Below are 115,343 nucleotides of genomic sequence, written 5' to 3'. Positions count from 1 at the left end.
GCGGAACACCAGACGGTTCGGAGTCCCTCCGAGTACCTTTCCGGCGAGGTCAAGAGAGGAAGATGCCGTGCCGTCCTCGATCTCGGGTCGGACTCTGTGAAGAACCTGCTCGCCGTCCGCGCGACGGACGGTCAGGGAGATGTCCTCGTCGACCACGAGGCGCACCCGGCTTCCCACCGACCGGAGCGCGGCCCGGGAAGCGTCGATGACCGCCTTGGTCGCGAAGGCGACCTCGGCATCGCCGACCCGGCTGACGGCCAGGGTCCCGTCGGCGGCGAAGTCCAGCTCCGGTTCTCTGCCGTCGGTCACCGCCTCCAGGTGCATACCGAGACGAGGCGCTTGACCCGGTCCGGCCAGTCCCGCGGCGGACAGCCGGAGGACGGGCTCGAAGCGGAAGACTCCTCGTGCGTCCAGGCCGACCCCGTTGACGGTGTAGTCATACGTGGGCCGGTCCCCTCGCCGGCCGGCCGGCCCGTCGCCGTTCAGCACGGGGGTCTGTCCCTTGCCGGGTCCCGCGCCGGGTCCGGTTTCGGCACTGTCGGTGTCTTCGCGACGGGGATCCACGTCGACGGCCATGTCCGAGAGGTCGTCGCTCTCGGTGTCGTATCCATCGGAACTCCCCATCTCGACCTCGTCCAGGTACGGGACGTCCCGATCGAACTCAGGAGCGCTCGACAGGAAACCGGAGGGAGAGGAGCTGTGGAGCGGTTGCGGGCGCCGTGTAGCGCCGGCCTCATGAGCGGAACCACTCATCCGCGACGCGTCGAGCGCCTTGAGCAGCCTGGCCGTGTGCGGTGTGCCGGCCTTGCCGTCGATCACCGCGTTCAGCAGAGCGTCTTGCAGGACGTTCCGGAGCTTGTCCTGCGTCCCCTTGTCCACGAAGGCCGTGAACACGAAGGGCCCGCCGGGGTCCGACGACCGGGAGTAGCCGGGACAGCGAACTCCCAGGACCCAGTCGGCCACGGCCCGCGTGTCATAGGTGATCTCTCCCCGGAGGACCAGGGCGCTGATCATCTCCCCTTCCCACGCGGCCAGATCGCTGTGCCCGCGGCCCCGCAGCTCCAGGTTCACCAACAGGAGCATCGACGATGCGACCATCGACCGGCCGTCGTCGGACGGGGACTGGCCCCGCAGGGACTCCGGCGGACCGAAGCGCCGGTGTACGTCAAGGATCCTCTCGGCCGACGCCTCGTTCACGGCGCGCCATATCGCCCTGCCGTTCAGGCGGTAGACCCGGTTCCCGCCCTGGCCGCCGTCGGCCCGCAGTGTGATGCCGCCCGCTCGCAAGGCGTCGACCACGGAGAAGGTCGAATCGGCGGGATAGCCGTTGACACGGAGATCCCTCCACCAGTCGACGAATTCCGCTATTTCAGGGCGTCCCTCACCGTCCCACCTCGGAGAGAATCCATAGTTCTGCTCGTCGGCGAACCAGGCCTTGATGTTCTCCACCCAGAACTGGTCACTGCGAGGCTGCGGCCGGTACTGCGGCTCCGGCTGCTCCGGGTGCGGCTGCTCCGGGTGCGGCTGCTGCGGGTGCGGCTGTGGCTGTTCGGCATCGGGCAGTACCGGGTCACGCCGGTCTTCCGGCTCCTCCCCAGCATCCGGGTTCTCCCCGCCACTCCAGTCGATCCCCCGGAGGAGCAGGATTCGCCGGGCCAGATCCGCGTCGAAGGGGGCGACAGGATGATCCGCGTCGTCCATGAAGAGCCGCTCGACCGGGTCACCGGCGTTCCCGTCGGCCGCCCTGGGCTCATTCACCTGGCGCCTTACAAGGCTGATCCCGCCTTCTGCCAGCGCATCGATGACACTCTGCGAAGCATCGAGGGGGAGCCCCGTGTACCTGAGGTACTTCCACCAACCAAGGAACTTGTCCAACTCGTGCGGGAACGCACCCTTCTTCCCGCGGATACGCTTGGACGGGATCTTTCCTTTGTTGCCTTGGCCGGAGAACCAGGCCCTGATCTCCTCCGCCCGAAGGTCGGCGTGGATCTTCCTACGGCCCCGCTCCTGCGGCCTCCGTGCGCTCTGGTCGGATCGGTCGGCGCGCTTCCGCTTCCTCGTCGAGGCGTCGGCCGGGGCGTCGCCGGCCGGAGCGTCGCCGTCGGCGACCGGACGAGGGCGCGACGCGAGGTATTCACGCTGGAGGGTGTGCAGGTCCGCCGGTGTCAGTTTCACCTTCGTGGCCGTCGTCGCTCTGACGCGGTCCCATACCTGCCCGAAGGTCAGCGGGCTCGAGCTGTGCGACGTGTGAGCGTCGACGAAGGCGAAGAGCTGTTGCCTGCGCGCGGCGGTGAGGCGTGGACGCGCCCATGAACTGGCGTTCTGCACAGGAGTGCCGTGCCATGACTGAAGTGCGAACACCCCGCCGAGTTCGCTGATGGCGGCTTCACTGATCGGGTCGGCGATGGCGTCGACGTCGATCGCGGGGGCCTCCGCGAACGCCGCGGCCAGGAAGTCCTCCTCCTGGGCACCGGAGGGCCCGGCCTCCGGGGCGTCGGTGCCCGTGTCGGACTCGTCGTCGCTGCCGAACAGCGACGCCATGTCGCTCGCGCCGCCGTCCAGACCCGTGAAGTCCTGCCCCCGCGCTGCCAGACCGATACGGAACGCCTGGTCACGGGTGTTCATACGCGACCAGGACACGGGTCCGACAGCTGCTCGTGCCCGGGTGGCCGCTTCCCGGTAGGCGTCGTCGTCCAGCGGGCCACCGTGGGCGAGGTGGGTCTGCAGACGCAGGTCCTCCTCGCGGCTGAGCCGGCGGCTTCCACCGGCGTCGGACACCGGCGCGGACTCCGCGTCGGCACCCGGACGGAAAGCGACCGTCCCCTCGGAGGCGGCCGCATCCGGGGAGGCAGCCGTCTCGGACGGCGGCGGAGCGGCTTCGTCGGTCTGCGGTCGCGGAGTGAAGCGAAGCCACTGCGCCGGCCGGCCGTCCGCCCTCCGGCCGACGCTCAGTCGGCTGTAGACGAGGGAATTGCCGGCGAACACCTCACGACCGATGGTGTCCGCAACGGTCTGGGCGAAAGCCGGGGCGTCGGCGTTCTCCGTACCGGCGTTGCAGGCGACCAGCACCACGCTCGCGGCATCCATGCTGGGCCTTCGACGAAGGTACCGGCCCAGCTCCGACGGGGAGAGATCCGCCGGTGCTCCGTCGTGCACCGGAACGACGACCTTCTTCGACGACCCGTGGCTGTCCCAGAAGTAGAGCGCGTTTCCGCCGGCGGGAGGCCTCCAGGGCAGCTCCCGGTCCTCCTCCGTACGCCGCGTCTTTCCGGACTCGTCCTTCGACAGTTCGGAGTAGTGCGTGCGGGTGGCGAACTCCGACTGGAGGACTTCCTGTTCGTGCTGGAATTCCGGCACATGTGCCGCTCGTCCCATCGGCCGGGACGTCCGCGGGTGCGGAACGGGTGTGGTTCTGAGGAGGTTGTCGGGGATGACCTGCCCGCTGACCGTCACGACCACGTCGGGGGCCGAGTGCCGCGTCACCGCTCGCCGGAGGTCGTCCGGGTCGCTGACGACCCACATGCCCTCCCGCCTGCCATAGGGGCCCATGAGAGCCGTCACCAGCTTGGCCTGCCCGCCGGGATCCGGCATCACGTCGAGGTCACCGGTGAACGCCCAGACCTGGCGTCCGGTGCGGGCCGCGAGCTGTCGCGGCAGCCCCAGGTGGCCCGCGCCGCCATAGGGCACGAGCAGCACGACCGGGCCGTCCCCGGAGGCGGGAGGGAGGTCGGCGGCGATCCGGTCGACGAACTCCCACGCGGCCAGGTCGCGGGTGACGCCGCTCCCGAACTGGACGAGGACGTGCTCCGGAGCCTGCCCCTGTGCGGCCCGCACGAAGAAGGGCCACTGACCGGGCCGCGGGGACTTCGCCCACGGTGCCCGCCGGTCGCCGTCCCGGAAGATGCCGTTGTGTCCGTTCACGTCGGCGACGAAGACCTCGTCGGTCACCATCTGCCACAACGCGGTCTCCGAACGCCGCGTGAGCGGGAAGTAGTCGAGCCCGATGGTGTGGTTCCCCGCCTCGACGGGCGTCCAGACCGCCTCGTCGGGGTTCGACGAGGCGAGCGGGGGCGCGGTCTCGACGGGCACGACGGAGAAACCGAGGGCTGTCGCCGCGGAGAAGTTCTCCAGCCGCGGTACCAGGGCGCGGGCCTCGTGCCGTGTCGGGCGGTCCCAGTGTGGGACGACCACCTTGTCGACGTCCCCCCAGCTGAGCCGCCCCGCGATGATCGCCCCGAAGTGGGCGGGAGTGGCGAACCGGCCGCTGTCGAGTTCGCGCCGCAGCGCCGGGTCGTGGGCGTAGCCCGTCGCCTCGGCCAGCGCGAGCCGTACGGCGTCCTGGTCGCCCCTGACGACGAGCGCGTGCAGGGACGAGAGGGTGAAGCCGGTCCGGAAGTCCGCCGGCGCGGCGGCAGCGCTGTCCGAAGGCACCGTGTGCGTCGGCACCGGGGTGAGCAGAGCGAGCCCGCGTGTCTGGTGCTTCCAGTGGATCGCGACGCCGGTGTGCGGCGTCGCTCCCGCACTCTGCCTGTGTGCCGACAGGAGCGCGGCGGGTACCGCTCTGATCGGTGCCGCGCCCGGCGTGCCCGGGTCCGCCGTCACGCCGAGTAGGTCGTCCAGCGGCGCGTCCGGATCCTCCATGAGTTCTTCGAGAAGGCCACTGTCGACGTTCGTCACCGTCGCCATGAACGACGAGGTGAGGTGTCCGTGCAGCTCGCGCAGCCGTGCGGACGCCTTCTCCGGGTCGCCGAAGCCGTAGGCGGTCCCCCACTCCCGGTCGAGATGCCGCAGCCGGTGCAGCGCGGCTTGCGTCAGGTACGGCCGGAGTTCCTGCGTCGACAGTTCGGCCGTGATCAGCTCCAGCCGTGTGTGCGGGTCGGTCCCGCTCCACGGGACGTCCCGGTCGGCCAGTTCCGAAAGGACGTGCAGCGCTGTCAGCACTTCGTTCCGGCGCCGCTCCAGCTCCTCCGCGTCCGTGAGAAGGCCGTCCACGTCCTCGCCGTGCCGCAGCCGGCGGACCCCGTCGCCCAGCACCTTGGCGGCGACCCACATCCGGTTCACGGAGTCGTGCAGGTCGTCGTCCGTGGCCTGGTCCAGGATCCATTGCGCGCGCGAGTCCCGCTGGTCCGTTCTGGCCGCGTCGCGTGCCGTCAGCTCGGCACGGATCCGGCCCACCTGCTCACCGAGCACGTCGATGCGGTGCCGGAAGACGGCTCGGTCGTAGCGGAGGTCGTCGTCGGTGAGCTGCGCAACGGCGAGGCGCAGTTCCGCGATCCAGTCCTGCCGTGACCGCACGGCGTGGAGCAGGTGCGCGGAAGGACTGTTGAGGAAGGCGTCCGGGATGGGCCGGTTGGAGCGGCTCTTGGCCTGCTTCTTGGCCTCCTCGATCCGCTTCGTCCGGGCGCGGAACTCCTTGGCGGCGTCGTCGTCTCCCGTACGGGCCTGATCGTGGCCCCGGACGCCCGCTATCGTGCCCAGTCTGCGCCACAGATAGACGTCCCTCTTGACGTCCCGGAGCGAGTCGGTGGCGAACTCCGCCTGCTCGTGGTGGTGCTGGTCGGCGACGATGTTCCGGGCCTGCGGGGTCAGCCGGGTGGTGTGCTCTGCCCATGCGGCGAGTTCCGCCGGGGTGATGTCGCCGGCGGAGTAGGGGAACGAGGTGTCGATGGTCTGGTCGGCAGCCCCGGCCACCACCGCGGTGAACGCGTTGGCGATCCCCGTTTCCCTCAGCATGAGGTCGTGGAACGTCTCGCCGTGCGCCGGACGGAGGAGACGCAGCCGCCACTGCCGGCCCGCGTCCGGGAGTCCCAGGCGGCCGAGGAGGGCATCGACGGCGGCGATCGCCTTCGCTTCCTGCGCCTGCACAGCGCTCGGCAGGCTCGGGCCGGCCGGGTCGTGGCCGGCGTCCTCGGACGCTCGCTGCGCTCCGTCGAGCGCCGATCGCAGGACGAGCAGCTGGGTGACGGTGTCCAGCGTGGCCTCGGCGATCGCCCTCTCGCCCGGGGACTCCGCCGTGCCCACCTGCGCCCGCAGAGAGGTCTGCAGCCCGGCCAGGTGGTCTGCCGGGAACCGTTCCAGGTTGCGGCGGACCACCTCGGCGAGAAGGTGTCTGCGCTCGCCGGAGTCGGCGGCGTTCTCCAACGTGACCTGGGAGCCCCCGTCCTCGCTGGCCAGGACGACGGTGGCGTAGTGGTATCCGTACGGGTTGTCCGCCGCGTCGAAGTCCCGGCCGTGGCGGGCGATGCTTCCGTCCGTCTCGTCGGGCGCGGCGATGGTCTGGGTCACATAGGTCTCGCCCACCCCGGCGACGGCCCCGCTGTTCGCGCCGATGCCCTCGACGAGGGTGCGCACGGCCTGGTGGTTGCCGCTCAGCTGGGTGGCGTAGCGGTGTCCGGGCAGCGCGGCGTCCGCCGGGTCCGCGTCCGCCTGTCCGGCCGGCGCACCCGCGGCCTCGGCGGCCCAGTCCGCGTCCGGGAAGGCCCGCGAGTACTTCCCGTGTTCGATGGTGTCGACCAGCGCTGTCACGAGTCGGTGCAGCTCGTCCAGCCGACCGGTGGAACCGATGCCGGCGGTCGCGGTGCCGCCGTGGAGGTCACGGAAGACGAGGCGGTCGGGCGGGCCACCGAGTGCGAGGGTGGCCAGCTTCCGCGAGTCGGCGTCGGGCCTGCCGGGCAGCTCGGGTGTGACGCGGTGGAGCCGTATCCAGTCGTCCGCCTCGGGTGACGGGACGTCGATGTGGTCCTCGTCCGCGCGGAGGCGGACGCGGCTGCCCCTCTCCGTCAGCGCGGCGTTGGCACGGTCGATCGCCTCGGCGGTCGCGAAGGCGGACTGGAAGGCGCCGTCGGAACTGACGGCGAGGGTGCGGTCCTGCGAGAACGTCACCGCGGTGTGCCGGTCCGGCCGGCGACGCAGCAGGACGAGGCCGTCGTCGTCGCCGTGCGGTTCGGCGATCTCCAGGTGGGCCGAGCCGGTGAAGAGAGCTTCGGCCCCCTCGTTCTCGTACTCCGGGCTCGGGGAGGGAGTCCGGCTTCCGGCCGTCCAGGAACTCGGGGAGAGCGTGCCCGGCGACTGGTCCGAGGCGGTGTCCGACCAGGTCGGTTCGACGGCCTGGGCGGGGTCCGCCGAGCGCGCTGCCGGCGCGGCGGGCGGCACGGACGGAGCGGCTACGTCGGGCCGGCCGTTGTCGCGGCCGATGGTCGCCGGGGCGCCCTGTTGTGCGCGGCGCAGGACGGCCAGGTGCTCGGGGGAGAGCCGGGAGGTGGTCTCCGGGTCGGCGAGGATCCGGTCGACCCCGGCGGCCAGGGCGTGATCCGTACGGGCCGTGTAGACCGGGACGTGCGGGAAGGCCGCGGGTGGCGCACCGTGCCGCCGAGTGCGAACGGCTTCCACGGCCTCGGTCAGGATCCGCTCGACGTCCAGGTGAGTGCTGGTGACGGCGGTCTGCCACAACAGCCTGACCTCTGCCGCGTCTCGCACCGGGTCCACACGAGGCCGCTCGGTCACGCCGCGGCGAAGCTCCGCCGCGCCGTCCTCCCGCGCCGTCCTGCCCTGCTCGTGGGCCAGCAGACGGTCTGCCCCGACCCACACGTCCACCAGAGCGTCAGCGGTCCAGCGGGCCGCCGCCACGTCCGGCCGCTCCCCCAGGAACGCTTCGGCGAGCACCCTCACCTGACCGCGCGTCAGAGCGGTCGGTCCCGCCACCGGTGCCGCCGCCGGCGCCGGTCCCGCGCCCTGTCCCTGCCCCTGACCCGGCGCCGGATGCGGCCCCGCGCCGTCGGGCCAGCCGTCCGCAGGCGGAAGGAACTGGTCGGCGAGCGTCTGGGCCCGGACGGAGTCACGATCGGGCAGAGCGGCCTCGGCCTGGTCCACCATCTCCTCGTTGGCCGCCCGCCGTGCCTCGGCACCCTCGTCTGCGCCGAACACGGGACTCAGGTCGGCTCCGGCGGCGTCCAGCAGTCCCACGGCAAGCTGCCGGCTCTCCGGAAGGGACTGCTCCGAGTCCTCAGAGTCCTCGGAAACCTCCGACCCGTCCGTTGCCCGCTCCTTGCCTTTGCCCTTGCCCGGGGGCGAGGGCGAGGTGTTCCCGGGCGTCCGTGTCGGACCGGATGACCGGGAAGGACCCGGCTCACCGGCCGGCGGCTCCGCGTCCTGCTCGCCGGTGGGGAGGGCCGCCATGCGTACCGGTTCCGACCGCTCGCCGAGCCACCAGCCGTCCCCGTTGCCGATCGGGGCCGGGGCGTGCGGGTCCTCCGGCGGGAGCAGCAGAGCTTCCGCGGCCGGCGGGAGCTGTACCCGCCGGGAGGTCGTCTCGTCGACGTACGTCGTCCGGGTCACGCCCCTGACGAGCGAGCGGAGATCCTCCCGGGACGCCAGGAAGCCCAGGGCGGATGCCCAGACGAGGTCGGGGTCGTCGTGGCGGCCGAGCGCGGACTCGATCTGGGTGAGGTGCAGGTCGCCGTTTCGGTTCAGCAGGCTGCGCACCATGGTCTGGACGACGGCGGCGGTGAAGTACGCCGTCTCCTCCGCCGTGTACGGGCGTACCGGGGCGGCGACTGCTGCCGGCGCCGAGTTCTCGGGTGCCCAGCTGTTGTCCGAACGGATCGACAGTCCCCCGAGCCGCGGCATCTCCTTCAAGTTGGTCAGCCCGAGGGCCGGCAAGAGCCGCCAGTAGCTGTCCGGCCCGGTACGGGACATCACCGAGTGACGTCGTGCCCGCCACGGCCACCGCGTGAACATGTCGTTGGACACCCCGGCGAGGGAGCTGAGCAGCTCGGGCTGTGTCCTTGTGTAGTTCGCCTTGAGAAGTGCCTTGGCCATGCCGGGGAAGGGATGGTGCATCTGCACGGCCAGAGCGGAGTTGGAGAACAGCCTGCTGTTCGCGCCGACGGCATAGCCCTCGTGGCTGTTGGTCACCTGTGCGAAGGCGCGGAGGTCGTCGATGTCGTTGTCGCCGTCGGTGTAGAACCCGCCGAGCCGGTCCAGGATCTCCAGCCGGGCGATGTCACTGCCCGCCGCCCACCCGGGACCGGTGCCCTTGAGCATCTCGGCCATGAACTCGTCGTGCAGGTCCATGGGCGCCGACTCGTTGAAGACCTCGAAGATGCTGACGAGCCTGACCCCGTTGTCGGTGGCCCACTTGTACAGGGCCCACACCCGCGCTTCCTCGGGATCGGTCGGGGCCTCCTCGTACCTGCTGACCCACTCGATGTCCGCCCGGGAGACGTCCGTCCACAGGACGAACACGGCCGACGTGCGGAACTTGTGCGCCGCGGCGCCGAACCGTGTCCAGAAACCCGCGCTCGGCCCGTCCGGACGCGGTGGCCCGCCGAACCAGATGGCGTGCACCACAGCGGTGGTACGGGCATCGAGCGAGGGAAGCCGAGGAGCTTGCTGATGGGGGGTCCACGTGTGGGTGGTGCGGCGATGGGAGTAGCTGAACGTTCCGGTGTCCTGCCAGCGCTCCGGGTCGAACTCCGTGGCATCCCACCGGTACTTCATGTCCATGGCGTTCAGGAAGTACGCTGCCTGGTCGGCGTCGATGGCGCTGTAGTCGTACGGCTCGTGGGTCTCCGGGTTCACCAGGAAGTCAGGAGTGGGCGCGGGCCGGCGCAGGCCGAACAGGTCCGGCCCCAGCTGGTTCGTGCCCTGCCAGGAGGCGTCGGTGCCCGACGCCATGTCCCGCAGAATGCGGATCACCTCGTCCGCGGTCACCGGCCCGGTCACCCCGGCGTCGGCTGGACCGGGAGACTCCGGCGGCAAGACATGGGCCGTCGCGTCGGTGGGCGTACGCGCCGCATCCGGCCCCGCGGTCACCGGGGTCACCGGACTCCACCGCAGGCCGACGGGCGTCCGCGAACCGACCGGCGAGATCATCACCTGGAGCGGTGAGGCAGGCGACAAGGGCGACTGGCCGGCCCTCTGCGCGGTCACGCCGGCGTCGATACTCAGCTTCGGCCGCAGCCTCCGCACGCTCGTCGGCCCCGGACCGGCGTCCTCCTGCTCGGGACTGGCCGCCCGCGGCAGCGGCTCCTCGTCGACCGAGCCGATCCACGTCGTACGACCCGGCTCGGGGCCGGGGTCCGGCTCCTGGCTCCCGTGCTCCGTGCCGGACGGCCCCGCCGGCGGCTGAACCCGTACGCCGTCACCGGGTGTCGAGGAGGAGCCGCCGGTGCCCGGGAAGAACGTGCCGGTGGCGATCTTGTTGCCGATCAGTTCCGCGCGGCGGGTGAGGGGCTGGGAGTACCAGGAGTCGGGCAGCTCGCGGTAGGCGTCCTCCACCCGCTGGGCGAGGTCCGCGTCGGCCTCGCGGCCGGTCCCGCGGGCCACGAGACGGTTGAGTTCCAGGCGATCGGCCGAGGAGAGCAGGTCCCACGCGGGACGGGCGTACTCCCCCGCCTCGCTCTCCATACGGTCGATCCAGCTGCGATACCTGTTGTCCATGAACGACTGGACAAGTTCCTTGGTGTTCTTGACGCGCAGCTCGATCCGATCCCGTTCACGCTTGTTGAAAAGCGGGAGAGAGAAGTTTCCCCGTAGCTCCGGAAGAGCATTCTCGAAGCTGGGGAGATACGCGGCACGGTCGCGGCGGAAATCCGCTGCCAGACGCTGGAGCGACGGGAAGTCCGGCGCCTCGCCTATCTGCCTGATCTCGCCTTCGACATGCGACTTTATGAGCTTGTAGACGGTTTCGATTCTCTTGTACGTCTCCTCCTCTCCTCTGGCCGGCCTGGTCGCCAGGATATTGCGATAGCGCTGCTCGATGATGTTGTCTTCGAAGGCTTCGGCTCGGGCCAGCCCCTGGTAGACACTGGCGATCTGGCGGAGTTCTCCGCCCTCGGTGAGCCGGATGGGCCGGTGCTGGAAACGGCGGAGGGTGACCGACTTGCTCATATGGCCGGTGCGGCTCTCCTGGCTGAGCACCTCCCAGCCGTCCGGCCCCCGCCACAGCATGTTGGTGGTCTCGAACATGGGACCACTGGTCCCGGTGGGGCTGGGCGGAGCGACGTCGTAGTACTCCCCGTCGCCGTACCAGTCGGTGGGCCGCTTGATCCTGCGGAACCTCTCGGCGTTCGTCACGTTCGAAAAGGCCGACGGCGACTGGAAATGCCAGGCGGTGAAACGACCGGGAACCGATCCGGCGGTGACGGCGAGAGCACACCCGTTCATCGTGGGGGTGACCACGAAGTCGGGGCTGAACTCGGCATCGCTCGGGTCTCTGACCACCTCCGTGTGACCGATCGCCGTGTCCAGGTTGCTGGTGGCGCCCGTGAGGTAGGGGAGGAAGCCGGCCTGCAGATAGGAAGGATCCTTCCGCATGACCGGAAGCCTGCTCTGCGGTATCTCACTGAACGCCGCTACGTGCGGATAGTGCTGCGCGTACTTCTCGACCGCCGGGGCGAGCATGTACTGCGGCTTGCCGCTGGTGTCCCGGCCGGCCTCCACGAGGACGAACCAGTGGCGCTGCAGAGAGGTGTCGTCCAGTGCCGCGACGACCTTCGTGGCCTGCTGCGACGACAGGCGGGGCGCGTAGGACTGCAGGCCGACCGCCATGTTCAGGGAGATGACGTTCTCGCTCAGGAACCGGTGAGGATCGGTACGCATCGCCTGGACAGCGGAGGTCCGCACATGACCAGGGCTGACGGGCGTGCGGGGATGGCTCGCCCGCCCGCCGGCCAGAGGTGTTCTCGGGGTGCGCAGAGGCCCCGGGGTCCTGGGCGCCTTCGCGGTCCTGGGCGTCCTCGCGGTGCCGGGAGTTCTCGCGCTGCCGGGAGTTCTCGCGGTCCCGGAAGTTCTCGTGCTCTGGGGCGCGCCGGCGGTCGGCGGCGTCCGAGTCGTCCGCGCGGCGCCCCCGTCCCCGGGCGCGCTGGTGCGTGTCGGCTCGCGGCCGGTGTCCGGCGTCCTGCCCGCCGAGCCCGGCGCCCTCGGCGTACGCAGCGTGGCTGACGTCCGGGCACCGATCGGCGGACGGGAAGTGCGTCGGCCGGGCGCCGAGAGGTCCAGCGCGGGCGGCACCACTTTCACCCGGCGCCGCGTACTCCGGGGCAGCGGGGATGCGGCGTCCGCATCGTCGGCGGACGGGTGCGGGGCGCGGGAGGGACCCGCCTGAGACGCCTGCGCTCCGTCATCGGATCGCGAGGGGCCGGCGGTGGTGTCGTCGTTCTGCGCGGTCGGCGCCCCGCCCACCATCACCGGACGAGGAGCGTGCAGGTCGAAGGTGTCCCGGCCCGCCATGGTCAGCGCCTGTGCCTCGTTGCGCGGCCCCTCGTGCAGGGCCATGGCGATCGCGTCCCGCAGGACCGTCAGCCGCTCCTGGGCCCGGGAACCGTCGCCAGGCAGGATCGACGGCAGTGCGACGTTGTTCTGCACCAAGAGGAGGTGCGCCTCGACAGCGGGCTTGAGCGCGGTCTCCTCGCGGAGCTTGCCGAACCTCTTGGCCTTCTTGTCGATGTCCTGGAGCAGCGCGGTCCTGTCGGCGGGCACGACGCCGACGAGGGCGTCAGCGTCCGTCGTCTCCGCCCGCGCGGTCGCCGTCTCGGACACCACCGGGACGGACACGGTTTCCGCCGGGGAGGCCGCGGGCGGAGCGGTGGTGGTGACGTCGCCCGAGGCCGCCGTCGGAGTGGGGTCCTCGGCGACGACGCGATCCGGGTCCGCGGTGTCGGTCTGCGACACGGTGGCCACCGGGACCGGGGCGGCGGAATCCTCGTCCTGCGTCTCGGTCTCGTTCGAGACCGTGCTCACGGGCTCGGCGGTCTGCGGATCCGGCCCGGCGGTCTGCGGATCCCGCCCGGCGGCCGAGTCGGTCTTCTTCCCGCCGTCGTTCCGTCCCGCCGAGACGGTCACGATCGGCGTGACGCCCGGCTGGGCGTCGCTGGCCCGCGCGTCGACGAGGACCTCGGTCCGGGAGTCCCCTGACACGTCGACGGGGCCGGCCGTGGTGTCCCGACCGTGCGTGGTGGTCGTGTCCGCCGTCGTGGCCGGGTGGGGCGTGCCGGAGACGGTCGGGACGGCGTCGGTGCCGTCCCGCTCGCCGCTCCGGTCGGCTTCCGCCTTCGGGCGGTTCTGTCCGGTCGGTCCGCTCGTACCGTGCGCCGGACCGGTGCCGTCGGCCTTCGCCGTGGCCGGGGCGTTCGTAGCCGGGGCGTTCTTGGCCGCCGCCGGTCCCTGAGCCGTACTCCCCGCCGGTCCGGTGGCCGGTCCAGTGGCCGGTCCGGTGGCCGTACCAGTGGCCGTACCAGTGGCCGCAGACGCAGACGTGGGCGGAGTCTGGCTGGTCCCGGCGACCACGGCCGGTCCCGCGGCGCTCGTCGTCACCGGGCCGGTCACGGACTGCGAGTCCGGCCGCGCCGCGGACCCGTGCTCGGCGTCCGGAGAGTCCTGTGTCGCCGAGTCGTCGATGACGGCGGAGGGGCCGGACGGCGCGTGTGCCGTCTTTCCGGGGGCGGCGACCGGGCCCGGCCGAGAAGCGTCCGAGAGGTCGGTGGCGTCGTGGCCCGGCGCCACCTGCGTACCGGGGTTCGCCTCGGCCGGAGGCTGTGCGTGCGCCCCGTCGCCGGCGGGGGTCTCGGGCGCGGCCTGATCGTGTGTCACGCCCGCGCCGGTGTTCCGCGCCGGTATGTGTCCGCCGCCGTTCGCGGTCGCCGAGCCCGCACCCTGGACGGCGCCCGTGGTGGCGGGGGAGACGGACACGTGCGGCCCGTCCGGGGTGCCGGTCTGCGAGGTGGTGGTGACCGGGGACGGGCCGGCCTCGGTGAGGTCGTCGGGGGTGTACGACACCGGGCCGGGGACGCCCGTGCCCAGGGTGGGGACCTGCGTGTCCCGGCCCGGTCCGGGGACCGCGCCGATCCCGCCGGCGGCCTTGGCGGGGTCGGTGTTCAGTACGGCCGAGACGCTGTTGCGAGTGACATCCAGGTTCTTGGGAAAGACGAAATCGCGGAAGCCCAGGCTGAGTTTCTGCACTCCCGTGAATATCAGCGCGGTGTTCAGGCTGCTGACGACCGCACCGTGGAAGGTCGACCAACTGAGCGGCTGCTGGTAGACGAGTGACTCGGCGAACGTCTCGGCCGCGCCTTCGCCGATCGCGTCGAACCCGTGGTCGGCGGTATTGGCAGCGAATTTCCCGCCGCCGGAAACCGGCCCGTCGGACGCGAGGTTCTTCCCTCCGTGCGTGACGGTGTCGCTGCCGGGACCGCTGTTCAGGCCGGGCATCTTGTTCTTGTCGGCGAACTTCTTGTCGAAGCCGGCGTCGATGTCGAACTTGCTCTTGAAGAGCCCCTTGAAGAGGTTCTTTCCGCCGTGGAAGAGGTGATCGAAGATCGAGGTGAGGCCGCCGGTGACTCCGCTCAGTATGACGTCCTTCATGTCGATACCGTGCGGCTTGCGGCCGGGCGCCGCCGTCAGGATCAGAGCCAGCCGGGCGGCGAGCGTCGTGAACGCCTCTTCCAGTGCCTCGCTCAGGGTCGGCAGGAGATGGGTGCGCTTGGCCAGCATCTCCAGGATCACCAGGATCCGGGCACGCGTGCGCAGCTTGGCTTCCACTGCCTCGCCCGAGGTGGCCCCGCCGGTGAAGAACGACATCACGGCCAGGAACAGCAGTTCCGCCGCCAGGATCGCCAGTTCGATCAGAATACTGATCTTGGACTCGGCGATGCTGATGGAGGTCTTCACCCGCCCGTCGGAGATGTCGTCCAACTGCTTGGCGAACTCGGTGATGTGGTTCGTGCCGCCGTCGTCGGTCAGCACCTGCACGGCGCGGACGTAGCTGTCGGCCACCTGGGGCGGCAGCACCTTGCCGGCGGAGCCGACCGATTCGGTGATCAGCTCGCCCAGCTTGCGGAGTTTGTTCGCGAACGATGTGAAGGCCTCGTGGCTCAGATAGGCGAGATCCTCATTGGCCTGCGGCATGCGCTCGCCCATGAGGGCGTAGAACAGGTCGTTGAGCCATTTCGGAACCACGATGGCCATGACGGGTCAGTGCCTCCCGGTCCTGGAAGCCTGGTCGTCGATGGCCTCGTAGGCGTCGTTCTGGGCGCCCTGGATGATGTCGCCGTTCGCGTTCAGCACCCTGGCCATGCCGGAGATGGCGTCCAGCAGCGACGTGCCCGTCTCCTCGGTACCCTTGCGCTCCTTCTCGTCCCGCGGGCCGAGTTCCCTCGCCATGGAGTCGTCCTCGCCGACCCAGCCGGCGGCCCTGGCGGCATCTCGTCTGAATCCGTCCATGCAGTCGGCCACGAGTTCCGTGATCCTGTGCTGGACCTCCGCCACCGCATGGATGTCTCCTGGGCTCGCCGAAAACGCGTTTCCCACGGCTCCTACTCCTCCCCGTCCTCGTGAATCTCGTCCCGCAACGACGCACGCCCCTTCCGGAGGGACGACGTCTCCGGCTCTTCCAGGACGCCGGACCCGAAGATGTCGGCCCAGTCGATGTCGAAGCCCTCCATGGGCGGCAGGCCCGGCCGTGGCTCGGTGAACGGCGCCATCGTCCGCATGACGTGACGCGACATCGAGTCACGTGCCTGGCGAGCGGCCTCCAGCACGGACGCGGCAAGCTCGGTCGCGCTCATGGTGCGGTACCTGTTGTCGAGGAACCTCAGGCCGATCAGCTGCCCCTGGGAACCCACCGTGGCTTCCACCACGCGGTCACGGGACCGAACGACGTAGGTGGCTTCGCGCAGTTCCTCCTGCACCTTGGTCAGGCCGGTGGTCACGGCGTCCAGTTCGGCCAGGGTCTCGGCGAGGCGCTGACCGAGAGACTCGGTGAAGGGGTTCGCCGCGACGGCCGCGTCAGGCGCGTCGTCCGTGGCCCGTGCCATGCCGTTCTTCTCCGTCCCGCTCATCCGATCACCGCCGGCGCTCCGCCTTCCTCAGTGCCCCACACGTCCTCGTCCTCCTCCACCCAGTTGGTGCGCTGCCGCTCCGCGCTCTCCGTGGACTGGCCGCCCTGCATGCCGCCCATCGGGGCGCCGCCCATGGGAGAGCTGGTGGTCTGGGTCCCACCCCGCCTGAAGGGCGTGGCCTCGCCGTCGATGGCCGGCGCCACGGAACCGTTGCGGCGCAGTGCGGACAGGTTGCTCGTGTCGTTCAGTGACGTACGCACACGTTCCCCGTTCGCCCCGCCGGCTCCCGCGCCACCCGCTCCGGCTCCCGCACCACCGAAACCGGGGTTGAGAGGTGTGCCCCCTCCGGACGCCGCCGAGTTCTGGGTGTTGGCTGCGGCGACGTCGTGACCGCCCAGGGCCCCGCCCAGCGTACCTCCTGTGAAAGGTGTGCTGTCGTAGTCCAGGTAGTCGGCGTCCGTGTCGCCGTTGAGATGCCCGTTGCCGGAGCCGAGATGTGTGTCGTTCAGCGGGGAGGTTCCGCCGTGCGAGAGGTTGGTCCCACCGCCCGACAGATCGGGGATGTCGATCGGCTTGTTCAGGTGGGTCGTGGCGGTGTGACCGTCCGGGTTCGTGGTGTGCAGGGTGCCGTCGGACGGGTCGAACACCGTCTTGGTGCCGTCCTGGAACTTCGTGGTGAGCGTGCCGTCCGAGTTGAGCTGGGTGTGGCTCCCGTCGGGATTGGTGATGATGTCGCCGGGGTTCAGCCGGGTCGTGGTGCTGTGACCGTTCGGGGCGGTCGTCACGAGCTTCCCGGTGTCGGGGTTGAACACCGTCTTGGTGCCGTCCGGATACGTCTGCACCAGGTTTCCGTCGGCGTCGAGACGGGGGCCGCCGGTGGTGAGCGAGCCGGGGTTGAGGTCGACCGGGGAGGTGTGGCCGGTGGACGTGTCGCCGGTGGACGTGTTCGGGTTCAGGGAGGCGAAGTCGCCGAACGGAAGGGTGGTGCCGTTGTTCAGCGGGCTGTCGGCGCCGTCGGAATGGCCGGCCGGGATGTTCAGACCGCCGTTCAGCAGCGAGGCCTTGCCGTCGCCGCTGAGATTCAGCCCGTCGCCGAGGGCGTCCGGGTCGAGACTCCGGGAGAAGTTGCCGCCCAAGTTGCTGAGGCCGTGGTCGAGGCTGTCCCCGAGCCCGTTCAGGCCGCTGTTGAGCTGCTTCTGGTTGTTGTTGGAGTCAGCAAGGTTCTGGTTCAGGTTGTCGAACAGGCCCTTGTTGTTCTTGTTGGAATCAGAGAGATTCTTGTTGAGGTTGTTCCAGGCTTCGCCGTTCTTCTTGTTCGCGTCATCGAGAGCCTTCTGGGAAGCCTCCTTCTCGCTCTTCGTCTCCTCTTTCTCGTACGTATTGGAGAGGCTTGCGGGGTCCTTCACATGGACCTCTTGCCTCAAATCCTCGGAAGCATCACTCCAGCCTTTCCCGAGCCTGGAAAGAGACTGCTTGGCGGCCGCGATGAGATAGCCTTCCACGTTGCGATTCCAGCGGTCCACCGCCTGCTCGCCGATTTTCTTCCAGGTATTTATGTCGTCGAGGGCCCCTATTCCCGGATTGTCGGAGAATCCCGGCAAGGTGTCAAAGGCCTCCTGGCTCGTATACGTGAGGTCTTCGTCCCCGTCGTCATCCGATGACCAGTCGTATCGGGAACCGAGGCTATCGGGGTCGACCACGACGAGCGGAACATTGTTATGTATGATCCAGTCGCTCAGCGCGTCCAGCTCTTCGAGCAGGGACCGGTGCGGATCATGCTCCGCCGAGTCGGCCCAGTTCTGCCAGGCATCCTTCAGGACCTTCGCCTCGAAATGCAGATCCCACTGGGCCTGGAACAGCATCTCCGAATACGTCGACTGGGGGTTGGGATTGCCGTTGCCCAGCAACTGATGACTGGACTTGAAATCGCGCCCACCCATTTGGTCGACATAGCTCTCATAGTTCTTGTGCAGTGTCTGGAAGAGGGTCCGCACCACGTCGGCGGACTGCCCCTTCCACGCCGCGTCCTCACCACCCAGCTGCTTGTGCCATTTTTCGAGCGGCCCCAGCTGGCGTCTGAAGAACGCCGCTGCCCGGTCGAAAGCCTGAGCGGTCCGAGTGAACGAGACCAGGTCAACAGCATCGGAATCGTTCACCGTCTGGCCGTTGTAGGAGAAGCCCTTGGTGCTGTACTCATTGACCAGCTTCTCGAGAGCGAACTTCGGAGCGGATACGTAACGCCACAGCTCGGTGTCGTTCCATTCGTCCCCGTACTTGCCCTTGAGGGTTCCCCCTTCCCGGGTCGAGCCCGCATCCGACAGATGGCTCTTTCCTTCGGCGTCGGCCAGAGTCGCGATGAAGACGATGTCCGCTGTGTAGAGCTTGACCTGCTGATTACCGTGATGCGTGTAGAAAGCGAGTCGATAATCCTCGCCATGGGACGACTGCCATCCGGAAACGGCGGTGTAGTCTTCCGGTTTGACAGCGCGCATCGGATGCTCAACCACGTTCACCCGCATGAGCGGGATCCCCTCTTTGCTCTTCAGCTTCTCAAAGAGGGACTGCCGGCTCGGCATCGGGTAGCCGGTATAGTTGTTCACCGCCTGAGCCCAGTAGTCATCCGGATCGTTTGCCATGCGAGAACTCCGCTCCGTGTCCTCTAGCTCTGACTCTTGCTGTCCGACGGGGTCATGTCACTGTCGACGTCATCGAAGATGTCGAGGAGCTTCTCCCCACTGATCTCGGTGATGTTGTCGCTCTGTGTGGCCCCCATGATCTTCAGGGTCTCTCTGAAGTCCCTGTCGATGTCCCGGAACAGTCGCTGCTGGTTCTCCAGGATGTCGTCGACGGACTTGGCCGACCGGGTCAGCGCTTCTATGAGGGCCTTGCCGTGCGTGAGATTCCCGTCCCCGACCATCAGGCCGAGCGCGAGGTACTGGTTCTGGTTCAGTGTTTCGGGATCGGCTTCGCCGTTGATCAGGCTCTTGAGGGCTCGGCCCGGGTGATCGCTCCCCGGGGCCGCGTCCTCACGAATGTTGTCCGTCTGCGTCACGAAGTCCTTGAGTTCCGTGTCGATGAACGTCTGCAGCGACTTCCCGTCGAGCTGCGACAGATCACCCATGAGTCCTCCAAGCTGTAGGGCGGCGGACGGAACCGGCAGCCGGCGCGCGCACTTCGCACGCTTCGGCTGCCGGTTCCGGTGCATGTGGTGCGGGCTCGGCTCAACGGGCGATCAGTGCTGCCAGATGTTCACGAGCTTTCTCTCCGTGTCGCCGTAGTGGGCGCCCAGGCGGTTCAGGAGTGCCATGTTGTCGATCAGCAGTTGCTTCGCGTCGTCGATGGCCTGGTTCCACTGCTTCTGCTTCTCCTCGTAAGCGGCCGCATCGGAGCCGTACCAGGACTGCTTCAGAGGCTGAAGCTCCTTCTCCATGTTCTCGATGGTCGTCGCGATCGCCTTGGTCTGAGAGATCATGTCGGCGGCGGCGTTCTCCATGTGGTCGTAACTCACATAGATGAAACCGTCGCCCAGGATGTCATCCGGCATGGTTGGACTCGTCTTTCCCTGGAAGTGGCTGAGAGGTGCGCCCTCGGGCGGCGCGGCCGGGCTCAGGCGGCGCCGGTCAGCTGGTCGAAGACCGTGCTCGACTTCTGGTACGCCGCGTTGATCTCGTCGTTCGCGGAGCCCTGCGCCTTCTGGTGTTCGGTCAGGCTGGTGTTGAGCTTGTCGATCATGTCCTCGAGATTGCGGAGAACGGCGTCGACCTTCGCCTCCCAGTCCTGCAGCAGCTTGCCGAACAGCGCACCGTCGCTGCCCTTGTAGCCCGCGGCCAGGTTGTTCCGCGTGGCCTCCACGTCCTGACGGGCCCTGAAGACCCCGGAGAACGCCATTTCCAGGGCCTGGATGCCGTTGCGTGTCCCGTGCTCACTTGACTGCTGGCCGTTTCCTGCCATGCTCAGCCTCTCGATTGCTCCGCCGAGGAGTTCGCACCGCCCCGACGCTCGACATGTAGGTGGTGTCCGGGCGGTCGCGGCACATTCCTCGTCCGGCGGCTCGGCACGTGTGAACTGCCTGCCATGGTCCGCCGGATACCGTCAGCCGAAACCCTGCCCGGCCTCTACCGTACCTGTTCATGTGTGTCCACACATGCGGCTTCACGTGTGATGCAGGCAATGCCTCGGTCGGGGCCCGTCATCCGCGCGGCGCACACTGCGCCGGCGTCGTCGGCCGGACCGCCCCGGTCGCCGCGTCCGGGTCCAGGTCCGGCCCTGTCGGCACCATCGAGAGCAACGGGGAGGGCAGTGAGGTGACCTGGCCCTCGCTGTAGCCGAGCGCGCCGAGTGCCTTCGCCGTCGGGATGCGGTACTTGGTGCCGGTGTCGTCGACCAGGTACGTCGTGGTGCCCATGGTGGTGCCGCCCGCTCCCAGGGCCCGTACCAGTGCCGCGTGGCCGGGGCGCACCACGACGTCGTCCACCCGCAGGCAGGCCCGTGCGACGTCCGCCGACGGCTGGGCGACGGGGGTCAGGTCCTCCGTCGCCGCGAGCGACGTGGTGACCTTCGTGCCGTCCCCGGCCTGTTCCACACCGGCGCACGCGGACTTGTCCGCCGTGATGTCGACCGGCTTCGGCGGTGCGGTGGGCAGGTCCACGGAGGCCGGCGAGCGGCCCTCCGCGCCGGGCGCCAGGTGCTGCTTCAGCGCGTCGGCGCCCAGGGCCACCGCTCGCGGTGTCTGTCCCCCGTACGCCTTGTCACGCGTGTGCGGGTCGCCGAGGAGGAGGTCGGCCTGCGTGGTGGTCAGCGGCACCAAACCCTCCTTGCGCAGGAGGTAGTACGGGTGCTCGTCCGAGCCGGGCACCTGAGCCTGGAACACCTGGCCGATCGTGCTCGCCCTGCCGTCGAGCGACGGTCCGGCGACACCTCGGCCGGGTACGTCGGGCGTCACCAGGTCCGGGCCGGCCACCAGGGCGTCGAGGAAGGCCGCGGAGACCGGTCGCGGCGTCACGGAGCCGTAGCCGAGCGACACGGCGGCACCGGAGGCCTTGTCCAGGCGCAGACGGCTGCCCTGCCAGACCAGATAGGCCGTACGGTCGGGCCCCTTGACCACGAATCCCTCTCCCGAGCCCAGCCCCGTGCCGTCCACGGGGGCGCCGGCCACCAGCGTGGTGTGCGCGGCCGCGGCCCCGGCGCCGGTGGTGGAGCAGACCAGCCACGCGTCCCGGTCCAGGTTGCTCGCCGACGGCACCGACTCGGGGGCGCCGGGGATGCCGATGGGCAGGCCCACGGGGGTTCCCCGGAGGGAGGCGGTGGCCACGGTGGAGGTGGCGAGACCGCTGCCCGCGATCAGCCGGGCGGAGGCGTAGTTGCGGACCGGCCTGAGCCGGCCCCCGACATACATGTAGCGTGCGCCGGTCTCCTTGTTGATGACGAGTGTTCCGGTCGTCCTCCACGAGGTCTTGCCGCCGGGCGAGATCAGCCCGAACACCACGGCCCCGGCGGATATCAGCACCGCTATGAGCACACCTATGAACAGACCCCGGGTGGTCCGGCCCAGTGGTGTGTCCGGGGCGTCCGGCTCCGCGAGGAGCATGCCGGCGGTCAGCCGGGTCATGATGAAGCTGTGCGCCTGAACCTGGTCGCGCTTGGACTGCATGGTGGCCTACCTCGCGGCTTTCGTCGGAATCGGCATGGTCGCGGTCAGCCGGAGATGGCGCGCAGGTCGCCGAACACGCCGACGGCCCAGAGCATGAGCGGCAGCAGGCTGATGGCCAGCGCGGACTGCAGCAGCTCGGCGGCGCGGCCCCAGTAGGGCAGCATCCGGCGCCCGGGAACGGTCCAGGTGGCGACGGCGAGGACGGCGGCCAGGCCCAGCAGGCCGGCGACGAACACGGGCCGGTCAGCGGGGGCGAGATAGGCTCCGCAGCCCACGAGGATCAGCGCGCCGCCCAGACCGCCGGGGACGACCAGGACGAGCCGCTGCCACACGTTGACCATGCCCCGTCCGTGCAGCAGCAGGATCGCGGACAGGACGACGACGATCAGCGCCTCCGGGACGTTCGGGCGCCGCACCAGCGGAATCAGGCAGCCCGCGGAGACCACACCGATCGAGCCGTACAGCGCGATCATCCAGCCGCCGGCCAGCTCCGTCCGCGTGGCCACCTCCCGGCTGTCGTACGGGTCGATGCCTTCCTGGAGCTGCCCGGGGTTGCTCGGCAGAGGCGGCATCCGCATGCCGGCCAGCTTGAACGCGAGGGCGGGGACGAACCCCCCGAGGAGCACCAGGCATGCGGCGACCACGCAGGCGGCCTTGTCCACGGGCACGTCGAAGACGCTCATCAGCGCCCCGGAGACGGCCGCGGCGACGCAGACCACGGCCGCGGAGAGGAAGAGCGGGGCGTAGACGGCGACGGCGGCGAGCGCGAGAACCGCGCCGCCCGCTCCGGCCGCTCCGGCGGCCAACAGCCGTGCTCCGAGGACGTGGTAGGCGTGGGGGCCGGCGATGTCGCCATCGGGCAGCAGCCAGCCCGCGAGCGCGAACGCCGGGGTCGCCATGACACCGAGGGCGGCGCCGGTCGCCGCGTCACCGACCGCGCGTCCGGCGGTGGCGGCTCCGGCGAGCAGCAGCAGGCCTGCGACGCCCGCGGTGGCCGCGCGGGGGACGACCGGGCCGCCGGGCCAGGCGAGCACGCCCAGGCCGATGACGAGCACACAGACGAGGAAGCCGCGCAGCAGCTGCCTGCTCCGCTCCGGGGTCCAGGCGTGCAGCCGCTCCCGGGTGACGTCCGCGATGCCCTCGACCAGGTCGTCGAGGCGGACCTCGGGCATCGCCTCCGCTCTCGGACGCAGGTGGAGGACCTCGCCGTCGTGGAGGCCGAGTGCCTCCAAAGTGGCCTCGTCGTCGAGGGCGGGGCCGCCGAGGCGCTGGAGTACCCAGCCGCCGTGGTCGAGTCCCTCCTCCTCCATGCCGTCGACGCAGTACCGGAGCAACGTGGGGAGAAGGTCGGCCACCGGCACGTCTGCCGGAACGGCCAGGTCGATGGTCCTGGAGGGTGCCCGGACGGTGAGGCGGCACAGGCTGGCCACCGAGGTGTCGCTCATGGTCGGCACATTCGCTTTCGCGGAAGGTGATCAGGTCGTCCGGATGTGCGGTGAGAGCCCGGTCAACACATACGTGTCTGAGCGGGGCGGGACACATCCGTCTATCGTGTGCAGAGTACCCCCGCTGCCGGGCCGGCTTCACACCCCCGGCATTTCCGCCAACGGGCCCGGTGATACCTCACTGGCTGCTGCCCGAAGGAGCCGATGCGTTGAGTTCCGTGCTTTTTCGTCGTCCCGCGCGTCGGCGCGGTCCGGACATGCCTCAGGGAGAGTTGAGTCTCCAGGAGCCCCCGGTGCTCGCGGAGACGGTGCCCGACAACTCCGCGGTGTGGACATACATGCCCATGGCGATGATGTCCGTCTCGATGATGCTGATCTTCCTGCGCCCGGGTGGGTCCAACGGTGTCTTCGTCTACCTGTCGCTGGGCCTGATGGTGCTGGCCTCCGCCGCCATGATCATCGGACAGTTCATGCGTCGCACCAGTGAACGCAAGCAGCGGCTGCGGGGGGAACGGCGTGACTATCTGAGATATCTGGGGCAGATCCGCAAGCAGACCCGACGTGCTGTCATGGAGCAGCAGCTCGCGCTGGCCTGGCGGCACCCGGAGCCGGCCGCGCTGCGCTCCATGGTGCGCACGACCCGCCTGTGGGAACGGCGGGTGAAGGACGAGGACTTCGGCGAGATCCGGATAGCGGTCGGCGACCAGCAGCTGGCCGTGAAACTGACCCCGCTGTCCACCAAGCCGGTGGAGGACCTCGATCCGCTCTCCGCGCACGCGCTGCGTCGCTTCATACGTGCCTACAGCACGGTGCCCGACCAGCCGGTGGCCGTGTATCTGCGCTCCTGGGCGAGGGTGCTGATGCGGGGCGACGAGGCGGCCCGGCGGAGCCTGGTACGTGCGATGGTGGCGCAGCTCGCCGTCTTCCACGCCCCGGAGGAGCTGTGGATCGTCGTGTGCGCCGCGGACGAGCACCGGGCCGGCTGGGAGTGGGTGAAGTGGCTGCCGCACGGCCAGCATCCGCAGGAGGAGGACGGAGCGGGCCCGGCGCGGATGGTGACCTCCGCCTTCAGCGACCTGGAGGACCTGCTGGGGGCCGAGTTCGGCGAACGCCCCGCTTTCGACCCGGAGGTGCCTCCGGGGCGGGAGGAGCCGTACACGGTCGTCGTCCTGGACGGTGTGACTGTGCCCTCCGGACACCGCATGGACGCTCAGGGCTTCCGCAACGCGGTCGTCCTCGACCTGGCCGACGCCCTGCAGTGGCGGCCCGGGCGCACCACGCTCCGCCTCGACGTCCAGCCCGACCGGGTCGGCCTGGTACGCACCGACCGCACCCGCAAGGAACAGACGACGTTCCTCGGCCGGCCCGATGCCATGGGTCCCGCCGCAGCCGAGGCCCTGGCCCGCATGATCGCCCCGTACCGCATGCGACTGGCGGTCTCCGCCGCCGAACCGCTGGCCGCGGACGTCGAACTCACCTCGCTGCTCGGCATTCCCGACCTGTACCGGCACGATCCGGCGACCCTGTGGCAGCGTGCCGACGGCGCGTCCCGGCTGCGGGTGCCCATCGCGGTGGGCGGCGACGGCCTCCCGGTCGAGCTGGACATCAAGGAGTCCGCGCAGGGCGGCATGGGGCCGCACGGCATGCTCATCGGCGCCACCGGATCCGGCAAGAGCGAGCTGCTGCGCACCCTCGTGCTGGGTCTGGCCCTGGCGAACTCCTCCGAGACGCTCAACTTCGTCCTGGTCGACTTCAAGGGCGGCGCCACCTTCCTCGGCCTGGACGAACTGCCGCACACCTCGGCGGTGATCACCAACCTCTCGGACGAGGTCGCGCTCGTCGCGCGTATGCAGGACGCCCTGCACGGCGAGCTGATCCGCCGCCAGGAACTGCTCCGGGCGGCCGGGAACTACTCCTCGGCCCTGGAGTACGAGAAGGCACGTGCCTCGGGGGCCGCACTGGATCCCCTGCCGAGTCTCTTCGTCGTGGTCGACGAGTTCAGTGAACTGCTCTCGGCGCACCGGGAGTTCATGGAGCTGTTCGTGATGATCGGCCGTCTGGGCCGATCCCTGGGTGTCCATCTGCTGCTCGCTTCCCAGCGCCTGGACGAGGGGCGGATGCACCAGCTGGAGAGCCATCTGTCGTACCGGATCGGTCTGCGCACCTTCTCGGCCATGGAGAGCCGCGGTGTGCTGGGTGTGCCGGACGCCTACCAGCTGCCCTCGCAGCCGGGCAGCGGATATCTCAAGAGCGGTGTCGAGGCGCTGACCCGCTTCCGCGCGGCCTATGTGTCGGGCGAGTACCGCCGGCGGGGCGGAGCGGTCGCACAGGCCAGGGTGGCGAGCCAGGTGGTGCCGTGGACGTCGGGTTACGTGGTGCCGCGCGCGGCCGCCCAGCCGTCGGTGGCGGAACCGGCCGCCGAGGACGAGAAGGAGACGGGTGGCAGCCTGCTGTCGGTGGCACTCGGCCGACTGCGGGACGCGGGGCCGGGCGCGCACCAGGTGTGGCTGCCCCCGCTCGACCTGCCCTCGCCGCTCGACGAGCTGCTGCCGCCGCTCACGGTCGATGCGGAACGCGGGTTCACGGCGACGCGGTGGCCGGGCACGGGTCGTCTGCGGGTGCCGGTCGGCCTGGTCGACAAGCCCTTCGAACAGCGCCGGGACCCGCTCGTGGTGGATCTGTCCGGCGCGGAGGGCCATGTCGGTATCGCGGGTGGTTCGCAGAGCGGCAAGTCCACGCTGCTGCGCAGCCTCATCGCCGCGCTGGCGCTGACCCACACACCCCGCGAAGTGCAGTTCTACTGCCTGGACTTCGGTGGCGGCACGCTGTCCGGGCTGTCCGGGCTGCCGCACCTGGGCGGCGTCGCCTCCCGGCTGGACGCCGAGCGCATCAGCCGTACCGTGGCCGAGGTCACGGCGGTGCTCAACCACCGGGAGCAGTTCTTCCTGGACAACAACATCGACTCGATGGCGACCTACCGGCGCCGGCGTGCGGCCGGCGAGTTCGCCGACGAGTCGCACGGTGACGTGTTCCTCGTGGTGGACGGATGGGCGACGCTGCGCCAGGACTTCGACAGTCTGGTCGGGACGTTCAACCAGTTCGCCGCCCGCGGCCTCAACTACGGCATCCACCTGGTCGTCACCGCCTCCCGCTGGATGGAGATGACGACGCAGATCCGCGACCAGATCGCCACGCGTCTGGAGCTGAAGCTCGGCGACAACATGGACTCGGTGGTCGACGTGCGGCGGGCGGCGCTCGTGCCGCGCATCCCCGGACGGGGTCTCACGGTCGACGGGAAGCTGCACTTCCTGTCGGCGCTGCCCCGGGTCGACGGCAGCGGTTCCGCCGACGACCTCACCGACGGCGTCGCCGACCTGGTCGAGCGGATCGCGGGGGCGTGGACCGGGGCGCCCGCGCCCGCCGTCCGGATGCTGCCGCACCGGCTGCCCGCCGCCGAGTTGCCCGCCGCCGAGGGCACCGAGGGTCTGCGGATGGCGCTGGGCCTCGACGAGGAGACGCTCTCCCCGGTGTGGCACGACTTCAGCCGCACCCCGCACCTGATGGCCGTCGGCGACACCGAGAGCGGCAAGACCAACCTGCTGAGACTGGTGACCTCCGCGATCACCTCCCGGTACACCCACCAGGAAGCGCGCATCCTGGTGGTCGACTACCGGCGGGAGCTGGTGGAGGCCATTCCCGAGGAGTACCGCCTGGGCCACGCCGTGTCGCTCTCCGCGCTCCAGGAGCTGATGGGCGGTTCCCAGCGCGCGCTGGGAACGCGGCTGCCCGGACAGGACATCAGCCCGGCCCGTATGCGGAAGGCCGACTGGTGGGCCGGCCCGCGCCTGTTCGTCCTGGTCGACGACTACGACATGCTGGGCGGCAGCAACGCCTTCGATCATCCGTTCGCGCCGCTCTTCGAGTTCCTGGCGCTCGGGCACGAGGTCGGCCTGCACATCGTCGTGGCGCGGTCCGCCACCGGCGCCGGCCGTGGCCTCAACGACCAGCTGCTGCGGCGTCTGGGTGAGGTCAACACACCCGGTCTGCTGCTGTCCTGCCCGCCGACCGAGGGTTACGTCTTCGGCAACGTCAAGCCACGCGCCCTGCCGCCGGGCAGGGCCCGGTACATCGCCCGGAACAAGGCGACGCTGCTGCAGACGGCGATGGTGGAACAGGTCCCGGACGCGGCGGGGAACTGACCGCCGCGCACGTGGGGGCGGGCCGGGTGCGACATCCGGCCCGCCCCCACAGCCGTTCACGGCCGGTTCGGCGGACTCCCGCGCGTCAGCGCCGCGTCGGGCGCCACCCGCGGGCCCGGCCGCGCGGGACGACCGCGGCCGCCCATCCGACCAGGACGACGACTCCCGCTCCGCAGGCGGCGATCAGCAGGGCGGTCCGGGTGGCCCCCTCCCCCCGCGTCCGGTCCGGCAGCCGTACCGGACCGTCCTGCGCCGCGGTCGCGGTGCCGTCCGCCTTCGGGTCGTCCGCGACCGAGGCGACCGCCGCGTAGGCGTCCAGCCGCGGTACGGCGTCGGGGTAGGCGGTGGACGTCAGGCGCCGGGCCACCTCGCCCGCGGACAGGTCCGGGAAGGCCGACCGGACGAGGGCGGCGGCCCCCGCGGTGTACGCGGCGGCGAAGGAGGCGCCGGAGCCGACGAAGTGGCCTCGCCCGTGCGGCCCGATGCCGACGACGCCGTCACCGGGAGCCGCCAGGTCGGCGTGGACCGGGAGCGGCGCGGACTCCGGGCGGCTGCCCTGGACGTCCACGTCCAGCACGCTCAGCACACCGGGCGTCGCGGCGGGCCAGTAGTCCCGGGGCGCCGGTGTGGCCGACCCGGTGGTGCCGCGCGGCGGGTCCGGTACCGCGGCGGCCACCACGAGGGCGTCGTGCTTCGTGGCGTAGGACACCGCGGCGTCGAGCTGGGACGACCTGGTGTCGAACGCCGCGGACACCTCGACGACCCGGGCACCGGCGTTCACCGCGCCGCGGATGCCCGCCGCCACGCCGGCAGCCGACGGTACCCCGCGTTCGGTGGTGCCGCGGACCGCGACGATGCCGGCCCGCGGGGCGACGCCGTGGAAGGCGACGCCCTTCACCGGTGCGGCGGCGATCAGTCCGGCCACGAACGTTCCGTGCCCCACGCAGTCGCCTCCGGCGGGGCCGAGGGCCTCGACCCGCCCCGCCAGCGTGGGCGCGCCGGTGGCCACACCCGTGTCGACGACGCCGACCTTCACCCCCGCTCCCTGCGAGATCCGCGCGGCGCGGGGCAGTTCCAGGCTCTGGTGTTCCCACGGCATGGCCGTCGCCGTGGTCGTGGACCGCTTGGTGCAGACGGCGCCGTCGGCGAGCCGGGCCGGTATCACGGGCAGTTTGACGGTCGGCGTGCCCGCGGCGGCGGCCGCCGACGGTACGGCCAGCGCGGCCGTCGCCGTCAGCGCCGGCGGCAGCAGCACAGCGGCGAACGAGCGTACGAGCGACCGGCGCCGTGCGCGCGGGCTCCGGCGGGCGGGCCGCACTCCTGGCTCGCGGGTCATGCGGACAGCCCCTGGCGCTGTGGCGCGTCCTGCGGCAACAGGAGTCTGAGGTCCTCGAAACCGGGTGCCGACATCTGGCTGATCCGCCCGGCCTGGCGGGTCATCATGCCTTCGAGGACCTGGCGCGCCAGACGTGCGTTGCCGAAGGACCGGTCGCGCGGCAGCGAGTCGAAGTACTCCCGCAGCACCTGCCCGGTGCCGGTCCCGCACTCGTAGCCCGCCGTCGTCGCGTGGGCGCGTACGATCGTGACCAGTTCGTCGGACGAGTAGTCGGCGAACTCGACGCGGCGGGAGAACCGCGAGGACAGACCCGGGTTGGAGGCCAGGAAGCCCTCGATCTCGCGGGTGTATCCGGCGACGATCACGACGACCTCGTCGCGGTGGTCCTCCATCAGTTTCAGCAGGGTGTCCACCGCCTCACGGCCGAAGTCGGAGGCCGATGCCCCCTCCGGGGTGAGGGTGTACGCCTCGTCGACGAACAGCACACCGCCGATGGCCCGTTCGAACACCTCGCGGGTCAGCTGCGCGGTGTGGCCGATGTACCGGCCCACCAGATCGGCGCGGGAGACCTCGACGAGCTGGCCACGGGGCAGCACGCCGAGCGAGGCGAGCAGCTCGCCGTACAGGCGCGCCACCGTCGTCTTGCCGGTGCCGGGCGGGCCGGTGAAGACGAGGTGGTGGCTGATGCGCGGCACGGGCAGTCCCGCGGCCTCCCTCTGGCGTGCCGTGGACAGCAGGTTGACGAGGTCGGTGACGTCCCGTTTGACGGCCGCGAGACCCACCAGGTCGGCCAGCCGCTCGAGCGGGTCGGGCTCCTGCGCCGCGGCCTCGCCGGTGACCGCTGCCGCCGCGTCCGCCCCCACGTCCTCGGGCAGCAGCAGTTGCAGGTCGCTCTCGGAGATGTCGGCGAGGGCGGCGAGCCGGGTCGCCTGGCGGTCCACCATCTCCTCGAACACCCGGCGTGCCTCGCGGCCGTTGCCGAACGTGGCGTCCTTCGGCATCCGTTCGAACCGCACGGTCAGCGCCTGGTGCGTCGAGTCGTCCAGCCGGTACTGGTGGCCCAGGCACATCTTCTCGACGATGGCGACCAGTTCGGGCACGGTGTAGTTCTCGAACTCGATCGTCCGGGAGAAACGCGAGGCGAGGCCGGGGTTGGACGCAAGGAAGTCGTCCATCTGGGCGGAGTAGCCCGCCGCGACCACGACCACGTCGTCCCGGTGGTCCTCCATCAGCTTCAGCAGCGTGTCGACGGCCTCGCGGCCGAAGTTGGCGCCGGATCCCTGGCCGTCGGACAGCAGTGTGTACGCCTCGTCGATGAAGAGGACGCCGCCGAGCGCCCGGTTGAAGGCCTCGGTGGTCTTGATCGCGGTACCGCCGACGATCTGGGCGACCAGGTCCGCCCGGGAGACCTCGACCAGGTGTCCCGACCGCAGGGTGCCGAGCCCGGCGAGGATGTTGCCGTAGAGCCGGGCCACGGTGGTCTTGCCGGTGCCCGGGGGGCCCGCGAAGACGAGGTGCCGGCTCATCGGCGGCGCCGGCATGCCGAGCCTGGCCCGCCGCTGGGCGAGCTGGGTCAGGTTGACCAGCGTACGGACCTGCTGCTTGACGTTGTCGAGGCCGATCAGCGCGTCGAGCGCGGCCAGCGAGGCGTCGTCGCCCGGGCCGTCGCCGGGCTCCTGGGTCGCGGGGGACGCGGCCGGGTCGGTGCCCTCGGCGTCGCCGACGCCCCACGCGTCCCGCTTGCCGTTGCCGGTGCTGGTCAGGCCCTCCACGGCCACCCGGTCGCCCGCCTTGGCCTGGATCAGGCCGCCGCCCGCGTTGTCCCGCGCCGTGCAGTTCACCACGGAGACCGGGGAGTCGGACTCGATCCGTACGCCGTCCTTGCCGCTGCCGCTGATCTCGCAGGAGTTCAACGACGCCCGCCCGCCGTCGGCGATCAGCACTCCCTGCTCGGTGCTCTCGTGGGCCGTGACACGGGTCGCGGTCAGGTCACCGTCCTTCTCGACCAGGACACCGTGCTGCCCCGCCTTGCTGACGGCGCAGTCCCGTACGGTCATGACGCCGTCGCCGCCGATGAGGAGTCCGGCACCCTCCGCGGCCTCCACCGCTCCCCCGCCGACGTAGACGTTCCCGTCGTCCGCGACGCGCACGCCCGCGCCCGCTGGCCGCTGGATCAGGCAGTCCTCGAGCCGGCCCCTGCCGTCCTCGGCCACGTCGACGCCGTGCCCCGCCGCGGAGATGATCCGGGCCCGGCGGACCAGCGGATTGGCGCCGGTGCGGATGGAGATGCCGACGCCCTTGGCGTCCACGACCTCCAGGCGGTCCAGCTCCGCCGCGGACTCCTCCTCCAGCAGCAGCCCGGCACTGGCGCAGTCCCGTACCGTCAGGCCGACGAAGACCGGGGAGGACGATCCGGTCACCCGGATCGCCGGTGCCTCGCTGGAATCCGCCCAGCAGTCCTCGAACGTGCCCCGCGAGCGGTCCGTGACGAGCACCGCGTGCTCCTTGGTACGGGCCACCCGGCAGCGGCGCAGCAGGGGATCGCTGCCCATGCCCACGGCGATGCCGACGCCGGAGGTGTTCGTCACCCGCACGTCCTCGAGGACCGTACGCGACTCGCTCGTGATGTGCACGCCCGTGGTCGTGTCGTGCAGCACCGTGCGCAGCATGTTCGTGGTGCTGCGCCCCTCCAGGGCCACCGCCGGCTTGTCCGTGGAGGAGATGTCGCACTCCTCGACCGAACCCTGGCCCTCGCCGTTGGCGAGCACGCCGTTGCCGCGCGCGTCGCGGATGGTGCAGCCCCGTACGGTGACGCGGCCCTGTTCGCCGATCACGACGCCGGTCGTGCCGAGGTGTTCGAGGGTGGAGGACTCCACCGAACTCTCCGCGGACGAGGTGACCACGATTCCGGCACCCGCGCCGTTGGTGACCCGGCAGTCGCGCATGGCCAGCGCGCCGTTGTTCCGGGCGAGCAGCGCGGTCCACGAGGAGGCCGCGATCTCGCAGCCGTCCATCGCGACCTGGCCGCGGGGCGCGTCGACGACCGGAAGCTCCTCGTCACGGCCGCGCAGCACCAGGTCGGTCAGCATGACCGCTTCCGCCTTGAGCGTCAGGGCGGTGCCCCGGCGTGGGGCGATCTCCACGGTTCCGCGCGCCTGCGCGGCCACGATGGTGACCGGCGTGGTGATCGTCAGATTCTCCGGGTAGGTGCCGGGAAGGACGCTGAGGACCGCGCCGCTGCGCGCTCTGGCCAGCGCTTCCCCGATCGTTGACAGGCCGTCGGCGCTGTCCGGGCCGACGGTGAGTACCTGGCGAGACACGCGTGGTTCCTCCTCAGACGGACACCCCGGAACCTGCGGGCCGGGAGTGCCTTGCACGGGCAGCGACCGTCCTGCCGGGCGCCCAGGTCGCTGGATGGCGGTCCGGGTGGCCACCTCGGCAACCGTGCGGCGGAAACCTGTCTCGTCAACGGTCCCTGCCGACACCCCACTCGATTGCTTCGGTCACCCCTCGGCCGACCTGGGGACCAGAGTAGTTGAGGTTCGGTGACACGTAGGTACCGCGGTGCCGCCCCGGCACACAAATGTAGTGAGGCCGGGACAGATGTCGGCGCCGGTCGCGCGGGGAGCACATGTGTGGCCGGCGGCCTCACGTGGTGCGATATCGCACCGGAAGCGACAGCACCCCGCGCACCATGCCCGCGGGGAACCAGTCGAGGGTGTCGGCGGGGACCGCAAGTTCCAGGTGCGGGACGCGGGTGAGGAGGGTGTGCAGGGCGACGCGGGCCTCCAGGCGGGCCAGCGGGGCGCCCAGGCAGTGGTGGATGCCGTGGCCGAAGGAGAGGTGACGGGCGGCGGGGCGGGTGATGTCGAGGGTGTCCGGGTCGCCGCCGTCGGGCAGGGGGGCGTCGCGGCCGGCGGAGGCGAGGGCCACGGCGACGATGCCGCCGCGGGGGATCCGTACCCCGCCCAGTTCCAGGTCCTCGGCCGCGTACCGGTTCGTCGTGCGCTCGACGGACGTGTCGTAGCGCAGGAACTCCTCGACCGCGTCGGGCAGCAGCCCGGGCTCCTCCCGCAGCAGCCGCAGCTGGTCGGGGTGCTGGAGGAGCGCCAGCACGGCGTTGCCCAGGAGGTTGACGGTGGTCTCGTGGCCTGCGATGACGAGCAGGGCGGCGGTGCCGGCCAGTTCGTCCTGGGAGAGGCGGCCGTCGTCCTCGTCCCGGGCGGCGACGAGGGCGGACAGCAGGTCGTCGCCGGGAGCGCGGCGCTTGTCGTCGGCCAGCTCGCGCAGGAACCCGTGCAGGCTCGCCACCGCCGTGGCGTACTCGGGGTGGCCCACCTGGAAGGCGAGCGTCGTCCAGCGGCGGAAGTCCTGGCGGTCGGCCTCGGGGATGCCGAGCAGCTCGGAGATCACCGCGACCGGCAGCGGCGCGGTGTAGGCCTCCACCAGGTCCAGTTCGCCGGACGGCGGCATGGCGTCGATGAGCTGGTCGGCGATCCGGGTGATGCGCGGTTCCAGCTCGGCGGTCCGCTTCGGGGAGAAGGCACCCGACACCAGACGGCGCAGCCGGGTGTGCTCGGGCGGATCCGCCTCCAGCATCTGGCCGCCGAACCCGGTGCCGCGCTTGTGTCCGAGGAAGCCCGCCGCCTCCAGCATCTCCGCGGCCGGCTGCGGGTCCTTGAGCAGCGCCGGATGGGTCAGCGCCTCGCGGGCCAGGTCGTAGTCGACGACCACCCAGCCCGTGATGCCGGGGAAGAACTGCGCGGGGTGGACGGGCCCCTTCGCGCGCAGCCGCGCGTACTGCCGGTGGGCGTCCGCCTTGAACTGCGGGCCCATGATGACCCGCTCGTCCGGTTCACCGACCGGCTGTGCCTGCTGGTACGTGTCCATCCGTGTCCCCTCGTCCTGTGGGCCGTCACCGGAGACACGCGGGCCGGGCCGGGGAAGGTTCACTCGTGTGACGTTCGCACGCTCGTCCCCCCCGGGGCGTCACCGGACCCGGACCACCTCCAGGCTGCTCGGGCCGCCGTCCGCGCCGCGCAGCGAGATGTCGAACAGCAGCCGTCCGCCGCCGGGGCGCAGGGTCGCCTCACCGCCCGGATCGACCGCCTGCCGCGGGCTTTCCTGGCGCACACCCTCCCGCGGGCCCGCTATGTACGTCACGTACACCACGGAGCGGCCCGAGTTGCGCACCGTCACCTCCGCCGTCCGCTCGCACGGCGACTCCTCACGGCTCTGGGCGGCGCAGACGTGCCGCAGGTCGCCGAAGCCGTACGTCCCGCAGGACAGTTCCATGCCGCGCGGCAGCGCGGACCGGCACACCCGGCCCGCCGTCACGTGGTCGGCGGCCACGCCGCCGGCACCGCTCGGCCGCTGGCCGCCCCGGCCCGGGAACCAGTACGCCGCGGCGGCCAGCGCCAGCACGGCGGACCACGTACATGCCGCGGGCCACAGAGCGGCTTCCCGGCGTGCGGACTTCATCGGACGGCACCCTCCACATGTCACACCGGCCCGGTGGCGCGTCGAGCGGACCACGGGGCAGGACGGCCACCCGCCTCGAACACCTTGTCAGTCTAGGCACACGCAGGGCTGACGTCGGTGTGAAGAAGTGATGGCGAGGCCCGGAAGCAGCCCGGAGCGAGTGTGCGACGGGGTAGGGTGCGCGCCGACGGACTTCACACGTATCTGTACTCGGACCTTGGATCCCATGAGTAATCCCCCAGAGGACACACAGACCGGCTCCTTCGTGCCGGGCGGCCGGCGCCGGCACCGCAGGACGAAGCAGAGCGGCGCCGGCGTCCGCCGCACCGTGGTGCTGGCGTTGGCGGTGCCCGTCGCCTCGGCCGCGCTGGCCGGACCCTCGGCCTTCGCCGCCGGCAACGGCAGGTGTTCTCCTTCATCGAGAACGGCTCGACGGCCGCTGCGAACGACATCAAGGACGCGATGGACGGCCTGGCCGCGACCGTGAACGGCTGCTGGGCATAGGGACCGTCCGGCGGATCAGGAACAAGGACGCCGCCCGGCCTGAGGCCGGGTGGCGTTCGTGTGTGCGCGGCGCCGTCCCTACGCGTCCGGTGCCGTCGGCCGCGCCGGTTCGTGTCCTCACTCACAGACCGGTATGAGTCACATGTCACACGTCGCAGGGGTGAACCGGGACGGCGGCGGATCCGCTTCATGTGTGGCAGGGCCGGACCGGCCGGGAGACCGGTCGGGCACCCCCGCGACACTGCCGCCCATGCTCCGGCTCCGCTGGAAAGGAAGTCATGCAGCCTCCACACACGCCCCGGTCGGCAGGGGATCTCCCCAAGAGGGTCCCGGGCAGCGCCAGGTCCGTCGGTTCCGGTTCCGGGCCCGCCCGGGAGGGCACCCCGGCCGGCGGCGCGGAGCCGGCCGCGCCGCGCAGCGGTGACCGGGCGTCCGACGCGGACGCCGGAGGCACCTCGCTGCCCCGGCTCACCCAGATCTCCTCGCTCGGGTCGCGGGGGAACGCCGGCCGCGGGGCCGGGGCGGCGCCCCCGGCGACCGAGGCCCCGGTGGGCGGCTCCGCGGCAGACAAGCACGGCGCCACCTTCGCAGGCCGCGGTGACACGGACAGGAGCCCCGCTCCGGACATCGTCGTATCCCTCGAACCGGCCGGCCGGCGTCAGGGCGACAAGGCCCGGCGCGAGGGGTTCCGCGGTGCCCTCGCCGTCGTGGGCATCGTCGGGCTGCTGGCGGCGGGCGGTGTCCTGCTGACCCTGGGCCTGGTCGACGGTCACGACCACGACAAGAGCGGCGGGGCGTCGGTGACCGTCGACTCCGACGGCCGCGGCACGGACGTCGTCGACGGACTCGGCGAGGTGCCGGCGCCTTCGGTGACGGCGTCCGCCACCGGCACCGGCGAGAAGACCGAGAGTTCCGGCAAGCCTCCGTCCGCCTCGCCCGGGAGCAGCGCGTCGAGCGAGGACTCCGCGTCCCCCGGCGAGCACGCCACCGCCCCGGCGGCGAAGGACACGACCGGGACCAGGACGACCGCTCCGGCCGCGGTGCCGGGGGTGAACGTGTTCAGCCACGCCTCGCAGCGCTGCGTGGACGTCGTGGGCGGCAAGGCCGTGCAGGGCGCGGGACTGATGATCTGGGACTGCTCGGAATCCGCCGCGCAGCACTGGACGTTCACGGGCGGAACCATGCGAGCGCTCGGCATGTGCGTGCAGCTCGCGGGCGGTTCGACCGACGACGGGGCGGACCTCGAACTCGCCTCCTGCGACGGCAGTCCGGCGCAGCGGTTCGTGCTGAACCCCAGACACGACCTGGTCAGCACGCTCGCCGACAAGTGCACGGACGTCCGGGACAACGGCACGGCGAACGGCACTCGGCTCCAGCTGTGGTCCTGCTCCGGCAGCCCCAACCAGAAGTGGTCCACGTCCTGAGGACGCGCGTGTCCGGCGGGCCGCCGGGCGGCCCGCCGGACGAGGGGGGTCAGCCGCCGATGCCGACCAGCGTGCCGGTGCCGTCCTGGTACCCGACGTAGGCGGTGGCCGGAGCGGAGGTGTCCACGCCGGACCACGTGCCGGTGACCGGGAACGGGACGCCCGGCTTCGTCACGGGATGCGTGGGAGACACGCTGAACGTGCCCGTCCTGGGCGTGTCCGCACCCACCACGTTCGCCTGGAGTGTGAACTTGATGTCGGACGAGAACGGCGCCCCTTCGTACCAGGCCGACATGACGGTCACCGCGTACTTGCCCGGCTTCAGCGTCGTCAGGCTGACGTGCGCCCGGTGCTCGTACTCGCTCAGCTGCCCGGCCGCGTCGAGCGAACCGTCCTCCCGCAAGGGCGTGACCATCAGATACAGCTTGTCGTCGGGGCCGTCCCCGACGGCGAAGAACTCGCCGGCCCTGCTTCCCTCGGGCACCGTGAGGACGAAGTCCTGGGCGTTGCCCGTCTCCTGGGACACCTCACCGCGCACCGGGGCGCCCGCCACGGGGGCGTACGCGGTGAGCGTCAGCTTCTCGGTTCCCGGGGTCACGGAGTACGAGACGCTTCCCGCGCTCCCGCCGCCGGTGACGCGGCCGGGGGCCAGCAGGCTCTGCGGTGTCACCACGATCGGGCTGCGTACCGACACGTGCCCGCTGCCGGTCCAGGTCAGGGAGCCCGTGACGGGGACGTCGGAGACCGCGGTGGTGCGCGTCAGCTTGATGCCGACCTTCGCGGTCTGTCCGGCGCGGGTGAAGTGCAGCGTCGAGGGCTTCACCTCGGCTTGGAAACCGGGCAGGTCCACCGAGGCCCGGTACACACCCGGCCTGGCGGCGGTCAGCGTACGGGTGAGGGTCCGCGAACCGAGCAGCCGGTCCACGGAGAGGGACGGGTAGTTCAGATCGCTGGGCTCGATGGGCGCGACGCCGGTCCCCGTGTCGATCCCGAGGCCCTCCTCGTAGGCGAGCCAGTCGCGGTTCGACGAGTCGTACACCAGGCCGGGGTTGAGCATCGCGGCGGGGTCGACCACACCGGAACCCTGCGCGTACACGTCGGTGTTGGTGCCGCCCGACGCGGTCTTGGTGTCCACCGCGGTCGTCATCAGGGCCGACTTGACCGCCATCGGGGACCACGTGGGATGCACGCCGAAGTACAGGGCCGCGAGACCGGACACCTGCGGCGCGGCCATCGACGTTCCCGACATGAAGTCGAAGTCGTGCCCCTGGTTGCTGGGCGGCGCGACGGCGGCGAGCACGGCCACACCCGGTGCGGCGAGGTCCGGCTTGATCAGTGCGCCCTTGTTGTCGTCCGAGGGTCCCCTGGAGGAGAACGGGGCGATCTGCGGGTAGGGCGTCCCGGTGGAACCTCCCGGCTCCAGTGAGACGGTGGCGCCCGGCGCCGCCGCGTACGCGCGGACCGTCGTGGCCGCCGGTCCGTTCAGGTGCACGGTCGGCACCAGGTGGATGTCGCCGTCCGTGTCCTGGTCGCTGGTGTTCACCAGGACCATGCCGACGCCCCCGGCCCGAGCCACCTCGGCCGACTTGCTCACCCGGGTGGTGACCCCCCGGTCGCACACCACGACCTTCCCGGCCGTCTTCACCGGGTCGAGCGTCCCGTCCTGGCACAGCTTCGCCGCGCTCTCCGTCGCCGAGGCGGCCCGCACGTCGGTGGACAACACCAGTGGCTTCGGTCCGAGTTCCGCGTCCACGGTGACGCTGGCCCCGACGAACGTCCGGCCGTCGCCCAGCTTCACCGTGGCCTCCGGGGTCGCCATGGTGCTGGCCGCGACGGTGGTGGTCCACGGGGCGGTGTTGTCTATCCACGACCTCGACGGGCCGTTGTTGCCCGCGGACGACGACACGAACACCCCGGCTTGTGCCGCCGCCCGGAAGGCCTGCTGCACGGGTGAGTCGAGCGGGGATTCCAGGAGCGCCCCCGCGGAGTAGTTGATCACGTCGACGCCGTCCGCCACCGCCTGGTTGATCGCCGCGACGATGTCGGAGTCGGCGCCGCCCTTGTCCTTCCAGAGCGCCTTGTACACGGCGACCGCGGCGCCCGGTGCCACTCCGGAGATCTTGCCGAAGTCCTTTCCTCCCACGGTCACCTGGACGTCCGCGTTGCCCGCGGCGGTGGACGCGGTGTGGGTGCCGTGACCCTCGCCGTCCCGCGGTGACACGTAGTCGTCCCGCTCCTCCGGGGGAGTTTCGGCGAGATAGGCGTCGCCGAAGTACCGCGCGCCGACGAGTTTGGTGTTGCAGGCGGCGGCGGTGAACTCCTCACCGGTCTGGCAGGTGCCGGTGAAGGTGCTTCCGTCGGCCTTCTTCATCCTGATGACGTCGCCCTTGCGGTACGGGCGGTACGGGTCCTTGGCCGTGGGGGGCGCGCTGCCCAGCGCGGGGGCGGCGAACGACGCGCTCTCGGGCCAGATGCCGGTGTCGATGACGCCGACGACCACGCCCTTGCCGGACTTCGCGGTGCCGCCGAGTGCCGACCACACCCCGTGCGGCCCCGACAGCCCCATGAGGTCGGTCGCCCGGGAGTCGTCCGTCGCCTTGTTCCATCCGTCCGGGCTGACCTTGAGGACGCCCGGCCGCACGCTCAGGTGTGCGGCCTGAGTGGCCGTCAGGTTCGCGGTGAAGCCGTTGGTGACCACCGTGTAGCGCCCCCGGACCTTGGCGCCGACGGAGGCGGCGGCCTTGGTCTGCCGCTCCTTCAGGTAGTCCCGGTAGCGGTGTGCGGCGGTGCTGGAGGTGTCGACCCTGGCGCCCGGCGACGGCGCGGTGGCGGCGAGGCCGTCCACGCCGCCCTTGTAGAGGGCGACGGGCGCGTCCGCGAGGGTGACGATGTAGCGGCCGGCCGGGAGGTGCCCGGTCAGCGGGACGGGGGTGAGCGGATCGCCGGCGGCCTGGGCGGGTGCGCCGGTACAGACAGCGGCCAGGGAGACGGCGAGAGCCGCCGCGCCCCAGGCGAGTTTCTTTCTTCGGAGCGTGAAACTCACACGTTCCTCCACGGGAGTGGGCCGAGCCGGAGGGTGTCTCCAGCACCTTCGGGGTGGCGCTGCGCGTGCGGGGGAAGAGGCGACGACGGTCGGAACACGGCGACCGAGTGTCGCGGCGAGGAAAGTGAACGCTGTACCTCTGACAGGTGTCCAGATACTCTGATGGCGGGTTTGGACGGATGACCAACCGCGCCACGGATGTCACACGCCGATCCGACGGAGGTACGCATACGTGCTCACGGCCCTGGGCATAGCCGAGTCCGACGAACGGGTGTACCGGTGTTTCCTGGACCGCGGTCAGGTGACCGTCGCGGACGTCGCCGCGTCGCTGGGGGCGCCGGAGCACCAGGTCCTGCGGTCCGTCGACCGGCTGCGGGAACTCGGGCTCCTCCACGTCACCGGCCAGGGCCATCACCAGGCGACGAACCCCCAGTCCGCTTTGCCGCCCCTGCTGGCCAGGCGGCAGTTCGAGGTGGAGACCGCGCTGGCCTCGGCACGGACGGAGATCGACCGGATCGCCGAGCGCTACCGGGAGGGGCGGCTGCGCTCCGATCCGCGCAACCTGGTGGAGGTCCTGTCGGACCGCGAGCTGATCCTGGAACGGGTCGAGGAACTGAGCAACTCCACGACCAGCCACATGTGGGCCCTCGACCGGCCGCCCTACGTGGGCCGCCCCGACGGCCTGCACCACAGCAACGAGGACGAGTTCGCCATCACGGCGACCTGGCTCGGACAGGGCATCGACGTGCGCTCGATCTACTGCCCGCAGTCCATGGAGCGCCCCGGACGGTTCGCCACCCTGCTCAGACTCGCCGAACTGGGCGAGCGGTCCAGGCTGCTGCCGTCCCTGCCGTTCAAACTGCACATCATCGACAAGCGGGTGGCCCTGGTCCCGCTGTCCGGCCCGGTCTACGACGACCTCGTCGTCATCCATCCGTCCGCCATGCTCGACGCTCTGATGGAGCTGTACGAGGCCTACTGGGACCGCGCCGAACCGATCTCCGGCGCGGCGCCCGCCGAGGACGACACCTTCGACCCGGACGACCTGCTGCTCCTCGGCATGCTCAAGGCCGGGCTGAAGGACCAGGCCATCGCACGCCAGTTGGGGTGCAGCACCCGGACCGCCACCCGGCGCGTCGCCGCCGTCCTGGCCAAGCTGGGCGCCGACACCCGTTTCCAGGCCGGCGTCCGGGCCGCCGCCCGCGGACTGATCTGACCGGACCATGAACCCCTGCTCACGTTCTCGTCCGCGCACCGTGTGGTCCAGCGCGGACGTCGCCGCGTCCGACGCGTTCGCCTACTGGGCCGACGTGGTCTGTGACGCGTTCGTCAAAGTGGCGGCGCGTCCCGGGCGGGACGGGGCCTTCGCGGGGCGGATCGAGTACTCCGTCCTGGACGGGATCGGCTTCGCCGAGCTGACCGCAGGCCCCCAGCGGGTGGTCCGAACGCGACGGCTGATCGGACGCGACCACGAGGACGTGCTCCTCGCCAACGTCCAGCTGCGCGGCCGGGCCAGGCTGGAGCAGAACGGGCGGGTGGCCCTGCTCGCGCCGGGGACGATGGCCTTCGTCGACAGCACCTGCCCCTACGCGCTGGACTTCGAGGAGGACTTCTCCCAGCTGGTGGTGAAGGTGCCCAGGTCCCGGCTGCCGCAAGGCTCGCTCGCCGGGGCGGCCGGCGTGGAGCTGGACGCCTCGGGACCCGGCCGGGTCGTCGTGGACTTCCTCGTCGGTCTCAACCGCGTGCAGGGTCAGGATGCGAGGGCGGCGGCCGCACTGCTGCCGCACGCCGTCGACCTGCTGGGCACCGGTCTGGCCTGGGCGGCGGGCAGCACGCCGCCGAAGGCGCCGGCCACGGCGCTGACCCGGGAACGGATCCACCGGTTCGTACGGCAGCACGCCACGGATCCCCGCCTCGACGCCACCGCGGTGGCCGCGGGCTGCGGAATCTCCCGGCGCACGATGTACCGCGCCCTGGCCGCGGACGGTGAATCGCTCACGGCGCTGATCCGCCGGCTGCGGGTGTCGCACGCCCAGCGGCTGGTGCTGGCGCGCCCCGAACGCCCTCTCGCCGCCGTGGCCCGCGCGTGCGGGTTCGGCTGCGAGGCGCAGCTGTACCGGGCGTTCCGGGCCGTCACGGGCATGACGCCCGGCGCCTACCGTTCCCGGCGGCCGGACGCGCGGTGACGGTCCGGCGAGGTGCCGCCGCACGGGATGCGGTGGGGGCCCTCAGCCGTCCTCGGGCCCCCGCCCGGCCATGAATTCCCGGACGATCTCGATGAACTGAGGGGGCGCCGGCGGCATGGGAGCCTTGACGAGCTGCTTGAGGCCGACGTCGTAGCGCTGTCCCCACTGCGGGTCGACGACGTGGTGGCCGTCCCGGCGGAGCTGGTCGACATTGCGCTGGACGGCGGGCTTCAGCCACATCTCGCCGGTCATCACCGGGAAGAACACCACGGGGAACTCGGCGGCGGCGATCGTCGCGGTCAGCATGTTCGGCACGGCGCCCATGGCGGTGGCGGCGAGCATGTTGGCGGTGGCCGGCAGGACGGCCATCATGTCGTGTTCGGCCGCCAGGGTCGCCTGGTTCTCCCCGGCCCAGTCGTCGGGCGTGGTGCCCGTGACCACCCGGTCCGCGAACAGGCCGACGGTGTGCGGCGGGAGGAACGTGGACGCGGTGTGCGTCATCAGGACGGTGATGGTCCCGGTGAACGTGGCGCGCAACGCGTTGATGTACATCGGAAGCGTGGCGACCGCGGCGGAGCCGGTGGCGCCGATGAGCAGTCGGCCGCCGAAGGCGGACGAGTCGTTGCTGGTCATGTCTTCACGGTGACCCGCCCCGCCGGCGGAGGTGTGGCCAGGTGTGCCGGCGCGGCTGACGATCCGTGCCGCGTGTGACGATCCGTGCCGGGTGTACGGACGCGGGCTGCGGGCACACCGGCGGCCGGGTGTACGGACGCGGGCCGCGAGCGCACCGGCGGCCGCGGAGGCGCATACCCGTGCGGGTGCGGAACACGTACGGCGTCAGCCGTCGCCGTCGGCGCCGTCGGCCAGCCGATTGAGCCATTCCCGCAGCAGAGACCGCTCGGCCGGGCTGAGCGCCGCCGTGTCGTCCTGGTCGAGGGCGGCGAGCAGTGCCATGGCGCTGCTCGCCGTGGTGCCGCCGGGGGCGGGGCCGGTGCCGCCGGTCCCGTCCTGGGGCGGGAGCGTGAGGGTGTCGATGACCATCTCGCGTGCGGCGTGGGCGGTTCGCAGGTCGCGCGCGTCCTCGGGGAGGCTGGTGAGGGTGAGGATCGTGCCCACCCCGGCGGAGTGCATGACCCCGGTGGCGCGTTCGACGCTCATCCGCAGGCGTCCGGCGGCGGCGACACGGGTGATCATGTGCCGCAGGTCGGCGGCGGCCCGGCGTCCGGCCTGCGGCATGTGGCCGGGGCGGACCTGGCCGTAGACGAGCGAGTAGTACGCCGGGTGCTCGAGTCCGAAGCGGATGTGCAGGTCCCACGCGTCGCGCAGCGCCTGGACCGGATCGTCGCCGGTGAGCAGGTCGGCCTTCACCTGGAGGTAGCGCCGGAAACCGTGCTCGGCGACCTCCTCGAGCAGCCCGTCCTTGTCCCCGAAGATCCGGAAGATCGACGGTGTCGGCACGCCGGCCCGGGCGGCGACGGCGCGGGTCGAGACCGCCTCCAGGCCCCCCTCCTCCAGCAGCCCGGCCGCGGCCAGGACGATCCTCTGCCGCAGTGTCGGGACTGCCTGTTCCGGTGCCGTCTCCGTAGTCACGAATCGACGATATCAGCCTCGTGGATCATCGATCCGAGCGGTGACACCTGAAACGGACCAAGGTCACACCTACTATCATCTGTGAAACATGTGTTTGCGTGTGTGTTCAAGGCAGTGACTTCAGGTTTGTTCCGGGGAGACACACGCCCGGCCCGAGGACAGCCGCTACGCGGTCCTGGTCGACCGGGCCTGGAACGACTTCTGGCGGGCGCAGGGCCTGGGCGGGGACCGCGGGCTCGAGGGGGACGGCTTCCACGTCATCAAGGCGTTCGACATCGTCTTCGACTTCCCCGTGACGGAACTCGGAGAGCACGCCCTGGTCCGAGCGGGTCCACGAGATCGCCCGGACCATCGGCCTGCCGGGCTAGGGCCTGTCGTCACGCCTGGGCCGCCGACGGACGCACGGGCGTCGTCACCCCAGACTCAGCAGCCCGGTGACGGCGACGTGCAGGGTGCGGCCCAGCCGCTCGGCGAAGTCGACCTTGGTGTCGGCGAGTTCGGGGTCCAGCTGGGCCTCGGCGACAGCCGGTGAGGGGTGGGCGAAGGGCCAGAGCCCGGCCGTGCACACGACGGTCAGGGAGACCAGTTCGCGGGCGGCGGCCGGGGTCAGCGCGGGGATGTGCCGCCGCAGCAGATCCGCCAGCGTGCCCAGCAGCCGGACGTGGGCCAGCTTGAAATCGCGCGCGGACTCGGCGGAGATGTTCCGTTCGAGTTCGGATCCCAGGGAGCCGAGCAGTTCGCACAACAGGGTCCGGCGGGCCAGGGACCGGGCCAGGGCGTCCGTCACGGCCCGCGGCGACGCCGGTGCGGCCGCCTCGGCGGGCGCGAGGTCGGCGGGCAGCTCCTCGACCCACTGGGCGAGGTTCCGGTTGAGCAATTCGAAGAAGACCGCTTCCCTCGTCTCGAAGTAGCGCACCACGTTGGTCTTCGACAGTCCGACCCGCCGGCTGAGTTCCCGCAGGCTGATGTCGCTGACGGGCATCTCCGTCAGGAGGTGTGTCGCGGCTTCGAGGATGGCCTGCTTGCGGACCTCGCGTTGCTCGGCGCTGCGCGCGCGCTGGAAATCCGTCGGCCGGTCGTCTGTCATCGTCGCTTCCCCAGGGAACTTTCTCGCGGTCCGAGTCCGGAGCCGCCTGCGGTAACCCTAAGCCCCGCCGGTGCCGTCCCTCGGGACAGCACCGACGAGGTCCGGACCCGTGCGCCGGGTCCGGTGACGCGGGTCATACGGACTCGCTCACGTGACGCCACTTGGCGTCCCCGGCGGCAAGGGTCTCGGCCACGAACCGGCCGACCCGGACGGCGTCCTTGCCGAGCAGCAGGCGCAGCGGCGGCTCCTCCGCCTCCGTGATGTCCAGGAGGATCCGTGCGATGCGCGCGGGGTCGCCCGTCTGGTTGCCGTCCGACGCCCGCTGACGGGCGATGGCAGGTTCGATGACCGTCTTGTAAGGGTCACTGACCGGCGGGGTGGTCATGGAGGAGCCGGCCCAGTCGGTGCGCATGGCGCCCGGTTCGGCGACAGTGATCTTGATGCCGAGGTGGGCCACTTCCTTGGCCAGGACCTCGGAGAAGCCGCCGACCGCCCACTTGGCCGCCTGGTAGGCGCCCAGACCGGGGCCACCCACGCGTCCGCCGACGGAGGAGATCTGGATGATGTGGCCGGCGCCCTGCTCGCGCAGAACGGGAAGGGCGGCGCGGGTGACGTTGACGACGCCGTAGAGGTTGGCGTCGATCTGGTCGCGGAACGCCTGGTCGGTCATGTCCTCGATGGCGGCCATGTCGGCGTAGCCGGCGTTGTTCACGACGACGTCCAGGCGGCCGAACGTGTCCACGGCGGCCTGCACGGCCCGTCGCGAGGCCTCGGCGTCGGTCACGTCCAGGGTGACCAGCCGGACCCGGTCGCCGTACTTCTCTGCGAGGTCGTTCAGGGGCTCGGTGCGCCGGGCGGTGGCGACCAGGTTGTTGCCGTCCTCCAGGACGGCCTCGGCGATGGCGCGGCCCAGTCCGCGGGAGCTTCCGGTGATCAGCCAGGTCTTGGTCATGGTGTCGCCTCTGTCTCTGTTCTCGAAAGGGACGTGGAAGGAAGGGAACGTGGGGTTCAGATGAGGAAGCCGCCGTCGACGGCGAGGTGGGCGCCGGTGACGTAGGAGGCCTCGTCGGAGAGCAGGAAGGCGACGGCCTTCGCCACCTCCGTGCCGGTGCCGAGCCGGCCGGCCGGAATGCGCTCGGCGATCTTCGCGACCTCGTCGGGGTTGCCCTGCTGGCGGGGCACCGGGATGACGCCGGGCTGGAGTTCGTTGATGCGGACGCCGTGCCGGGACCACTCCGCGGCGGCTGTGCGGGTCAGTCCGCGCAGGCCGTGCTTGCTCGCGCTGTAGGCGGCGCGGGCGGGCAGTCCCCGGTCGGCGAAGACGCTGGAGATGTTGACGACGGCGCCGCCGCCGGCCTCCCGGATCGCCGGTATCTGGTACTTCATCCCGTAGAAGACGCCGGAGAGGTTGATCCCGACGGTCTTGTTCCACTCCTCCTCGGGGAGTTCGGGCACCTCGTGGAAGGCGCCGGAGGTGCCCGCGTTGTTCACGGCCAGGTGCAGGGCGCCGAAGTGGCGGACGGTCTCGGCGACGGCGTGCTCGACCGCGCGCGGGTCGCTCACGTCGGCGGGCAGGACGAGGGCCTTGCCGCCGGCCGCGCCGATCTCGTCGGCGAGCTGGTGCAACGGTGCCTCCTGACGGCTCACCAGGGCCAGGTTCGCCCCGCGTGCGGCGAGCAGCCGGGCGATGTCGGAACCGATGCCGCTGCCGGCGCCCGTCACGAAGGCCGTCTTGCCGGCGAACTGGTCGTCGTAGTTCATGAGAAGTGCTCCTTTTCCGGATGGTTCGAAGGGTGTCGGTGCCTCAGGCCCCGGCGTCGTCCGGAAGTGTGTTGAGGGCTCCGTACCGGCCGCCCCTGACCCCGGCGGGGTCGAACAGGGCGCCGAGGTGGGCCACGTCGTCGGCACTGAGCCGGACCGAGGTCGCCGCGAAGTTCTCGCGGACGTAGGTCATGCGCTTGGCGCCGGGGATCGGCACGATGTCGTGCGGCTGGGCCAGCAGCCAGGCGAGGGCGATCTGGCCGGGGGTGTGCCCCGTGCTCGCGGCGAACTCCTCCAGCGCGTCGACGAGTCGCCGGTTGTGCTCGAAGTTGTCGCCCTGGAACTTGGGCAGGGTGGACCGGAAGTCGTCGTGGCCGAACTCGGAGCCCCGGTGGAAGGCGCCGGTGAGCATGCCGCGTCCCAGCGGGCTGTACGGCACCAGCGTGATGCCCAGACGGCGGCACTCCGGCAGCACCTCGGCCTCGACGCCGCGTTCCCACAGCGAGTACTCGCTCTGCAGGGCGGAGACGGGGTGGACCGCGTGGGCCCGTCGCAGGATCTCCGGGGTGACCTCGCTCAGGCCGATCGCCCGGACCTTGCCCTCGGCGACCAGTTCGGCCAGGGCACCCACGGTGTCCTCGACGGGGACGGCCGGATCCAGCCGGTGGTAGTAGTACAGGTCGATCCGGTCCGTGCCGAGTCGCTTCAGGCTGGCCTCGCAGGCGGCCTTCACGTACGCGGGGCGGCCGTCGAAGGAGCTGCGGCCCCCGGACGTGGGGCGCGCGGAGAACTTGGTCGCCACGACCGCCCGGTCCCGGCGCCCCCGCAGGGCGCGTCCCAGCAGTTCCTCGTTGTGGCCGAAGCCGGCCACCGGCCGGCCCGGGGTGGCGCTGCTCGCCCCGTAGTAGTCCGAGGTGTCGAACAGTTCCACGCCCAGCTCGATCGCGTCCCGGACGGTGGCGACCGAGGTGTCGGGGTCCGCCGCGCCGTAGAACTGCGACATCCCCATCAGTCCCAGGCCGACGGGCCGCACCGCGATACCGGAACCGCCCAGCGGCGTACGGGCCACGTGTGCGGTGTCTTCGTTCATGGCCGGGACCGCCTTCTCTCTCGGAGTCTGACCAGCGACCCCGCTTAAGAGGCCACTGGAACCTTATGCACTCCACCATAAAGGTCCACTGGCCTCTTGTCGAATCCCGGGGCTCGCGGTGAGGAGCGTCTCGCCGCGGGAGGGGTGCCGCCGACGTCGTCCACCTGCCGGTGGAGGTGCCTCGGGGCGCCGGCCGTCAGCGGCCGGCCGGTCCGGTGGCGGCCACCCACCGCCGCACGCTCGCGACCAGGGAACGGCTCCTCGTGAGCGCGGCGTCGAGGCCCCGCTCGGAGCCGGTGCCGGCCTCCTGGTGCAGCACGACGCCCAGGACGAGCCGCTCGTGTCCGTCGCGGTCCGGGGCGGTGGCCGAGCCCATCAGATTGCCGCCGGCCGGGCTGCTGGAGCCGGTCTTGACGCCGATCACGCCGTGCTCGCCGAGCAGGGTGTTGGTGTCGTGGACCGTGCCGTGGACTCCTGGGCGGCCCGCGCCTCCACGGTGATACGGGCACCGCTCCCGCCGGGAGGGATCGGATGGTCGCGCAGGATGAGATACGCGGTCATCACCTTGGTCACGCTGGCGAGCGGCGGGCTTCTGCGCGCCCCGGGAGCCGAGTTCGCCCCGGGCGCCCAGGCCCTCCACGTGGACGCGGGTCTGCACCTCCGCCGGCCAGGGCAGGGACTTCGCCGACACCGGGCCTACCGGGCCGTCACCGCCGGGGCGCAGGGCGGCGGCGAGCACGACCAGGGTGGTCAGCGCGACGGCACCGGCGCCCCCTGAGACGGCCGGGCGCGAGCGGAGCGCGCGGCGGAGCCGGGACATGTGCGGCGGGAACGTCCGGGCGCGGCTCGGACTCGCCGGGAACGGTGACCGGGCACATGGGAACGCACCTCCTGCGGGCAGGTGCGTGACGCTCACACACCTCGATCACCTTGCGGGGAGGGCGTGTCCGGGAGGCCGTGGCCGGCTCTCCGGCACCGCTCGACTGTGCATCCGCCGTGTATCGGGGCCCAGGAGTGGAGGTGTGTTCAGGGCGCGGCGGGCAGCCGGAGCACGGCCACCGCCCCGCCGTCGGGGGCGTTGGCGAGGTCCAGCCGGGCGCCGATCACCCGTGCCTGGCCCAGCACGATGGCCAGCCCAGGCCGTGACCGAGTCCGCGTTCGGCCGCCCCGGTACGGAACCGCTGCGGCCCGTGGGCCAGCAGGTGGGCGGGGAACCCGGGGCCGTGGTCGCGTACGGTGACCGTCGTGCCCGTCACCTCGACCTCGACGGGCGCGCGGCCGTGCCGGTGGGCGTTGGTGACCAGATCGACGACGATCCTGTCCAGGCGGCGCGGATCGGTGTCGGCCCGCGGCCCCCCGTGCGCGGTGAACCGCGTCTGCAGCGACGGGCAGCCGGCCTCGGCGAACGGCGGCGTACTGCGGCCACGTCTCGGACAGGCCGCCGGCCCCACGTATGCTCCGCTGCATGAGTGCTGTACAGCCTGCCCGCAAGCGTGACGGTGCCGCGACGCGCGAGGCGATTCTCGCCGCGGCGGTGGTGGAGTTCACGGAGCACGGGTACGCCAGGGCCGGGGTCCGGCAGATCGCTGAGCGGGCGGGTGTGACAGCGATGATGATCAACCGTTACTTCGGGTCGAAGGAAGGCCTGTTCGCCCAGGCGGTGGACCGGGCTTTCGGGCCGCCGACGGTGGTCGGTGACGAGCGTGGCGGCCTGTCGCGTGCGATCGCGCACACGCTCGCCGAGCGGACCGCGCCCGGCGCCGAGCGTCTCGATCCGTTCCTGCTGATGCTCCGTTCGGTGCAGGATCCCGAGGCGACGGATGCCCTTCGCCGTGGCATCGAGGCGCACGTGGGTGCTCGTCTGGCGGGGTTGCTGGCTGGTCCCGAGCCGGAGGTGCGGGCCCAGCTCGGGCTGGCTCTGGTCGCCGGGACGTGGTTGCTGCGTACCGTGGTGGGCACGTCCGCCCTCGCCGAGGCCGACAACGACGACCTCGCGGATCTCCTGGCGGGCATGCTCGGGCCGGTCACCGGGGAGGCCGGTGACGGGACTGCGCCTGTCAACGGCGCCGAGGACGCCATCGGGTAACCGACGGCGAAGGCTCGTACGGCGGGAAGGGCAGCGGTCTGCCCGTGTCGCGTTCAGAAGGCGGAGCGGATGAGTCCACCGTCGACGCGGATGGTGGCGCCGCTGACGTACTGGGCGTAGTCGCTGCACAGGTACGCCACCGCTGCCGCGATCTCGTCCGGCTCGCCGAAGCGCTCCTGGTCGTTGGGGATCAGAGCGTTGACGGCGTTGGGCCGGATCTCCTCCCAGGTGTCACCCCATCCACGGGCGGGGCCGATCGCGGTGACGAGTTCCTTGGTGGCCTCGACGAGGATGGCTCCGGGCGAGACCACGTTCGAGGTGACGCCAGTGCCCTTGAGTTCGCGGGCCAGCGACACGGCGAGGTTGTGCCGGGCCGCCAGGGTGGCGTTGTACTGAGGATGTGTGTTCATCGGCTGAGAGGCGAGACCGCCGCCGATGGTGATGACCCGGCCCCAGCCGCGCTCACGCATCGCCGGGACCAGGTGCTGGATCATCCGCACACCTGAGACCACGTTGGCGTTGTAGGTGTCACGCCATTCGTCGGGGGTCGCTTCCGCCCACGACAGATGGCGGTAGAAGCCGGCGTTGTTGACGAGGATGTCGACGGGGCCGTCCGCGGTGGCCGCCCGGGAGACCTCAGCGGCGGTCGCGTCGTCGGCGAGGTCGCCCAGCACCGTAGTGGCGCTTCCGCCGGCCTCGCGGATCTCCTTCGCGACCTTCTCCGTGCGCGCCTTGTCCCGGCCGTGGACCACGATCGCGGCACCCTCGGCCGCCAGGAGCTTCGCGGTGGCCTCGCCGAGCCCGAGACTCGACCCCGTGACGAGCGCGCGCCTTCCGACCAGATTCAGGTTCATGTCCTGTTTTCCTCTCGTGGACTCCCCGCGCCGTGACGACCGGTGGAGTGTGTGCCATGCCGCTAAGTATACACCTGTAGACTTCTTGGGTGAGCGGGCGACGTCTCCCCGACCACGGTGCCGGGGATCGCGCGGGCGGGGCCGGGAGACGGCGAGCCCGGCCGCGGGACACCTGGTCGGCTGCATCACGTGTCCGGTGCGTCGGTTCACCGAGCGAACGGTTCCGCCGTCCACGCGCAAAGTCGCGCCGCTGACGTAGTCGGCGAGGGGGCTCGCGAGATAGACGACCGCCGCGGCGATCTCTTCGGGGCGTCCGAACCGGTTGGTGTCGTTGGGCACCCAGCTCTCCGCGGCCGCGCGTTCGATCTCCTCCCACGTGTCGCCCCGGCCATGGGCGGGAGCGATCTGCCACAACAGGTCCCGGACCGTGTCCGTCAGGATCGCCCCAGGCGCCACCGTGTTGGAGGTGATACCGCTCCCCTTCAACTCACGCGCCAGGGACACGGCGAGGTTGTGGCGGGCGGCGAGCGAGGCGTTGTAGTGGGGCTGCACCGGCATGGGCTGGACGGCCAGGCCGCCGCCGATCTGGATGACCCGGCCCCAGCCGCTCTCCCGCATGCCCGGAACGAGACTGTGGATCATCCGCACACCCGAGATCACATTGGCCTGATACGTCTGCGCCCAGATCTCGGGCGTGGCATCCATCCAGCCGACCTGGTCGTATGCCCGGCGTTGTTGACCAGGATGTCGACCGTGCCGCCGGAGAGCGCCTCGGCCGCGACAGCCTCGGCTCCCTTCGCCGTGCTCAGGTCGCCGACCGCCACGTCCGCTTGGCCGCCCCCGGCGCGGATGCGGCCGGCGGTGCCCTGGGCATGCACGGCGTCACCGAAGCCCACTCCGCCGTCCACCACGAGGGGAAGCGCGGAGCGCCGGCGAATCGCAGCCGCCGCCTGGGCGAGTTCCGTGACCGACAACAGCGCCTCGGAGACCGCGAGCGACAGGCCGAGGCCTCCGCCTCCGAGGTATCCGCCGTCGAATCCCATCTGCTCGCACAGGCGTGCCGTGAGCGCGTCCGGGCAGTGCGGGACCATCAGGGGTCCCCCGGTCTCCACACGCTGCCTGAACGCTGCGCGCGCCAAGTTGTCCACTTCTCTCTCACATTCCTCGCCTGCTGCGGTCCGCTCGGCCGATGTCGGCGCATGTGTGAAGGGGCCGCGACATGAACAGTTGTCGGATACAGAGCCTGCCGCCGTGGGCTACGAGACCTGTTCGGCAGCCTCGCGTGTCCCGGGCCTGTCCCGCCGGTCGGGCCCGAAGGAAAGACGCTCACCGCCCGCGGGGGCGGCGCCGGTGCAGCGCCGAGCGCCGCCGGGCGCGGACGCAGCGGTGTCGCTCGCTCATCCGTCTCCTCCTGATCGACATCCGACCCACTATGTATACATCGGTAGACTTGTCTCGTCGATGTGGCTGCACTGACCGGACGGGAGCGGGAAGCGCGCGTCCAGGCGACGCTGCACGGGCTGTGGGAGACCGTTCAGGCCGTGACGCCGGTAGGGGAGAGGGCGTCGATCGTCCAGCTCTCCTCGGCTGTCAACTCCACGTCCTGGACGTCGAGGTTCGCCCGGAGGTGCCCGATGCCGGTGCTCGCCGGGAGCCGGGAGCGCTGTGGGGCGGGTGTGAGGGGGCAGGTTCTTTCCCAGGCAGAAACCTGTCTCTCCCGCCGGCGGGCGGGAGGGCGGATGGTGGATGTGTGCCCGGCGGAACGGCCGGGGACGGGACAGCATCACCACCACCGCTCTTTGCTCAAGGAGAGTTCTCATGGCCAGGACCCGTGTCGGTTTCGACAGCGCCGGTATCGAGATCGCCGCCCACCTCTACACCCCCGACACCCCGGCCGACGGCCCGCGCCCGGCGCTGGTGGTCGGTCACCCGGGCACCGGTGTGAAGGAGCAGACCTCGGGCACGTACGCGCAACTGATGGCCGAGCGCGGCTTCGTCACCCTCGCCTTCGACGCCGCCTACCAGGGCGAGTCCGGCGGCCTGCCCCGGGGCCTGGAGGACCCCGCCCAGCGGATCGAGGACTTCAAGGCCGCCGTCTCCTACCTCACCACCCGCGCCGAGGTCGACGCCGACCGCATCGGCCTGCTGGGCATCTGCGCCTCCGGCGGCTACTCGCTGGCCGCCACCGGCGGCGACCACCGCGTCAAGGCCGTGGCCACCGTGTGCACCGCCGAGCCGGCCCGCCAGTTCCGCTACGGCGCCGACGGCTCCCAGGACCCGGCCGTCTTCCAGACCCTGCTGGACGCAGCCGCCCAGGCCCGCACCGCCGCGGCCCGCGGCGAGGACCCCGGCGTGATGACCATGTTCCCCGACACCGCCGAACAGGCCGGCGCGCTCGGCGGCGAGCACGGCGTCGAGGGCTGGGAGTACTACTGCGGCCCCCGCGGCCACCACGAGCGTTCCGCGAAGTTCCTGGCCTGGGAGAGCATCGACAAGATGGCCTCCAGCGACGTCTTCCGCGCCGTGCCCCTCATCGGGCCCCGCCCCATCCTGCAGATCATCGGTGAGCGCGCCGTCACCGCTTGGATGGCCGTCGAGGCCCATCAGGCCGCCACCGGCCCCAAGGAACTCCACCGCATCCCCGGCGCCAGCCACGTCGACCTCTACGACAAGCGCGAGTACATCGACCCGGCCGTCGACAAGCTCACCGACTACTTCACCGCCAACCTCGCCAAGTGACCGGCGGCACCTCACACACCCCGACACACATGTGCATGAGGACGCGAGCATGTCGCCGTAGCGGTCGGTGTAGAGGATTCCGTGTCCGCCGAGGTGCCGCAGGTGTGAGCGAACGGCCGTAGGCCCGACGGCCCCCGGCGACAGGGAGCCCGCCGGTGAACACATCTGGCCGAACCGGCGTGCGACGCCGTCCATGTGGGCAGTTCTCCGAAGTCGTCCGGGCACATCCGTGCCCGGATCCCTTTCGGACCCTGGACACACCTTGAGAACACGTCTCAGACGTAGGTGTGCGGCAGTCGTCGCGGGCATCGCCGTGCTCGCCCTGTCGACTCCGCTCACCGCTGCCGCCGGCACCTCCACCTCACGGACGGCCGCGGACGGCGCACCGCCCGGCACACACACGATCACCCTGATCACCGGTGACGTCGTCACCACCCGGCGATCCTCCGGGGAGAGCGGCACGGTCGTCGTCACCGGCCCGGCCGGCGGTCCCGCGAACGCCCACGTCACGGAGGCGGGCGGCGACCTCTACGTGTACCCGGAGGCCGCCCTGCCGTACGTGGCCCAAGGCACCCTGGACCGGCGGCTGTTCGACGTCAGCGACCTCGTCGCCGCCGGGTACGACGACGCGCACCGTGACCGGCTGCCGCTGATCGTCTCCTACCGGTCCAGCCCCGCCGCGCTGTGGCGGAGCGCGCCGCCGACCGGCGCCACACGCACGCGCGACCTCAGCAGCCTGCACGGCGCCGCCCTCGCCCAGGACCGCGCACGGGCCGCCGACTTCTGGGACGCCGTCACCGAGACACCCGCCTCCCGCAGCGCCGCGGGCCATGAGGCAGGCGCCTTCGGCCTGGGCATAGCCCGCGTCTGGCTGGACGGAAAGGTGGAGGCGGACCTCGCCGACACCACGGCCCAGATCGGCGCACCGCAGGTCTGGGCTGGCGGCGACACCGGGGAGGGGGTCGACGTCGCCGTCCTGGACACCGGGGCGGACACCGGGCACCCCGACCTCGAGGGCCGGACGGCTGCCGCCAAGAGCTTCGTGCCGGACCAGGACGTCCAGGACCGCAACGGGCACGGCACGCACGTCGCCTCGACCATCGCCGGAACGGGAGCCGCCTCCGGCGGCAAGGAGCGGGGCGTCGCACCCGGTGCCTCGCTCCACATCGGCAAGGTGCTCTCCGACGAGGGCTGGGGCCAGGACTCCTGGATCATCGCGGGCATGGAATGGGCGGCGGTCGACCAGCACGCCAAGGTGATCAACATGAGCCTCGGGTCCACCACGCCGTCCGACGGGACCGACCCGGAGAGCGAGGCGGTCAACCGGCTCAGCGCCCGGACGGGGGCGCTGTTCGTCACGGCCGCGGGCAACACGGGGACACCCGACAGCATCGGCGGCCCCGGTGCCGCGGACGCCGCACTGACCGTCGGGGCCGTCGACTCGACGGACTCGGTCGCCTACTTCTCCAGCCAGGGCCCGCGCGTCGGCGACGGGGCGCTGAAGCCGGAGATCACCGCACCCGGCGTCGACGTGCTCGCCGCGCGCTCCCGGTACGCGCCCGAGGGCAGCGGCGACTACCAGGTGCTCAGCGGAACCTCCATGGCCACCCCCCACGTCACCGGCGCCGCCGCCCTCCTGGCCCGCGCACACCCGGAGTTGACGGGTGCCCAGCTCAAGGACCTCCTCACCAGCAGCTCACTGCAGACCCCGCGGTACGACGCCTTCCAGGGCGGCAGCGGGCGTCTCGACGTGGCGGCGGCCGTACGGGCGGACGTGTTCGCGTCGGCGACCGCGTACGCGGGGCGGGTGCCGGGCAGCGGGCAGGGCAGTGCGGTCCGGCGCCCGGTGACGTACACCAACACCACGGCCGCGCCGGTCACACTCACGCTGTCGGTGACGGCGCCGAACGCTCCCGACGGGCTGTTCCGGCTGTCGGCGGACCGCGTGGTCGTGCCCGCGCACGGCAGCGCCGACGTCACCGTCACCATCGACGCCTCCCGCGCCCCCGGCAACGGCCGCTACAGCGGCCAGATCCTCGCGACCGGCCCCACGGGCGCGCTCGCGGCCCACACCGCCGTCTCGCTGGGCGACGTCGCCCACAAGCTGAGGCTGGTGCTCAAGGACGCCCACGGTGACGCCATGCCGGGCGTCGTGCAGGTGCTCAAGTCGGGCGAGTACGACCCGTTCTTCTTCGTCGTCGACGAGTCGGGCACCGCGGAGGCGTTCCTGCCCGACGACGTGTACTCGGTGCTGGCCTTCAAGGACGTACAGGGCGTGCACGGCCCGCACTCCCTCGGCATGGCACTGCTCGGCGACCCGGAAGTGTCCCTCGACCGCGACACCACCGTCACGCTGGACGCGGCGCAGGTGCGCCGGATCGACATGACGACCCCGCAGCGCACGGAGGTCACCTACCAGCGGCTGGAGTACAACCGCTCGATGGGCGGAGCCGTCTGGCGCGACTACATGGAGACCCAGACCGGCTACGACAGCCTCTGGGCGCAGCCCACCACGGAAAGGGTCCGGCACGGCGACTTCCACATGGCGGCCCGGTGGCGGAAGGAGGAGCCCGCGCTCAGCGTCTCCACCGCCTCGGCCGACTTCACGGACGTACTGCGCCAGGCGGCCGTGACCCCGCTGCCCGAGGGGCGGCGCACGCTGCGCGCGGTCCTGGCCGGCAACGGCTCGGCGGCCGACTACACGGGGCTCGACGCGCGCGGCGGGGCGGTCGTGGTGCGTCGCGACGCCGAGGCCGGCGACGTCGCGCAGGCGCGGGCCGCCGCGGCGGCGGGAGCGAAGCTGCTGCTGGTCGTGAACGACCGACCGGGACGGCAGATCCGCGAATACGGCGACGATCCGTTCACCCCCGCCCCGCTCGACGTCGCCCTGCTGAGCACGGACGAGGGCGAGAAGCTGATCGGCCAGGTGCGGCGCGGCCGGAGCACCCTCACGGTCACTTCCGTGCCCGCCAGCCCGTACGTGTACGACCTGATGCAGACGTGGCACGACGAGATACCGTCCGACATGGTCGTCCGGGGCGGTCCGCGCAATCTGGCCCGGGTGGACGTCACCTTCGACAGCCCGGATCCGTCGCGCGGCGGCGGCGAGTACCGCTTCGACTGGCCCGCCTACTCGAACTGGGGCATCGGGACGACGATGCGCGAGCCGGTGAACAGCCACCGCGTCGACTGGGTCTCCACCACCGGGGACAACAGCTGGGGCCAGGAGGCGTACGTCGACGACCTGCTCTACGAAGTAGAGCCGAAGCGCACCTACCGGGCGGGCAGCCGGCAGACGCAGGAGTGGTTCAAGCCGATCGCACGCCCGTATCTCAACGACAACTACAAGCTGCCGAGCCGGACCGGAGGCAGGCTGAGCGCCGATGTCCCCGGCTGGGGCGGGGCCGACCACGTGGGCATGTCCATGGACTACCAGCGGACCCGGCAGACCCTCGCGCTGTACCAGGGAAGGACCCTGCTCGGGCAGGGCACGGGCACCGTCGTCGCGGCCGACGCGCCCACGGCGGGAGCCCTGCCGTACCGGCTGGTCGTGGAGAACAGCAGGGACGCCACCGTCAGCCCCTGCTCCCCCTCCACCCGCACCGAGTGGAGGTTCACGTCGAAGGCCCCGGCCGCGGACGCCCAGGCGGTCCTGCCGCTGATCCAGCTCGACTACGCGATCGCGACGGACGGCGCGGGCCGGGTGGGCAGGCACGCGGGCCTCACGGTCACTGCGCTGCACCTGCCCGGGGCGGCGGGCGCGGGCCGGGTCGACCGGCCGGCCGTCGAGGTGTCCTACGACGACGGGCACCGCTGGCAGCGGCTGCGGGACGGGCGCGGCGGGCGCTACGTCCTCGACGCGCCGCGCGGAGCCGACTTCGTGTCCCTGCGGGTGAGTGCCGGTGACACGGCGGGCAACGCGGTGACGCAGACCGTGGCACGCGCCGTCGGCCTGCGCTGAGGGTCGTCCGTCACCGGCTGGCCGGCCCGGTCGTCGCCACCCGGTGACGCACGTCCAGCACCCCGGCGGGCGGCAACCTGATGGGGCATGTCTTCCCCTCCGGACGTGGGTGCGGGGAGCACCATCATGCCGTCAGGTGTGCGGCGGGGCGCCGGGGGCGGACCGGTGACGGCTCCTGACATGTCCGTTCACGCGCTCCCGCCGAGAAGGGCGACTGAACCCCTGGCCCGCCCACGGACGTGTTACGCACAACAACCGCGCAGGACACGGCACCGCGGAGAGGGACATGACCGACACCGCCCGAGGAAGCAGCACCGGAGTCGCGGGGGTGGGTATGACCGCCTTCCTGGTCGCCGCTGCCCGCGCCATCGAGACCTCCCGTACCGACGCGCCGGCCCGGGACGAGTACGCGGAGCACTTCGTCCGCGCGGCGCCCGGCTGCGCCGACTGGCCACGCCGGTTCGACGAGGTGCCGGGCGGCGACGCCGATCCGCTGTGGGGCCGCGGCCGACGGGCCGAGGAGGCCGACGGGCTCGGGGCGGCCGACGGGCCGACGAGGCCGACGGGACGGCGAGGGCGAGGAACCAAAAGGGCCGCAGGGGCCGACGGGGGCGACGGGCCGATGGGGGCGAGAGGGTGTCCCGGCCGGTCTCGCGGAGCGTATGGGCGACTCCCAGCCCGGAGTGGAAACACGTGTGCCGGGCTCGGCCGTGCCGACACGAAGGCGCGCTCGGCGGCGAACACGGCATCGAGGGCTTCGACTACTACTGCACCCCGCGCGGTGAGCACGAGCGCTCCGCGAAGTTCCTGGCCTGGGAGAGCATCGACAGGCTGGCCTTCTACGACGCCTTCTTCGCCGTCCCGCTGATCGGCCCCCGCCCGATGCTCCAGATCATCGGCGAACGCGCCGTCACCTCCTGGACGGCCGTCGAGGCACACCAACGCGCCACCGGCCCCAAGGAACTGCACCGCATCAAGGGCGCCAGCCACGTCGACCTCCACGACAAGAAGGAGTACATCGACCCCGCCATCGACAAGCTGGCCGACTTCTTCACCACCAACCTCGCCGCCGCGAGCTGACCGGCCCCGACAGGGTGACCCACCGGCATCCGCCCTGGCCGACGTGGTGCCCCGGACCGTTCCCACCTCTTGCTTTAATGGCCATTCCAGAACTGGGGGTGGGGATGGACAAGGCGGAGTTCGGCCGGCTGTTGCGTGCGGCACGGCAGCGTTCGCTGCTGACGCTGGAGAGCCTGGCCGAAGCGTCCGGGGTGAGTGTGCGGGCCATCAGCGACATGGAACGCGGGCAGAGCCTGCCGCGGCAGGCGACGCTGAGCGAGCTGATGGACGCCCTGGAACTGGACGAGCACGAGCGACGCCGGTTCGTCGAGGCGTCGATGCGGCGCACGGCGAACGTCCCGCAGCAGCTGCCGCCGGACCTCGCGACGTTCCGCGGCCGGAAGGACGCGCTCGCGGCCGCCCACCGGCTCACCTCACACGTCGCCGGGCGCGGAGCACATGTCGTCATCTCCGCGATCGGCGGCATGGCGGGGGTCGGCAAGACGACGCTCGCGGTGCACTGGGCCCACCAGGTGGCGGACCGCTTCCCGGACGGCCAGCTCTATGTGAACCTGCGCGGCTTCGAGGACTCGGGACGGCCTCTGGACCCCGGGGAGGCCCTCGCCGGGTTTCTCGACGCGCTCGGAGTACCCAGTTCCTCGGTGCCGCGCGGCACCGAGGAACGGTCGGCGCTGTTCCGGGAGCGGACGGCGTCCCGGCGGCTGATCGTCGTACTCGACAACGCGCGCGACGAAGAGCAGGTCAGGCCGCTGCTGCCGGCGTCGGCGGGATGTCTGACCATCGTCACCTCGCGCAGTCAGCTGTCCGGTCTGGCCGTGACCGAGGGCGCCACGCTGGTCGGTCTGGACGTGTGGACGCGCGAGGAGGCGCTGACCGCGCTGGCGGCCAGGATCGGCGAGGAGCGGTGCCGGGCGGAGCCCCGGGCGGCGTCGGAGCTGGTGGAGTTGTGCGGGTACCTGCCGCTGGCGGTGGCGATCGTGGGGGCGCAGGTGAGCGCGTCGCCGCAGGTTCCGCTGGGGCCGGTGGTGCGGGAACTGCGGGATTCCCGGCTCCGGCTGGACGCCCTGTCCAGCGGTGACCGGCGGGTCGACGTCCGTGCCGTGTTCTCGTGGTCGTACCGGGCCCTGACACCCGGGACCGCGCGGTTCTTCCGGTGTCTGGCGCTGCATCCGGGGCCGTCGGTGTCGGCGGAGGCCGCCGCGTCGCTCGCGGGCGTGGAGACGGCGGCGGCCCGGCGGCATCTGCGGGAGCTGATCTCGGCGAACCTGCTGTCCCGGGACGCGGAGGGGCTGTACGTGCTGCACGACCTGGTGCGGGCCTACGGCGCCGAACTCGTCGAGCGGGAACGGGACGACCGCCTCGGCGCCGAGACCCGGCTGCTGGACTACCTGCGCTACAACGCCCACGTGGCCGGCCGGCTGGTGGGGCGCTCCGAGCACAAGTCGGTCGATCCTCCGGCCGAAGGGGTGGCGCGCGTCCTTCTCGGCTCCCGCGAGCAGGCGCTGGACTGGTTCCGCCAGGAGGAGTCGACGGTCGCGGCGGCGCTGCGCTCCCTCGACGATCCGCGGCTGCTGTGGTTCCGCATGAACACGCAGGACTGGGTGAGTTACTACTCCATCATGGGCCGCTGGACGGAGGAGATCGAGACCAAACGCATCGGCCTGGACGCCGCGCTGCTGCTGGACGAGCCGGCCGCCATCGCGCGGAACTCCGGGTCTCTCGCCCGCGCGCTGGCCGAGACGGGCCAGTCCGACGAGGCCGACCGGCAGGTCGAGACGCTGCTCGGGCTGCTGCACCGGCTGGATCCGGAGGAGCGCGCGGCCACCGAGCGGAGCATCGGCTGGGTGCGCGGTCGTCAGAAACGCCACGCCGAGGCCCTGCACCATGCCCGCAGGGCGCTGGAGATCTACCGCGCGCAGGGGGACGACGGAGCCGCGGCCCGCGAGATGAACGCGGTCGGCTGGTATCTCGCCCTGCTCGGCCGGTACGAGGAGACGATCGCCCTGTGCGAGGAGGCGGTCCCCCTGCTGCGGCGGTACGGCAACCTCCGTATCGAGGCCGCCGCCCGGGACACCATGGGCTACGCCCGGCAACGCCTCGGCGATCTCGACGCCGCGATGGCGGACTACCAGGAGTCGCTGCGGCTCTACGGGGAGGCCTTCGACGGCTACAACCAGGCCGAGGTGCTCGACCACCTCGCGACGGCGCAACAGGAACGGGGGGATCGTGCGGGGGCGCGGGAGAGCTGGCTGCGGGCGGCCGATCTGCTGAGCGCGATCCACAGTCCGCGCGCAGCACGGATGCGGGCCAACGCGCGGGCCCTGGACGCTCCCGAGGCACCCGCCGAGGAGGCCTGACGCGGCCCGCGTCGGCACGGCACCCTCCGCGCGGGCCTGACACGACCCGCGACGGCACGACACCCTCCGCGCAGGCCGGCCACGACCCGCCCCCGACGGACGGCAACCTCCCCGCAGGCTGAACCCGACCCGCCTCGACACACGGCGCCCTCCCCGCAGGCCTCAGCCGACCCGCCTCGGCGTACGGCACCCTCCCAGCAAGCTGAACCCGACCCGCCTCGGCGTACGACACCCTCCCAGCAGGCTGAACCCGACCCGTCCCCGACGGACGGCGCCCACGGGGCAGGCGTGGCATGACCCGCGACCGCACGACGCCCTCCCAGCAAGCTGGACATGCCCCACCTCGACACACGGCACCCTCCCCGCAGGCTGAACATGACCCGCCTCGACACACGGCGCCCTCCCCGCAGGCCTCAGCCGACCCGCCTCGGCGTACGGCACCGCGATGCCCCGGCGCGAGGCGCCTGCCGTCCGGAGGGACGCCGACGCACGCCCGCTGCCTGGGGATTCTTCCCGCAGCCGGGCAAGCTGCATGCGAACTGCCTGGTTCCGCAGCCTCCGCTCCAGTGGGATGGGAGCAGGCACGGGAGCGCTCCCCTGAACGGATGGGATCGTTCGCACGGAACAGGGGGCATCGATGAACGCGCAGACCAGGCTCTCCCCTCTCGCCGCGGTCGAGGAGTCGGCGCAGCCCGCGCTGTCGCTCGTCACCCCCCTTCGCGGGGCGCTGCCGGGCGCCCCGGGGCTCGTCGGCCGCGACCCGGAACTGCAGGCGCTGAAGGACTTCCTGTGCGAGGCGACGGCCCACGGAGCGGCCCGGGTGGTGTCCGGGCACGCCGGTGCGGGCAAGTCGGCGCTGCTGGAGGCCACCGTCCACGAGGCGACGGCCACCGGCATGCGCGTCCTGCGCTGCGCCGGCATCCGGGGCAGCAACCCGCCCGACCTGTCCGGCCTGCTCCAGGTCGTCTGGCCGGTCCTGGCGGGCCCGCGCCGGTCACCGGCCCCCGGGCCGCTCGACGCCGTGGAGCGGGTGCTGGTCGACGGCGCCCCCGCGCCGGGCGGGCGGTCCTGGCTGTCCTTCGCCGTACTCGACGTTCTGGAGTCGGTCGGCCGCGCCGGGCAGCCCCTCCTGGTCGCCGTCGACGACTGGGACGCGCTGGACGCACCCAGCAGGGACGTGCTGACGTTCGTCGCCCGGCGGGCCGGGGGCGGCCACCCGATGGCCCTGCTGATGACCTCCCGTCCGCACCGCACCCGTCCGGCCCCCCTGGCCGGTCTTCCCGCACTGCCGCTCGGCCCGCTCACCCCCGCCCAGTCCGCCCAGTTGCTGGCGTCCCGGCGTCCGGGCCTGGACGCGCAGGCCATGCGCGAGCTGCTGGCGACCGCGGCCGGCAACCCCTTGGCGCTGCTTGAACTCCCGGCCCGGTCCGAGGACTCCCTGCCCTGCATGCCCGCCTCGTCCGACCGGCTGGCCGCCGCCATGGCGCCCGGCACCGCGCGCCTGCCCTCCGGGACACGGGACCTGCTGCTGGTGGCGGCGCTGCACCCGGCGGGGGACCTCCCGCGGCTGCTGTCGGCCGCGTCACGGATCGCGGGCACCGAGCTGGGCTTCGCGGCGCTGGAACCCGCCGAACGCGCGGGTCTCGTGGGGTTCGACGGCATGCGGCTCCACTTCAGCCACCCCGCGATGGCGGGGGCGGTGGTCCACGGCACGGACCCGCGGCGCTGCCGTGCCGCGCACGCCGCCCTGGCCGCCGTCCTGGCCCCCGGTTCGGTACGGATGCTGTGGCACCGGTCCCAGGCGGTACAGGGGTGCGACCCGGAGCTGGCCGGCCGCCTGGAGGCGGTGCACGGCCACGCGCTGGAGCAGTGCGAGCCGCCGCTGGCCGTACGGCTGCTGCGGCGGGCGGCCGACCTGTACGTGACGCCCGCGGACCGGGGCCGCTGCACCCTGCGCGCCGCCCAGCTCGCCCATGTCCTCGGCCTGGAGCGCATGACACGGACGCTGGCGCACCGCGCGCTGCGCCAACCGCTCGGCCCCCTGGGCACGTTGTGCGCCGAGACCCTGGCACGGACCGGGAACGGCGGGCAGCCGCCGGCCGACCCCGCCGCCTGGCCCGCGCCGGCCGATGCCGCCGAACAGGAGAACGCGCTGGAACTCGCCCGGATCACGGCGCCCGCGGTCGCGGGCGACGACGAGCGCGCCGAGGCGCTGCTGGCCTTCCTCGACGGGATGCCGGACCGCTCGGACGATCCCCGGCTGCTGCACGCCATGGCGACGGCCGGCCCGGTCCACCGTGCCGCGACCGTCCTCGCGGGGGTGTCCGCCGTCCGGCACCTGGCCGAGGTGCCCGTACGCGACCTCGAACGCCTGGGTGAGTCCGCGCTGCTGGCGGGTGACCCACTGCGGGCGCTGGACCTGTACCGGCAGGCGGAGCGCCGCCACCGCTTCCACGACCTGCCCGACCAGCTGCCCCGGGTGCTGCTCCGGCAGGGGCTGGCCCACCTGGCCATGGCCGACCACGGCCAGGGCGGCCACGCGTTCCGGCGGTGCGCGGAACTCGCCGAGGTGTACGGCCAGGGCCATCACGCGGCAGCCGCCCGCCTTCTGGAGGATCTCGTACGAGGTCTGCGCACCGGCGGCACGGTACGTCCGGCCGGTGCCGCCGACCTGGAGGCGGCCCGGCGCTCGGTGCGTTCGATCGACGCGGTGCTCGCGGTCGGCACGGCCTGTGCCCTGGTGGAGGGCGGCGCGTTCGGGGCCGCCCTTCCGGTGTTGTCGTCCCTTCTCGCGGGCCCGCACACCCGCCCGGCGGCCCTGTTCGCCCTGGTGCCCTTCGCGGAGGCAGCCGAGGCCGAGAACGCCTCCGAGGAGGCGCTCGCGACGCTCGACCGCGTCGAAGCGGAACTGGGTGCGCAGTGCGCGCCGGTGGTCGCCGCCCGGCTGGCGGTGGCGCGCGCCGTCCTCGCGGACGACGAGGACGCCCAGGCACTGCCCGAACGGGCCTTCGCCGAGGGCCTGTCCCGCTGGCCGTGCCTGGAGGCGCCGCTGCGTCTGGCCCAGGGGCGGCGGCTGCGGCGCCGGCGGCAGTTCGCCGATTCCCGTGCCGCCCTGCACCGGGCGGCGGCCGGCTTCACGATGCTGGGTGCCGAAGCACGCGCCGCGCGGATCGCCGCGGAGCTGCGGGCCTCCGGGGAACGCGCGGACAGCGGCACCCCGGGCACGCTCCGGCCGGCCGCGGCCCGCGACCTGCTCACCCCCCAGGAGCTGCGGATCGCCGAACTCGCCGGGCACGGGCTGTCCAACCGTGAGATCGGCGAACGGCTCGGTCTGTCGCCGCGGACCATCGGGGCGTACCTCTACCGCATCTTCCCCCGGCTGGGTGTGACGGCGCGGGCGCAGCTCGCCGAGGTGCTGCGGGACCGTCACGCGGCCTGACGTCGGCCGGGCCTCACTTCTCGCGGGAACTCACTTCTCGCCGAACCTCGCGGCGAGCTGTGCGCGGGAGGTGACGCCCAGCTTCGGGAAGATCTGGTACAGGTGCGAGGCGACGGTACGGGGTGACAGGCGCAGTTGTTCTCCGATGGCACGGTTGGTGAGGCCGCGGGCGGCCAAGCGGGCGATGGTGAGTTGCTGCGGCGACAGCGCGCGGGCGATGTCGTCCCCGCGGGAGTGCCCGTCCGCAGCCTGGCCCGTCGCCCTGAGTTCGGATGCCGCCTGCTCCGCGCGGGGCAGGGCTCCCAGGGCCCGGAACACGGCCTCGGCGGTGGCCAGCGGCGTGCGGGACTCGGTGACGCGGCGCCGGCGCCTGAGCCAGGCTCCGTAGCCGAACTGGGTCATGCCGTGCAGCAGTGGCCAGGTCTCGGCCCCGGGCCGCAGTGCCCGGCGGTAGCGGGCTTCCGCCTCGTCGTCCGGGGCGAGGACCGCGTCGGCGTACGCCAGGATCCGTCGCAGCAGGGGTGCGCGCCCCGCCTTCGTCAGGGCCGTGACGTGCTCGACGACGGCCCTGGCGTCGGCCTGCTCTCCGGCGGGCAGCGCCGCCTCGGCCAGGAAGGCGAGCCCCCAGAACTGCTCGAAGGCGTACGGTGTCGCCGGGTCCGCGAACAGGGAGCGCAGTCGGGTGTGGGCCTCCGCGTAGCGGCCCGTGCCGGACGCGGTGAGCGCGCGGGCCAGCGCGGCCAGGTTCAGCTGCCGGTTCTGACCGAGGCGCAGGGAAGCCTCCTCGACCTCCGCAGCGCACTCCAGCGCCCTGTCGTGGTGTCCCCGCAAGGCCGCGAGAATGCCCAGCGTGCCGGCGGCCCTCGCCGCCCAGTCGGGCTGCCCCGTCCGCTCGGCGACCATCCGGCCCTCCTCGGCCAGTGCCTGGGCGGTCTGCCACTGGGTGTCGAGCCAGATCAGCCCCATCGCCCTCGGTACGAGGATCTGCGGCAGCCTTCCGTACCGCCCACCGGCACGAACAACCGCCTCCGCCTCCGCGAGAAGCGACGCCGCCCGCTCGAGATCGGCACTGAGATGCGCAACCTGCCCGACCAGCATCTGCTCATCACCGTCGGGCAGTCGGGGGGCGGGGAGCGGGGCGGAGTGCCCGGCCGCCGCATCGGACAGTTCAGGGGCGGAGTTCCGAGCCGCGGCGTCGGACGGCCCGGTGGAGGGGTGTGGGGCCATCACGCGCGGCGTCGACAGTGGGTCGGTCAGCGCCATGACGGCGAGGTCCCGTGCGTCCCTGGGCCCGGACCGCAGGTCCTCGAACGCCCGCAGGACCACGCGGCGTTCGCCGGATCCGGGCTGGTGCCACCAGCATCTGCGTGCCGCCGCGTGCAGCAGTTTCTGCGCGAGCGCGGGGTCCTGCGCGGCGACGGCGCGCGCCGCCTCGCACAGTTCGGCGATCCGGTCCCGGCCGACCGCGCTGCTGCCCGGGAGCAGGTCGTGCACCCAGAGCAGCAGGGCACGTCCGAACGTCCCCAGCTCGGTCGGGTCGATCTGGCGGGCGTACCGGAGCGCCTGGTCCACCAGCCCGTGGTCGCAGGCGAGTTCGGCGGCGCGCAGCAGCCGGGCCGCCCGCCGTTCCGGGTCCGGGGAGAGGCGGGCCGCGCGTTCCAGCGCGGCAAGGGCCAGGAGCACGGCGGTGTCCGAACGGGGGCCGGCCGCCAGCGACTCCAGCCGCCGCGCGAGTTCCTCGTCGGGGCCCGCCGCGCACTGGGCCGCGTGCCAGGCGGCGTGGGGAAGGCTGCTGAGACTCCGCCCGAGCGCGGCGTGAGCGGCCAGGCGCCGGGCCGCCGACTCCAGGCGCAGAACGGCAGGACGGACCAGCGGCTCGGGGAAGCACAGCCGACGGTCCTCCTCGCGGGGCTCGACGGCACCGCCCGGCTCCATGGCTCCGGCCGCCATGACCACTCCGACGGCCTCTACGGCTCCGGCCGGCTCGTCCGCGCCGGTAGCTACGACGACCTCAGCGGCTCCAAGGGCCCCGGCCCCTCGGACCGGTTCGACGGCTTCGGCCGACTCGATGGCTTCGACGGCCTCGATGGCTTCGACGGCCTCAACGGGCTTGCCGGCCTCGCCGGGCTCGACAGCACGGACGGCACCGACCCGTTCGACGACCTCGGCCGACTCAACGGCCCCGACCGACCCGGCGCCTCCGCCGGCTCCGACGACCTCAGCGGTTCGAAGGGCCCCGACCGCCCCGACCGCTTCAACGACTTCGGCCGACTCGACATCTCCCGTACCGCCGTCGGCCTCAACGGCTCCCACCGACTCGACCGCTCCGGCCGACTCGACGACGAGTCCGCGGGCGATCGTCTCCGCGAGGCCCGCTCGAGCCGCGTGGCTGCTGCCCAGCAGCAAGGTGCCGGCGCGCAGGATGTCCCGCGTGACCGGCGAGGCGCTCAGCGCCGCCGTGAGCAGTACACCGCGGGCTGGTGCCGACAACACCTCCACGTCCTCCGCGTACGCCTCGGCCAGACGGGACGTCGCCGGCAGCATGCCGAAGCCCGCCGCGTCCCCGAGATGGCCACCGCCCAGGGAGAGTTCGGTCAGGGCGAGCGGGTTCCCCCGCGCCACGGCGAGGACGAGTTGCTCCTCGGCGTACCCGGTGGCCCGGCCGGCACGAGCGACCAGTGCGCGGGCCTGAAAAGAGGGCAGGCTCCCGAGGGTCACCGTGCGTGCGTTCGGACCAGGCCAGGCGACGGGGGCGGCGCGCTCCGCGACGATCATGCCCACCCGTGTCTCGTCGCAGAGCCGGGCCAGGGCGCGCAGGGTGTCACGGCTCGCGGCGTCGAGCCGGTCGAGGTCGTCCACGCACAGCAGCACCGGTTCCGACGTCATGGCGAGCAGGCGCACCGCGGCCGCGGCCAGTCGCGCGGGAGCCGGCGGGGTCGGCTGCGCGGGGGCCGGCATGGCCGGGACGCCCCCGAACGCGGAGTCCAGTACGGCGCGTTCGCGGTCCGGCAGGTCGGGGACCTGCGCCAGGACGGGACGCAGGAGGCCGTGCAGCGCGGCGTGCCGCAGTCCTCGCTCGCCGGGCGCCCACGCCGTCGACAGCACACGTATGCCCTGGCGCACGGCCGCCGCCGCGGCGAAGCGGATGACGGCGGACTTGCCCGTGCCCGGAGCACCGCTCAGGTGGAGCACCCGCCCGCCGCCCCGGGGCAGGGCCGTCAGCAGTGCGGCCACCAGTTCCCGTTCCCGCTCCCGGCCGACCAGGCAGGTGTCGTCCGCACCGACGCCGTCCGAGCCGATGTGCGCGCTCATTCCGTGCCCTCCCGCACTCCCCCGGCGCACCGCGGTCGCGTCCGCAGGCGTCCTCGCGTGCGCATGCTCACCTCCCACATGCGCGTTCACCGCCCTGCCCGTCCGTGCACACCCTCACCCGAGTCACGCATACGTACCGGAAACCGGCACACGTGCTCACCCTCATGTCCGCTCGTCCGGGAACGCGCTGTCCGCACCTGCCGCCGCGTAGAGGTCACGGATGCTGACGTCGGCTCCGTACTCCAGACGGCTGAAGACCCAGTCGATCGGGTGGCACTCCCGTGCGTCCGGCAGCTCCACGACGAGGGGGGCGGTCGTGGGGTGAGCGGCCGGGGCGTGCCGCCAGGCTCCGCCGATGTGGCGCGTCAGGATCTCGCCGACGTAACAGCCGAAGGCGACAAGGGATTCCGCCATGTCCTCGCCGGTCACACCTTCGGCCCGGAAGCCGTCGACGATGTCCTCCACCAGATCGATGCTCTCCGGACTGTAGTCCAGCTCTGCACCGCTGATGTCGGCCGCGGCCGCGACGATGGCTGCGGCATGCCGGGGCGCGCTAGCGGGCTCCAGCGGGGGGTTCAGGTGCACCTGCATGTTGGTCCTCGGGCTGTTGCCGTCAATGGCGTCGAGGCTAACCCCACCACACCCGGCCGGGCATGTCCCTGCCCGGATCGATATGGAACGCGACCTTCCGGCCACGGCAGGAAGGCGGCCCACGGCTTCACGTATGCAGTCGATCGACTCATGCTGCCAGGTGGCCGCACCTGTCAGAGTCAGGGCCGGACCCCGGTCCCTGCGACGCCTCCGCCCGTGCCGCACCGTGAACCACGGCCAGACCCTCATACACGCTTGACGACTCGACCGACGAAAGGATCTCGGTGTGGCACGACCTCGAGGATTCGACACCGACGCGGCTGTGGAGCAGGCCATGGACCTGTTCTGGAGGCTGGGCTACCGCGCCACGCCGATGCCACGGCTGACGGCGCTGCTGGGCATCGGCAGCGGCAGCCTGTACGCCGCGTTCGGTTCGAAGGACGGTCTCTACGCCCAGGCCCTGCAACGGTACTGCGAGGGTCTGGTCGCGGCGCTCGACCGGGACGTGCGGGCGGGAGGCGACATCCGTACGGCCTTGAGGGGGTTGCTGCTCGCGATGGTCACGGCCGACGCCGCCGACCCGGAACGCGGGTGTCTGCTGGTCAACGCGACCGTCGAACGTGCGGCCCACGACGGCACCATGGAGCAGGTGCGCACGGCCATGACCGCCGTGGAGGCAGTGCTGACCGAGGCACTGGAACGCGCCCGGGTACGGGGGGAGCTGGCCGGCGAGCGCAGTCCGGTGGAACTGGCCCGCTTCCTCACGACGTTCATCCAGGGCCTGCACGTCATGAGCCAGGCGCGCGCCGATCGGGCGTTCCTGGAACCGGCCGTCGCCGGGGCGCTGAGGGTCCTCGACTGAGACCCCCATGGTCGTCGGTCATGTGACGGCAAGGCGGTCCCTTCGGTCCCTGATGCGTGAGCGCGAACGGGATGTTCCTCTCATCCCGTCCTCCCCAGGCGGCAGTCAAACGACTGATCCACAGCACACCTGCGGCCTCGAGAATGCGGAAAGTGGTCACCACCGCGCGCGACTACGCCGACACGGTGGCCGAACGCGCCGCCGCGCTGGGGGTCAGGGGTGCGGAAGCGCATCGAGGAGACCGGCCCGGCGGATGCCGTGACCCAGGACCTGCTGATCGGCCTGACCGCCGATCTGGAGAAGCAGAGCTGGACGTTCCAGGCCGAGAACCGCGCCTGAGGGGTGCGGGGACGGTCCCGCACGAGAGGACCGTCCCCGCCTGGACGCACGAGCGGGCCACCCCCGTCTTAGACGCACAACAGGACCGCCCCCGCCCGGACGCGGATGCGCGGCAGTTCGGGCGCACGGCCTTCACCGTCGGCGACGTGCCCGCAGGGCGGCCGCCTTGACGCGGTTCCCGCAGGTCTGCATCGCGCACCATTCCCTCCGGCGGCCCCGGGAGCGGTCGAGGTAGACGTATGTGCAGTCGGGGCGCCCGCACTCGCGCAGCAGCGCCGCCTCCCGGCCCGCGATGATCTCGACCGCCTCGCGGGCGAGGTCGGCCAGGGCCTGGGCGGCCGTACCGGAACGGCTCGTGCCGCCGGGCCCCAGCCTCATGGCCACCGGCGCTCCGGCGGCCCGCCGGTTCACCGCGGTGACCGCCCGGGCGGGGAGGGGGCCGCCGGCGAGACGAGCCCGCACCAGCAGGTGGATCGCCTCTCGGAGTTCCAGGGCCGCGCGCAGGTCCGCGGGGCCGGATCCGGGCCGCTCGTCGAGCAGCCCGGACTCCACGAACCAGGAGTCGAGCAGCCCCGGGGAGCCGATCCGCTCGATCGGAACGGGCGCACGCCGTTCCTGGAGGGTGCCCACGAAGTCGAGGGTGGTCGTCCCGCACGGAAACACATGTCTCACGTCATCCTCCTGGCCGGACAGTGAACACCCTTCCAGAGTAACCGCCTTGACAGGTGACGCGAGCCCATGGGAATCTCTCGTCACCGGTCAGAACAGTTACTTCTCGGTGAGGAAGCCCCCATGGCAGTCGTACGGTTCCATCTCGTCTCCACGCTCAGCCCCAAGGACGTGCTGGAGGTGCTGACCGACTTCAGCCCCTCCCGGGCGAAGGCCTGGCCCACGATCGACGCCGAACACTTCGAGGTCCACGGCCTCGGCGACACCTGGGCCGAGGTCACCGAAGGCACCGCCGCCGCCTGGGAGCGCGCACGCTACGAGTGGGAGCCGGACGGTGACACGGTCACCATCACCACCCTCGACTCCAAGCTCTTCGGAGCCGGCGGCGGCTGGGTCTTCCGGATGACCCCCGAGGGTGACGGCACCCGGGTCGACGTCGAGCTGACGCGGGAGCCGAGCACCTTCAAGGGCAAGATGCTCGCCTCACTGCTCCCCCTCGCCGCCCCTTCGTCCCTGCGCAAGTCCTTCGCGGGCCCTCTGCAGGCAAGGTGAGTTCCTGCCCGGGAAGGAACCTGCCCCCTCACACATGTGTCGCCATCGGGGTGCGGGCCCGACACTGGAGAGCATGAATTCGGCATCCCCTTCCCACCTCGGCGCCTTTCTCAGGGCCCGTCGGGCGCAGCTGACGCCGCAGGAGTGCGGCCTGCCCGAGACGGGCTCCGCGCGCCGGGTCGCGGGGCTGCGCCGCGAGGAGGTCGCCCGGCTCGCCGCGATCAGCGTGGACTACTACACCCGGCTGGAACAGGGCCGGGTCCGGGCCTCGGCCCCTGTCCTCGGCACCCTGGTCCGCGCCCTGCGCCTCGACGACGACCAGAAGCGGTATCTGTACGAACTCGCGGGCCGGGCCGACGACCGGCCGCGCCGTCGCCGGACCGCCCAGCGCCTGCGGCCCGCCATGCGCCGCCTGCTCGACCAGCTCGCCCAGGCGCCCGCGCTCGTGCTCGGCAAGCGCCTGGACGTGCTGGCCTGGAACCCGGCCGCCGCGGCCCTCTACACCGACTTCGCCGCGCTCCCGCCGGCCCGCCGGAACTATGTGCACCTGCTCTTCACCGCCCCGGCGGTCCGGGAGATGCACCGGGAGTGGGCGCACGACGCCCGCGACGCGGTGGCCGCGCTGCGCATGGAGGCCGCCGCCGACCCTGACGACCCCGAACTCGCCCGTCTCGTCGGCGAGTTGTCCGTGCGGGACCCAGACTTCCGCATCTGGTGGGCCGAACACCGCGTCACCAGCGCCGGCTACGGCACCAAGCACTACCGGCATCCCCTGGTCGGCGACCTCACCCTCGACTGCGACACCTGGGGCAGCCCCGACGGCTCCGGACAGCGCCTGATGGTGCTGACCGCCGAGCCCGGCAGCCCCTCCCACGACGCCCTGCGCATCCTCACCTCCTGGACCGCGCAGGAGCCCGGCCCCGAACGGACGGAGGACCTGACCCGATGAGCGTCTGGACACCCGAGGACCAAGCCCTGCTCTCCGAGACCAACGCCCTCGTCCTGACCGCCGGGGACGGCGGCCGCGAGGGCGTGGAGATCGGCATGGTGGTCGTCGACGGCGAGCTGTACGTCCGCGCCTACCGGGGAGTCCGCTCCCGCTGGTACCGGGCGGCGCGGGACCGCGGCCGCGGACGGATCCTGGTGGCCGGTGTCAGCCGGGACGTCCTGCTGGAGACCCGAGGCCTCGCCCTCTCCCCCGGGATCGACGCCGCCTTCCGCGCCAAGTACGGCCGGCTCGCCGACGCCCTCGTCACCAGCCCGGAGGCACGGGCCGCGACGATCCGGATCGACCCGGCGCCCACACCGGGTTCCGGCACCGCTCCGCCCCGCTGAGGGCCGGGCTCGAGTCTGGGTCCGAGCGGTCCGGCGCGTGGTCCGGCACCGCGCCGGTTCTCCTACGTGGGATGCACGGTCCGAAGGCCCCGGATGGTTCGTCCGGTCAGCCGAGGGCCGGCTCCGGGGCACCTGGCTCGCGACCGGCGACGCGCGGGTCCTGCGGGGCGCCGGCCCGGAACTCCGGGGCGACCCGCGGGTCCTGGGGTAGGGAGACGTGGACGGGGGCGTCCGACTGGTAGAAGAGGTCGATGTCCGCCTCCTCGCCGCCGACGATCAGCGTGTCCCACGCGCCGCTGTCGCACAGCGTGCGCAGGGTCGTCGGCTGGAGCGTGCCGAGGTGGTCGCGTAGTTCCTCGTCGGTGGGCATGCCCGGCAGACGGGGTGCGAGGCGTTCGCGGATCGCGCGCATCCGCTCCAGCAGCGCGTCCAGGTCGGACTGCCCCGTCTCGGGCCCGGCCGCGCCGGTTGCCGGGTCCTGCTCCATGCTGCGGGCGATGACGTCCTTGATGGCGCGGGTGACGCCCTGCTCGTCGGTGGTGACCATGGCGTTCCAGGCCCGGCTCTTGTGCCGGTACTGGAGCATGGACATCGCGGCCTCGTGCCGGATGAAGTCGGCGTCGCGCAGGGGCCGGCCCCGCCAGGCCCGGCCGAGCGAGCGGGCCAGGGACACGGCGGAGGCGAGGCCGCTGTTGAGTCCGCGTCCGGGCCAGAAGTGGATGGCGTTGGCCGCGTCGCCCAGCAGGAAGCCGTAGGTGCCCGGGGTCGTCGCGGTGGCGCGGCTGAGCTGTGCGGTGAAGCGGGGGCGCTGGACCATGTCCAGGCGGAACGAGGTGACGGCGCTCAGGTCGTCCTCGGCCACGCCGAACAACCGCAGGCCTTCCTCGATCCGCTTCCACAGCGGCGAACCGCGCAGCAGGGCGGGCAGGAACAGGGTGCCGTGGGTGGGGCAGACGAACTCGTTGCCGTCGTGGCGGCTCATCACGCAGGGGCGCGCGGCGATGCACTCCTCGAAGACCTGGCGCACGGGGTCGATGCCGACGACGTTGCGGGCCTCGTCACGGGTGAGCCGCATGTTCAGGAAGCCCTCGCCGCGCAGCGAGTTGAGCAGGAACCTGTTCTGCGCCACGGTCAGCAGCACGCTCATCGGGTCCGTGAGCGAGGACTTGACGCGCAGGCCGAGCACCACGTCCTGGAGGTGCTCGCCGTCGAGGGAGTAGACGGAGGCGTCGGCCGCGCCGAAGCGGTCTCCGAAGTGCTCGCGGGTCCGGGAGCGTCCGCCCTCGCAGATCGCCAGGACGTGTTCGTGCGCGAGGCGTTCTTCCTGCTCCGCGGGGTCGAAACGGCGGGGCACGAGGCGGATCGCCGGTTTGGCGCGGGCCAGTTCCAGCAGCCGGTCCTCGACATGGGCGATGCGGATGTTGCGGGGCGGCTCGCCGTCGACGGAGTCCGGTCCGACCGGCCACATCTCCGAGAAGTGGCCCTCGCCGAACAGCGCGGACCGCATCTCCTCGGTCAGCGCGAGGTACTGCCTGCTCTGGACGGTCACGACCTGCCGACGGCGGGCGTTGCCGTGCGTCTCGTCCTTCCACGCCACCGAGGGGCCGGCCGCGATCCACCGCCCGTCGTACACGGTGACGGCCACCCGGCCCGGCAGCGCGTCCTCCAGCAACAGGGCGAAGGCGAGACCGACCGGACCGCCGCCGGCGACCGTGACCCGCAGGAGGCCGGGATCGGCCGCGGACGGGTCGGGGGACGGATCGAGCCGGGAGAGGTCCATGACCGTCTCCAGGGCTTCCTGCGTCTCGAAGAGGAAGGTCTCGTCACCGATCCTGACGATGTCGCCCGCGCTGAGTATTTGCCGGGTGACGCGGCGGTCGTCGACGTAGGTCCCGTTCCTGCTGCCGCGGTCGTGCAGGACGTACGCGTCACCCTCCGCGACGATCTCGGCGTGCAGGCGCGAGGCGCTGGCGCTGACGATGACCACGTCGTTGTCGCTCTTGCGCCCGAACCGCAGGGGCGCGGTGCCCAGCACCGCGATCTGCCCTGTGAAGGGGCCCGTGCGCCCCACGATGACCGACGACACCCGCACTCCTCGCAGACACGTGTTCCCGCCGGGACGGAACGGCGCTACGCGGTCCGTCCGGCCAGGGGGGCCGACCGGCCCGCCATGAACACGGAGGATCGGGTTCGCCGGGTTCACACCATCCCGGCGTAGGGTACGTCTACGGCGAGCATGTCAGAGAGAAGGGCACGGCGTCGGACACCTTCTCCAGCGGCGACCGGATCTCCACGGCCATCGCACTCGACAGCGTCCCGGCCCGCGCGTACGTCGTCACCCGCACCGTCTCCCGGTGCGGGTGGGGGCCGCCAGCCGGGAAGGACAGCGTCCGCCAGTGCGGGTCGACCACCGCTCCCTGTGCCGACACCCACCGGTAGGACACTTGCACGGGCAGCCGCGTCACCTCGAAGGTGGCCGTGAAGGCGAGGGCCCGCGTCTGCGGCGGCGGGCAGGCTCCCGCGTACGTCGTGTTCGCGCCCGTGACCGTCACGGTGACGGGCTGCCCGGCCGAGGCCTCCGGACCATCGTCGCCTGCCGAATTCCTGTCCGCCAGCACATGTCTCAGCCCGGCCAGGAGCAGAACGCACACGATCCCCACGGCCGTCAGCCAATACACCGTCCGGCGACCGCGCCGCGGCGCAACGGCCGTGGTCACGGGGGCCGTGGTCGCGGGGGCCGTGATCGAGGGGGCCGTGGTCGCGGGGGCCGTGATCGAGGGGGCCGTGGTCGCGGGGGCCGTGGTCGCGGGGGCCGTGGTCGCGGGGGCCGCGGCGAGGACGGTCACGGGCGCCGTCGCCGCACCGGGCCCGGGCGGAGCCTGCCCCGGGTGGGGAACCGGCGCCGGGAGCGGCGGGAGGACGGCCATGGCGTCGGCGGTTGTCACCGAGCCGTCTGGGTGAGCTGGCCACGACGGGGTGGCGGGCGTCTCGAGGGCGGCCGTCGCCGTGCTGTCCGACGACGCCCGCACGGACACGTCGACCACCTCGGCCGGGGCCGTCACCGCGGCGTCCGACACGACCGGCACCGGGACGGCAGGCGTCTCGACCGAAGCCGTCACCGCGGTGCCCGACACGGCAGGCGTCTCGAGGCCGGCCGTTGCTGCGGTGTCCGGCGACGCCCGCACGAACACGTCGGCCGCCTCGACCGAAGCCGTCACCGCGGCGTCCGACACGACCGGCACCGGCACGGCAGGCGTCTCCATGCCGACCGTCGCCCAGCTGCCCGGGCCCGTGGTGGCGTCGGTGGCGATGCGTCGCAGTTCCTCTTCCGTCCGCTCGGCGGAGAGCCGTTCGGCCGGGTTCTTGCGCAAGAGGCCGTTGATGACGGCGGTGAGCGGTCCGGCCCGGTGCGGGCGGGGCGGGTCGGTGTCGACGACGGCGCGCAGCGTGTTCAGGGCGGTGTTCTGCCGGAAGGGCGACCGCCCCTGAACGGCGGCGTAGAGCAGGACGCCGAGGGACCAGAGGTCGGCCGCGGTGTCCGGGGTGCGGCCCAAGGCCTGTTCCGGCGCGATGAACTCGGGTGAGCCGACCACCTCACCGGTGAGGGTCAGCGCGGTGTCGTCCTGCAGCATCGCGATGCCGAAGTCGCTGAGCACCACTCTGCCGTCGTCGGCGAGCAGGACGTTGGCGGGTTTCACGTCGCGGTGCAACACCCCGGCGGCGTGCGCGGCACGCAGCGCGTTCAGTACTTCGGCACCGACACGCGCGGCCTCCCGGGGCGGCAACGCGCCTTCGGCGCTGAGAAGGTCGGCGAGCGACCTGCCGCGGACGAGTTCCATCACGATCCAGGGCCGGCCCTCGTGGGTGACCACGTCATGGACGGTGACCACGTTGCGAGCGGTGATCCGGGCCGCGGCCCACGCCTCCCGCTCCAGCCGGGCGTACATCCGCTCGACCCTCTCCGCGGGCAGCCCGGCCGGGGCGCGCACCTCCTTGACGGCGACCTCGCGGCGCAGCACTTCGTCACGGGCACGCCAGACCGTTCCCATGCCGCCCTCCCCGAGCCTGGACAGCAGCCGGTACCGCCCGGCTACCAGCGTCTCGGGGCCCGCGACCGGGGACTCAGCGTCGGGGTGGTGCATCTGGGGCGTCTCCCTGCTCTCGTCCGGACCTTCCGGTACCTTCCCGGGCCTTCCCGGACACGGGACATGAGTGCGGCGCCTTCTGACGCCGCACCGGCACGACGTGTGCCCGTCGCCATGAAAGACACGTGCAGCGGGGCGCCCCAGGTTCGCCGGCTTCCGACCCGGGGGCGAAGGATCCAGCCGGCGGTGCGATGTCCTCAGAGGGTACGGGCGAAGAGGGCGAGCAGTTCCGTCCAGTGCCGCTGAGCCGCGCCAGGGTCGTAAGCGGCGGTGTCGGACTGGGTGTAGCCGTGGTGCGCTCCCTCGTAGACCTCGCACCGGTGCTTGACGCCCGCTTCGGTGAACGCTTCCTCCAGACGGCGAGCTTGTTCCTCGGGCATCGACGGGTCCTCGTCGGCGTGCGCGAAATACAGCTCGGCGGTGACCCGGTCGGCGAGCAGGTGCGGGCTGTCGGGCGCGTCGCTCGCCAGCCCGCCCCCGTGGAAGCCCGCCGCCGCCGCGACCCGGTCCGGGTGCGTACCGGCCGTGTACAGGGCCAGCCGGGCCCCCATGCAGTAGCCGGTGATGCCGACCGGCCCGTCCGTGACCAGGGGCGAGTCCGCGAACCACGCCAGGTAGGCCTCCGCATCGCGCTCGGTCAGTTCCGCGGTGAGCGACTCCATGATCGGGACGACCTTCTGGACGATGTCCGGGCGGGCCTCCATGTCGATGAACTCGGGCAGGTCCACGACCGGGGCACGCCCGTGCCGGTAGAAGACGTTCGGGACGAGCACCGTGTAGCCGGAGGCCGCCAGCCGGTCGGCCATCTTCTTCAGATGCGGGCGCAGCCCGAAAGCGTCCTGGTACATGAGGACCCCCGGGTGTGCTCTGCCGTCGGCCGGGTGGACGAGATAGGCGTCGGCGGTGCCGTCTGCGGTGGCGATGTCGACGAGGGTTCCTGTCACGGCGGTCATGAGGTGTGCCTCTCTGTGGAAAGACCAGGGGGACGCGGGGACACGCCGGGCGGCCCGCCGCTCACACGTGTGAATGCTTCGGTCCGCCCCGATATTCCCCTCGGTCGAGCACACGTCCCGTTGTCTGCATTCGCAGACTGATGAGACGTCACTCTCCCTCGTCACCACGCGAGGTGCGAGGCGGTCGTTGAGGGCCTCGGCCGGCGATCGAGCGACGGACTCTCATACAGACGTGGGAGTCGGCCGATAAGCAACGTGTGTCCACCTGTTAGACACATATGATCCTTGGTGACATGCCACGACCACATGTCGCGGAGCCGGTCGTCCGGCCCTTCCCTCACACTTCGAGGACGAGACTGACGTGAACGACTTCCAACCTGGCCGCCGACGCCTGCTGAAGATGTTCGGCCTGAGCGCCACCGCGACCACCGCGGCCATCCTCCAGGCCGACCCGGTGCTCGCCGCGACCCTCGGCCACGACGAGAAGACCGGCGTCTCCCCGGCCACCTACAAGGCGCCCAAGGGGCTGGCCCAGGACACCGCGGCCAAGCAGACCGCGCTGGACTGGATCACGGCCGACGAGGACGCGATCACCAAGCTGAGCGACGACGTGTGGGAGCACGCGGAGCTGTCGCTGCGCGAGTGGAAGTCCTCCCTCGCCCACGCCAAGCTGCTGCAGGACAACGGCTTCACCATCGAGTGGGGTTCGGCCGGCTTCCCGACCGCCTTCGTCGCCACCTACGGCACCGAGGGCCCGGTACTCGGTTTCAACGCCGAGTACGACGCCCTGCCCGGCTTGTCGCAGAAGAAGGGCGTGGGCACCCACGACCCGCTGGTCTACAACTACGACGCCTACGGCCCCACCTACGGCGCCGGCCACGGCGACGCCCACAACACCCTCGGCGCGGGCGGCACCGCCGCGGCGATCGCCGTGGCGCACGCGATCCGCACGAACGGGCTGAAGGCCCGGGTCAAGCTGTTCGGCAGCGCGGGCGAGGAACAGCTCGTCGGCAAGGCGTATGCGGTCAAGGAGGGCGTCTACGCCGGCCTCGACGCCTTCCTCGACTGGCACCCGTTCAACATCACGGTGCCGTTCTGGAACACCACCAGCGCGCTGATTTCGGCCACGTTCACCTTCCTCGGCGCCTCCGGCCACGGCGGCACCCCGCTCGGCAACAAGAGCGGCCTGGACGGTGCCCTGCTGATGGCGACGATGTCGGAGTACCTGCGGGAGAAGAACGTCGCCCCGTCCGGGCGGTTCCACTACGCGATCATCAACGGCGGTGGCGCCCCGAACGTGACCCCGGACATGTGCTCCATCTGGTTCTTCGTCCGCGAGGGCAGCCCGGCACGCGCCCAGGTGCTGTACGACAAGATCGTGGCGTGCGGCAAGGCGGCCGCCCAGGCCAGCCAGACCCGTCTGGTGCACAAGTTCCACTCGGCGACCTGGAACCTGCTCGCCAACAAGGCCGGCGCGGAACTGCTCAACGACAACATGCAGCAGATCGGCGCCCCGAAGTTCACCGACGCCGACCACGCCCTGGCCAAGGCGGTGCAGAAGTCGCTGGGCAAGCCCGAGGTGGGCATGCCGACCGGCCTGACCCCGCTAGCTCCCCCGGCCGCCGCCTACACCGGCGGACTGGCCACCGACACCGCCGACATCAGCTGGCAGGCGCCGACCGCCGTGCTGCTGTCCGCGGCCTACCCGCCCGGCATCCCGAACCACAACTGGGGCGTCACCGCGACGGCGGCCACCAACATCGGCCACCAGGCGCTGCTGTCCGCCGCCCGCTACCTGGCGGCGGCCGCGATCGACCTGATCGAGCAGCCGGAACAGCTGGACGCGATGAAGCAGGAGTTCAAGGACCGTACCGAGGGCGTCGCGTGGGCCTCGATGATCCCCGACGGGAACCAGCCGCCGCTGTACGAGCCGCCGGCCGAGTTCCTGAAGGCGACCGGGCAGAGCTGGCCGCCGAAGGGCGTGACCTGGCCGGTGCCGCCGGTGGTGTCCACCGAGCAGCTGGGCACCACCGGCCCCAACCTCGCTCCTGTGACCTGACATCCCGGCACACCCGCCCACTCCCGCGCCCACGGCCGTCCTTCCTCGCGACCGCGGGCGCGGGTTCGCGCATTCGCGCGCGGGTTCGCGCATTCGGGCCCGGCTCCGCTCCGTGCGGGCCGGGCCCTTGTGCGCGCGGCTCGATGACGCCCGGCGGCGCGGCGGTGACGGTGCTTTGACTTACGTGGCGGTGCTTTGACTTACGTCACGTACGTCACTGTGCACGGGGCTCGTGCCGGCACGGGCCGCGGTGTCCGTGTCGACGCCCCGCGCAGTCACGCGGTTGACCGTCAAGTGACCGATGTGCGGGTTTCGCCCCCGGCGAAGAGTGGGAGGCGCAGATCTCGTCCCACGGAGGGGAACTCCCGTCATGCACCCTGATCAGCCACAGCTGCGGGCGCTTCCGGCGCCCGAGCAGGTGCCCTCGCTGTTCCTGGACCTCGACCAGATGCTCGATGAGTTCACCCGGCTGCCGATGCGGGCGAAGTTCCGCTTCGATCCGGGCATGCCCGCGGTGATCACGGTCGAGTTCCTGGCGGAACGAGGACCCAGTCTCATCTGGTGCATCGGCCGTGAACTCCTCCACCACGGCGTGACGGCGATGAGCGGCACCGGCGACGTGCGGATGTGGCCGACGCTGCCCGGCGAGCGGCCCTCGTCGTGGCTGCTCCTCGAATCGGCCGAGGTGGAGGCCCTGTTCGAGCTGCCCACCGCGCCACTCGCGCAATGGCTCGACGCCACCTACCAAGTCGTCCCGGCCGAAGCGGAGATGGACGGTCTGAACTGGGACGACTTCCTGACGAACCTGCTCGACGACCCGGGCACCCCCGCCGCCTGACCGCGAGCGCGTCGGGACGGAACGACTTGCCTCCCGTCGCGTCACCTGTCAGAGTGGTGACGCACAAGGGTTGCCGTCGTCGGCCCGGCGGTCGGCCACCGTCACACGTGTGCCGCTCCGGGCGCCCGATGACAACGCTTTGCCGCAGGCCGCACGCGCGGCGGACGAGGAGGAACGACGTGAAGAGCAGCAACCCGATCTTCTCCCGCTGGGGCGCCGCCCGTGACGCCGGCCCCACCGACGCATACATGCGTCACCCGGTGGGCGCCACGGCCGGAGGCCGGCCGGCGGGCGACCACCTGACCAACCCCTACGCCCCGGCCACGGGCGCGGGGCCCGACACCGACGCCCGGGCCGCCCGGACCGCGATCACGATGGACGACGTCATCGTCCGCACCGCGACGACGCTCGGCACCGTGGCGCTGACGGCCGTGCTGTCCTGGCTCCTGCTGCCCGTCGACGAGGCGACCATCGGCCGGTCCTACGGGATCGCCGTGGGCGCCGCCCTCGTCGCCTTCGTCCTGTCGATGATCCAGGCCTTCCGGCGGACGCCGTCCCCGGCGCTGATCCTCGGGTACGCGGCGTTCGAGGGTGTCTTCCTCGGTGTCATCTCCAGCGCCACCTCGACGTACATCGCACCGGGCGTGGTCGCCCAGGCGGTGCTCGGCACCTTCGCCGTGTCCGCGGGCGTCCTCATCGCCTACCGGATGCGCTGGATCCGCGTCACGCAGCGGTTCGCCGGGTTCGTCGCCGCCGCCGCGACCGGTTTCCTCCTGCTGCTCGTCGCCGACCTGCTCTTCTCCGCCTTCGGCGCGGGCAACGGCCTGGGCTTCCACAGCGGCGGCCTCGGCATCGTCTTCGGCGTGATCGGCATCCTGCTCGGCGCGGCCTTCCTCGCCCTGGACTTCCGGCAGGTGGAGGACGCCATCGCCTACGGCGCCCCGCGCGAGGAGGCGTGGCTGGCCGCCTTCGGTCTCACCACGACACTGGTGTGGATCTACCTGGAGGTGCTCCAGGTGCTGACCATCTTCAACAGCGACAACTGAGTTCTCCGGCGCCGAAGGGGCATGCGCGGTGCGCATGCCCCTTCGGCGCGTCCGTGCGCGGGCCGGCCGTGCTGCACGTACGCGGCACACGGCTCGTTCTCATCACGACGACCTGACCGCGACTACAAAAGAGGCAGCCATGAGCACGCACGAGCAGTGCCCGTACCAGGACGGCAGGGTGGTCATCGATCACGCCTTCAAGGCGGACTCCCCCGCGCGCTACGCCCGGCTCCGGGAGCTGGGCCCCATCCACCCGGCCGAGTTCCACCTGGGCCTGAAGGGCTGGGTGATCGTCGGCTACGACCTGGCCCGGGAGGCGCTGACCCACCCCGCCCTGCTCAAGGACGCCACGCCCGCCGCCGACGCCCTGGCCGCTGCCGGATACGTCCTGCACCAGCCCGCGGTCGGACTCGGCGCGCAGATGATGGAGGCCGACCCGCCCGAGCACACCCGGCTGCGCCGGCTGGCCTCGGCCGCCTTCACCTCCCGCCGTACGGCCGGACTGGCGCCGCGCATCGAGCAGATCGCCCACGACCTGATCGACGCCATGCCGCCCGCCGGCGAGACCGACCTCGTCGAGGCGTTCAACGCGCCGCTGCCGGCCACGGTGATCGCCGAACTCCTCGGCATCCCGTCGGAACACCACCTGGACTTCCGCCGCTGGTCGGGGCAGGCGCTCCAGGTGGCCTCGCCGGGGCACCGCGCGGCGCTGGCCGCTCTGCACGGGCTGCTGGCCGGCCTGGTCGCGGACAAACGCCGCCGTCCCCAGGACGACCTTCTGTCCGCCCTGGTCGCCGTGCGCGACGAGGAGGACGGCCGGCTCTCCGAGGAGGAACTGGTGGGCACGGCCCTGATGCTGGTCGTCGCGGGCCACGAGAGCACGGTGAACCTGCTGGGCAACGCCGTGCTGGCCCTGCTGCAACACCCCGGCCAACTAAGGCTGTTGCGCGAGCGGCCCGACCTGGTGCCCGGCGCGGTGGAGGAGTTCCTGCGCTACGACACCTCCGTCGAGCGCTCCACGAGCCGCTATGCCTCCGAGGACCTCGAGCTGGGCGGGGTGCCGGTCCCCCGCGGGAGCATGGTCGTCGTCGCTCTCGGCTCGGCCGGGCACGACGCCCCGCAGGCGGACGGCGACGACCCCGCCGTACTCGACGTGACCCGGCCGGGCGCCCGCCATCTGGCCTTCGGCCACGGCATCCACTACTGCCTGGGCGCCCCGCTCGCCCGGCTGGAGACGGCCGTCGCCCTGCGCACCCTGCTGTCCCGCGTCCCCGAGCTGGAACTGGCCGCCCCGCCGGACTCGCTCGACTGGATCGGCTCCGGGATCATCCGCGGCGTGCTGTCCCTTCCGGTGCGCTACCGCGTCGTCGGCTGACGGCACGCACGGGAAACGTCCCGGCCCGCGCCGTGGAGGCGCGGGCCGGGACGGAACCGAAGGGGACGGAACAGAAGGGGTACGGCCGTCAGACGGTCCGGGTGCGCAGCTGGCGGGTCTTCCAGCCGAGCAGCAGGGCCTGGGCGATGAAGAAGACGCCACCGCCGGTGGCGTACACCGACAGCACGTCGAGCGAGGGGTTGTCGCCCGCGGCCTGGATGTTGTAGGTGATGCCGACGAGGAAGGACAGCCCGCCCGAGATCAGGGTCGGCCACTGCTTGCCGAACTCGGGGCCGCGCCGCCGCAGTCCGACGACCACCTGGGCGGCACCGGAGACGACGGCCCAGGCGCCGAACACATGGAGCACGGGTGCCTCGCCGCCGGCGCCGGCGATGCCGACCGCGACGGCGGCCAGCGTGCTGAGCACCCCGTTGAACGCGGTGACCCGGCGCTCCGAGCCGTCGGGCGTGGCGCGGTAGTCGATCAGCGAGGACACCGCGTCGATCAGCGGGTAGACGACCAGCAGCGTGATCGCCACGGCGTCGACGTCCTCGTGGGCTCCGGCGAACGCCAGGGCCCACGCCACGGCGAGGACGCCACGGCCCAGGTACAGCCTCAGCAGGGAGGAGCGTTCGCCCATGGCCGCCTGGCCGGTCGGGGTCGCTGTCTGCGTGCTCATGGGGGTTCGGCCTTTCTCAGGTGGTCAGGTGGTCGGCGGTCGGATCAGTGCCGGGACGGCAGGACGCACCGGAAGCTGGAGGCGACGGCCGGGTCGCCGTAGCCCTTGTAGCGGGACACCTTCGGGTAGCTGCACAGGTCCCGGCTGACCTGCTCGCCACTCGCGTTGATCAGGGTCGCGGGCAGCGTCTGGGGCGCCTTGCCGTGCTCGACCCAGGCGGTCAGCGCGGCGAGGCCGTCGGCCGAGCCGTTGGAACCGTTGAGGCCACAGTGGTTCGTGTTCGGGGCGAGGAAGAGACGGTAGAAGTCGTCGACCCGCTTGGAGCCGCCCAGCTCCCGCTCGACCTGCTTGCGGTACTCCACGGTGCCCTGGGTGGGGATGAACTGGTCGGCCTGGCCGTGCCAGGTCAGGAGCTTTCCGCCGGAGTCACGGAAGGCGGACAGGTCGGGGTCGTCCGTGCCGATGATCTTGTCGTACTCGGCCTCGGACTGCTTGAACAGCTGGGTGAACTCGCTGTAGGTGATCTTCGAGACGTCGAAGGACGGGTCCTTCTTCAGCCAGAGCTGGACCCAGCGGGCGGGCACCTGGAACGGGGAACCCGTGACGTTGCCGTCGGCGTCCGGGGGGTTGACGGCCGCCAGGCCGGTCAGGTCGGCTCCGACCGGGACGCCGGACCACAGCTTCTTGCCGGAGGCGGTGCGCGGGCCGTCCCAGATCTTGCGGACCACGGCCGCGTCGGCCGCCGTGATGGTCAGCTCCTTGCCCTCGCACTGGACCTTCGTGCCGATCAGCCGGCGCGGGTCGAAGTCGCAGCGGGACGCGTCGTTGACGAGGCCGTCCCTGGCGCCGTCGAGCGGGTCGCAGGCCTTGACGGCGGCGTCGGTGAACGCCTTGAACTCACACTTGGACGGGTAGGTGTGCTCGTTGTTCATGACCACCTGCGGCCACAGGGTGGCGACCTCGAACTCGTCCCAGTTGATGGCGGGCGCGTCCGCGAGGATGCCGTCGTAGTCATCGGGGTAGCGCTGGGCCTCCATGTAGCCCTGGCGTCCGCCGGTGGAGCAGCCGGTGAAATAGGAGTAGTCGGCGCGCTTGCCGTAGACGGCGTCGACGACCTGCTTGCCGACGACCGCCGCCTCGTGCTGGGAGCGGGAGGCGAAGTTCTTCAGCAGCGCGGCATTGACCTGGCCCTCGCTGTTCAGCGCCCAGCCGGTGTCGAGGACGTCGCCGACGCCGGCGTCCGTGGTGGTCACCGCGTAGCCGTTCTTGACCGCGGTGCCCAGGCCGACACCACCGTCCCCGGCGCCGTAGGCGGCGCCGCCGATCGCCTGGAAGCGGCCGTTCCAGCCGTTCACGGGCAGCCAGGTCTGCACCTTGGCGTGGTCGCCGTCGCCCGGGTGGGTGAGGGTGACCGTCACTTCGCAGTAGGCGGGGACGTCGGTGACGGTGCCGCCCAGGATCCCGGTTCCGTGGATGGTGCCGCCCTCCTGGCGGACCGCCGTCACCGACTCCACCTGGGTGCCGGCCGGGGCCTTCACGGATCCCGACGCGCAGGTGAACGTCGCGGGGACGGAGCTGCTCCGGGTCTCCGCCGACGCGGTCGGCAGGTAGACCGCGGCAGCCAGCGGCACGCCGGCCGCGAGGACAGTCAGAAGTCGTCTCATGGGTTTCCCATCCAAGAAGGTAAGTGTGCGCCTGGCTGTGACGACACATGTGCACGGCACATGCAACAGAACGGTGGAACCGGGCCGACGGGTCACCGCGGAGCAGGTCCGCGCGTGGGACTCCGTGACCCACATGTGCGCACCCGAGGCAGTCGGCCACGGGTCCGCCGAAGACTGATCCAGACCTTATCACCGGTTAAGAGGGTGACGGAAGAGGGCGGGTGACATTCAGGCCACCGACCGGGCCGGACACCCTCGAGCCGGTGCCACTCTGAGCCGGCGCCGCATACGCGGACAACAGTCAGTTGACGGTCGGCTCACAGAATCGGCCGGGCCCGGCGAAGGACGTGTCAGGTCAGTCGACGGTGTGCCGGCCCGCCGTCCGGCTCGCGCCGGACCGCGTCCGGGATGTCCATCTCCAGCCAGACGGTCTTGCCCCGGCCGCTCGGAGAGGTGTTCCACGTGTGCGCCAGCGCGTCGACCAGGTACAGGCCGCGGCCGTGTTCCGCCCGCGCGCTGCCCTCGTCGGTGAGCGAGTAGGCGGTGGGCACGGGCGGGTCGCTGTCCGAGTCCCGCACTTCCAGGCGGACCCGGTCATCCGACGCCCGCAGCCGCAGGTCCACGTCGCTGCCCGCGTGGATGAGCGCGTTGGTCACGAGTTCCGAGGTGATGAGTTCGAGGTCGTCCGACAGATCGGCCAGGCCCCAGTCGGACAGGCACTCGTGCACGAAGCCGCGGGCCTCCCCCACCGCCCTGAGGTCACGCCGGTGGACGTGGAAACGCGCGGTGCGGAGTGCCGCGGTGTCGTCCGCTCCCTCGTAGCGGGCCAGCAGCAGCGCGGCGTCGTCGCGCCGGCCGGGTGTGTCCCGCAGCAGGCCGTCCGCCAGGAGTTCCAGATCGACGCCCACCCCGCGGCCGCCCGCGTCCAGGCGGGCCCGGAGGTCGTCGCGGTCCGGTTCGTGCACGCCGTCCGAGTAGAGCGCGAGCACGGTCCCGGGCACGAGGGTGTGCTCCTGGGCGCGGTAGGGAGTACGCGCGTGCAGTCCGAGCGGCACGTTGGCCGGTGCCCGCAGCGGACGGACGGTGCCCTCGGGCAGCCGGGCCAGCGGTGCCGGATGCCCGGCCAGTGCCACCTCGGCCGCCCCGGTCTCGGTGTCCACGGCCACCACGCAGCAGGTGGCGAGCAGTTCCGTGCCGAGGCGGGACAGCAGCCGGTCGGTGCGTTCCAGCAGCGCGGCCGGACCGTGGCCCTCGGTGGCGTACGCGGCCACGGAGGTACGCAACTGGCCCATGACGGCGGCGCTTTCCAGCGTGTGGCCCTCGACGTCCCCGATGACCAGCATCACGCGGTCGTCCGGCATCGTGATCACGTCGTACCAGTCACCGCCCGCCTCGCCCGTGGCCTGGGCCGGCTGGTAGCGGGCCGTGGTGGTCAGACGGGGCGTCTCGGCGAGGTCGGCGGGCAGCAGCCGCTTCTGCATGACCTCGGCGAGCGACTGCCGCCCGGTGCTCAGTTCGATCCGCTGAACCGCCGAGCCCAGGTGCCCGGCCATCATCGCCAGCACGGCCCGTTCCTCGGGCGGGAAGGTGCGCGGGCCGTCGAACGAGAGGCAGCACACCCCGACGGCGGGGGCGGCATCGGTCATCGGCAGGTCCAGGGCGTGCCGGCTGCCGGCGAGCGGCAGGTAGGCCACGGCGTGCGCCCGGTCGTCGCCGCCGTCACGCGATGCCGACGGACCTGGCACGAACAGCGCCCTTCCGCTCAGCGCCCGAGCGGCGGAACTGCCGGTGTGCAGAGCGGCGCCGTGCAGTTCCCGCAGCAGGGACGAGGAGTCCCCGCTGTGGCCCAGGACCCACAGCCGGCCCTCGGCCGCAGAGGCCAGTGCCAGTGCCCGGGCACCCAGCGGTGCCATGACACAGAACTCCGCCGCCGCGGTGACGTGTTCCATGGTGGTCGCCCGGTTCAGCATGTCGGTCAGTCGCTGGAGGGCGTACACCTGGGTCATCCCCGAGGAACCGGGAACGTCCGGGATGCCCCAGGGCATCTCGTGCGCGGCGTCGGCGGACGGCTCGGTGCCGAAGACCGGGACCAGCACGGGCAGGCTCCGGGGCGCGACCGTGACCCCGTGGGCGAGGAGGTCGGTCAGGAGGTCGACGAGCCGGTCGGCGATCCGGGCGAGCCGTTGGCAGTCCGCCTCGCTGTATCCGCCCCGGTTCTCGGTGCGCAGCACGGTCAGCGAGCCGAAGCGGCGCTCCGCCGTCTCCAGCGGGACGGAGGCGACGGTGTAGGGGTAGGCCGGCACCCCGTGCTCCGGTTCGTCGAGCGGGTCCGGCTCGGCCAGCAGGGCCACGCACTGACCGGCCAGGGCACGCGCGGAGGCGTAGGGAGAGTCCAGGGGCATCCGGCCGGGAAGGGTGAAGACGGACGGCGGGCTGCCGCCGATCATGGCGGCCCGCAGTTCGCCGCCATCAGGGGTCAGCAGGTACACGGCCGCCGCCACCGCGTGCAGGCGGCGGGCGGCCTGCTGCACGGCGCGGTGCAGCACCGCCGTCAGCTCGTCACCGAGAGCCGAGGCGCCCCCGTCCGGTCGGAGGGTCTCGGCGTCGGGGACGCCGCGGTCGTCCATGAGCCCTTCCCGCCAGGTTCGTCGCCCCTTGGGTGACACGTCACACCTTGTCCGTGTCATCGGCCACGCTACCGGTGGCCTCCTCGCGCAGCCACCGAGAGTGGTACCGCTCCGCCCAGGACCGGCTGACGTACCCGGTGCGCATGCCCAGCCGCGCCTCCGGGTCCTCGTACGCCCTGCGCAGGTGCCCTATCAGGACGAAGGTGATCGCCCAGGCCAGCACGTCGTGGACGAAGATCGCACTGGTGCGGGAGATGAAGGGCAGCAGCCCCATGAACCACATCAGCAGACCGGTGAACATCATCACCAGCACGGCGCCGGCGATCCAGCCCGCGTAGAGCTTCTGACCCGCGTTGAACTTCCCGGCCGGGCGCGCCCCGGGCGCCGTCAGGCGTCTGCGGGCGGCCCGCAGCCACTGCCGGTCGTACACCGCGAATCGGTTGAGCCTGCGCAGGTCCGCGCGGAACTCGGCGGAGAACAGCCCCAGCAGGAAGGGCAGCGGCAGCGAGATGCCCGACCACTCGTGGAGCGTGACCATCAGGTGACGCCGCCCGACGAGCTGGGCCAGCGGCCCCAGGTACAGGCAGGCGGCGGAGACCAGGCACACGAGCATCAGGTAGCCGGTGGCCCGGTGGACCATGCGTTCGGCGGTGCTGAAGCGGCGCAGCCGGCCGGCGGGGTCAGGCCGCGTCGCTGTGCCGGTCGGCGCCGTCGAGCCAGCCGTCGATCGCATAACCGCGTTCCTCCCAGTAGCCGGGAACGACCTTGTCGGTGACCGAGATGCCGGACAGCCACTTGGCCGACTTGTAGAAGTACATGGGCGCCACGTAGAGGCGGACCGGTCCGCCGTGTGCGTGGGTGATGGGCTTGTCCTGCATGTTCAGTGCCACCAGGACGTCCGAGCGGCGGGCCTGCTCCAGGGTGAGGCTCTCGGTGTAGGCGCCGTCGAAGCAGGTGAAGCGGACCGCCGCGCCCGGGGAACGGACTCCGGCGGCGTCGAGGATGTCCGCCAGCTTCACCCCCTCGAAGGGCGTCTGCTCCACGCGCCACCCGTCCGTGCACAGCACGTCGTGGACGATCCGGGTCTGCGGCAGCGCCCGCAGGTCGGCGAGCGTGTAGGTCTTCGGCTTCTCCACCAGCCCGTCGACCCGCAGTTCGTAGTTGGTCGCGTCCTTGTGCGGCACGGAGCCCACGACGCTGTAGTACCGGAAGCCGCCCGGGTTGGGCAGCAGACCGGTCAGACCCGTCGCGTCGACCTGGGAGGCACCGGCCAGGAACCCCTCCCAGCCGCGCTGGAGATACGGCGCGGCGGCGAGCCCCGCGGCGCCCGCGCCGAGCATGCCGAGCATCGCCCGCCGCCCCACCGGTGCGCCCTCGGCCCTCCGCTTCGGCTTTCCTGCCATGGTCAGTGTGCTCCTTAGAGGTGGCGACGAGCCCGGCGCGGTGCGGCCGGACGGGCCGGCGCCGGTCGGCGAGCCCACACGTGTGAACAGTCGGCCGATCCAACACCGTCACCTATTAAACTGGTGACGATGGTGGCACGGTCGTCCTCGCACTGTCAACCGGGGGCACATATGTATGAACCCGAACCCCCGGACATCCATCCGCCCAGGAGAACGCCCGGACGCCCGCCTGCTACGCTGTGCGGGACCTGAATCGTGTGATCGAGAATCGTGTGATCGAGGAGTCGCAGACGTGGTGGGTGAAGACGACATCTCCGGGTGAGACCCGGACCTGACGGCCACCGGCCGGTGCTCAGGAGCGCCGCCGACGTGGTCCGTTTCGTCGTACCCCTTTTCCCACGTCTGCCCAGGGCAGAGGTCTGTTCCCTGCCCTCAAGCCGTTCGAGGTCATCTCCATGTCCGACGCTTCCGTCGTCTGCTCGAATCTCTCCTTCGCCTGGCCCGACGACACCCCGGTCTTCCACGACCTGTCCTTCAACGTGTCCCCCGGCCGTACGGGCCTGGTCGCGCCCAACGGATCCGGCAAGAGCACCCTGCTCAAGCTGATCGCCGGCGAACTGAAGCCCGCCACCGGCTCGGTGTCCGTCAACGGCACCCTCGGCTACCTCCCGCAGAGCCTCCCGCTGACCGGCAACCTCACGGTCGCCGAGGTGCTCGGCGTCGCCGCGGTGATCCGCGCCATCGACGCCGTGGAGTCCGGCGACGTCGGCGAGGAGCACTTCACCACCATCGGCGACGACTGGGACATCGAGGAGCGCACCCGCGCCCAGCTCGACCGTCTGGGCCTCGCCGATCTCACCCTGGACCGCAGCCTGAGCACGCTCAGCGGCGGCCAGGTCGTCTCCCTCGGCCTCGCCGCCCAGCTGCTCAAGCGCCCCGACGTGCTGCTGCTCGACGAGCCGACCAACAACCTCGACCTGGAGGCCCGGCACAAGCTCTACGACGTGCTCGGGGACTTCAACGGCTGCCTGCTGCTGGTCAGTCACGACCGCGCGCTGCTGGACCGCATGGAGCGCATCGCCGAACTCGGCAGCGACGAACTACGCCTGTACGGCGGCAACTTCACCGAGTACGAGGAGGCCGTGCGCGCCGAGCAGGAGGTCGCCGAGAAGAACGTCCGCAACGCCGAGCAGGAACTCAAGCGGGAGAAGCGGGAGATGCAGCAGGCCCGCGAACGCGCCGAGCGCCGCGCGAGCAACGCCGCCAAGAACCTCAAGAACGCCGGTCTGCCCAAGATCTTCGCCGGCAACATGAAGCGCGGCGCGCAGGAGGCCGCGGGCAAGTCCGGCACGATGCACGCCTCCCGGGTCAGCGAGGCCAAGGCCCGCCTCGACGAGGCCGGACGCGCGCTGCGCGACGAGCAGCGCCTCACCCTGGAACTGCCCGACACCCAGGTGCCCGCCGGGCGCAACCTCTTCCTCGGCGGGGGCATGCAGGTCCGGCTCGGGGACAAGGACGTGTTCGCTCCGGGCGGTGTCGACCTGACCGTCCGCGGCCCCGAACGCATCGCGCTGACCGGGCCCAACGGCGCCGGCAAGACCACGCTGATGCGTCTGATCACCGGTGAACTCGCCCCGGAAGGCGGGGAGATCAGGCGCAACGACGGCCGGATCGCCTATCTCTCGCAGCGCCTGGACCTGCTGGACCTGGACCGCACCGTGGCGGAGAACTTCGCCGCGTTCGCCCCCGAGCGGCCCGAGGCGGAGCGGATGAACCTGCTCGCCCGCTTCCTCTTCCGGGGCGCCCGGGCACACCTGCCGGTCCGGGTGCTCTCCGGCGGCGAACGGCTGCGCGCCACCCTGGCCTGCGTGCTGTGCGCCGAACCGGCCCCCCATCTGCTCCTGCTCGACGAGCCGACCAACAACCTCGACCTGGTCAGCGCGGGCCAGCTGGAGAGCGCGCTCAACTCCTACCAGGGCGCCTTCATGGTGGTCAGCCACGACGAGCGGTTCCTGGCCGAGATCGGGGTGAACCGCTGGCTGCGGCTGGCCGACGGAGCGCTGAAGGAGACCGGAGCCCCCGCGGTGTGAGCCGCCGGCGTGTGACGTGGCCCGCGTCCGAGGCCCTGTGCCCGGCGGGCCGACCACCGATCACGTTGGACGGTTCCCCGTGCCCCAGCCCGCTCTGCTCGCCCACGACCTCGTCCGCGACCTCGGCGGCCGTCGTGTCGTCGACGGCGTCTCCCTGACCGCCTCCCCCGGCCACCGCATCGGCCTGGTCGGGGAGAACGGCGTCGGCAAGTCCACCCTGCTGCGCTTGCTCGCGGGCGTGGACGAACCCGACGCGGGAAGCGTCATCCGCCCCGCCGACCTCGGCTTCCTCCACCAGGAGATGCAGTTCGACGCCGATTCGACGATCGCCGCGGTGCTCGACGAGGCACTGCGCGAGGCCCGAGAGGACCTCGCCGAGCTGGACCGGCTCGGCGGGGAACTCGCCCGCGTCCCCGAGGACGACCCCGGCCACCAGGAACTCCTCGACACCTACGGCAGGCGCCTCGAACAGGCCCAGGACCGGGAGTCCTGGGACGCCGACCGCCGCGCGGCCCTGGTGCTGGACGGGCTGGGCCTCGGCGCTTTCGCGCACGACCGCACGCTCGGCTCGCTGTCCGGCGGGCAGCGCGGCCGGCTCGCCCTGGCCGCGCTGCTCGTCCGGCGGCCGTCGGCACTGCTGCTCGACGAACCGACCAACCACCTCGACGACGGCGCCGCCGCCTTCCTCGAGGAACAGATCCGCGGCCTGCCCGGAACCGTGGTGGTCGCCAGCCACGACCGGGCGTTCCTCGACGCCGTCTGCACCGACCTGATCGACCTCGACCCGGCGGTGGACGGCCCGGTCCGCTACGGCGGCAACTACAGCGCCTACCTCGGCGAGAAGCGTGCCGAGCGGGAACGCTGGGAGCGGCGGTACGCCGAGGAGCAGGAGGAACTGGCGGAGCTGCGGGAGTCGGCGGGGGTGACCGCCCACCGGGTCGCGCCGGACCGCGGCCGCACCGACAACGAGAAGATGGGCTACGGCCACCGGGCGGGCCGGGTGCAGAACCAGATCTCCCGCCGGGTGCGCAACGCCACCCGGCGCCTGGAGGAGCTGGAGCGTGCCCAGGTCGCCGAGCCGCCGCGCCCGCTGCGGTTCGCGGCCGGGGAGCTGGCCGCCCGTGCGGAGGAGGGCCCGCAGCCGCTGGTGTCCCTGCGGGACGTACGGGTGCCCGGCCGGCTCGCGCTGGACGGCCTGGAGGTGTCGGTGACCGACCGGCTGCTGGTCACGGGCGGCAACGGGGCGGGCAAGTCGACGCTGCTCGCCGTGCTCGCCGGACGCCTGCCGGCCGAGGGCGAGGTGCGCAGGCGGCGCAGGCTCACGGTGGGGATGCTCACCCAGGACACCGTGTTCGACCGGCCTGAGCGCACGGTCCGCGGCACCTATGAGCTGTCGCTGGGGCCGGCGCGGGCCGAGAAGGTGCCGCTCGGCTCGCTCGGTCTGCTGCACGAGGCCGACCTGGACAAACCCGTCGGCCGGCTGTCCGTCGGGCAGCGCCGGCGGCTCGCGCTGGCCCTGCTGGTGGCCCGTCCGCCCCAGCTGCTGCTGCTCGACGAGCCCACCAACCATCTCTCCCCGCGTCTGTGCGACGAGCTGGAGGAGGCCTTGGGCACCGGCCCGGGCGCGATCGTCCTCGCCAGCCACGACCGCTGGCTGCGGCGGCGGTGGCAGGGCCGCGAGATCCGGCTGGAGCCGGGAAGCGGGCGGGGGGAGAACACGGAGGCGGCCCGTCACCGGGCGTGAACCGAGCGGCACCGCCCGGAACGGTGACGATTCTTGCGTTCCACGACAGTCACCTGTCAAGATGGTGATGTGAACCTTGACCATGTTTTCGTATGCGGGCACCCGGCCCTGGACTTCGCGGCCACCCTCCGTGCGCGGCGCTCGACCCGGTTCGAGATGTTCGTGACGCCGGAGCGGCTCAATGCCTGGTACCTGGAGTCCGGACTCGTGGACACGATCACGCCCGGCGACGAGGAGGACCTCCGGGAGGCGACCACCGTGCGCGAGGCCGTGTACCGCCTCGTCACCAACCGCCGTCTCGACGAGGACTTCGACCGCGAGGCGCTCGCCGTGGTCAACGCCGCCGCGCGCAGGACCCCCGTGACACCGCAGCTCACCATGGCCGGACGGCACACCGACGCGACCCCGGAGCAGGCCCTGGCGACCGTCGCCCGGCAGGCCGTCGAACTGCTCAGCGGCCCGGACGTCCCCCTGATGAAGGAGTGCGGCAACCCGGAGTGCACGCGGGTCTACATCGACCGCTCCCGGGGCATGCGGCGCCAGTGGTGCGGCATGGAGTCCTGCGGCAACAAGATCAAGGCCGCCGCCTACCGCGCGCGGAAGAAGACCGCGCCCGCCATGCCCGTGCGATGACCTCCCCCTGACACGGACCTCGCACGGTCCCGGCGGGCAAGCGGCTCAGACCTCGGGGCCCGCACCGCCCCGACAGGCACAGGGCTCAGCGTTCAAGGCCCACACCATGCCGGACGGGGACAGGGCTCAGCCCCCGCGGCCCGCACGGCCCCGACGGGCAAGCGGCTCAGACCTCGGGGCCCGCACCGCCCCGACAGGCACAGGGCTCAGCGTTCAAGGCCCACACCATGCCGGACGGGCACGGGGCTCAGCCCCCGCGGCCCGCACCGTCCTTGGGCGGGCCCCCCGAGGCTCAGCCGGCCGCGAGGGCCTTGAGCGTCCTGCGGAATCTGCTCACCAGCAGCCCCCGGTTCCAGCGCACGGACGGCGGAAGGCCGGCGTACAGCTGGTCCCGGCCGGGAAGGGGCTCGGGGTGCTCCAGGAAGCCGAGGACCAAATGCGGTCCGCCGCGCGGGGTGAAGTCCGCCGGCGCCTTGCGGAGCCGGGCGACGTCCTCGTCCGGGGCTGCGGGCAACAGCCCCCTCAGCAGGGGCTCCTGCACCGCGAGGCGTCCGGCCAGCAGGTCCCGCACCCGGTGCGAGGCGAGCGTCCCCTCCCTCATCGCGTGCCCCCAGCTCACCAACCCCCCGACCCGGCGCTCCTCGGTGATCCGCTCGATCACGCTCTCCAGCTCGTCGAGCGACTCGTCCAGCACGTCGTCGTCCTCGGCCAGCGGGTCGAGCCGCCGAACTCTCACGGGAAACCGCTCGCGCAGCACCGGCCACACCAGCTCTTCCTCGCGCCGACGGACCTGGCGCACGAAGTCGACGAACCACCGCACGGTCGTCACCAGGGTCTTCGTGTCGACGGCCGCGCCGCCCGCCAGCCGCGTGAAGGACCCGGCGACGAGTTCCGCGCCCCGGGTCATGATGCCGTGCACGGCACACAGTTCCTCGAAGAGACGGGTGCCTTCCCTGGCCGGCACCTGCGTGGCGCACATCCGTAGACCTTTCTTCCCATTTCCCCGCAGCGAGGACGGCGACCGACGGACCGGCGTGTGCCACCTTCACACCTGTGCGGGCGGGCACATGCGCGTCGCCCGGGCCGGCCGATCACGGAACGTACCACAGAGACACGTGTCAGAAGATCCCGTGGAGTATGAGTACGTATTTCGGAAGAGGTAGCGCTGTCAGCAACGCGGGGGCTGCCCCGACACCCACGCCGATCAGCGCCGCCGCGGGTAGTCGATTCCCCTCTGTGAGGAGACACGCCACGAAACGTGAACCACGTCGCGAAGTGCGCACTGGCGGCCCTGAGGGGGGACTCGGGCCGCCAGTGCGGGGACGGTCATCCGACCACGGGGGCCTGTTCGGCCCCCGGCAGGCCCGTCCCGGTCCCGCCGCCCGCGTGTTTGACGGCGGAACCCTTCAACTCCAGAACGCAACCGCGGGCCGGAAAGGTTCAGTGGGTGGGGGTGGCGGGACGGGGACGACGCGATCATCACCGCCCGCTGACAGGATCCTGACCCCATCCGCCTACCCTCCCGCCCATGCCGAACACTTCCGGCCGCGCAGGCGGCCACCAGAACCGGACACGTGGGTACGCGCGACGCGAAGTCGTGCTGACAGTCGTGGCGTTGGCCGCGGGCCTCGCTCTGTCCGTGCCCGCCGGACCCGCTGCGGCAGCTCCCCGGAGCCCGCTCGCCACGGCCGGCTCGGGCGGCGTCGCCACCCATCCGGAGGCGGTCACCGCGGCGCAGCGGCAGGCGGTGCTGGACCACTGGACTCCGGAGCGCATCGCGGCCCTCACCGAGCCGTCCTCCGGCAACCCGCCGAAGAGCGGCCCGGACGGTGCGCCGTGGACCGGTTCCGACGCCCTGAGCCGGACGGTGGGCAGGCTCTTCTTCACCGACCACGGCGAGGACGCCAGTTGCACCGCCACCGTCGTCGAGAGCGCCAACCGCAGCACCGTGGTGACGGCCGGACACTGCGTGAACAGCACGAACCTGCTCGGCGAGGACAATCAGTGGACGACGAACGTGATGTTCGTCCCCGGCTACCGTGACGGCCGTGCGCCATACGGGAAGTTCGTGGGCCGGCTGGGCGTGGCCGATGCCACCTGGCTGCTCGACGACGCGATCGACACGCTGAAGTACGACGCCTACGACCAGGCGTTCGTGGTCCTCGACACCGACACCCGGGGCCGCAGGGTGCAGGACGCGGTCGGCGGCGCCCAGCGCATCGGCTTCGACCGGCCGGGCAACCGGAAGGTGTACGAGTTCGGCTATCCGCGGTCCGCCTCGGACCCGGCCCGGGAGGGTCTGCCCGAGTACACCGGTGCCCGGCTCGCCTTCTGCGCGGGCGCGACCCGTGAGGACCCCGGCACGCCCGACTTCCCGGAGCCCGAGGGCGAATGGGGCACCGCCTGCGTGATGGGCGGCGGCTCCAGCGGCGGTCCCCGCATCACCGCCCTCGACCCGGCGACCGGCCTCGGCACGGTCGTCGGCGACAACACCCACAGCGCCTTCTTCACCCCCGCGGGCGGCGTCTGCGACGACTCCGGCGACCCCGCGTGCAGCCGCTACCTCGTCGGGCCGCAGTTCACCTCCGCGATCACCCGCCCCCTCTACCAGGCCGCCCAGCACGCGAGCTGACCGTCACGGGAGCGGACATGCGGCTCAGAGATACAGGGCGCGATGGCTGCGGTGGGCGAACGTGTCACCGGAGCTGAGGATGGTCACGATGTCCTCGCAGTAGCGCCGGTACTCCCTCTCCTGCTCGGCCGGCAGGGTCACGGAGACGGCCCGGCCCTGGAGCATGACCTGCTGCAAGGTGCCCAGGAGCCGCTGCGGGGGCGGAAGCAGCAGGACCTCCATGACGCGCCGGAAGACATCGGTGAGGCCGTCCTCCCGTCCGGACGGGTCGGCGCACGCTTCGGCGTCCGCCTCGCCCGGCCCTGCGCGCCGAGCCCGGCCGGCCGCGACGAACAGGTCGAGACATGCCGTCAGATGCCCGAGGTCGGCCGCGGTCACCTCGATCGGGTAGAGACTCGTCAGCTGGGCGCCGTCCGCGCTGTGGAGGGTGTACCTGGCCGGCTCGTCCGGGGCGTGATCGGCGGACCCGTCCGCGGCGTGCCACTGGGTCCACAGCGGCAGTTTCAGCAGCACCTGCACCCAGCTGTCGTAGGCATCCGAGATGATCCGCTCGTCGTCGGACTCCCCGCCGGCCGTCTGGAGTCGGTAGAGGTGGCGGAGCAGCGGTTCTTCAAGGCTCTGGAACTTCGCGAAGAACACGGGGTCGTCGGGGACCAGAACGAACAAGGGGGCTCCTCCTCTCACCGGCGGACCGACCTGCTGGTGGGGCGGGCTCCCGAAGCAGCCGCCGGCCTCCTGAAGCCCGTCATGAGAACGAACGGAGCAGCCTACCGCGAGGTTCACCCGCCTTCGTCGCCGTGCCGGCGTCCTGGCACACATGTCGCCTTCCGCCTGCGTCACCCGCCCGGATGCATCACCGCCTTGACAGGTGACGCCATGCGGGACAAGATGACTACCGTCCCCATTCGGTACGTCTGGCGAGGTGCACATACATGCCGGTCAGCCACACCCGAGGATCGATCGCACCCAACGACCGCCCACGGTCGGCGGGTCGACATACGCACCTCGACCGTCATCTGACGCATCGAAGATCCGGTAGGGGTGAGTACGGCAAGTCGACAGACTGATACGCCCGGCGGTCACCGACTGCGATGCTTGCCGTGCGGCCCCCGCCGCACCCCGTGACAGACGAAGTGTCCGGACAGCATGCCCTGTAGTACAGTCGGACTAATTGGACCATGGAGTCCACTTACCCGGCGTGCCGTGTCCGAAGCGCCGAGGGCCACGACATGTCTGACACACCTTCAGGCATGCCGGGACGTTCCTTGGGAGCGGACGGCCTCGTCCCGGACCGGAGCGGTGACCCGATCGGACGGGCGACCAACGGCACGACGTGAGAATGGCGAGGCCAGCGGCGAGATGGACGCGACAGTGCGCTACTCAATCCTCGGCACCGTGCGGGTGTTGCGTGGTGACACCGAGATCGACCTGGGTCCCCCCAAGAGACTGGCCCTGCTCGCCCTGCTGCTGCTGCGCGCCCCCGGCCCGCTCACGCTGAGCGAAGCGGTGGACATCCTGTGGGACGACGAGCCGCCGGCCAGCGCCGTCAATGTGGTGCACCGGCACATCGGCGCACTGCGCAGAACACTCGAACCCGAGCTTCGCAGCAGGACGCACGCGGCACACCTGGTCCGCGCCGCCGACGGGTACCGCCTCCTGGTCGACACCTCGACCTCGGATCTGCTGCACTTCCGTGACCTGCGCGCGCAGGCGCAACTCGCGCTCAAAGGCGGCGCCCCCGCGCAGGCCGCACAGGACTTCATGGAGGCGTTGCGACTGTGGCGCGGTCCGGCCGTCGCCGCCGGCACCCATGTGGCCCGGCATCCGGTGTTCACGTCGGTGGGGCACGAGTTCGTCGCGACGGTGAAGGAGGCGGCCGACGCCGTTCTCACTGCGGCGCCCGACCTGACCGAAGAAGTGCTGACGGTGCTGCGACGTGCCGTGGAATGCCACCCTTTCGACGAGGCCCTGCACTGCCGGATCATCGCCGCGCTGGCCGCCAGCGGCCGGCAGGCCGAGGCCCTGAAGCAGTTCGAGCGCATCCGCCGAGGGCTGGCCGAGGAACTGGGCGTCGAGCCCGGGCCCGAGCTGCGCGCCGCCCAGCAGCACCTGCTCCAGCGCAGGACCGCCGACAGCACCGACAGTACGGACCATCCGGCACAGCAGCCCGTGGCCGCCGACAGACCCGCCCAGTTGCCCGCGGACTGCGTGTCCTTCGCCGGCCGTCAGCAGGCGCTGGGCCAGTGCCTGCAACTGCTTCCGCTGGAGGGAGAGAGCCGGCCGCCCACGATGACCGCGGCCATCTGCGGCATGGCGGGCGTCGGCAAGACGACGCTGGCCGTGCACTGGGGCCACATGGTGGCCGACCACTTCCCCGACGGCCAGATCTATGTGGACCTGCAGGGTCACCACCCGTCCCAGGCCCCCCTGGAGCCGGGCGCGGCCATCGCCGAGGTCCTCGACGCGCTCGGCGTGGAGAACAACCGGTCGTATCCGAGTGCCGCCGCTCTCGGCTCCGCCTACCGCAGTGCCCTGGCCGGGCGCCGGCTGCTGCTCGTCCTGGACGACGCGGTGGACTGTGAACAGGTGCGGCCGCTCCTGCCCGCGACACCGGGATGCCTCGCGATCGTCACGAGCCGGCGGCGCCTCGAGGGCCTCGCCGTCACCGACAACGCCCGGATCGTCACACTCGACCCCATGACCCGGCAGGAGGGTCTCGAACTGCTCGACCGGCGGCTGGGCACGGACCGGACACGTGCCGAGCGCGCCGCCGCGGAGGAGATGGTGGAGCTGTGCGGCGGACTGCCGCTGGCCCTGGCCGTCGCCGGTGCCCGTGCCCTGACGCAGCCTCGGTTCCCGCTGGCCTCGCTCACGGCCAGGCTGCAGGACGCCGCCGACAGCCTCGACGCCCTGTCCAGCCGCGACGCCCGTACGAACACCCGCGACGCCTTCCACCGCTCCTACGACGCTCTGGGCAGCAGCGCCGCGAGACTGTTCCGGCTGCTCGGCCTGCACCCCTCCCGGGACATCACCCTGCCGGCCGCTGCCAGCCTGGCCGGCACCGATCTGCGCAGGACCCGGCAGGACGTGGCCGAGCTGATGGACCACCACCTGCTGGTCGAGCTGGTCGCCGGGCGGTACACCTGTCACGAACTGCTGCGCACCTACGCGGCGGAACTCAGCTCGCTCCTGGATTCGCCGAGCGTGCGGTCCGAAGCACTTGCCCGGATGGTCGAGCACTATCTGTACAGCGCCGAGGCCGCCACGGCGTTGCTCGCACCGCACCGCAGCACCGTGATCCTGCCGCCGCCGCGGCCGGGTGTCCGCCCGCAGCAGTTCGACGGACGCCCGGAAGCCGCCGAGTGGATCGTCGCCGAGCAGTACCTGCTGCCCGAACTCGCCCGCTCGCTCGGTCACTACCCGAGAGGCGAGGCCTTCCGGCGGCAGCTGACCTCGGCGCTGGAGATGTGCGTCACGACCCGGTAGCGGTCGCCTCGCAGGGGATTCCGGGGGCCTGCCGGGAAGTCGTGGATCAACGACGTGAGCGTCAACTCGTCGGCGCCGGCAGGTCTCCACGGCTCTCGGAACCTGCGCCGCGTCGACATGCCGGGCGGCGGCGGAGGGCAGACCGAGCCGCGCGCCCACCCCCGCACCCGTGATCCCCGCCCCGAGCACCCACAACGGCGGCCCGGGCGCTCCGGGCGCCGGCGAGTCCGCCCGGGGCGCGGCACGATGTCAGAGGCGGCGCAGCAGGACGATGTCTAGGCCGCCTCCGGCTGTACGACGGCGCGCAGCTTGCGCAGGGCGTTGTGCTGACGGCTCTTGACCGTGCCGGCCGGCACTCCGAGGATGCCTGCGGTCTCCTGGATGGTGCGGTCACACAGGTATATGTGGACCAGCACGGCCCGGTGTTCGGGAGACAGCCGGCGCAGGAGCGGCCTGACCACCAGGGCGTCGTGCACCGACTCGGTGACGTCGCTACCCGACACGGGGTCGTTGTAGGTGTCTCCGACGACTTCCCTTCGGGCGTGGGGCTTGCGCACCCAGTCGATGACCAGATGCCGGGTCACGGTGAAGAGCCAGCCTCGGACGGATCCCTCCATCCCGAGCAGGCGGTCGATGTTCCGCCAGGCCCGGATGACGGCCTCCTGGACGATGTCCTCGGCGAGTCCGTGGTCACCCAGCATCTTCTCGGCGTACGAGACAAGGCCGTCCCGGTGTTCCCTCATGATCGTGCCGAGCAGGTCGGACCGGGACATTGCCGTGAGGGGCGTAGCCATAGTGTTCTGAACCATCCTGGTTCTCTGTCGTGCGGCGACCGGAGGCCGGATGCAACCCCCGCATTCGCACTGTAGGCAGCGGCAAGTGCCAGAAAACTGCTGCATTTGTGTCGCCGCAGTGCCGCGTCCCGGCCCGACAGGAACATGTGCGCGGACGCCCTCCGGGACGGGCCGGAGAACCCCTTCTCACCAGGCGTTTTTCCACTTCGCACCACGCTTGCCGCTTTGTGCGACACCGAAACAAATGCGCGGTGTGAGTTGTAAGTCACGTGCGTCGAGCCGCCTTGACGCGCCGTACGGCGGGACCGTTCCAGAAAAACACATGTGATTGTCGTGGAGCAATCGCGTGGAGAGTGCGCGGGCCCGGGCCACCCCAGTCACGTGTGTGGCACTGTCTGCTCGACACACGATGCGCGCGGCGCGGTGCGGACCCCCAGGGCCATCAGTGCCGTCAGTGCCACCAGTGCGGACAGCGCCGACAGCGCCGACAGCGCCGGTCATGAACGCCGGTTCCGGCGAGACAGTGCGCCGGCCCGGCCCGGATCCCCCAAGCCCCTGCCTGCGCGCCGGAGATCCACCTGAAAGGTTTGACCCACATGCGCAAGAACCTGCTGCGCCTGGGGGTGACCGCGGCCGCGGCCGTCGGTCTCTCCCTCGGTACCAACGCCGCGTTCGCCACCCCGGCCGGTCCGGGTGTGACGGGCACGATCATCACCCGGACCACGTTCGGCGGGAAGGACCACATCCTCCGGCGGATCACCATTCCCCCGGGCCAGAGCACGGGCTGGCACTACCACGACGGAACTCTCCACGGATTCGTCGAGCACGGCACCCTGAGCCACTTCGACTCCGACTGCGCCCCCGACGGCGTCTACCACGCCGGCAGCAGTCTCACGGAACCGTCCGGCGCCGACCATGTGCACATCGGCCGCAACCTCGGCAGGACCGACGTCGTCCTCGACGTGCTGTACGTCCTGCCGCACGGCGCGCCGCTGTCGGAGGACGCCCCCGAGCCGGGCTGTGACTTCCAGTAGGCCCCGAACCCGGCCCGGCCCACCCGGCCGGACCCGTGCGATCCCTGCGCCCGAGCCCGCCACGGCAGCACACCGCGGCGGGCTCGCCGCGTGAGCGACCCGATGTCCCTTCGTCCGGCATGAGCCAGGGGCCGATGGTCACACGTGTGAGCGCGGGGCATCGTGGCCCGACAGCGGGGCCACACCCGCCCACCTCCGGGCGGGGATGCTCGCGGCGCCCTCTCGGCCCGCCTCCCCGTTCACCCGGCGTCACAGGCCTTGACAGGGAACTGTCCGCCGCAACAGCCTATGGCAACGTTGTCAGACCGCGGGATCCGGTTCCGTACCCGGCAACACGCACCGCATCCGACCCACCCCTGTGATAGGACGACTCACTCATGGCCGATCAGCCGAGTCCATCGCAACGCCCTTCCCGGCGCGCCGTCGTCGTCACCGGCTCGACACTGCTGGCCGGGTTCGGTCTCGGCACGATGTTCCCGTCCGCCGCCGGCGCCGCCGTACGCACCGGGACCGCGGCCGAGTCACCCGACGGGCTCTCCACGCCGGTCGAGATCGCCGCCTACCGCCCGGTCCGGGCCTCCTCGCAGGCCTACGCGCCCGCCCCCGCCGACTTCGTGGTGGACGCGATCCGCTCGCAGGGCGTGCGCGGTACCGGATGGCGTGCCGAGGCGGGCGACCCGCAGTGGATCGAGGTCGACCTCGAGGCGGACTGCCGGGTCGACCGGATCCGGCTGACCTTCGAGGCCGACGCGAGCGACCCGGTGTTCACGCCGCCGGCCGGCGGCAACCCCGCGCAGGGGACCACCGGCAAGGAGATCCTCTCCAGCTACGCGACCGAGTTCGTGGTCGAGACCTCCCGCGACCGCGACTCCTGGACCAGCGTCTACCGCGCCACCGCCGGCACCGGCGGCGTCGTGGACATCCCGGTGGCCAAGCCGGTCACGGCCCGCTGGGTGCGGATGACGTCCCGCAGGCGCTCCAGCCCCAACCCCCTCGGCCTCAACGGCTTCGAGGTGTACGGCACCGCCCCGGGCCACCGCCCGAGGGCCACCGGCTGGACCGACTGGGGCACGCACCACGGCGACGCGCCCCGGCTCACCGTGGCCGCCGACGGCACGGTGCCGCTGGAGTCGGGCTGGACGCTCACCCTGGACGACTGGGCGGACGGCGACGGCGCGGCGCTGTCGAGGGCCGGCGTGGACACCAGCCGCTGGCTGCCCGCGGCCGTCCCCGGCACCGTGCTGGCCTCCCTCGTCGACCAGGGCAAGCTGCCCGATCCGGTCGCGGGACTGAACAACCTGCGGGTCCCGGAGGCACTGTCCCGGCACTCCTGGTGGTACCGGCGGGAGTTCGGCCTGCCCCGCGGCCTGCGCACCGGCGCGGGACGGCACGTCTGGCTGGAGTTCGACGGCGTCAACCACAAGGCCGAGATCTGGCTCAACGGCCGCTCGGCGGGCGAGGTGACGTTCCCCTTCGCCCGCTCCGCCCACGACGTCACCGGCCTGCTGGCCGGCCCGGGCGGCAGCAACGCCCTCGCCGTGCGGATCTCCCCCATGCCGGTGCCCGGCAGCCCCGGCGACAAGGGCCCCGCGGGCGAGGCCTGGGTGGACGCGGGCGCCAACACGATGAACCTCAACTCACCGACGTACCTGGCCTCCTCGGGCTGGGACTGGATGCCGGCCGTCCGTGACCGCGGGGCCGGTATCTGGAACCACGTACGGCTGAGATCGACCGGCCACATCGTCATCGGCGACCCGCGCGTGGACACCGTGCTGCCCGCGCTGCCGGACCTGTCGGTGGCCGAGCTGACCGTGACCGTGCCGGTGCGCAACGCCGACTCCGCCGACCACGACGCCACCGTCTCCGCCTCCTTCGGCGACGTACGTGTCTCCCGCACGGTCACCGTCCCGGCCGGCGAGTCGGTCGACATCGTCTTCTCCCCCGACGCGTTCGGCGTCCTGCGGGTGCGCGACCCCCAGCTGTGGTGGCCCAACGGCCTGGGCGAGCCCACGCTGCACGACCTCACCCTGGTCGCCCGGACCGGCACCACCGAGAGCGACCGGCGCACCACCCGCTTCGGCATACGGCAGTTCGGCTACGCGTACGACACCCCGCTGAAGTTCACGCCCTCCTCCGACGCCTGTACCCAGACCGTCCAGCTCGGTGCCCGGCGCGCCCGGCACGTCCGCGTCCGCTGTCTGACCCGGGCCACCGGCTGGGGCAGTTCGCTGTGGACGCTGTCCGTCCTCGACAGCGCCCGGCCCGGCGTCGACCTCGCCCTGCACGCCCCGGCCGCGGCCTCCAGCTCCGACGAGGACGGCCACGGGCCTGCCAACGTCACCGACGGCGATCCGGGCACCCGCTGGTCCTCCGCCTTCCTCGACGACCAGTGGATCCGCGTCGACCTCGGCTCCGTGCAGTCCTTCGACCGGGTCGACCTGGTGTGGGAACAGGCTTACGCGCAGACCTTCGTGGTGCAGGTCTCCGAGGACGGCGAGCAGTGGACGGACGCCGCGTCCGTGGACAACACGGCCGTCCCGCTGCCCTTCAACAGCGGCGACGCCAGCCTGCGGGTGACCGACTTCGAGGCCCGCACCGCCCGTTACGTCCGCCTGTCCTGCGGCATCCGCAACACCAGCTGGGGCAACTCCCTGTGGTCCCTGGCGGTCGTCGACAGCTCCAGGCCGGGTACCGACCTGGCCCTGCACCAACGGGCCACGGCCTCCACCGAGGAGGACGGCCACCCGGCCGGCCACGCCACCGACGGCAACCCCGGCACCCGCTGGTCCTCCGCCTACGAGGACCGGCAGTGGATCCAGGTCGACCTCGGCTCCGCCCGGCGCTTCGACCGCGTGGCCGTCGTGTGGGAGCAGGCCTACCCGAAGACGTACACCATCCAGGTCTCCGACGACGGCTCCGCCTGGAGCGACGTCACGACCGTCTCCAACACCCCCGACCCGCTGAAGATCAGCGTCAACGGCGTCCGGGTGCTGGTGCGCGGCGGCAACTGGGGCTGGGACGAACTGCTGCGCCGTATGCCCGCCGAGCGGATGGACGCGGCGGTGCGGATGCACCGCGCCATGAACTTCACGATGATCCGCAACTGGGTCGGCAGCAGCAACCGCGAGGAGTTCTACGCCGCCTGCGACGCGCACGGCATCCTGGTGTGGAACGACTTCCCCAACGCCTGGAGCATGGACCCGCCGGACCACGAGGCGTTCCTCTCCGTGGCCCGCGACACCGTGCTGCGCTACCGCATCCACCCGAGCGTGGCGGTGTGGTGCGGTGCCAACGAGGGCAACCCGCCCGCCGCGGTCGACCAGGGCATGCGCGCGGCGGTGGAGAGCCGGGCACCGGGGATCCTCTACCAGAACAACTCGGCCGGGGGCGTCGTCACGGGCGGCGGCCCCTACGGATGGGTCGAGCCGGAGCGGTACTTCGACCCGTCGACGTACGGCAGCAAGGACTTCGGTTTCCACACCGAGATCGGCATGCCCGTCGTCTCCACCGCCGCGAGCACCCGCGCCATGCTGGGCGGCGACGGACCGGAGTGGCCGATCGGCGGCGCCTGGTACCACCATGACTGGAGCGAGCGCGGGAACCAGGCTCCGCAGAACTACAAGGCCGCCGTCGAGACCCGCCTCGGCACGGCCCGCGATCTGGACGACTTCACACGCAAGGCGCAGTTCGTCAACTACGAGAACTTCCGCGCCATGTTCGAGGCCTGGAACGCCAACCTGTGGGACAACGCCAGCGGGTTGATGCTGTGGATGTCCCACCCGGCCTGGCACAGCACCGTCTGGCAGACCTACGACTACGACTTCGACGTCAACGGCGCCTACTTCGGCTGCCGCAGCGCGTGTGAGCCCCTGCACGTCCAGGCCGACCCGGTGAAGTGGCAGGTCATCGCGGTCAACCACACCCGCGGGGCGCTCAAGCGCGCGACGGTCACCGCCGAGACGTACGACCTGTCCGGCCGCCGGATCGCAGCCACCGAGCAGGCCCGCGTCGACGTGGACCCCGCCGACTCCGCGGTGGCGTTCACCGCGGCGCCCGCGGACCATCTGCCGGACCTGCACCTGCTACGGCTGACGCTCACGGACGACCGGGGGCAGGTGCTGTCCCGCAACACCTACTGGCGGTGCCGCACCCCCGAGGCCCTGCGGGCCCTCGACCAGGTCCAGCAGGCCAGGCTGTCGGCCTCCCTCTCGCAGGTGTCGCGCGCAGGGGACCGCCGTGAGGCGACCGCCACCGTCCGCAACCGGGGGTCCATGGTCGCCGCCATGGTCCGGCTCTCCCTGCTGGACGCCGAGGACGGCGGCCGGGTGCTCCCCACGCTCTACGACGACAACTACCTGTGGCTGCTGCCCGGTGAGACGCGCACGATCACGCTGTCCTGGCCGGCCGCCGCCCTGGCCTCCGGCCGGCCGAAGCTGCGGGTCGAGGGGTACAACACTCCCCCGGTCATGGTGCGCGGCTGAGCACCCTCGAGCCCGCGCCGCCGGTCCACTCGGCGGCGCGGGCCTTCGCGCGTCGGTCACACGCGCCTCCACACGCGTCGGTCACACGCGCCGCTCGTAGGCGGCCCACGCGATGTGCGACTCGTGCAGCGTCACGGCCACCTCGCGGATCCCCCGGGCGCCCTCCCCCAGCGCCCCCGCGTGGATCCGCTCGACCAGGCGGTCGGCGATCACCTTGGCCAGGTACTCCGTCGAGGTGTTGATCTGGTGGAACTGCTCCTCGTCGTCGAGGTTGCGGTAGTTGAGCGCGCCGACCACCTTGCCGAGTTCCGTGGTGGCGAGACCGATGTCGACGACGATGTTGTCGTCGTCCAGGTCGGGGCGCCGGAACGTCGCGTCCACGACGAACGTCGCGCCGTGCAGCCGCTGGGCGGGCCCGAAGACCTCGCCCCGGAAGCTGTGGGCGACCATCATGTGATCACGTACGGTGATGCTGAACAAGTGTCCTCCAAGACGGGGGCCGCGGCCCGGCGCGACAAACCTCTCGCGTGCACCGGCGCCGTCCGACGTGAACATACCTGGCGCACCTGTGCCGGAGATGCCCTCCTGCACTGGCCGCGGACCGGTGAACGACGTTTCCGCTTCCCCGGCATGTGAACCAAGTGCGCCGTCGTCTCGTGTCCATCATGTGTCTGAGAGGAGGACGATGGACAGGCCACCGGGGAGCCGTCTGGAGAAGGTCCTTGCTGACTTCGCCGAGCAGTACGGTGTGCTGAACAGGGCCCGGGAGCAGATGCGGGCGCTGTCGGTGACGGCGCCCTCCAAGGACGGCGCGGTGGAGGTCACCGTGGGTGCCGACGGCCGCCCGGCGGGGATCCGTTTCGTCGGCGGACAGTTTCGCGAGATGGCCGCCCCGCAGCTGAGCGACAGCGTCATGGAGGCTCTGACGACGGCCCGCGCCGAGGTCGCGGCCCGCGTCACCGCCGTGCTGATCGCCGCGAACTTCCGTCTGCCGGCGGCCGTGGAAGGCGTGAGCGAGGACGAACCGCTCCTGCCCGAGGCGATCCGCGAGGCACCGTCCGTGTGCTGGCGCCGCCTGGTCCAGGTGGCCCGGGTGGTGGCGGCCGGCCCCTCCCCGGTCCGCGACTCGGCACGGGTCAGGGCCCAAGGCACGGTGGGCGCGTGGGGGTCCGGCACGCAGGAGGCCGCGACAGCCCCGGACACGACGCGGGCGCGGCCGCAGGGGCCGTTGTGGGGCCGCCCCGGTGCCCGGCCCGTATCCCCGCACACTCCCCTGCCGGCGGAGCTGCGCGACGCCGTCATGGCGTTGGGGGACGCCGTGTGCGATGCCGTGTGCGACTCCTGACGACCCGCCCCGCCCGCGGACGGTCGTGTGTGCCCGAGAGCGAACATATGACACATACCCAGACCAACATGTGCATACGCTGCTATCCTGCGCCCCGGGGTTTCCGACGAAAGGGAAGGGCTACCGCCGGCTTCCCGCCGCGCGTCGCGTCCCTTCCCTCCCTGCCTGTCCCCTTCCCGATCCTCCCTCCTCGCGTTCCCAGGAGTCACACGTATGACCGACTTCCCCTCTCCGCCGCCGGTTGCCCAGGACCGCCGGTTCGTCCTCGGCCAGCACCTGCGCCTGTCCGTCCTCACCTCGGCGGACGAGACCGAGGGCCGCCACGACGTGTCCGACGTCACCCTGCCCCCGGGCGCCGGCACCCCGCTGCACCTGCACACCGGCTACGAGGAGCGCATCTGGGTCGTCTCCGGCTCCCTGACGGTCTGGGCGGGACCGGACACCTTCACCCTGCGCTCCGGGGACTTCTACGCCATCAAGATGAACACACCGCACACCATCAAGGCGGGCGACGACGGCGCACGCACCCTCGCCATCACCTCTCCCGCCCGGTTCGCGGAACTCATCAGCCGCACCGGCACGCCCGCGCACCTGGCCACCACCGAGACGGAGTGGGACATGGGTCTGTTCCAGGCCGTCACCGAGGAGTTCGGTGACATCATCCTGGGCCCGCCCGGAGCCACCCCGGCCGACCTCCCCGGCAACGGTCGCTGACACGTCCGGGACCCACGGCGGGCGGTGTCACGACGACGCCGTCCGCCGGCACGGTTGACGAAGGGTCCCTCGTACGACGCCAGGGGCCCCGCGGGGTCCGCCCCGAGGAGAGGATCGGATCGGCCATGCCGAGAGTTCTGCGCGACGACGACATCGTCCGCGTCGAGAGCAATGTCTACGCGGTGTCCGGCAGCAACACCAACTGGGTGATCGTCACGGACGGCGACAGCTGCACCCTGATCGACACCGGCTATCCCGGCGACCGCGACGCCGTTCTGGCCTCACGACGTACCCGTCCTCATGCACCGGGACGAGGTGCCGCACGCCCGCAGGGACTTCCTCGACCAGGTCTCCGTCGGACAGGTGCTCGCCCAGGCATGGCGGCCCGGCGTGCTTCCGTGGGCCGTGCACGCCCTGCGCTCCGGCGGAACCGCCCATGTTCCGGTCCGCGAGCCGCGGGCCTTCCCCACGCCGGGAACCCTGGACCTGCCCGGTGCCCCCACTCCCGTGCACACACCCGGGCACACCGACGGACACTGCGCCTATCACCTGCCCGACAGCGGCATCCTGATCAGCGGTGACGCCCTGGTGACCGCGCACCCCACATCGCGGATCAGTGGGCCGCAACTGCTGCCCGACATGTTCCACACCGAGCGCGCCCGGGCCCTCGACTCCCTGGCGGCGTTCGAGGGGATCGACGCCGACACCGTCCTGCCCGGCCACGGTCCCGTGCACCGCGGTTCGGCCAAGGAGGCGGCCCTGACCGCCCGCGAACGTGCGACGAGGTGACACCCGGCTGCCCCCGTCGTCACGGGCGGTTCGAGGACACATGCACCGGGCAGTCTGTTCGCAGGGAACGTCGTGCGGGTGGTCGTCACGCGCCGGCAGCCGCGGCAAAAAGCCTGTACTTGCTACATGCGCGGGCGCATCGGCGCCTATCGTGAAGAGTGAACATGCCCGATGGACCGTCTGGCGTCGACACTTATCTGCACGGTGCCCTCGGCGTGGGTACCATGCGCAACGTCATCCATATCGAGGGAGTGAACGGTTGTGACCAGCCAATCAGCCGCCACGCTCCGGTCGCGGTACGTGGAACAAGCCGCGTCGGACCTGGAGGAGAACCGCCGGCGACAGCAGGAGCTGGAGGAGAGGATCAGGGTGTTGAAGCAGGAGGAGGCCCTCCTGGCGGACATCCTGAACCTCGCCGAGCGGTACGAGGGCTTCGCGGACGCGTCACGTCTGCCCGAGCAGATGCAGGACGAGCCCGTCATCGCGAAGGCGAAACCTGCCTCCGGAGCTGCTTCGCGGCGTTCGGCGTCGGTCAGGACCGCTCCGAAGGGCAGGACGGCGAAGGGCGGCGCGAAGGGGAAGTCGCGTGGCCCTCTGCTCGGTGACCTGCTGGCGGATCTGCTCGCCCACCACAACGAGCCGCGCCTGGCGAAGGAGCTGCGGGACGAGCTGATGGAGAAGCACCCGGACCGCGACCCCACGCCGCAGGTGGTGCGCAACACCCTGGAGGCGCTGGTCGCCAAGGGCCGCATCCGGCGCCACAAGCAGCAGCGTTCCGTCATGTACACCCTCGTGAAGCCCGGCTCGGCCGCGGCGGCCGACGCCGGCTGACACTCGTCCACTCGTCCCGCTGGCCATGGTCCCACCGCCGGACACCGGTAGGTGCCCGGTGCGGCGGGGTCCGCCACGCGGGACGGGTGAGGCACCTTCGGGCGGTGCGGCAGGACGGGCGCCGCGCAGCAGTGCATCCGGCGCCGCGGGGCCGGACCCCGCGGGTCCGGCCGGGGAGCCCGACACCGACTTCACAAGCGCACCTTCTCCTCACGACGACGCCGGCGGGCGCGCGCCGCCCCGGGTCTCCTCCGTTCTCCCTATGTCCACGAACGGGCGGGGCCGAAAGGTTCACCCGGGCTGTCACCCGCGTCCGGCAAGCCGGCGGTCGATCAACCGGCGGAGTGCCGTGCGCGGTCCGTGCCGACAGCAGGTGCCCTTGCGTCAACGCGGCGGCGACGTCCGCTCCGTTCGCTCACATGTGTGGCGACCCCGCCTCTGACGACCCGGGCACCGGCCGGCCCTGGGGGACCCGGGCTGATCCGGACGAAGCCCCCTACCCCCGCCACATGTTGTCGAACGCGGCGTTCTCGATGTCCCGCCGCAGCCGCAGCGCCTCCAGCCGCGTCACCGCGTCGCCTACGGCGGCGAGCACCGTCGTGACCGCGTCCCCGGTGGGGCTCTCGAGGGCTTGCGACAGGTCGGCCCCGATTCCCGCGGCTGCCATCAGTGCGCCGAGGACCGGCTCACCGGACCCCCGGCGTTCCTCGGCACGGGCGCGCTCCGGCGAGTCCGCGGGCACGGTCCGCCCGGACCGCAGGAGGAAGCCATGGTGCCGGGGGTGGGCCAGGAGCCCGGCCCGCTCCAGGTCGTCGGCATAGGTCGAGGCGAGTTCGCGTCCGCGGCGCCACAGCCAGTCCTCTACCGTCTCGTCCGGCCCCTGCCGGGTGACCGAGGCGACCGCCTGGTCCAGCAGACGGTCACCCGTCGCCACCCGCGCGCCGGGGACCATGCGGTCGCCGTCCAGGGTCAGCGCCCCGCTCTCCAGCAGATCGATCGCCTCGGCCCCCGCAAGCGCGAGGGACAGGTCACCCTGCTCCACGGGCTGGTCGGGCGGCAGCCCCAGGGCGACGAGCGCGAGGTCCCGTGCGGTGGTCATGAGTCCCTCCACTCCTCCAGCAGGCGCAGCCACACCTCGCTGATGGTGGGGAATGCGGGTACGGCATGCCACAGGCGCTCCACGGGCACCTCCGCGGTGATGGCGACGGTGGCCGAGTACAGCAGCTCGGCGACGCCCGGTCCGGCGAAGGTGGCGCCGACGACGACCCGGCGGTCCCGGTCGATGAGGATCCGGGCCCTGCCCCGGTAGTCGGGGCGGTACTGGAGGGCACCCGCGAGGTGGCCGATCTCGCGGTCCACGACGTCGACGGCACGGCCGGCCCGCTGGGCCTGACGCACCGTCAGGCCCACGGAGGCGACCTCGGGGTCGGTGAAGACGACGCCGGGGACGGCCTCGGCGTCCGCCGTGCTGCTGTGCGGGGCCCAGCGGCCGGTGTCGAGTTCCTCGCGCCGGGCCCGGGCGGCGATCACGGCTCCGGCGATGCGGGCCTGGTACTTGCCCTGATGGGTGAAGAGCGCCCGGCGGTTGACGTCGCCCACGGCGTACAGCCAGTTCCCGGGGACGGCGATGACGGTCAGGCTGTCGTCGGTGGTGAGCCAGTCGCCAGGGGTGAGCCCCACGGCGGCGAGCCCGATGTCCGCGGAGCGCGGAGCGCGGCCGGTGGCGAAGAGGACCTCGTCGGCGGTGAGTTCATCGCCGTCCGACAAAGTGATCCGGACCTCGCCGTCGCGCACCCGCCGAGCGGCGACGACCGAGACCTCGAACCGTACGTCCGCGCCGGCCTCCCGCAGACGCTCGGTGACCAGTTCGCCCGCGAAGGGCTCCATGCGCGGAAGCAACCCGTCCTCGCGGGCGAGCAGGGTCACCCGGCTGCCCAGGGCCTGCCAGGCGGTGGCCATCTCGACACCCACCACACCGGCGCCCACGATCACGAGGTGCCGCGGCGGCCGCTGGGCGCTGGTCGCCTCCCGGCTGGTCCAGGGCCGCAGGGTCTCGATCCCGGGCAGGTCGGGCAGGGCCGCGCGGCTGCCGGTGCACACGGCGACCGCGTGCCGGGCCCGCAGGTGGACGCGGTCGCCGTCGGGTGTCTCCACCGACACCTCACGAACCCCTTCCAGGCGTCCGTGGCCGCGCAGCAGGTCGATGCCGGCCGACTTGATCCATTCGACCTGGCCGTCGTCCTTCCAGTCGGCGGACATGCGATCGCGGTGCGCCAGGACGGCCTCGGTGTCCAGCGGGTTCTTCACGGCGGGGTCGAGCCCCGGAACGTGCACGGCGTCCGCGCGGAGCAGGGCGGGGCGCAGCAGTGCCTTGCTGGGTTCGCAGGCCCAGTACGAGCACTCACCACCGGCCAGTTCGCTCTCGACGATCACGGTGCTCAGGCCCGCCGCGGTGGTGCGGTCCGCGACGTTCTCGCCGACCGGGCCCGCGCCGATCACGATGACGTCGTAGGTCCGGATGTTCTCGGTCGGCATGTGTCCTCCGGTGGATGCGTGCCGGTCGGATGGGTGTGGTGGGGTCCCGGGGAGGGGGCGGTCCCGGCGCGGTGGGGAGGTCGGCCGCGCCGGGACCGGGTCTCAGCGGCCGGGCGCGCGCTGGGTGACCTCCTGGAGGAACCACTCGTTGCCGTCGGGGTCCTTGAAGGCGGCGAAGGTGCCGTAGCTGGCTCGCTCCGGGTGCGGGCCCGGAACCCGGTGGGAGTCACCGGCGTGGTGGAAGGCGCCGGTCTCGTCGCGGAACGGGCCGGAGACCTCCACACCGCGACCGGTCAGCTCCTCCTGGGCCTTGACGATGTCGGTGACGGTCAGCTGGAGGCCGTGCAGCGTGCCCGCCGGCTGCTCGGTGAGGCCCTGCCCGAAGATGATCGAGCACTCGGAGCCGGGCGGCGTCACCTGCACGATCCGGTAGCCGTCGTTGATCGGGAAGTCGGCGTCGAGACGCCAGCCCAGCCGCTCCACGTAGAAGCCCTTGGCGCGGTCCACGTCGGAGACGGGAAGTATGACGACTTCGAGCTTCATGTCCATGGCTGTGATCTCGCTTTCGGTTCGGATGTGGTGGTGGGTCTGTGGGCGGTGTGTGGGCGGTGATGTGTGCGCCGCCCTGGAGCGAGCCGTCGGCGGTGCCTCCATGAGGGCGGACGGGCCGGACACGTGCCTCCGTGCCGGCGGTCGCCCGGTCCGCCTTCACTGTCGTCCGCGGCCGGCAGGTCCCGCATCAGTCACCTGACGGTGCGTCCTGGCCGGGCCGCGACCCGAGGCCTTAAGCCGTCCGGTTCGCCGGCCGTGACGTGCCTCGGGCCGTCCGGCTCACCGGCCGGGACATGTCCCGCTGCCCCGGCCCGCCATCGGTGATCAATTCGTGACCGCCGTCCGCGCACCTGACGGCCTTCGAATACGTGTGAGTGTTGGACGCGTCGGCCTCACACAGATGTGTCGCCGGCCCGTGTCCGGACGCCGGCCGTCACTCGGCCGAACACGAAAGGACAGATCTTGAGGAGACTGTTTCCCACCTCCCGCGCGGGACGTGCTCTCGCGGTGGGTGCCGCGCTGCTCTGCGCCGGGGCGGCCCTCGCCCCGGCCGGTACGGCCGCGACGAGCACGGCCACGGAAGGCCGGCACAAGGCGGATTACGTCGCTCTCGGCGACTCCTACGCCTCCGCGCCGCTCGTGCCCACCCAGGTCGACGCGACCTGCCGGCGCTCCGACCGGAACTACCCCTCGCTGGTGGCGCGAGCGCGCGGCGCGATGCTGACGGACGTCACCTGTTCGGGGGCCACCACCGCCGACCTGACGGCCCCGCAAGCCGACGGCGTTCCGGCCCAGTTCGACGCCCTGGGCCGAGGAACGGACCTGGTCACCGTCACCATCGGTGGCAACGACATCGGCTTCTCGACCGTGCTGGGCACCTGCGTCCAGCTGATGGGCACCGACCCGGCGGGTAGCCCGTGCCGGACCCGTTACACGGGCACCGGCGCGGACGAGATCTCGGACGCGATCGCCCGGACCGCGCCGAAGGCCGCGCAGGTGCTGCGCGGCATCCATCACCGCGCGCCGCACGCCCGGGTCGTCGTGGTCGGCTACCCCGACCTCTTCCCCGAGGACGGTGTCGGCTGCACCAGCAAGAGCGTGCCGCTGGCCGCGGGGGACTTCGCCTGGCTCCGTGACGAGGAGAAGGCGCTCAACGCGATGCTGGCCCGCCAGGCGCGGCGCAGCGGGGCGCGGTATGTGAACACGTACACGCCCACCGTCGGACACGACCTCTGCAAACCGACCGGCGAGCGGTGGATCGAGACCTTCGCCCCCGAGACGCCGGCGGCGCCGGTGCACCCCAACGCCGCGGGTGAGAGCGCGATGGCCACCGCCGTCGGGGGAGCCCTCCCGCGTCCCGCCGGGCGCCACTGACGTTCACGTCGTAGCGCGGTCGCCGGTCCTCGAGGGCCATTGTCGTGACCTCTCGCGCGGGCGCTCCCGCCGGCCGTCACAGGAAGCTGGAGGCTGCCGGGCCGTATCCGGACAGCACCACGCTCTCCGCCCAGTTCCACACCTGTGTGTCGTCGGGCCATGCCCGCTCCGTGGAGCTTCCCGGGCGTCGGACCGGCTGCTCGCCGGAGACGGCAAGGACTCGGTCGGGGGCGGGACGACGGTGTGTGACCGTCCGTAGAAGTGTGTGCGTCGTGGAGGCCATGTCGTGCCCTCGCTGTTCGGTAGGCGGTGCGGATGTGGCCCGGGGGGGCGGGTCCCGTGCGGGGGGGCGTCGAGGGGGCACGGGACCCGCGGTCAGGGGGTCAGGGGGTCAGGCGGCGGCGGCGTTGATGGTGACGGGGATGTTGTCGCGCGTGGCCTTGGAGTACGGGCAGATCTGGTGGGCGGCGTGCGCGAGTTCCTCGGCGGTTGCCTGGTCCACGCCGCCGAGCACGGGGCTGAGGACCGCGGAGAGGGTGAACTCTCCGTCGTCGCCGTGGGTGAGCGTGATCTCGGCGGTGATGGTGGTGCTCGTCAGCCGGACCTTGCGGAGGGTGGCGGCGCGACGGAGGGCGCCGAGGAAGCAGGCGGCCCAGCCGGCGGCCAGGAGCTGCTCGGGGTTGGTCGCGGTGCCGGCACCGCCGAGTTCCTTGGGGAGGGCGAGGCCGGTCTCGAGCAGACCATCGGCGGAGCGGACGTGACCGCCGTTCCGGCCCTCTCCGTCGACGTCGACAACGGCGGTGTAGCTGACTGCCATGACTGGTGCTCCCCATCTGCATCGAAAGGTTGTCGTCACCTCCTGACCAGGACACTCGCCGTGTCACCGGTTGGGGTGGTGACGTAATCATGGCAGTCGTATGCGTCACCAGTCAAGGCGGTGACTGATGTCTTTCGGTGGCCTTCCGGTGACCTGTCTTCCGATGGCCGGACCCGCCACGGGTTGCCCATGCCCTCTGTCGCTGTTGCGACATGTCCCAGCTGTGCCACGGGGATCGAGTGACACGTGCCTCACGGCCGTCGGATTCTGTCGCGCAGATGAACGGCACGCAGCACGCCGGGGGAGGCATGGTTCCGATGAGACACGTCCGTTTGTTGGCGACCTTCACAGCAGGTCTCGCACTGGCCGCCGCGGCGGCCACCCCCTCGCTCGCGGATCCCCCGGGCCCGTCGCTCGCCCCGGCGGCGCCCGGGAACGCGGGCGAGCGGGCGACCGTCCGCCTGATCACGGGCGACAGCGTGAGCGTGGCGAGGGGCCCGGACGGGCGGCAGACGGCCGCCGTACACCCCGGCCCCGGACGCGCCGACGTCGTCTTCCACACCTTCGAACAGGACGGGCACCTCACGGTCCTGCCCGCCGATGCCGCCCCCCTCGTGACCCACGGCCGCCTGGACCGGGCGCTGTTCGACGTCACCGCTCTCGTCTCGCAGAGGTACGACGACGCCCACACCGCAACGCTGCCCCTGATCGTGGGCACATCCGGCAGGGCGGCGGCCTCGAGAGCGCGTCGCATCACCGCGCTCGCTGAACAGGGCGCTCCCGCCCGGGAACTGACCAGCATCGACGCCGAGGCCCTGCGCGTCGACAAGGGCGATCTGAGCCGTCTGTGGACCGAACTGCGGCCCCGGAAGGCCGAGTCGAGGTCTTCCACGGACTCCGAGGTGCCCCGTGTGTGGCTCGACGCCCGGGTCAGCGCCGACCTCGACCGCAGCACCGCCCAGATCGGCGCCCCGGCCGTGTGGCAGCAGGGCGATCACGGCGAGGGAGTCAAGGTCGCCGTCCTCGACACAGGCGTGGACCAGACGCATCCGGACCTGACCGGACGGATCGCCAGGACGGCGAACTTCTCGGACAGTCCGACCGCCGGAGACACCTTCGGGCACGGCACCCACGTCGCGTCCATCGTCGGCGGCAGCGGCGCGGCCTCCGGCGGCGCCCGCAAGGGCGTGGCCCCGGGGGCGGATCTGCTGGTCGGCAAGGTGCTCGGCGACGACGGCAGCGGCTCCGCGTCCCAGATCATCGCCGGAATGGAATGGGCCGTGGCCCAGGGCGCCAAGGTCGTCAACATGAGCCTCGGCTCGGACGTCCCGAGCGACGGCACCGACGCGATGAGCCAGGCCGTCGACGAACTCTCGCGCACCAGCCCCACGTTGTTCGTCGTCGCCGCCGGCAACAGCGGCGCGCAGGGGAACTCCACCATCGGTTCACCCGGCGCGGCCGACTCGGCGCTGACGGTGGGCGCGGTGGACCGCGCCGACGTGACGGCCGGATTCTCCAGCCGGGGCCCCCGGCTCGGCGACGGCGCCGTGAAGCCGGACGTGACCGCTCCCGGCGTCGGCATCGTGGCCGCCCGCGCCTCGGGCACCACACAGGGCGACGTGGTGGACCAGTACTACGTCGGCTTCTCCGGAACCTCCATGGCCACCCCCCATGTGGCGGGCGCCGCGGCACTCGTCGCACAGCGCCACCCCGACTGGACCGGCAGCCGGATCAAGGACGCCCTCGTCAGCACCGCCCGCACGATCCCTGGCCAGAAGGTCACCGAACAGGGCGGCGGGGGGGGGGGGGGGGGGGGGGGGGGGGGTGGGAGGGGGGGGGGGGGGGGGAGGTGGGGGACCACCACCAGCCTCCCACCCCAGCGAAGCGACGACGAT

The 115,343-nt window shown here is 71.9% G+C and carries 71 protein-coding genes and 5 pseudogenes (1 of these 76 running past the window's edge); 33 read left to right on the top strand and 43 right to left on the bottom strand.

The window, feature by feature from the left end:
• The 9 genes from ACZ5CW_RS23670 to eccD form a co-directional block, all read right to left on the bottom strand.
• Positions 1-14,964, bottom strand: partial view of a WXG100-like domain-containing protein gene (locus ACZ5CW_RS23670; protein ID WP_468604423.1) — the 5' portion only. Its footprint begins 6,378 nt before the window's first position; the window shows 14,964 of its 21,342 coding nt (coding positions 1-14,964); the start codon lies at positions 14,962-14,964; the stop codon falls past the left edge of the window.
• Between the two features lie 6 nt (positions 14,965-14,970).
• Positions 14,971-15,306 (bottom strand): hypothetical protein, encoded by a 336-nt coding sequence (locus ACZ5CW_RS23665; protein WP_468604421.1) that lies wholly within the window; start codon positions 15,304-15,306, stop codon positions 14,971-14,973.
• A 5-nt stretch (positions 15,307-15,311) separates the two neighbouring features.
• Entirely contained in the window at positions 15,312-15,836 is a 525-nt protein-coding gene (locus ACZ5CW_RS23660; RefSeq protein ID WP_468604419.1) for a YbaB/EbfC family nucleoid-associated protein, read from the bottom strand.
• Positions 15,833-18,472, bottom strand: a complete 2,640-nt coding sequence (locus tag ACZ5CW_RS23655; RefSeq protein WP_468604416.1) for an AAWKG family protein — start codon at positions 18,470-18,472, stop codon at positions 15,833-15,835. Before ACZ5CW_RS23655 ends, ACZ5CW_RS23660 begins: the two co-directional genes overlap by 4 nt.
• Before the next feature lie 23 nt (positions 18,473-18,495).
• Complete coding sequence (locus tag ACZ5CW_RS23650) at positions 18,496-18,957, bottom strand: type VII secretion system-associated protein (RefSeq protein ID WP_468604414.1); 462 nt, start codon at positions 18,955-18,957, stop codon at positions 18,496-18,498.
• A 111-nt stretch (positions 18,958-19,068) separates the two neighbouring features.
• The gene (locus ACZ5CW_RS23645; protein WP_468604412.1) at positions 19,069-19,380 is read right to left on the bottom strand and encodes a WXG100 family type VII secretion target; all 312 of its coding nucleotides are present in this window, start codon (positions 19,378-19,380) and stop codon (positions 19,069-19,071) included.
• 62 nt (positions 19,381-19,442) lie between these two features.
• On the bottom strand, positions 19,443-19,787 hold the full coding sequence (locus ACZ5CW_RS23640; RefSeq protein ID WP_468604410.1) for a hypothetical protein: 345 nt from the start codon (positions 19,785-19,787) through the stop codon (positions 19,443-19,445).
• A gap of 238 nt (positions 19,788-20,025) precedes the next feature.
• Positions 20,026-21,486, bottom strand: coding sequence for a type VII secretion protein EccB (eccB, locus tag ACZ5CW_RS23635; RefSeq protein WP_468604408.1), 1,461 nt, complete (start codon positions 21,484-21,486; stop codon positions 20,026-20,028).
• 44 nt (positions 21,487-21,530) lie between these two features.
• Complete coding sequence (eccD, locus tag ACZ5CW_RS23630) at positions 21,531-22,931, bottom strand: type VII secretion integral membrane protein EccD (protein ID WP_468604406.1); 1,401 nt, start codon at positions 22,929-22,931, stop codon at positions 21,531-21,533.
• Between the two features lie 257 nt (positions 22,932-23,188).
• On the opposite strand from eccD, the gene eccCa reads away from it, so the two are divergent.
• Positions 23,189-27,130 (top strand): type VII secretion protein EccCa, encoded by a 3,942-nt coding sequence (gene eccCa, locus ACZ5CW_RS23625; RefSeq protein WP_468604404.1) that lies wholly within the window; start codon positions 23,189-23,191, stop codon positions 27,128-27,130.
• An 85-nt stretch (positions 27,131-27,215) separates the two neighbouring features.
• Here eccCa and ACZ5CW_RS23620 read toward each other — a convergent pair whose 3' ends face one another.
• The 4 genes from ACZ5CW_RS23620 to ACZ5CW_RS23605 form a co-directional block, all read right to left on the bottom strand.
• Positions 27,216-28,466, bottom strand: a complete 1,251-nt coding sequence (locus ACZ5CW_RS23620; protein WP_468604402.1) for a S8 family serine peptidase — start codon at positions 28,464-28,466, stop codon at positions 27,216-27,218.
• Positions 28,463-31,786 (bottom strand): right-handed parallel beta-helix repeat-containing protein, encoded by a 3,324-nt coding sequence (locus ACZ5CW_RS23615; RefSeq protein ID WP_468604400.1) that lies wholly within the window; start codon positions 31,784-31,786, stop codon positions 28,463-28,465. Before ACZ5CW_RS23615 ends, ACZ5CW_RS23620 begins: the two co-directional genes overlap by 4 nt.
• Before the next feature lie 328 nt (positions 31,787-32,114).
• Positions 32,115-33,356 (bottom strand): cytochrome P450 family protein, encoded by a 1,242-nt coding sequence (locus ACZ5CW_RS23610; RefSeq protein ID WP_468604398.1) that lies wholly within the window; start codon positions 33,354-33,356, stop codon positions 32,115-32,117.
• Between the two features lie 99 nt (positions 33,357-33,455).
• Entirely contained in the window at positions 33,456-33,947 is a 492-nt protein-coding gene (locus ACZ5CW_RS23605; RefSeq protein ID WP_468604396.1) for a hypothetical protein, read from the bottom strand.
• A gap of 782 nt (positions 33,948-34,729) precedes the next feature.
• On the opposite strand from ACZ5CW_RS23605, the gene ACZ5CW_RS23600 reads away from it, so the two are divergent.
• Positions 34,730-35,875 (top strand): ricin-type beta-trefoil lectin domain protein, encoded by a 1,146-nt coding sequence (locus ACZ5CW_RS23600; RefSeq protein ID WP_468604394.1) that lies wholly within the window; start codon positions 34,730-34,732, stop codon positions 35,873-35,875.
• 49 nt (positions 35,876-35,924) lie between these two features.
• Here the strand turns inward: ACZ5CW_RS23600 and ACZ5CW_RS23595 are convergent, their stop codons facing one another.
• Positions 35,925-38,918: a S8 family serine peptidase gene (locus ACZ5CW_RS23595; protein WP_468604392.1), complete on the bottom strand. Its 2,994-nt coding sequence runs from the start codon at positions 38,916-38,918 to the stop codon at positions 35,925-35,927.
• A 232-nt stretch (positions 38,919-39,150) separates the two neighbouring features.
• Here ACZ5CW_RS23595 and ACZ5CW_RS23590 point away from each other — a divergent pair, with 232 nt between their 5' ends.
• On the top strand, positions 39,151-40,134 hold the full coding sequence (locus tag ACZ5CW_RS23590; RefSeq protein WP_468604390.1) for a helix-turn-helix domain-containing protein: 984 nt from the start codon (positions 39,151-39,153) through the stop codon (positions 40,132-40,134).
• 40 nt (positions 40,135-40,174) lie between these two features.
• Positions 40,175-41,104 (top strand): AraC-like ligand-binding domain-containing protein, encoded by a 930-nt coding sequence (locus ACZ5CW_RS23585; RefSeq protein ID WP_468604388.1) that lies wholly within the window; start codon positions 40,175-40,177, stop codon positions 41,102-41,104.
• Positions 41,105-41,146: 42 nt separating this feature from the next.
• On the opposite strand, the gene ACZ5CW_RS23580 is transcribed toward ACZ5CW_RS23585, so the two are convergent.
• From ACZ5CW_RS23580 to ACZ5CW_RS23545, 8 genes and pseudogenes are all read right to left on the bottom strand, one after another.
• Positions 41,147-41,737, bottom strand: a complete 591-nt coding sequence (locus ACZ5CW_RS23580) for a flavoprotein (protein WP_468604386.1) — start codon at positions 41,735-41,737, stop codon at positions 41,147-41,149.
• A gap of 204 nt (positions 41,738-41,941) precedes the next feature.
• On the bottom strand, positions 41,942-42,694 hold the full coding sequence (locus ACZ5CW_RS23575) for a TetR/AcrR family transcriptional regulator (RefSeq protein ID WP_468604384.1): 753 nt from the start codon (positions 42,692-42,694) through the stop codon (positions 41,942-41,944).
• Positions 42,695-43,106: 412 nt separating this feature from the next.
• Complete coding sequence (locus ACZ5CW_RS23570; protein ID WP_468604382.1) at positions 43,107-43,781, bottom strand: TetR/AcrR family transcriptional regulator; 675 nt, start codon at positions 43,779-43,781, stop codon at positions 43,107-43,109.
• A gap of 133 nt (positions 43,782-43,914) precedes the next feature.
• Complete coding sequence (locus ACZ5CW_RS23565; protein ID WP_468604380.1) at positions 43,915-44,733, bottom strand: SDR family NAD(P)-dependent oxidoreductase; 819 nt, start codon at positions 44,731-44,733, stop codon at positions 43,915-43,917.
• A gap of 56 nt (positions 44,734-44,789) precedes the next feature.
• The gene (locus ACZ5CW_RS23560; RefSeq protein WP_468604378.1) at positions 44,790-45,542 is read right to left on the bottom strand and encodes an SDR family NAD(P)-dependent oxidoreductase; all 753 of its coding nucleotides are present in this window, start codon (positions 45,540-45,542) and stop codon (positions 44,790-44,792) included.
• A gap of 43 nt (positions 45,543-45,585) precedes the next feature.
• Entirely contained in the window at positions 45,586-46,632 is a 1,047-nt protein-coding gene (locus ACZ5CW_RS23555) for an aldo/keto reductase (protein ID WP_468604376.1), read from the bottom strand.
• A gap of 196 nt (positions 46,633-46,828) precedes the next feature.
• Entirely contained in the window at positions 46,829-47,452 is a 624-nt protein-coding gene (locus ACZ5CW_RS23550; RefSeq protein WP_468604374.1) for a hypothetical protein, read from the bottom strand.
• Positions 47,453-47,658: 206 nt separating this feature from the next.
• Positions 47,659-48,014, bottom strand: a pseudogene (locus ACZ5CW_RS23545) (ATP-binding protein); the annotation flags it as partial.
• Positions 48,015-48,097: 83 nt separating this feature from the next.
• Between ACZ5CW_RS23545 and ACZ5CW_RS23540 the strand changes: the two are divergent.
• Positions 48,098-48,718 (top strand): TetR/AcrR family transcriptional regulator, encoded by a 621-nt coding sequence (locus ACZ5CW_RS23540; protein WP_468604372.1) that lies wholly within the window; start codon positions 48,098-48,100, stop codon positions 48,716-48,718.
• Between the two features lie 53 nt (positions 48,719-48,771).
• Here ACZ5CW_RS23540 and ACZ5CW_RS23535 read toward each other — a convergent pair whose 3' ends face one another.
• Positions 48,772-50,277 (bottom strand): SDR family NAD(P)-dependent oxidoreductase, encoded by a 1,506-nt coding sequence (locus tag ACZ5CW_RS23535; RefSeq protein ID WP_468604370.1) that lies wholly within the window; start codon positions 50,275-50,277, stop codon positions 48,772-48,774.
• Positions 50,229-50,711 carry a hypothetical protein gene (locus ACZ5CW_RS23530; RefSeq protein ID WP_468604368.1) on the bottom strand — a complete coding sequence of 161 codons (483 nt, stop codon included), beginning with the start codon at positions 50,709-50,711 and terminating at the stop codon, positions 50,229-50,231. Before ACZ5CW_RS23530 ends, ACZ5CW_RS23535 begins: the two co-directional genes overlap by 49 nt.
• Before the next feature lie 679 nt (positions 50,712-51,390).
• On the opposite strand from ACZ5CW_RS23530, the gene ACZ5CW_RS23525 reads away from it, so the two are divergent.
• The 6 genes and pseudogenes from ACZ5CW_RS23525 (at position 51,391) to ACZ5CW_RS23500 (ending at position 63,148) form a co-directional block, all read left to right on the top strand.
• Positions 51,391-52,311, top strand: coding sequence for an alpha/beta hydrolase (locus ACZ5CW_RS23525; protein WP_468604366.1), 921 nt, complete (start codon positions 51,391-51,393; stop codon positions 52,309-52,311).
• 262 nt (positions 52,312-52,573) lie between these two features.
• Complete coding sequence (locus tag ACZ5CW_RS23520; RefSeq protein WP_468604365.1) at positions 52,574-56,272, top strand: S8 family peptidase; 3,699 nt, start codon at positions 52,574-52,576, stop codon at positions 56,270-56,272.
• A gap of 286 nt (positions 56,273-56,558) precedes the next feature.
• A pseudogene (locus tag ACZ5CW_RS23515) lies at positions 56,559-56,786 on the top strand (SAM-dependent methyltransferase); the annotation flags it as partial.
• 209 nt (positions 56,787-56,995) lie between these two features.
• A pseudogene (locus ACZ5CW_RS23510) lies at positions 56,996-57,352 on the top strand (alpha/beta hydrolase); the annotation flags it as partial.
• 77 nt (positions 57,353-57,429) lie between these two features.
• Positions 57,430-59,709: an ATP-binding protein gene (locus tag ACZ5CW_RS23505; protein WP_468604364.1), complete on the top strand. Its 2,280-nt coding sequence runs from the start codon at positions 57,430-57,432 to the stop codon at positions 59,707-59,709.
• Positions 59,710-60,346: 637 nt separating this feature from the next.
• Entirely contained in the window at positions 60,347-63,148 is a 2,802-nt protein-coding gene (locus ACZ5CW_RS23500) for an AAA family ATPase (protein WP_468604363.1), read from the top strand.
• Positions 63,149-63,178: 30 nt separating this feature from the next.
• Here ACZ5CW_RS23500 and ACZ5CW_RS23495 read toward each other — a convergent pair whose 3' ends face one another.
• Complete coding sequence (locus ACZ5CW_RS23495) at positions 63,179-66,460, bottom strand: helix-turn-helix transcriptional regulator (protein ID WP_468604361.1); 3,282 nt, start codon at positions 66,458-66,460, stop codon at positions 63,179-63,181.
• Positions 66,461-66,622: 162 nt separating this feature from the next.
• Positions 66,623-67,051, bottom strand: coding sequence for a hypothetical protein (locus ACZ5CW_RS23490; protein WP_468604359.1), 429 nt, complete (start codon positions 67,049-67,051; stop codon positions 66,623-66,625).
• 286 nt (positions 67,052-67,337) lie between these two features.
• On the opposite strand from ACZ5CW_RS23490, the gene ACZ5CW_RS23485 reads away from it, so the two are divergent.
• Entirely contained in the window at positions 67,338-67,913 is a 576-nt protein-coding gene (locus ACZ5CW_RS23485; RefSeq protein WP_468604356.1) for a TetR/AcrR family transcriptional regulator, read from the top strand.
• A 140-nt stretch (positions 67,914-68,053) separates the two neighbouring features.
• Positions 68,054-68,252: pseudogene (locus tag ACZ5CW_RS23480) on the top strand (ferritin family protein); the annotation flags it as partial.
• A gap of 132 nt (positions 68,253-68,384) precedes the next feature.
• Here ACZ5CW_RS23480 and ACZ5CW_RS23475 read toward each other — a convergent pair.
• Positions 68,385-68,924 (bottom strand): CGNR zinc finger domain-containing protein, encoded by a 540-nt coding sequence (locus tag ACZ5CW_RS23475; RefSeq protein WP_468604354.1) that lies wholly within the window; start codon positions 68,922-68,924, stop codon positions 68,385-68,387.
• Between the two features lie 120 nt (positions 68,925-69,044).
• Between ACZ5CW_RS23475 and ACZ5CW_RS23470 the strand changes: the two genes are divergently transcribed.
• From ACZ5CW_RS23470 to ACZ5CW_RS23460, 3 genes are all read left to right on the top strand, one after another.
• A complete protein-coding gene (locus ACZ5CW_RS23470) occupies positions 69,045-69,473 on the top strand; it encodes an SRPBCC family protein (protein WP_468604353.1) in 429 nt (142 codons plus the stop codon).
• 73 nt (positions 69,474-69,546) lie between these two features.
• On the top strand, positions 69,547-70,422 hold the full coding sequence (locus tag ACZ5CW_RS23465; RefSeq protein ID WP_468604351.1) for a helix-turn-helix domain-containing protein: 876 nt from the start codon (positions 69,547-69,549) through the stop codon (positions 70,420-70,422).
• The gene (locus ACZ5CW_RS23460; protein WP_468604349.1) at positions 70,419-70,808 is read left to right on the top strand and encodes a DUF2255 family protein; all 390 of its coding nucleotides are present in this window, start codon (positions 70,419-70,421) and stop codon (positions 70,806-70,808) included. Before ACZ5CW_RS23465 ends, ACZ5CW_RS23460 begins: the two co-directional genes overlap by 4 nt.
• Positions 70,809-70,914: 106 nt before the next feature.
• Here ACZ5CW_RS23460 and ACZ5CW_RS23455 read toward each other — a convergent pair whose 3' ends face one another.
• From ACZ5CW_RS23455 to ACZ5CW_RS23445, 3 genes are all read right to left on the bottom strand, one after another.
• A complete protein-coding gene (locus ACZ5CW_RS23455) occupies positions 70,915-72,894 on the bottom strand; it encodes an FHA domain-containing protein (protein ID WP_468604347.1) in 1,980 nt (659 codons plus the stop codon).
• Between the two features lie 139 nt (positions 72,895-73,033).
• Positions 73,034-74,950, bottom strand: coding sequence for a serine/threonine-protein kinase (locus ACZ5CW_RS23450; RefSeq protein ID WP_468604345.1), 1,917 nt, complete (start codon positions 74,948-74,950; stop codon positions 73,034-73,036).
• Between the two features lie 200 nt (positions 74,951-75,150).
• Complete coding sequence (locus tag ACZ5CW_RS23445) at positions 75,151-75,906, bottom strand: dienelactone hydrolase family protein (RefSeq protein ID WP_468604343.1); 756 nt, start codon at positions 75,904-75,906, stop codon at positions 75,151-75,153.
• 361 nt (positions 75,907-76,267) lie between these two features.
• On the opposite strand from ACZ5CW_RS23445, the gene ACZ5CW_RS23440 reads away from it, so the two are divergent.
• The 4 genes from ACZ5CW_RS23440 (at position 76,268) to ACZ5CW_RS23425 (ending at position 81,224) form a co-directional block, all read left to right on the top strand.
• A complete protein-coding gene (locus tag ACZ5CW_RS23440) occupies positions 76,268-77,965 on the top strand; it encodes a zinc-binding metallopeptidase family protein (protein ID WP_468604341.1) in 1,698 nt (565 codons plus the stop codon).
• A 370-nt stretch (positions 77,966-78,335) separates the two neighbouring features.
• The gene (locus ACZ5CW_RS23435) at positions 78,336-78,803 is read left to right on the top strand and encodes an SsgA family sporulation/cell division regulator (protein WP_468604339.1); all 468 of its coding nucleotides are present in this window, start codon (positions 78,336-78,338) and stop codon (positions 78,801-78,803) included.
• Between the two features lie 179 nt (positions 78,804-78,982).
• Positions 78,983-79,849, top strand: a complete 867-nt coding sequence (locus ACZ5CW_RS23430; RefSeq protein ID WP_468604337.1) for a Bax inhibitor-1/YccA family protein — start codon at positions 78,983-78,985, stop codon at positions 79,847-79,849.
• A gap of 139 nt (positions 79,850-79,988) precedes the next feature.
• Positions 79,989-81,224 (top strand): cytochrome P450 family protein, encoded by a 1,236-nt coding sequence (locus ACZ5CW_RS23425; RefSeq protein ID WP_468604335.1) that lies wholly within the window; start codon positions 79,989-79,991, stop codon positions 81,222-81,224.
• Between the two features lie 88 nt (positions 81,225-81,312).
• Here the strand turns inward: ACZ5CW_RS23425 and ACZ5CW_RS23420 are convergent, their stop codons facing one another.
• From ACZ5CW_RS23420 to ACZ5CW_RS23400, 5 genes are all read right to left on the bottom strand, one after another.
• Positions 81,313-81,903, bottom strand: coding sequence for a DUF308 domain-containing protein (locus ACZ5CW_RS23420; protein WP_468604333.1), 591 nt, complete (start codon positions 81,901-81,903; stop codon positions 81,313-81,315).
• A 44-nt stretch (positions 81,904-81,947) separates the two neighbouring features.
• A complete protein-coding gene (locus ACZ5CW_RS23415) occupies positions 81,948-83,567 on the bottom strand; it encodes a DUF6351 family protein (protein WP_468604331.1) in 1,620 nt (539 codons plus the stop codon).
• 350 nt (positions 83,568-83,917) lie between these two features.
• Positions 83,918-86,194 carry a SpoIIE family protein phosphatase gene (locus tag ACZ5CW_RS23410; protein ID WP_468604329.1) on the bottom strand — a complete coding sequence of 759 codons (2,277 nt, stop codon included), beginning with the start codon at positions 86,192-86,194 and terminating at the stop codon, positions 83,918-83,920.
• Between the two features lie 40 nt (positions 86,195-86,234).
• On the bottom strand, positions 86,235-86,927 hold the full coding sequence (locus tag ACZ5CW_RS23405; protein WP_468604327.1) for a cytochrome b/b6 domain-containing protein: 693 nt from the start codon (positions 86,925-86,927) through the stop codon (positions 86,235-86,237).
• Complete coding sequence (locus tag ACZ5CW_RS23400) at positions 86,875-87,597, bottom strand: molybdopterin-dependent oxidoreductase (protein WP_468604325.1); 723 nt, start codon at positions 87,595-87,597, stop codon at positions 86,875-86,877. The genes ACZ5CW_RS23405 and ACZ5CW_RS23400 overlap by 53 nt, the downstream gene beginning before the upstream one ends.
• A 455-nt stretch (positions 87,598-88,052) precedes the next feature.
• On the opposite strand from ACZ5CW_RS23400, the gene abc-f reads away from it, so the two are divergent.
• From abc-f to ACZ5CW_RS23385, 3 genes are all read left to right on the top strand, one after another.
• Entirely contained in the window at positions 88,053-89,687 is a 1,635-nt protein-coding gene (gene abc-f / locus ACZ5CW_RS23395) for a ribosomal protection-like ABC-F family protein (protein ID WP_468604323.1), read from the top strand.
• A 79-nt stretch (positions 89,688-89,766) separates the two neighbouring features.
• Positions 89,767-91,431 (top strand): ABC-F family ATP-binding cassette domain-containing protein, encoded by a 1,665-nt coding sequence (locus ACZ5CW_RS23390; RefSeq protein ID WP_468604321.1) that lies wholly within the window; start codon positions 89,767-89,769, stop codon positions 91,429-91,431.
• Positions 91,432-91,500: 69 nt separating this feature from the next.
• Positions 91,501-92,064, top strand: a complete 564-nt coding sequence (locus ACZ5CW_RS23385; protein ID WP_468604319.1) for a CGNR zinc finger domain-containing protein — start codon at positions 91,501-91,503, stop codon at positions 92,062-92,064.
• Between the two features lie 292 nt (positions 92,065-92,356).
• Here the strand turns inward: ACZ5CW_RS23385 and ACZ5CW_RS23380 are convergent, their stop codons facing one another.
• Complete coding sequence (locus ACZ5CW_RS23380; RefSeq protein ID WP_468604317.1) at positions 92,357-93,043, bottom strand: hemerythrin domain-containing protein; 687 nt, start codon at positions 93,041-93,043, stop codon at positions 92,357-92,359.
• A gap of 549 nt (positions 93,044-93,592) precedes the next feature.
• On the opposite strand from ACZ5CW_RS23380, the gene ACZ5CW_RS23375 reads away from it, so the two are divergent.
• Entirely contained in the window at positions 93,593-94,696 is a 1,104-nt protein-coding gene (locus ACZ5CW_RS23375) for a trypsin-like serine peptidase (protein WP_468604315.1), read from the top strand.
• A gap of 24 nt (positions 94,697-94,720) precedes the next feature.
• On the opposite strand, the gene ACZ5CW_RS23370 is transcribed toward ACZ5CW_RS23375, so the two are convergent.
• Complete coding sequence (locus ACZ5CW_RS23370; RefSeq protein ID WP_468604313.1) at positions 94,721-95,362, bottom strand: hypothetical protein; 642 nt, start codon at positions 95,360-95,362, stop codon at positions 94,721-94,723.
• Positions 95,363-96,067: 705 nt separating this feature from the next.
• Here ACZ5CW_RS23370 and ACZ5CW_RS23365 point away from each other — a divergent pair.
• Positions 96,068-98,182 carry an AfsR/SARP family transcriptional regulator gene (locus tag ACZ5CW_RS23365; RefSeq protein WP_468604311.1) on the top strand — a complete coding sequence of 705 codons (2,115 nt, stop codon included), beginning with the start codon at positions 96,068-96,070 and terminating at the stop codon, positions 98,180-98,182.
• Between the two features lie 275 nt (positions 98,183-98,457).
• Here ACZ5CW_RS23365 and ACZ5CW_RS23360 read toward each other — a convergent pair whose 3' ends face one another.
• A complete protein-coding gene (locus tag ACZ5CW_RS23360) occupies positions 98,458-98,955 on the bottom strand; it encodes a sigma-70 family RNA polymerase sigma factor (protein ID WP_468604309.1) in 498 nt (165 codons plus the stop codon).
• A 617-nt stretch (positions 98,956-99,572) separates the two neighbouring features.
• On the opposite strand from ACZ5CW_RS23360, the gene ACZ5CW_RS23355 reads away from it, so the two are divergent.
• Together ACZ5CW_RS23355 and ACZ5CW_RS23350 are read left to right on the top strand one after the other, a co-directional pair.
• On the top strand, positions 99,573-100,010 hold the full coding sequence (locus ACZ5CW_RS23355; protein ID WP_468604307.1) for a cupin domain-containing protein: 438 nt from the start codon (positions 99,573-99,575) through the stop codon (positions 100,008-100,010).
• A 377-nt stretch (positions 100,011-100,387) separates the two neighbouring features.
• Positions 100,388-104,491, top strand: a complete 4,104-nt coding sequence (locus tag ACZ5CW_RS23350) for a discoidin domain-containing protein (protein ID WP_468604305.1) — start codon at positions 100,388-100,390, stop codon at positions 104,489-104,491.
• An 81-nt stretch (positions 104,492-104,572) separates the two neighbouring features.
• Here the strand turns inward: ACZ5CW_RS23350 and ACZ5CW_RS23345 are convergent, their stop codons facing one another.
• Positions 104,573-104,971 (bottom strand): 6-pyruvoyl trahydropterin synthase family protein, encoded by a 399-nt coding sequence (locus ACZ5CW_RS23345; protein WP_468604303.1) that lies wholly within the window; start codon positions 104,969-104,971, stop codon positions 104,573-104,575.
• A gap of 205 nt (positions 104,972-105,176) precedes the next feature.
• On the opposite strand from ACZ5CW_RS23345, the gene ACZ5CW_RS23340 reads away from it, so the two are divergent.
• The 4 genes and pseudogenes from ACZ5CW_RS23340 to ACZ5CW_RS23325 all read left to right on the top strand — a co-directional run bounded on the left by ACZ5CW_RS23340 (position 105,177) and on the right by ACZ5CW_RS23325 (position 108,170).
• On the top strand, positions 105,177-105,836 hold the full coding sequence (locus ACZ5CW_RS23340) for a YbaB/EbfC family nucleoid-associated protein (RefSeq protein WP_468604301.1): 660 nt from the start codon (positions 105,177-105,179) through the stop codon (positions 105,834-105,836).
• A gap of 213 nt (positions 105,837-106,049) precedes the next feature.
• Positions 106,050-106,550 carry a cupin domain-containing protein gene (locus tag ACZ5CW_RS23335; protein WP_468604299.1) on the top strand — a complete coding sequence of 167 codons (501 nt, stop codon included), beginning with the start codon at positions 106,050-106,052 and terminating at the stop codon, positions 106,548-106,550.
• A gap of 125 nt (positions 106,551-106,675) precedes the next feature.
• Positions 106,676-107,339 (top strand): annotated as a pseudogene (locus tag ACZ5CW_RS23330) (MBL fold metallo-hydrolase).
• Between the two features lie 261 nt (positions 107,340-107,600).
• Positions 107,601-108,170, top strand: coding sequence for a hypothetical protein (locus tag ACZ5CW_RS23325; RefSeq protein ID WP_468604297.1), 570 nt, complete (start codon positions 107,601-107,603; stop codon positions 108,168-108,170).
• A gap of 496 nt (positions 108,171-108,666) precedes the next feature.
• Here the strand turns inward: ACZ5CW_RS23325 and ACZ5CW_RS23320 are convergent, their stop codons facing one another.
• The 3 genes from ACZ5CW_RS23320 to ACZ5CW_RS23310 all read right to left on the bottom strand — a co-directional run bounded on the left by ACZ5CW_RS23320 (position 108,667) and on the right by ACZ5CW_RS23310 (position 111,254).
• Positions 108,667-109,269, bottom strand: coding sequence for a GPP34 family phosphoprotein (locus ACZ5CW_RS23320; protein WP_468604295.1), 603 nt, complete (start codon positions 109,267-109,269; stop codon positions 108,667-108,669).
• Positions 109,266-110,705 carry a dihydrolipoyl dehydrogenase family protein gene (locus ACZ5CW_RS23315; protein WP_468604293.1) on the bottom strand — a complete coding sequence of 480 codons (1,440 nt, stop codon included), beginning with the start codon at positions 110,703-110,705 and terminating at the stop codon, positions 109,266-109,268. Before ACZ5CW_RS23315 ends, ACZ5CW_RS23320 begins: the two co-directional genes overlap by 4 nt.
• Before the next feature lie 102 nt (positions 110,706-110,807).
• Positions 110,808-111,254, bottom strand: a complete 447-nt coding sequence (locus tag ACZ5CW_RS23310) for a VOC family protein (RefSeq protein WP_468604290.1) — start codon at positions 111,252-111,254, stop codon at positions 110,808-110,810.
• 465 nt (positions 111,255-111,719) lie between these two features.
• Here ACZ5CW_RS23310 and ACZ5CW_RS23305 point away from each other — a divergent pair, with 465 nt between their 5' ends.
• Positions 111,720-112,631: an SGNH/GDSL hydrolase family protein gene (locus ACZ5CW_RS23305; protein WP_468604288.1), complete on the top strand. Its 912-nt coding sequence runs from the start codon at positions 111,720-111,722 to the stop codon at positions 112,629-112,631.
• Positions 112,632-113,022: 391 nt separating this feature from the next.
• On the opposite strand, the gene ACZ5CW_RS23300 is transcribed toward ACZ5CW_RS23305, so the two are convergent.
• Positions 113,023-113,448 carry an Ohr family peroxiredoxin gene (locus ACZ5CW_RS23300; protein ID WP_468604286.1) on the bottom strand — a complete coding sequence of 142 codons (426 nt, stop codon included), beginning with the start codon at positions 113,446-113,448 and terminating at the stop codon, positions 113,023-113,025.
• Between the two features lie 317 nt (positions 113,449-113,765).
• On the opposite strand from ACZ5CW_RS23300, the gene ACZ5CW_RS23295 reads away from it, so the two are divergent.
• The coding region (locus tag ACZ5CW_RS23295; protein WP_468604284.1) for a S8 family peptidase at positions 113,766-115,343 on the top strand (1,578 nt) is incomplete at its 3' end.

This window comes from Streptomyces sp. NPDC031379 (assembly GCF_055569615.1).
The sequence above is the reverse complement of the archived record's forward strand: the minus strand, read 5'-3'. Positions and strand labels throughout refer to the sequence as shown.

Bases quoted from the DNA above. Each gene is read 5' to 3' on its own strand.
- ACZ5CW_RS23645 (WP_468604412.1), bottom strand. From the start codon at position 19,380: ATGCCGGATGACATCCTGGGCGACGGTTTCATCTATGTGAGTTACGAC.
- ACZ5CW_RS23375 (WP_468604315.1), top strand. From the start codon at position 93,593: ATGCCGAACACTTCCGGCCGCGCAGGCGGCCACCAGAACCGGACACGT.
- ACZ5CW_RS23445 (WP_468604343.1), bottom strand. From the start codon at position 75,906: ATGACCGCCGTGACAGGAACCCTCGTCGACATCGCCACCGCAGACGGC.
- ACZ5CW_RS23355 (WP_468604307.1), top strand. From the start codon at position 99,573: ATGCGCAAGAACCTGCTGCGCCTGGGGGTGACCGCGGCCGCGGCCGTC.
- ACZ5CW_RS23310 (WP_468604290.1), bottom strand. From the start codon at position 111,254: ATGGACATGAAGCTCGAAGTCGTCATACTTCCCGTCTCCGACGTGGAC.
- ACZ5CW_RS23450 (WP_468604345.1), bottom strand. From the start codon at position 74,950: ATGCACCACCCCGACGCTGAGTCCCCGGTCGCGGGCCCCGAGACGCTG.
- eccB (WP_468604408.1), bottom strand. From the start codon at position 21,486: ATGCAGTCCAAGCGCGACCAGGTTCAGGCGCACAGCTTCATCATGACC.
- ACZ5CW_RS23555 (WP_468604376.1), bottom strand. From the start codon at position 46,632: ATGAACGAAGACACCGCACACGTGGCCCGTACGCCGCTGGGCGGTTCC.
- ACZ5CW_RS23550 (WP_468604374.1), bottom strand. From the start codon at position 47,452: ATGTCCCGGCTCCGCCGCGCGCTCCGCTCGCGCCCGGCCGTCTCAGGG.
- ACZ5CW_RS23415 (WP_468604331.1), bottom strand. From the start codon at position 83,567: ATGAGACGACTTCTGACTGTCCTCGCGGCCGGCGTGCCGCTGGCTGCC.
- ACZ5CW_RS23505 (WP_468604364.1), top strand. From the start codon at position 57,430: ATGGCCATTCCAGAACTGGGGGTGGGGATGGACAAGGCGGAGTTCGGC.
- ACZ5CW_RS23525 (WP_468604366.1), top strand. From the start codon at position 51,391: ATGGCCAGGACCCGTGTCGGTTTCGACAGCGCCGGTATCGAGATCGCC.
- ACZ5CW_RS23535 (WP_468604370.1), bottom strand. From the start codon at position 50,277: ATGGATGCCACGCCCGAGATCTGGGCGCAGACGTATCAGGCCAATGTG.
- ACZ5CW_RS23350 (WP_468604305.1), top strand. From the start codon at position 100,388: ATGGCCGATCAGCCGAGTCCATCGCAACGCCCTTCCCGGCGCGCCGTC.
- ACZ5CW_RS23465 (WP_468604351.1), top strand. From the start codon at position 69,547: ATGAATTCGGCATCCCCTTCCCACCTCGGCGCCTTTCTCAGGGCCCGT.
- ACZ5CW_RS23495 (WP_468604361.1), bottom strand. From the start codon at position 66,460: ATGAGCGCGCACATCGGCTCGGACGGCGTCGGTGCGGACGACACCTGC.
- ACZ5CW_RS23560 (WP_468604378.1), bottom strand. From the start codon at position 45,542: ATGAACTACGACGACCAGTTCGCCGGCAAGACGGCCTTCGTGACGGGC.
- ACZ5CW_RS23420 (WP_468604333.1), bottom strand. From the start codon at position 81,903: ATGAGCACGCAGACAGCGACCCCGACCGGCCAGGCGGCCATGGGCGAA.
- ACZ5CW_RS23580 (WP_468604386.1), bottom strand. From the start codon at position 41,737: ATGACCAGCAACGACTCGTCCGCCTTCGGCGGCCGACTGCTCATCGGC.
- ACZ5CW_RS23300 (WP_468604286.1), bottom strand. From the start codon at position 113,448: ATGGCAGTCAGCTACACCGCCGTTGTCGACGTCGACGGAGAGGGCCGG.
- ACZ5CW_RS23360 (WP_468604309.1), bottom strand. From the start codon at position 98,955: ATGTCCCGGTCCGACCTGCTCGGCACGATCATGAGGGAACACCGGGAC.
- ACZ5CW_RS23650 (WP_468604414.1), bottom strand. From the start codon at position 18,957: ATGGGTGATCTGTCGCAGCTCGACGGGAAGTCGCTGCAGACGTTCATC.
- ACZ5CW_RS23405 (WP_468604327.1), bottom strand. From the start codon at position 86,927: ATGCGATCGACGGCTGGCTCGACGGCGCCGACCGGCACAGCGACGCGG.
- ACZ5CW_RS23660 (WP_468604419.1), bottom strand. From the start codon at position 15,836: ATGAGCGGGACGGAGAAGAACGGCATGGCACGGGCCACGGACGACGCG.
- ACZ5CW_RS23410 (WP_468604329.1), bottom strand. From the start codon at position 86,194: ATGGACGACCGCGGCGTCCCCGACGCCGAGACCCTCCGACCGGACGGG.
- ACZ5CW_RS23540 (WP_468604372.1), top strand. From the start codon at position 48,098: ATGAGTGCTGTACAGCCTGCCCGCAAGCGTGACGGTGCCGCGACGCGC.
- ACZ5CW_RS23490 (WP_468604359.1), bottom strand. From the start codon at position 67,051: ATGCAGGTGCACCTGAACCCCCCGCTGGAGCCCGCTAGCGCGCCCCGG.
- ACZ5CW_RS23340 (WP_468604301.1), top strand. From the start codon at position 105,177: ATGGACAGGCCACCGGGGAGCCGTCTGGAGAAGGTCCTTGCTGACTTC.
- ACZ5CW_RS23400 (WP_468604325.1), bottom strand. From the start codon at position 87,597: ATGGCAGGAAAGCCGAAGCGGAGGGCCGAGGGCGCACCGGTGGGGCGG.
- ACZ5CW_RS23620 (WP_468604402.1), bottom strand. From the start codon at position 28,466: ATGACCCGCGAGCCAGGAGTGCGGCCCGCCCGCCGGAGCCCGCGCGCA.
- ACZ5CW_RS23640 (WP_468604410.1), bottom strand. From the start codon at position 19,787: ATGGCAGGAAACGGCCAGCAGTCAAGTGAGCACGGGACACGCAACGGC.
- ACZ5CW_RS23605 (WP_468604396.1), bottom strand. From the start codon at position 33,947: ATGAAGTCCGCACGCCGGGAAGCCGCTCTGTGGCCCGCGGCATGTACG.
- ACZ5CW_RS23320 (WP_468604295.1), bottom strand. From the start codon at position 109,269: ATGACCACCGCACGGGACCTCGCGCTCGTCGCCCTGGGGCTGCCGCCC.
- ACZ5CW_RS23655 (WP_468604416.1), bottom strand. From the start codon at position 18,472: ATGGCAAACGATCCGGATGACTACTGGGCTCAGGCGGTGAACAACTAT.
- ACZ5CW_RS23470 (WP_468604353.1), top strand. From the start codon at position 69,045: ATGGCAGTCGTACGGTTCCATCTCGTCTCCACGCTCAGCCCCAAGGAC.
- ACZ5CW_RS23460 (WP_468604349.1), top strand. From the start codon at position 70,419: ATGAGCGTCTGGACACCCGAGGACCAAGCCCTGCTCTCCGAGACCAAC.
- ACZ5CW_RS23565 (WP_468604380.1), bottom strand. From the start codon at position 44,733: ATGACCAAGACCTGGCTGATCACCGGAAGCTCCCGCGGACTGGGCCGC.
- ACZ5CW_RS23315 (WP_468604293.1), bottom strand. From the start codon at position 110,705: ATGCCGACCGAGAACATCCGGACCTACGACGTCATCGTGATCGGCGCG.
- ACZ5CW_RS23570 (WP_468604382.1), bottom strand. From the start codon at position 43,781: ATGACAGACGACCGGCCGACGGATTTCCAGCGCGCGCGCAGCGCCGAG.
- ACZ5CW_RS23600 (WP_468604394.1), top strand. From the start codon at position 34,730: ATGCAGCCTCCACACACGCCCCGGTCGGCAGGGGATCTCCCCAAGAGG.
- ACZ5CW_RS23335 (WP_468604299.1), top strand. From the start codon at position 106,050: ATGACCGACTTCCCCTCTCCGCCGCCGGTTGCCCAGGACCGCCGGTTC.
- abc-f (WP_468604323.1), top strand. From the start codon at position 88,053: ATGTCCGACGCTTCCGTCGTCTGCTCGAATCTCTCCTTCGCCTGGCCC.
- eccCa (WP_468604404.1), top strand. From the start codon at position 23,189: ATGCCTCAGGGAGAGTTGAGTCTCCAGGAGCCCCCGGTGCTCGCGGAG.
- ACZ5CW_RS23610 (WP_468604398.1), bottom strand. From the start codon at position 33,356: ATGGACACGTACCAGCAGGCACAGCCGGTCGGTGAACCGGACGAGCGG.
- ACZ5CW_RS23380 (WP_468604317.1), bottom strand. From the start codon at position 93,043: ATGTGCGCCACGCAGGTGCCGGCCAGGGAAGGCACCCGTCTCTTCGAG.
- eccD (WP_468604406.1), bottom strand. From the start codon at position 22,931: ATGAGCGACACCTCGGTGGCCAGCCTGTGCCGCCTCACCGTCCGGGCA.
- ACZ5CW_RS23435 (WP_468604339.1), top strand. From the start codon at position 78,336: ATGCACCCTGATCAGCCACAGCTGCGGGCGCTTCCGGCGCCCGAGCAG.
- ACZ5CW_RS23425 (WP_468604335.1), top strand. From the start codon at position 79,989: ATGAGCACGCACGAGCAGTGCCCGTACCAGGACGGCAGGGTGGTCATC.
- ACZ5CW_RS23500 (WP_468604363.1), top strand. From the start codon at position 60,347: ATGAACGCGCAGACCAGGCTCTCCCCTCTCGCCGCGGTCGAGGAGTCG.